This is a genomic window from Gordonia sp. DT218, from assembly GCF_049847105.1.
GTDB lineage: Bacteria > Actinomycetota > Actinomycetes > Mycobacteriales > Mycobacteriaceae > Gordonia.
In genome coordinates this window covers 477429-589320 of sequence record NZ_JBNCNS010000002.1, presented here as the reverse complement: position 1 = coordinate 589320, position 111892 = coordinate 477429, and the positions used below count along the sequence as shown (strand labels likewise).

The window sequence follows — 111892 nt, the reverse complement described above, 5'->3', positions numbered from 1 at the left end:
TCGGCGAGCCAGTCGAGGGTGACCCTGCTGTCCTCGTCGCGGGTCGCCCACAGATAGAGACCCGCCTCGGAATGATCGATCCGGAAACCGGCGGCCCGCACCGCGGCGACGAGCGTGTCCCGGCGCGACCGATAGCGCTCCCGCTGCGCCAGCACATGCGCATCGTCATCGAGGGCCGCGACCATCGCACCCTGGATCGGGAACGGCACAATCAGCCCGGCATGTTTGCGGACTGCGAGCAACTCGGCGATCAGAGCACTGTCTCCCGCGAGGAAGCCCGCCCGGTAGGACGCGAGATTCGAGACCTTCGACAGCGAGTGCACGGCGATCAGTCCGGTGTGGTCACCGTCACTCACCCGCGGATCGAGTATCGAGTATGCCTCCGACTCCCAGGCCAGCCCGAGATAACACTCGTCGGACACGACGATCGCCCCGCGCTCGCGGGCCCAGTCGATCATCTTCCGGAGATGCTCGACCCCGAGCACCTTGCCGGTCGGGTTCGACGGCGAGTTGAGGAAGACGAGCGCCGGAGACGTCGGCCCCAATTGGACCGTGGAATCCGCGCGCACCGGTGTCGCCCCGGCCAGGATCGCACCGACTTCGTATGTGGGATACGCGACTTCCGGGATCACGACGACGTCGCCGGCGCCGACGCCCAGCGTCGACACGATCCCGGCGATCGCCTCCTTGGTACCGATGACCGGTAGGACGCCGGACTCGTCGAGGCCGGACACGCCGTAACGGCGGTCCATCGCGGACACCGCAGCCTCGCGCAATTCGGTGGTGCCGACCGTGGTCGGATAGCCGGGGAACTCCGACGCCGTCGCGAGCGCCGAGCGGATGACCGGATCGACCGGATCGACCGGGGTGCCGACCGACAGATCGACGATGCCGTCGGGATGCCCGGCCGCACGCGCCCGCGCATCACCGATGGTGTCCCAGGGGAAGTCGGGGAGAAGGCCGCTGACGCGTCGTCGTGTCGTGAATCCGGACGTACTCACCGCGTCAGGTCATTCCTCTTCGTTCATCGGGGGCAGACCCTTGATGAACGCGGCATCGTGGTCGGTCTTGCCCACCTTGCTCGCGCCACCCGGCGACCCGAGATCGTCGAAGAAGTCGGCATTCGCACTGACGTACGGCTCCCACTCGTCGGGCACATCATCTTCGTAGAAGATCGCCTCGACCGGACACACCGGCTCACAGGCGCCACAGTCCACGCACTCGTCGGGCTGGATGTAGAGCATCCGACCGCCCTCGTAGATGCAGTCCACCGGGCATTCCTCGACGCAGGCCCTGTCCAGGACATCCACGCAAGGCTCCGCGATGATGTAGGTCACCACACTCTCCTTCGCTGCAAACTCGGGTCGACGACGATCGCACGTGCAGCGGTGTCGTCCTCGAACGGCGCGTGGGCTGGACGCACCGCATTACGGACCGCCTGGCCAGGCCGTCGAGGGCCGGTCGCAAGAGAGTCCACGATCAATCGTATCCGTCGCAGGCGTGGCCCCTCGACACCCGCCCCATGCTCACGACCTGGGAGTAATGGGGATCACATCCGGCCGAGCTGTTGCGATCAACGCGCGTCCAACCCTCGACGCCATCGCGGTTCCGCACGACTGTTGTCCACGTGACCGAGTACGAACGCGACGGCGACGTCCCGCACGGGATGTGTCCGGGCTGTCGAGACTGACCACCCGACCCCCATCCTTCGACTCGGAGACCACGATGACAACGACGTTACGCCGACCCGATCCCCGGTTCGAACCCGCGCACGGTCGCTCGACCAACCTGCCGACCCGACTGCGCCCCGCAGACTTGCTGCGCATCACCGATCAGGGCGTCGCCGACGTCCTCGACGGTGTCTACGATCAGCTCCTCCCCGACCGCTGGGATCCGGTCGAACGGTGGGCCGCCCGCCTGGAGACCACTGACGACCTCGACCTCTGGCTCATCAGCTGGACCCCGGATCGTTCGACCGAGCTCCACGATCACGCCGGTTCACTGGGAGCGCTCACGGTGCTGTCGGGTTCGTTGCGCGAGTACCGCTGGATCGGGGACGAATTGGCCCTGCGCATCCTGAATGCGGGCGATCAGGCCGCGTTTCCGCTCGGGTGGGTCCACGACGTGCAGCGGCACGACGCACTGGCGATCCGCCCCGGCGACCACGCCGACGAGGCTCCCCTCGACACCGTCACGCCCACCCTCAGCGTCCATGCCTATTCCCCGCCCCTGACCGCGATGTCGTTCTACGCTGTGTCCGATCACGCCACCTTGCGACGGACGCGAACCGAACTCACCGACCAACCGGAGTGACCGAGATGCCGACGATCGATGATCTGCTGCTCGATGCCCGCGAACGGCTCCAACGGCTCGATCCGGGCGAGGTGGCCGACGAGCTCGCGCACGGCGCCGTCCTCGTCGACATCCGCCCCGCTGCCCAGTGCGCTGTCGAGGGTGCGGCGCCCGGCGCACTCGTCATCGAACGCAACGTGCTCGAGTGGCGATGCGATCCGGCCAGCGAAGCACGGGTGGCCGAAGCTGTCGATCACGATGTGCGATGGATCGTGTTGTGTTCCCAGGGATTCACGTCCAGCCTCGCCGCGGCCGCTCTGCAACAACTCGGCCTGCACCGCGCCACCGACGTGGTCGGCGGGTGGGAGGCACTGCGGGCCGTCGACGTATCCGGGACTGCCTGACCCGCCCGCCTACCCTGCCCCGCCACCTCGCCGATCGTGCGCAGTTTCGCGCCGACTGTGCGCATCGCTGCGTCGACCGGGTACAGAACTGCGCCGATCGGGTACGGAATCGCGCCGATCGTGCGCGGACCACAGAACAGACCGTCTCCCGACGACCTCGTCGTGCACGATCGATGGGATTGTGCGCACGATCGGCGGGACGGAGGATCGGCGGGACGGAGGACCGGCGGGACGGAGGGCCGGCGGGACGGAGGATCGGCGGGACGGAGGGCCGGTCAGGCGACGGCGGGCCAGGGAAGGCCACGGGGGGTCACCTCGGCGGCGAGACCTGTGGCGGGGTCGGCGACGGCGGCGACGTGCTCGGCGAGGGACGGGTCGATCCAGCCGTCACCGAGAACATACGCCGGCTGAGCGGTGATGCGTTCGGTGAGCGCATGCCCCGCCGCGGCGGTGATCTCCGCCAGCACTTCGAGATTCGGCCACGGACGCTCGGGATTGACGTGATCGGGGGTCAACGGCGACACCCCGCCCCAGTCGTCGATGCCCGACGCGATCAGGGCGGCGCACTCCTCCGACGACACCAGATTCGGCGGTGCCTGGACGCGCATCCCCGGCCCCAGCACGATCCTCGCCACCGCGACCGCGGCGAGGAACTCGGTCATCGCCGCGTCGGGTGTACCCCGCATCGCGGTGTCGGGCTTGGCCCGGAAGTTCTGCACGATCACTTCCTGGATGTGACCGTGGGACCGATGGATGTCGGCCATCGCGAGGATCGATTCGGCACGCTCGGTGAGAGTTTCGCCGATACCGACCAGGATGCCGGTGGTGAACGGGACGCGGACGGCACCGGCGTCGCGCAGCACCTGCAGGCGCACAAGGGGGTCCTTGTCCGGACTCCCGTAATGCGGCTGACCCTTCTCGGTGAACAGACGGCGCGACGTGGTCTCGAGCATCATCCCCATCGACGGCGCGACCGGCCGTAGCCGACGCATCTCCTCGACGCTCATGACACCGGGATTCAGGTGCGGCAACAGCCCGGTGTCCTCGAGGACCGCCACCGCCGCGGCACGCACATAATCCAGCGTCGAGGTGTACCCACGCGCGGCGAGCCATTCACCCGCCTGTGACCAGCGCTCCTCGGGACGATCACCGAGAGTGAACAACGCCTCCTTGCAACCGAGTTCGGCGCCCTTGCGTGCGATGTCGACGACCTCGTCGAGGTCGAGGTACATCCCGTGTCCCTCGCGGGCCAGTTTGCCGGGCACCGTGACGAACGTGCAGTAATGGCAGCGATCACGACAGAGTCGGGTCAGTGGGATGAACACCTTGCGCGAGTAAGTGATCTGACGTTCACGGCCCATCGCCGCGAGGCCCGCATCGCGAATCCGGCCCGCGATCCCCTGCAGCTCGAGCAGGTCGTCGCCGGAGCACGCCAGCAGGGTCGTCGCTTGTTCGAGGTCGATCGGCCCTCCGGATCGCGCCGCTGCCAAGGCGGTCGAGGTTCCCGCGTCGGTCATCGTGGCAGACCTCCTCTGTCGTGGGTTCGGGTTTCGATCAGATACGGCTGCGGGTCGAAGGTGCCGTTACGTTCCCGGAACGACACCGCGGTCCCCGGCCACAGCAGTGTGAGGCGCCCACTCCTCGGGTCCACGTACCAACTCTCGCAGCCGGTCAACCACACCGTGGCCGCGCTGCGCTCGTCGATCTCCCGGGTGTACTCCGCCTCAGCCTGCGCGCTGACCTCCAGCGAACGACTTTCGTTGTGCGCCAAGAAGTCCATCGCGCCCACCACGTAGTCGAGCTGGGTCTCGATCATGAAGATCGCGGAGTTGTGCCCGAGTGCTGCGTTCGGGCCGTCGAGGACGAACATGTTCGGGAAGCCGCTGACCGTGGTGGAGGCGTAGGAGACCATGCCATCGGACCAGTGGTCGGCGAGTACCCGGTCGCCGCGTCCGCGGATACGCGTCGCGGCGGGCGGTCTGGTCGCCTCGAACCCGGTGGCCATCACCAGAACATCCAGGTCGTAGGTGTTGCCACTGACCGCACGCGCCTTGCACTCGAAGACCGAATCCAGCGCACTCGACTCGAACACCACGTTCGGACGCTCCAGGGCCGGATAGAAGTCGTCGCTCAGCAGTATTCGCTTGCAACCGATCTCGTACTCGGGCGTGAGCTCGGCCCGCAACGACGGACTGCCGATCTGGCGGTCCAGATGTCCGCGCGCGCGGTCGCGGATGGCATCGATGTCGGGATGGAGGCCGAGGCGCTGCCGAAAAGCCTTGTCGGCGTCGTGGAGCAGTCGTTCGCGCAGGGCCTGCGCATTCTCCGGTATTTGCAGCTCGGCTCGTTCCGCATCCGAGAGTCGACGATCCTCACGCGGGACCACATAGGGAGGCGTGCGCGAGAACACCACCAGTTCTTCGGCACTCTCGGCAAGGTGCGGGATCACCTGGACCGCCGATGCGCCGGTGCCGACCACTCCGATCCGCTCTCCCCCGGAGAGCAGATCCTCGCGCCAGGATGCAGTGTGAACGACTGTGCCGGTGAATGATTCGAGACCGTCGACATCGGGAAGGTGCGGCTCGGACAGCCGACCGACGGCCATCACCAGCACCCGGGCACGGATCGGTCCCGACTCGGTGGCCAGCGACCAGTACGCGCCATCGTCATCCCACCGGGCTTGCCGCAGTTCGCAACCGAGGCGAATGTGCGGTGCGAGCCCCTCGTCGTCGACGGTGCGCTGAAGATACCGCTGGATGTCGGCACCGCGCGGATACAACGTCGCCCAGTCGGTCGGTGGACGGAATGAGAACGAGTACAGGTGTGCCGGGATGTCACAGGCGATCCCGGGATAGGTGTTGTCGCGCCACGTGCCACCGACCGCGTCGGCACGCTCGAGAACCACGAAGGATTCCGTTGCGCGTCTTGCCAACTGCGTCGCCATGCCGATCCCGGCAAATCCGGCACCCACGATCGCGACGTCCACCGCGGTGGGCGTGGTGGCGGTGCCAGGGGTGGTCATGGACGCACCTGCGGGATGGACACGAGACGGTCGGCCGGCGGTTCGGTATGGGCGGTGGTGCGTTGACGCGGTGCCCGGCCGACTCGTGCCGCGATGTCGACGAGTTCGTCGACGTCGAGGACCCGGCCGGCCTCCTGACCCGCCGCCGGCATCAGCTCGCCGTCCAGCAGGAGGCCACCGATGTCGTCGACGCCGCCACGCAGGACCTGCTCCACCACGTCGCGGTCGAGTTTCGTCCACGCCACCTGGAGATGGTCGAAGTGGCCGAGTGTGAGCAGCCGCGCGACAGCATGGACCGCACGGGTCTCACGTTCGGATACGCCGGCAGTCGCGATCCCGGACAGATGCGGTCCGGCATTCTCGGGCAGCATGGGCATGACGATCAATTCGCTGAAACCGGCGGTACGGCTCTGGATCTCGGTGAGCAGACGAAGGTGCGCAACTTGATGCCGAGGCGTCTCGACATGGCCGTAGAGCATGGTCGCGGTGGAGAACAGACCGACCCCGTGCGCTGCCTCGATGACCTCGATCCAGTCCCCCACCGCCGGTGCGCGACCACCCGCGAGACGGGACCGGACCTCGTCGTCGAGGATCTGCGCGGCGGTGCCGGGCACCGAGCCGAGGCCCGCGTCGCGGGCGGCCCGCAGGAAATCGGCGATCGGCACGCCCATCCGGTCCGCCGCGTCGCGTACCTCGGGCGGGCGGAACGCATGCAGGTGCAAATCCGGCGCCGCACCATGGATTCGTTCGACGAGACGCAGATACTCGTCGGCCGGGGCGTCGGCGGGAACCGGCCCCTGCACACAGATCTCCGTGGCCCCGAGCCGCCATGCTTCGTCGACCAACGCCTCCACGGCCGGTACATCGTCGCGTCCGGCGGCGACCACAGAGGTGTCGAGGTTGCGATTGACCACGAAGGTCACCGTGCCGGGATCGGTCACCTCGCGACGCGCGGAGTCGGCGAGCGCACACAGCGCCTCGAGTTCCGGCCCCGACGCGCCGAGCAGGGCGACCCACTCGTCGTCGGTCAGCGACGCCGGATCGTCGGCGACGTGACGCAATGCTTCCCGGGCTTCGTCCACCGCGGCGTGCGCGTCCCGAGCCCACTCCCGCAGGACCATTCCCTCACTGTAACCGCACGCGGCTCGAGCCCGACGCCGCGTCGATCCGGGCTCCGCTACACCCCTTCTGAAGTGGTCAGACGTCATCTGGTGTGGGCAACCGCCCCGACCACGCGACGACCGCCGGCAGGCCCGCCCCGATGACGAGCAGCGCCAGGGTCGGCAGCATCAGCACCCCGTCCGGGAGCAGCTCGACATCGCCACCCGGACCGGGCAGCGCACCGATCACCAGGGCGAGGAGCCACGCCAGCAACGGAAAATAGCGCACCGGACCGTCGGTGTAGGTCGAGGCGAGCCAGAGCAGGACGGCGTTCACGATGCCTGCGAGCACCGCGGCCACCGGGATGGCAATGCCACCGAATCGCAGATATGCGAACGTCACGGACATCACGCCGACCACGAACCCGTCGACGACGAGGAAGGCCAGCAGGATCCGGTCGGACCACCGCATCAGACGACCCCGGCGAAGAGATCGATCTCACGGCCCGGTCCCAGGCCGTCACCGGCGTCGCCGGCCGTCCGCACGAAGTGCTCACAGTCGAGGATGGGCTGCACGATGTTGTTGGACAGTGCGTACTCGGTGCCGGACCCGGCTACGGTCACCTGCGTGGCATGTGCCGCCAACGCCGCCGCCTTCAGGTGCAACTGCGGCCGGACGTCGATCTCGGTGGTGATCGTCTCGTCCGGATAACTCGGCAGCTCACCGGCTTCGGGCATACGCCAGGCGTCCGGGACGCGACCGGATGCCCCGGTGAGGCCGGCCGCGAGCGCGGACCGTTCGGTCACCGACTCGTACACCTTCAGGTTCGTGCCGCCGAGTCGCTCGACGACCTGCGGCACTGCCGCGACCGTTGTCGCGTGGACCAATTTGTGGTCGGGGTGACCGTAGGTGCCCGCATCGTCATAGGTCACGATCACCTGCGGCGCGAAATCCACGATCTCGGCGACGAGTGCGGCCACCAGATCGTCGAACGGCGCCCGGACGAGGGCGCGCGGATGGTCGGCAGACGGCGTCCCGGCCATCCCCGAGTCACGCCAGCGCCCGGCGCCGCCGAGGAACCGTGGACGCAACGGTGCGCGACCCGCCGGGGTGAGCGCGGCAAGCGCCCGGGTGAGTTCGAGGATGCGGTAACCGCCGAGTTGGTCGGCGCCCCCGTCGGCGGCCAACTGCGACCACTCCTCGCCGATGACCTCGCCCTCCTCGCCGAGGGTGAAGGTCAGGACGCGCACGTCGACGCCCTCGGCGAGATAGCGGGCGATGGTGCCGCCGGTCATGATCGATTCGTCGTCGGGATGCGCGTGCAACAGCAACAGCCGCCGATCCGCGGGTGCCGTCACGGCAGCTCCCACGACACCGCGTCGCCGTAGATCCCCACCTGGATCGGCCCCGACAGCGGCACGTTCTTGACCTGACCGGTCCGACCCACGAGGGTGCTGTCCTGATAGAGCGGCAGGTACACCGCCTGCGCGGCCAGAAGCGGCTCGGCCTCGGTCAGTTGCGGGATGGGGTCGGCCGCCGACAGTGCGCCGCGCGCCAGGGCGATCAGCGGCGGGTCGCACACGCCCGAGATGTTGCTGGCATAGCTGTCGCCGGGGCCCGCACCGGTCTGTCCGGGGGCCACACTGGTCGGCGTCGGCGGCGTCGAGAGCGACGGCGCGGTGCCCGGCTTCGGCTGATCGCAGTCGACCTGCGACGCCAGCGATGCGGCCGGCGGCACCCCGAGTCCGGTCCAGCCGACGACCAGGTCCACCCGGGCGTTGGTCAGGGCGACGCCGTACAGCTCGTTGTTGGGCAGGGCCACCACCGACGCTCTCACTCCGTGGCCGCGCAGCTGATCGACGATGTTGGACGCCGCGGACGTGGATCGTGGGTCACCGCTGATCGCACCGACCCGCACGGCGAGGTCCTGGCCGTCCTTGCGGTAGGGCGCGACACCCTCCGGCAGCCGTGGGGTGTCGGGGTTCGCGCCGGAGGCCTGAGATGAGCTCGGCGCAGCGGCACTCGACGGCGACGAACTCTGCGAGGACGGGCTCGCCCCCGAGGTGCTCGGGGTGCCGGTGGTCGGGGTGGCGGTGTTCGAGGTGGCGCTGTCTGCCTCGGCGCGTTGATAGCCCGCGTCGCCCAGCAGACCGGTGATCTCGCCCGCCGACGGCCGGGCCCGGTCGACCGGGAAGTAGCCCCGGTCCGTCGGGGCGAAGACGGTGTTGGCGTATGGCGTCACGATGTCGTCGCCCGCACCGGCCAGCGAGACCAGACCCGGATCGACCATGCCGAGGATCGCCTGGCGCACCTGCAACGAACGCATCGTCGACGTCCGGGCGTTCACGCCGATGGACAAGGCCCGCGACGTCGGATTGCGTTGGGTCTGCACGCCGGGCACCGCGGCGAGTTCGGCGGTGGTCGCCGGGCCGGTGCTGAGGTTGACGATCGACGAATCACCTGATCGCACGGTCTCGACCATCTGCGACGCCGTGCCGGCCCGACGCAGCACCACCTGATCCAACGACGGCGGCTTCATCCAGTAGCGGTCGTTGCGGACCAGGCGCACCTCGTCGCGGGTCTGGTCGATGGACACGACCGAATACGGGCCGGCCGAGACGGGCTTCCCGCTGTCCATCCCGGTCTGGAACCCCGCGGGCGCGCCGCGCAGGACGTGACTCGGCAGCAGGTCGGTGAAGAGTTCACGCCACGCCGGGTACGGCCGCGCGAATGTCACGGCCACCTCCTTGCCGCCGGCGCGCGACTGCACGGAGTCGATCAGGCGATAGCCGGCCGGCGCCACGACATTGGGTTGCCGCGACATCTGCTGCCAGAGGTACGAGAAATCGTCACCGGTCACCGGGAGGCCATCGGACCACTGCGCGTCGGTCTGGATGTGATAGGTGACGGTGAAGGGCTGGGTCGAGGTGACATCGGCCGAGGTGATCAGCGCGTCCTGGCGCTGCCAGACGACGCCGGCCGGCGTGTTGACCGGCTGGAACGCGCTCGGCAATGTCATCGCGGCGATCGCCGTCGTGACCGAACCCTGATCGGCACCGAGGTGCGGGTTGAACCCGCCGCCCACGGAGTCGGTCGCGATGTAGACCGTCTTCTCGGTCGGATACTCGGTCGGGGTCGCCGGCGGCGCCGTCTCGCGTACCGGTGGCGGCGGATTGGCCGAACAGGCCGCACCCACCAGCACAACGGCCGCGAGCAGCGCAGGCAATCGGCTGTGACGACGGGTGGCGCGCACCGACGATCTCAGCTGCCAACGACTCACCAGCACTACCCCCACGTCATGGGTGCCCGGCGCACATCGTCCGGGCACTCGGCCTTGCCTTATCCCGCCGCCTGATCGCGCGACTTCGCCCGTGAGCGTTCGCGGGCGCGAGTGGACGCGTCGAGGTGAACCTTACGCACCCGGGTCACCTCGGGCGTCACCTCCACACACTCATCGGCGGCGCAGAACTCCATCGCGCCCTCGAGGTCGAGTTGCATCGGCTTGGCCAGCGTCTCCATCACGTCGGCCGATGACTGACGCATGTTGGTCAGCTTCTTCTCGCGGGTGACGTTGATGTCGAGATCCTCGGCGCGCGGATTGATCCCGACGACCATGCCCTCGTAGGTGTCGGCACCCGGCTCCACGAAGAACGTCCCTCGATCGGCGAGCTGGATCATCGCGAACGGCGTGACGCTACCGGTGCGGTCGCTGACCAGGGACCCGGTGTGCCGGGCCCGGATCTCGCCTGCCCAGGAGTCGTAGCCGTCGAACACCGCGTTGGCGATGCCGGTGCCGCGGGTTTCGGTGAGGAAGTCGGTGCGGAAGCCGATCAGGCCGCGCGACGGGACGATGAACTCCATCCGGACCCACCCGGTGCCGTGGTTGTTCATCTGCTCCATGCGGCCCTTGCGCGCGGCGAGCAACTGGGTGACTGCACCGAGGTACTCCTCGGGGACATCGATGGTCAGGTGCTCGAACGGCTCCTGCACCTTGCCGTCGACCTTGCGGGTGACCACCTGCGGCTTGCCGACGGTGAGCTCGAAACCCTCACGACGCATCTGCTCGACGAGGATGGCCAGCGCCAGCTCGCCGCGGCCCTGCACCTCCCAGGCATCCGGACGGCCGATGTCGAGGACCCGCAACGACACGTTGCCGACCAGCTCGGAATCGAGACGCGACTTGACCATCCGTGCGGTCAGCTTGTGACCTGACACGCGGCCCGCCAGCGGCGAGGAGTTGGTGCCGACGGTGACCGAGATGGCCGGCTCGTCGACGGTGATCCGCGGCAGCGGCTCCGGGTTCTCGAGGTCGGCAAGGGTGTCGCCGATCATGATCTCCGGCATGCCGGCGACCGCGACGATGTCGCCGGCGTCCGCCGACTCGGCGGGCGCCCGGTCGACACCGATGGTGGCGAGCAGCTCGGTGATCTTGGCCCGCTCGATCACGGGTTCGCCATCGACCTCTCGGCACCACGAGATCTGCTGCCCCTTGCGCAGCGTCCCGTTGTGGATGCGCACGAGTGCGAGGCGACCCAGGAACGCCGAGGCGTCGAGGTTGGTGACGTGGGCCTGCAACGGGGCGTCGGGGTTGCCCTTGGGCGGTGGCACGTGGTCGAGAAGCACGTCGAAGAACGGGTCGAGGTTCTCCCCGGCCGGCACCTCGCCGTCAGCGGGCTTCACGGTGCTGGCGATGCCCGCACGCCCAGAGGCGTAGAGGATCGGCAGGTCGAGAACGAGTTCGGCGGCCGCAGCGGCCTCGTCGTCGAGGTCGGAGGCGAGGTCGAGCAGCAGGTCCTGCGTCTCGTCGACGACCTCCTGGATTCGGGCGTCGGGGCGGTCGGTCTTGTTCACCAGAACGATGACCGGCAGCGATGCGGCCAGCGCCTTGCGTAGCACGAAACGCGTCTGTGGCAACGGCCCCTCGGAGGCGTCGACGAGCAGCACCACGCCGTCGACCATGGACAGGCCGCGCTCGACCTCGCCGCCGAAGTCGGCGTGGCCGGGGGTGTCGATGACGTTGATGACGACCTCGGTGCCGTCGGGCTGGCGACGGTGGACCGCGGTGTTCTTGGCGAGGATGGTGATGCCCTTCTCGCGTTCGAGGTCACCGGAATCCATCACGCGGTCGACGAGCTCGGCGCGTTCGCCGAAGACGCCGGACTGGCGCAGCATCGCATCGACCAGGGTGGTCTTGCCGTGGTCGACGTGCGCGACGATCGCGACGTTGCGGAATTTGTGGACAGCGCTCACTGAGCTCTCTTTCACTGCGTTCGTACTCGAGGTCTGGGCTTGTGGGGTCGATATGTCCCGCTCGCTCACTCCCGGCGCGGCGGGCGACGGGGAAGCGCGGCGGCATGGCCGGCCGGTACCCGGCGATCGCCAGCGGACAGGTCAACCTGTACAGGGTATCGGTCGACCGCCTGAGACGGTGATCACATCACGCGGACAGTCCGAAGTTAGGGCATGCTAACGTCCCGACATGGGCAAGGTGAAGCCGGCAGAAGTGTGCGATCTCAAGGCCAAGAAGAAGTGTTGCCGGAAGTCCACGCGGTGTGTCCGCTGTCCCGTGGTGATCCACCGGATGCGCAAGCTCGACTATTCACAGATGTCCAAGAAACAGCTGGGCAAGGCACTCAAGAAGGCCCGCGCCGCCTGATCCGGCCTGCGCACCACGCGCCTCACGCCGTCGGCGGCGACTCCTCCTCCGCGGCCGACCGGACCGCGACCGCGGCGGCCACCGCGATGATGCCGACGGCCTCCACCGGTGTCGGGATCTGGTGCAGCACCACCACCCCGACGATCGAGGCGGCCACCGGCAGCAGGGCCAGCAGGATGGCGAACCGGGCACGGCCCACCTGCCGCAACACCACCTGGTCGAGCGCGTAGGGAATGGCGGTCGACGCGAGCCCGAGACCGAGTCCGAGCAGCAACAACCGTGCAGTCGGCGCGTCGTCGGCGAACGCCGGGCCGAGGAACAGCGCGAGTGGCGACGTGACGACCGCGGCGACGACGAAACCGGTCGCCAGATCCTCCATGCCGCGGCCGCGTTGTGCGACCCGCTTGCCCAACACGATGTAACCCGCCCAGCAGGCCGCGGCCACCAGCGCCAGCAGCACCCCGACCGCGGTGCCCTCCCATCGGACGTCGGCGATCAGCACCACCCCGATCACGGCGAGTCCCAGTGCGAGCACGTCGCGGCGCGTACGTGAACCGAGCGCCGCGACCGCGACCGGGCCCAGGAATTCGAGTGCGACCGTGGTGCCCAGCGGCAGACGGTCCAGCGCCTCGTAGAAGGCGATGTTCATCGCGGCCGTGATGAGCCCGAAGCCGGCGGCCAGCACGAGACGCGACGGCCGCCAGGCAGCCCGTCCGGGACGCACCCACACCACCAGGATGAGCGCCGCGCCGGCGATGCGCAGCCAGGCGACGGCGCCGGGTGGCAGCGTGTCGAAGAGGTCGACGGCGATCGCCGCACCCAGGTACATCGAGACCGCGCCCACGATCATGAGCGCCGGGGCGGTCAGCCGGGTCCCCGACCCGTGCATCATTCGAGTACGGCGAGGAGTTCGGGCACCCAGGCGGTGTCCGCTGGCACCAACTGATCGTCGTGGGTCAGCGCACTCAGGGCGACCGCATCCACCCAGCGCAGCGCCCGATGTTCGGCCGGGTGTGGGGTGCCGGCGACGATGTGCGCCCACCTTGCCACCAGCGTGAGACCGGCCGGCAGATCCACTGTTTCGCGCAGGACGCCGCCCACCGCGACCTCGACCCCGAGTTCTTCCATCAGTTCGCGGCGCAGGGCGGTCTCGGCGCTCTCCCCCGGCTCCGTCTTACCGCCGGGCAACTCCCACCGCCCGGCGACCTCGACGGGGTACCGCCGCTGGGCGAGCAGCACGCGACGACGACCCGCATCCAGGATCGCCCCCGCGACCACCAGCCGGCGGCCGTCGTCCACCCACGCGCTCACGATCCGATCACCGCGACCCGCTCCGCGACGATCCGCAGGCCCACCCGATCTCCCACCGCGGCCCGCTCGGAGGTCACCGCATCGACCTCGCCGACGTCGGTGACCACACGCACTCGACGGCCGGCGGGCAGATCGGCGACCGTCGCGACCACACCGACCACGTCGTCGTCCGAACCGGCCCGGACCGCACGCATCGACTCCGCCCGCAGCCCCAGGCGTCGGTGCCCGTCGGGAACGGCGAGGCCGACGGGCCCGAGCTCTGTCTGCGCGGACGCGCCGGCGAACTCCGCCTCGATCACGGTCGTCACCCCCAGGAACCGGGCGGTCCACTCGTCGACGGGACTGCTCCAGAGATGTTCGGGCACATCGGTCTGCACCAGTTCACCCTCGCGCATCACCGAGATCGTGTCGGCCATCAACGCGGCCTCGTTGTGATCGTGGGTCACCACGATGGTTGGCGTGGCCGCGTCGCGGACGATCTCGGCGATCTCGATGGCCAGCTGATCCCGGAGCAGCCGATCGAGGGCTGCGAGAGGCTCGTCGAGCAACAGCAGCCGCGGTCGCGGCGCCAGCGACCGTGCGAGTGCGACGCGCTGGGCCTGACCACCGGACAGTTCGTCGACACCGCGGTCGGCGAAATCGGGCAACCGCACCAGATCCAGCATCTCCGCCACGCGGGCCCGGATCGTGGCCCGCGACCAGCGTCGCATCCGCAACCCGTAGGCAATGTTGGACGCGACCGTTCGGCCCGGGAACAACTGTCCGTCCTGGAACACCACCCCGAAGTCACGACGGTGCGCCGGCAACTCGGACAGGTCGCCACCGTCGAACCGAATTCGCCCGTGGCTCAACGGTTCCAGACCCGCAACCGCGCGGATCAGGGTCGACTTCCCGCAGCCCGACGGGCCGAGCAGCGCGGTCACCACCGAACCCGTCGTGCCCACCGTCCAACTCAGGCCGTCCAACACCACGGTCGGTCCGTACCGGACCCCGACATTCTCGATCTGCAGCATGTCAGAGCAGCGCTCCCGTCCTGGGCCGCAGCGCTTCGACCACGACGACCGCCAGTGTCGTGACCGCGACGAGCAGCATCGAGGCCGCCATCGCCGTCGCCAAGTTGTCGGCGCCGGGCCGATTCAGCGCCGATCCGATCAGCACCGGCAGCGTGGTCGTGTCCGCGCGGGCCAGGAAACTCGTGGCCCCGAACTCGCCGAGCGCCATCACGAATGCGAAACCGCCTGCCGCACAGAGCGCGCGACCGATGAGCGGGAGGTCGACGGTGAGGAACACCCGCAACGGCCCGGCACCCAGGGTCGCCGCCGCCTCCCGGAGCCTGCCGGGCACCGAGGACAGTGCGGGCAGCGCGATCCGCACCACCACCGGGATGGCGATCAGGGCCTGCACGCACGGGATCACCAGCGCCGACGACGCGACCTCGGTGGGCAGTGACGCCAGCACGATGAGGTATCCGAAACCCAGCGTCACCGCGCTGACGCCCAGGGGAATCGTCGCGACGACGTTGCCGGTCGCCGCCCACACGCCATGAGATCGATGCATCGCGACTGCGGCGAGCAGTCCGACCACCAGCGCGATCGCCATCGCCAACGCCGCTGTGACCAGCGAGTACCGCAAGGTGTCGAGGGGGGTGACCCCGTTGACCGACTCCGTCAGGGACCGGTATCCGTCGAGTGTCCAGGCGCCGTCGGCGCCGGGGCGCACCGAACGGAGCGCGAGAACCGCGATCGGCCCCACCAGGACCACCACGGTCCACGCGAGCGCCGCCAGAACGGGCAACCATCCCGTGCCGTGTGGCCGGAATCGCGTCTCCCTCGGGCGGGCACCCGTAGCCGATCCGGCGGGGTCGGTGAACACGCGGGTCAACAGCAGCGCCGCGACCACCACGACGATCTGCACCATGGAGAGTGCCACCGCCTCCGGGATCCGGAAGTAGCCGATCGCCTGGGTGTAGATCTCGGTCTCCAACGTCCGGATCTCGCCGTTGCCGAGGACCACGATCACGCCGAAGCTGGTGGAGCAGAACAGGAACACCAGTGCCGCCGCCGCGCCGACGGCCGGCATCAAGCGGGGCGCGACAACGGTCAGGAAGGCGCGGATACGTCCCGCCCCCAGGGTCTGCGCCGCCTCGGCCTGTCGTGGGTCCAGTGATCGCCATGCCGCGCCGACGACCCGTGCGACGACCGCGACGTTGAGGAACGCGTGGGCCAGCAGGATCGGCCACAATCCGGAGCCGATGTGCGCGAACGCGAGCGGTCCGTCGAGCAGCGCCCGGAACGCGACCCCGACGACGACCGTGGGAAGCACGAAGGGCACCGTCACGATCACCATCAGCAGTGCCGATCCCGGGATGCGCACCCGGGCGACCAGCCACACCATCGGCGCCGCCACCACGAGGGCCAGCACGGTGGACGCGGCGGCCTGCCACAGGGTGAAGCCAAGCAGATTCAGTGCGTGCGTGCGGCGCAGGAGCTCACCGACGCCGACGTCGGATCCGGTGTCGACAGCCCGCCGGACGAGTGCGCCCAGCGGCCAGATGAACAGGATCAGGATGAACGCCGCCGGCACGACCCGCAGGGCGAGTCCGCCCAGTCGGCCCGCGGTCACCGCCCGACGGCCTCGCGCCACTGCTCGAGCCACTTCTCACGATTCTGCGCGATGTAGGCGGGCGGTAGGCTCACCGTCCACGGCGGCACGGGGGCCCGCTGTTGCCAGCCGTCCGGGAGCGGCGTGCCCTTCTGGACGGGATAGACATACATCGCCGACGGCAGCGCGGCCTGGACATCCGGGCCGAGCATGAAGTCGACCAGTTTCCGTGCGCCCGAGGGGTTCTTGGTGCCCTTGAGGACGCCGATGTACTCGACCTGCCGGAAGCAGCTGTCGAGCAACGCCGAGGTGCCGGGGGTGGCGGCAGGTGACGACGCGTAGGACAACACGATCGGTTTGTCGCCCTTGCCCTCGCCCGCACTGAACTTCTGGTTGTAGGCGATCTCCCAGCCCGACACGATGCTCGCGCCGCCCGCGGTCACCGTCTTCCAGTAGTCCTGCCATCCGTTCGCGAAGGCCCCGATGGTGCTGAGCAGAAACGACATCCCCGGTGACGAGGTCCCCGGATCGAGCAGCACCGACTCCGACGCGTATTTCAGATCGCGGAGGTCGCGAAGACTCTTCGGCGGTTCCTGCCCTCGAGCCGAGTACCAGGATTCGTCGACGTTGAGGCAGACATCGCCGCGGTCGACGGCAGTCAGCTCGTTGTTCGAATCCGGGATGGCGAAGTCGGCTGCGCCGTTGGCCGCGAGAGGTGAAGCGTAGGGCTCGAGCGCCCCCGCCTGGATCGGCCGGGAGGCAAAGGTGTTGTCGATGCCGAAGACGGCGTCCGCCTTGGGCGACCCCGGCGTCAGCGACACGGTCGACGCCAGCTGACCTGCGTCACCGGACTTCACCACCTTGAGGGTCAGTCCGGTCTCCCGGCGGAAGGCGTCGAACACCGAGTCGGGCAGCGAGAACGAGTCGTGCGTCAGCAGCGTGACCTCGGCACCCTGTTCGGCGTCGTCTCCGCACGCGGCCAGCATGGTTGCGGTGACCGCCGCCACGACCGCCAGGGTGATGGTTCGCAACGCCCCGACGTGGCGGCGCGCATCGGTCGCGATGCCTCGGGCATCCTTCGCGCGTCGTCTCCCCACATACTCGATCTAACCAGGTGCATCTCGCCGGCACGACCGGTGGCCGACGAGGTCACATGAGTAACAATTGAATCAATAATCACAGGAGTCACACCGACCGGCGTTAGGCTCCCTGGACAGTGCCCGCCACCGGGGCGTGCATAGAATGACGCGCGACGCCATTCCGGCGTCCGAGTCACTGACAGCGGAGTGTGTGACCTGCACCGGCGCACACCGACGACCGATTGGACCGGAAACAGTGCGTTTGCCTGTACTCCAGAGCCTGCGTTCCCACCGCATGAACCGACCATCGACCAGCACGGTCCGCCGGGTCGCGGTCGCCGCGATGAGCGTCGCCGCCGCGACCTCACTGGCCATGCCCGCGGTCGCGCAGGCCGCGCCCAAGGCGCCGTCGGCCCCGAAGGTCGACCAGCGCACGCTCGATTCGATGAGCGCGTTCGCGCCGGCGATCATCGGCGCGGTCACCACGAAGGGCCCGGACGGCAAGATCAACCCGCAGCTGATCAGCCAGGCAAAGGCCCTCGCCGCGACGCCGGGCCTGCCGCCGCGCGCGAAGGACATCTGGCAGGACGTGATCGACTTCCTCGGTGAGCCCGGACGAGCCGCGCTGGTCCGTCAGCACAAGGCCGCCGAGCACAAGCCCGGCGATCCGGAGATCCCCCAGGGCCCGGGCGCTCCGAAGATCCAGGAGTTCCTCTATCCGACCATCGGCATCGGCTGCATGCCGAACGCCAGCCTGACCTCGGGCAACTCACTGGGCCGCGCCCTGATGACCGCCGGACCTCAGCAGGCACCGGCACCGGGACCGAAGAAGGGCCAGGCCGGCTACGTCTACACCAGCCTCGGTACCGGTCCCGCGATCAACAGCTCCGCACGCAAGCTCTGGGTGACCTGGCTGAACATCGACACCGGCCGCTCAGGACAGGTGCAGCTCAAGCGCAACCCGAAGATCAACGCGACCGACGGACCGGGCACCTTCACGGGGGTCGTGCCGACCGGCAAGGGCCGGATCGTGTCGACGATCTACGGCGACGTGACGACCAAGACCAAGGGGAAGGTCATCTCCTGCGGGATCGTCCCCACGATCGGCATCGGCATCGTCTGATCCGTTCCGACTCGATGACACCCCCGGTCCTTGCGACCGGGGGTGTCATCATTTGTGCCGGATTCCGGCTGTGACCCGCACCACAGTCGCGTGACCTGCGCAGACCAATCAGGTGATTCCTCGGTTGCCTATCGGTCGCGACGATGTCACAAGACGGCTTCACGACTTGAATATTCGACACTCTTCGTGCTCTCTTTTAACTTGAGCAACACCTGTCACACCCGTAACAGGCCTTCGTCGGGCGGGTGTATCGGTCGATGAAGGAGAGAACATCATGGTCGCCACGTCGAAGCGCGCTGCGGGCACTCGTCGCTTGTCGTTCCGTCTGCGCGCAGGCGTCCTCGGTGTTGCCGCCGCGGCCGCCACCGCGCTGTGTGCGCCGGCCCTGGTGGCATCCGGGACCGCGAACGCCGAACCTCTCGTCGGCGACAACACGATGACCCTCCCGGCGATCCCCTTCGACAGCGAACTCGCCGCAGCCGTCCGGATGCTCCGCGACGCCGGTGTGGACCGCATGGCACTCGAGGCCGCGCAGGCCATCATGACCAGCGTCGGCCAGATGTCGACGGAACAGGTCGCGGCGCGGGCCGCGGGCGTCCCCGTCGCGGATCGGGGCGCGGCCGTACCCGTCGCGGCCGATCCCATGGCGCTCCTGCACAACCTGGGCATCCAGCCGCTGAGCCCATCGGTGGCGCCGTTCTGCACCGATCCGACCGCCGACAACCCGCTCGGCCTCGTCACCGCAGGCGCCGGGGCGGTCGCAGGCCCGTGGCCGTTGGCGCATGAACCCCTCGCGCCGCTCCAGCAACTCTTCGGCATCACGCTGCCCAAGCTCAACCTCGTCGACAACGGTCAGACCGCCTACGCGTTCGTCCCGTCCACCACGGCCGGCGGGACCAGCGGTGCGATGCAGGTCGCATGGTTCAACACCTCCACTCTGCAAGGCGGTTTCGCCGATCTCAAGCCGATCTCCGACGCGCCCATCCTCAAGGCCCTGCCGGTGCTGTCCGGTGTTCGTCTCGCACCGGTCGAGACCGGTAAGGGGACGGTTCTGTCAGCTGTGTACGGCACCGCCCAGAACGGCAACCGCACCTGCTACTTCTTGCCCGCGGTCGGCGTGATCGACGCCTGAGCCACCAACCGACCCGAGCCCACAACGAAACCCTGACCACGATGCCCAATCGCATATCCGCACCGACCGGCTCGCACGCACGCGAGCCCGGACAGCCGATCCGCCGCGGACCGGCCGTCCGATCGGTGCTGCCGAGAATGATCACGTCACTGATGGCCGCCACAGTGATCGGAGTTGTCGCACAAGCTGTCCCGGCCCACGCCGCACCGGGCGGCTCGGCGCCCGGCACGGTCTTCACCAATCGCGACCTGCCCGCCAGGAGCCTGGCCAGGGGGGCCGGTTCCGGCGACTCCTTCACCTACTGGACCACCGGCACCGACCGCGCCCCGCGGTTGTCCACCAGTATCGTGCAGGTCCCGGACGGCCGGGCCCCCAAGGGCGGATGGCCCATCGTCGTATGGGCGCACGGCAGTCGCGGCATCGCCGACCAGTGCGCTCCGTCGAACCAGCCCACCCAGGCCGACCGGGACGAGATGGGACGCTGGCTCGACCGCGGTTACGCGGTCGTGGTGCCCGACTACGCCGGACTCGGCACCAAGGGCACTCCCGAGTACTTCGACACCGACACCACTGCGAGCAACATCGTCGACGCGGTTCGCGCAAGCCGAGACGTCGCCTCGGGGCTGGCGCGGCGTTGGGCCGTGGTCGGCGAGGGGCAGGGCGCCGGAGCCGCGATCGAGCTCGCCCGGCAGGCAACCCGTATCCAGGGACCGACCCTGGATTATCGCGGTTCGGCGGCCTCCTCGATCCCTGTCGAATTCGACACCCTGATCGGCAGCCTCGGACCGTCGACCACCTCGATGCCGAACGGCGTCGCGGCCGACGTCCTCTTCACCCTCAGCGCGATCCGCAACGCCCAGCCGGCGGTGCGACTCGATCCGTACCTGACCGACGCCGGGATCGGCTGGCTCGACCGTGCCGCCCGGGACTGCGCCGACGACCTCACCCGTGAGTTCGCCGGTCAGACGCTGGGTTCGTTGTTCCGTACTCCGCTGTCGGAGAACCGTGAACTGATCGAAGCCGTCTCGCGCACCCACATGATCCCCATCAAGGGATTCACCCGCCCCGTGATGATGACGCAGAGCCTGTTCGATCAGAATGTCATCGTGCCCCTCTCCCTCCGATATCTGAACGACGCCCGGGCGGCGGATCGCCGGGTCACCGCTCGCACGTATCTCGCGGTCAACCAGCAACAGTCCGATGCCTTGTCCGACAACGACATCCGGTGGTTCGTGTCCCGGCTGGCGAATCGGTGAGCCGGGCGCGAGTCCGGTCCCGGCAACTCGCGCAGAGGATGGGTCCGGCGATCCCGTATCTGTCGGTCAGCGCAGCGGCGACGATTGCCGGCGCGCTGCACCGGCGGCGGGCCGCGGAGATCACCAAACCCCTGCCACTCCTCGTCCTCGCAGCCCACTCGTTGCGCGGAACACGACGGCGCAACGGCATCGACAACGCGCTTCTCGCAGGCGCGCTGGCACTCTCGGCGGCCGGCGACCGGGCCATGTTGCTCGAGGAGTTCACCGACGAGCCGTCGGACAAGGACCGTCGACTCCAGATCGGCGCGTCACTGTTCGCCGGCGCCCAGTTGTGTCTGACCGGCATCATGTGGCGCCGGGGCGCGCGACCACGACCGGCCGGCGTGCTCCTTCGGACCGCGATCCTGGCCGAGTCGGCAACGGTGATGGCGCTGCGTCGACCACGACTGCTCCCGGTACTGGGCGGCTACGGCAACACCCTGGCGCTGATGTCGTCGACGGCCGGGGCGAGCCATCGGCCACAGCCCCGGCTTCGCAACGGCGGCTGGCTGTTTCTCGCGTCCGACCTCACGATCATCAACCGGCGTCACCTGATCCGCGACGAACGCCTGGCGGCGATGGCCGAGGCCTGGGTCCTCGCAAGCTATTTCGCAGCGCAGTGGCTGCTCGTCACGAGCCTGTCCGAACCCGACGGGTGACCGCCGGATTCGGCGGTCAATGGGACTGGTGCGGACCCTTCGCCGACCGGACCGCCTCGAACTCCGACAATCGTGTGGCCGCCACGCCATCCATGTCCTCGAGTTCCAGCCCCTTGGTCTCCTGCACCTTCGCTCGGACGTAGAAGAACGACGCGGCGGCACAGAAGGCGAAGAAGCCATAGACCCAACCGAGCCCGAGAACCTTGCTGACCTGCGGGAACAGCATCGAGATGGTGAAATTGGCTACCCAGTTCGCGGCCGTGCAGACACCAAGGGCCACACCGCGGATGCGGTTGGGGAACATCTCGCCGAGCATCACCCACATGACCGGGCCCCAGGTGGCGGCGAAGAACACCACGAACAGATTGGCACCGATCAGGGCGATGACACCCCACGTGTCGGACAGCGTCACATCGGCAACGCCGTCGGTGACCGTCGTCGTCGCCTGGGTGAAGGCGACACACGCCATGACCAGTCCGACGAACATGCCGACGGAACCGATGAGCAGCAGGATGCGGCGCCCGATCCGATCCACGAACAGGATCGCGACAAAGGTCATGCCCACGTTGATCGCCGACGTGATGACCGACGTGGTGAACGCCTGATCGGTGTCGAATCCGACCGACTTCCACAGGGTCGTCGAGTAGTAGAAGATCGCGTTGATGCCGACGAACTGCTGGAAGATCGCGATCCAGATACCCACCCACACCAGTGGGTGCAAACCGAACGAGGGCCCGCGGATATCGGCCAGGGATGTGCGCGCCTCGCGTTTCACCGTGATCTTGATTTCCCGGACCCGCTCGAGCGGATTCGGCTCGCCGGTCACCTCCTGCAGGATGCGTGCCGCCTCCTCGTCGCGGTTGCGGCCCACGAGGTATCGCGGCGACTCCGGGATCAGCAGCGCGAGCAGACCGTAGATCACGGCCGGCACCACGCCGACGAGGAACATCCAGCGCCATGCCTCGAGACCCCACCACAGAACGTTCAGGGGATCGCCTGCGGCGTCTTGGAGCAGCGTGTCGGAGAGCAAGGCGGCGAAGATGCCCAGCGTGATCGCCAACTGCTGCATGGATGCGAGGGCGCCCCGATAGCGGGCCGGCGCGATCTCGGAGATGTACGCCGGTGCGATCACCGACGCGATACCGATGCCGATTCCGCCGAGCACCCGCCACAGCAGTAGATCCCAGACAGTCTGCGTGTATGCGGTCCCGATCGCCGAGGCCACGAAGAGTGCCGAACCGAGCAGCATCACGCGCTTGCGGCCCCAGATGTCGGCCAGACGTCCCGCGAACCACGCACCGAGCGCACAGCCGAGGAGGGCGATGGCAACTGCGAACCCGGTGAAGAGCGCCCCGAGACCGAAGGTGTCCTGGATCGAGTCGACCGCACCGTTGACGACCGAACTGTCGAAACCGAACAGGAATCCGCCGACCGCCGCGGCCACTGTGACGCCGATGACCTTGGCCGTGTGCTGCTCGGCGATCTCCTGATGATGCTCTTGCGACATATGCCGTGTCCTCATCGTCGAGTCCCACCGAATGACCGGCGGAGGTATGCGATTGCCAGGCTACTAGCCGAAACGCCGTGTTCCGCGGGATTTCCGCGCAGTGCGTGGGGTCAAGATTCGGTATCGGAAGCCGGAAGAGTCCAACGGTCAGGCCGACGCCCGGCCTCCGCATCCCGAGTTCCGTGCGTTGACCATGGGGACGAATGCCATCAGCCCCACCTTCTGGTGGATCCTGAACACCACCGGACCGCGGCCGGGGTGGAGGTCCACCTGCCAGGTCACCACGCGGGCACGGCTCGGCACGGTCACCGATCCGGTCCGGCCGCTCGCGAGATTGCGCCAGTCGACCCGGGTCTCGACGGTGTAGTCGAGGAGCGGCGACGGCTGTGCCCGATTGGATGCGATCAGCGATATGGCCGGCCCCGGCAGCCCGTCCGCCGGGAACGGGATGCCGTTGAACACATCGACGCGGACCGGGATCGGCGCGCCGGGCAACGGATTGGGACTGTCGCACCGCAGCGTGGTGACGAGGTTCGGTTCGGTGTACTCGGGGATCGCCTGCGCCGCTCCGGCCCCCGCGGTGACCGCGCATGCCGACACCAGTGCGGCGGCGACGCCGATGGCTCGCCGCCCGGCCGACCGATATCCCCTCCCACCGAACCCCATGGGGCGAGTCTAGGGGTAACTAAGATGGGTCCATGGCGAATCTCCAGATTGCCCAGGAACCGGCCGCCGACGCGTTGCTCTCCACCGACGCATTCGCGTTGCTGACCGGGATGTTGCTCGACCAGCAGTTCCCGATGGAGCGGGCCTTCGCAGGTCCGGCCAAGATCCGGGACCGTTTCGGCACGATGGATCCGGGCGCCATCGCCGCCGCCGAACCCGATTCCTTCGCCGATCTGTGTGCGACACCGCCTGCCATCCACCGCTACGGCCGGTCGATGGCCGGGCGTGTCCAAGGCTTGGCCCGGGTGGTCGTCGACGAGTACGGCGGTGACACCGAACGGATCTGGACAGAGGCATCGTCGGGTGCCGATCTGTTCGCGCGTGTGCGCGCACTTCCCGGTTTCGGGGATCAGAAGGCCAAGATCTTCACCGCTCTGTTGGCCAAACAGCTCGGGGTGAAGCCCGCGGGGTGGACAAAGGTGGTGGGCGACTACGGCAAGACGGGCTACCGGTCGGTCGCCGACGTCACCGATCCGGAGTCTCTGCAGAAGGTTCGCGACTTCAAGAAGGCGGCCAAAGCGGCCAAGGCCGCACAACAGGCGTGAGGGCGCACCGGGGTGACGGCTGACGTCCCCGGTGACGCGGGCGGCATAGCGATGCTGTGCCGCAGGCCACCGGTGTCCTAGGGTCAGCACATGGACTCGAACAGCGTCGACACCCGCAGTGTCGTCGAACTGCCGTTTCGCCTCGGTTTCGCGGTCACCGGAGTGGTGCTGACCGCCGCCGAATCGGCGGTCGCCATCGCACGCATCACCGCGAGCAGCGTTCAGCACGAGGTGAATGTCGCGCTCGGCCTCTCCGGTGACGAAGTCGGCAGCGCCCGCACCCCCATCGCCCTCCTGAACCAGCTCGCCGAGTTGCTCGGCCCGGACCGGCCCTTCGGCCGGATTCTGGCCGCGGGCGGCCCGCTCGAACGTCTCCTCAACCCGGACGGCGTGATCGACCGCCTGACCGCTCCCGACGGCCTCCTCGAGAAGCTGACGACCAGCGGCGGGCTATTGGACCAGATGGCCGAGGACGGCGGCATCCTGGTGCGCCTCACCGCAAAGGACGGCCCGCTCGACCGGCTCACCCGAGCGGGTGGCGTGGTCGATCAGTTCACCGAGAGCGAGGGCATCCTCGAGCGCCTCACCTCCGAGGGCGGCATCGTCGACAAGCTCACCTCCCCGGACGGCGTCCTGGAGAAGGTGACCGTGTCGGGAGGTGTCCTGGACCGGATGGCCGAGGACGGCGGATTGCTCGATCAACTCGTCGGAGAGAACGGAGCGGTGGAGCGGGCCATCGCACCCGACGGCCCGCTGGACCGGATCACCGAGCTGACCGAGGTGATCGGACAACTCGCCCCCAATCTGCTCGCCATGCAGGACACGGTGCACGAGCTCGCCGAGACCGTCGACCTGCTCAATCAGACGGTGGCGCCGCTCGGCGGGCTCGCCGACCGGTTGCCGAAAAGGCTCACCCGCGGTGCCAAGGGTGGTTCCGGACATTCGTCGGGCGCGCCATCGGTCACCGACGGTTCCGAACGCAACGGCTATCCGCGGTCGGGCTCCGGCGAATCGGGTGGCCCGGCCGAATCCTGAGGACCGTCGATCGTGCCGACACGCGCCAACGCTGCGGCAAGCAGATCGACGTAGCGTTCCACGTCGGGCATGACCGCCGGGCTCGTGGTCACCGAGATCGCGATCGCGTCCCCGATACCATGGACTCCGTGGGTGAGCCCCTGCGCCGGCGACAAGGCAGGGAATCCGGTGGTGAACAGGACCGGCCCACCGCCGAGGGTGAGGTCGGCGGCGCCACGGTACACCGACGACACCACGGTCACGCCGGTGACTCTCTCCGGCGGGGTATCCGCGTCGAACAGCCTTGTCCCCCAGTGCGCGAGGATGGCCGGCGCAGCATCCGACGCCCGCCTCTCGGCCACCCGGGCGGGTTCATCGTCGGCATCGGCGGCGCGAGCGATCTCGTCCGCGATGCATCGTGCACGCCCAGCCGGGTCGGCCATCTCGAGGTGGAGGTCGATCCCGGCATTGCGAAAGTTGTTACGCGCCTTCGCCTGACGGCCGCGCCCGATGGTCAGTTCGGCACCTATCGGGTCGGCGGCTACGCCCAGGTACTCCCCGAGCGCGATCGAGATGACCGTCAGCGCACCGACGGTCACGGTGTGGTCGGCGGGCAACATGGTCCGGTCCCCCACGATCACCCGTAAACTCCGCTGCGCGCCCGGAGGTCTGTTGAGCGCCGTCAGCGCATATCCGGGCCTCTCCGACGGCGGGCGGTCGCCGACCGCGCGGAAGGCTTCGAGACCGCGCCACAGCATCCGGCCGACCCGGACGGGTGTCGCGAGCGCTCCCCGGGCGGCCGCAGCCGGCCCGGCGAGGATGGATGGGAGCCCGTCCGCCGGAGCGCCGGCGGCCGCACGCAGGTCGTGCTCGCCGAACAGGTCACGGGCGATCTGCGAGGTGCGGCGGCCGTCACCGAGCGAGTGGGTGATCTGGAGTACCGCGACCACGCCGGGGCCTCGTGGTGTGTCCGCGATCGGACCGAGAAGATGTAGCCGCCAACAGGTCCGGGAGGCGACGAGTTGGTCGGCGGTCAGCTCCCCGACGCGGTCGAGGCATTGCGACCAGGCGTCGATGCCGGTATGAACGACGACCTGATCGGCTGTCACCGGCCGATGCACCCAAAGGGGATGGTCCAGCGACAACGGGACGTCGCACACCCGAAGACCCAGATCCGCCACGCCGCCCGCCCGACGGCGCAATCGCTCAGCGAGATCGGCCATCGAAACCTGCTGATCGGCAAAGCAATACAGCAGGAACTGATCGTTGGGGATCGCGGCCGACAGCCAGTACGTGCGGGAGTCGGCGGGCTCCATCCGTGTCACCCGACCACGGTAACAAGTCGCCCCGAGACGCCCGATCAGGTCGCCCGCGGCTCCAGGTGTACAAGCGCCTGAACGTGGATGTCGGCTCCGTCCAGCGCCTCTCGGATGTCCTCGACGGCCCCGCCCACCGAGCCCGCGATCTCGGCATAGCTGTGCGTCGGCGTCGCGGTCACCGTCAGCCGGATGATCTTGCGACCGCGATCGTCCGTCGCCTTCGCCACCACGCGGTCAACCCTGGGGTCCGATGCCAGCTCGTCGGCAACGGCGCCGGCGATCAGTTTCGGCGCCACGGTCAGAGTGCCGCTCTGGTCGGAGCCCTCGAGGACGAGGTCATCGACCTTCCCGGGCCGGATCGTCGCCGCGATCAGTCGCCAGCCCCAGATCACCGCGATCAGGGCCACCCCGATCAGGACAACCGGCCACCACCCGGTGTCCGCGAGCCGCGCCACCCATCCCTGGTCGATCTGCTCGATCCGGTCTCGCACGGGGACGACATCCGTGCGCCACAGAATGGCACCGAGCCCCACCACGAGGAACAGCAGGCCGAACAGTCCCACGGTCAGTCGATGCCACGCGGCGGGTCCGCGATTCATGCCCGATCACCGCTCCGTCGGCCGACCGGCTTCACCGTCGCACGCAACGGCGCATCGATGCCCGCCAGCACGTCGCCGACGACACGATCGATGTCCTCGAGGTCTGCCGCACCGGTCACGGTGACCCGGACCTTCACGGTTCGACGGCCGACCACCGTCGTCGCATGGTCGACGCCGGGGAGGCCGGATACCGCGGTACTGCACCGGCGGGCGAGGTCACCACGGCGGGTCCACATGACCTCATAACCCTTGAGACTCAGGTGCGTCCGGCGGCGTGGTTTCCCGGCGAGCCAGATCATCGCGGCACCGATCACGATCAAGGCGACGGCCACCGGCCACATCCAGTTCGACCAACGGAGGTCGGCCACCCGGACCGCCACGTCACGCGTCCATTCCGAACCCGACAACCAGCCGATGTGGACCAGCAGATCGCGGATGGCCATCGCCACGACGCCCAGCAGCAGCAGACCGATCACACAGCCGACGATCGCGGCGGCCGGATTGGCAGCCGGCGCAAAGACCTTGGCGTCATGGGTGTCTGCCGTCCTGGCCGCGGTTGACCGGTCGGCACCGGCGGTCGTGGAGGCGGTCATGACCGGACCTCCCCGTGGTCGGGGCCGGCTTCCGGTGCAGGCGTCGGCAGCTCGACGAAACCGGGGCCCGGGCGGTCGGTGGTGAGGGCCGGTCCCGACAACACCGCCGCGACCGTCACATCCACCCGCGCGGGCCGCACACCGGTCAGTCTGGCCAGTTCATCGGCGGTGGCACCGCGGACCTCCCGGCAGACCTCGGTCAACCGGCACGGCCATCGGACGGCGATGGTCAGGCGAACCCACGGCGCGGTCATCGACATGTCGATCGCCGCCTGCGGGTAGTCGCCGCCTGCAACGGCTCGCCCCGGGGTGGCGCCGGACAGCATCGAACCGAGCGAGGTCTGATGGCGGACCACTCCGTCGACGTCGAGAGCGGCACGCACAGCGATCTTCTCACCGACGCGATCGGCGATGCTGAGCGAGCCGGGATCGGTGGCGATCGTCTCAGCCACGGTTACGACTCCGCAGCAGCGCGCCCAGATCCACCACCCCGTCGCGCTGCAGCCCGATCGCCAGGCCGACCGCACCGAGGACCAGTGCGAGCACGAAGCCGCCGAATCCGCCCGTGGTCGCCGCTATGGCGAGGAGCAGACCGGCGATCAGACCGATTGTCGCGTTGTTGGTCATGTGCTTTCCATCCTCAATCGTCTGTGGTGGATCCCGCGGCGGAGTCCGCTCCGATGCGGTCGATCTGAACACTGATGTCCTCGACGGTGACGGTGACCGGGAGGCCGGTGAGCTCCTCGACGCGCTCGCGGACCCCATCGGCGACACCCCGGAGGTCGTGGTCCATGTCGACGACGACATGGACGTGCACAGAATGGTCGCCGACGACCACCCCGCTCACGCGGCCGCCGGGCAGGTAGGTGGCGATCTCGCCGAACACTCCGCCGTACAGACCGGTGACGCCGGGGACGGCGGTCACCGCGTCGGCGACCTCCCTGACCCTCGTCGAAGCGGTGGTCACGGCGTCGGACATCACTGCACGCGCGGTTCCTCGTCGACGGATTCGTCGTCGTCGCCGAAGTGGATGTCGTGGACGGTGACGTTCACCTCGGTCACCTCGAGGCCCGTCATCTGCTCGATGGCCGCAATGACGTTGCGGCGGATGGCTGCGGCCAGCTGATGGATGGCGACCCCGTAATCGGCGACGATCGACACGTCGACCGCGGCCTGGAGTTCACCGACCTCCACGTTGATGCCCTGAGTGGTGCTCGTGGTCGTTCCCGGGAGTACGTCGCGCACTTTCCCCACGACGCGCTCGGTCGCGCCGCCGACGTCGTGCACGCCGTCGATCTCGCGGGTCGCGATCCCGGCGATCTTGGCCACCACGATGTCGGAAATGGCAGTCTTGCCCCGTTCGCCGACCAGTGATGAGTCGTTCTTGGCCAGCGCCAGGCTCTTGCCGGACGGTCCCGACGCGACACCCGTCGATACGGATTCGGCGGTGGCGGCCTGCGGACGATCGGTCGTATCCGACATACGATCTCCTTCACTCTTCTGAACAGATCCTTGCGACCCGTGTATAGAGTCAGTCGCAGTGGACACCGAAAGTGCACGCATGGATTCGGGTGACGCCGATCACACCGCCGCAGCGACGGCACGCGGGGTGAACGGCGGGGACGTCACGGCCCTTGGCCGCCCACGGAGCGCCGTCGCACCCCTGTGGTTGAGCGAGATGTCCGACGACGAGCTGGCGGCCGCGGCGGCCGTCGGTGATCGTGAGGCGTTCGCCGTGTTGGTCGCCCGGGTCTCACCCGGACTGCTGCGATATCTGCGCCGCATGGTCAGCGACCCCCAGACGGCCGAGGACCTCGCGCAGGAGACCCTGCTGCACGCGTGGAAGAGCCTGCCCGACTTCGGTTTCCGCAGCTCGTTCCGCACCTGGATGTTCGCCATCGCACATCGCCGCACAGTCGACCAGTATCGGCGCCGTCGTGACGTGCCGACCGACGAGGGGCGATTCGTGGAACTGGCCGATCCCGCTCCCCTACCTGCCGAGCAGGCCGAGCACTCGTCGCTGGTCGATGCCCTCCGGCACGAGCTGGCCAACCTCCCCCCGACGTCGCGCGCCGCCTGGTGGCTGCGCGAGACCGAAGGGCTGTCCCTCGATGAGATCGCCCGGGTGTTGCAGATCAGCACCGGCTCGGTCCGTGGTCACCTGCAGCGCAGCCGTCGATACCTGTCGGCGCGGTTGGCCCCTTGGCGCCCCGGCCCTCCGCCCGACACCCTTCATCGCCACCAACTCGGGTCGGAACAGGCCGAACACCACCGGAACGGAGCGCAACCGTGAACGATCTCCACGTCGACGACGAGCACTCCGACGAGACCGATGCCTGGCTGGTGGAGGCAGGTCGTCGGCTCGACGAGCCGACCGGCGACGTCCAACGCCTGATCGATGCGATCTCCGGAAACCTCAGCCGCGTGCGTCGACCCGCGCGAACTCTGACCACCGACACCCCGGGTGTGGCGATGAGCGACCGGATCATCAAGCAGCTCTTGTCGATCCGCATCCGATCAACCCTCGGTCGGCTCGTCGTGTTCGTGGCGGTCGACGGCGAGACCGACGTGATCGACGGCATTCGGATAGGCCTGATCGCTCAGTACCACGACGAATTGCCTGCACGCTCCGACGACATCCGGGATGTGGTGGACGACGTACTTGTCACCGCGCTCGGCCGGCACACGACGGCCACCGCACGGCAGCACATCACCGTGCGGTGGCAGGACGTCTACACGCGGGAATGGCTCACCTGACGACCTGTCGAGCCGACACCTGACGGCGGCCGGCGCTCCACGCATACGGCAGATCCGCACCGTTGAGTACGTGATCGCCGATGGCCTGCAGCTTGTAGATCAGGGGATTGTGCACGGAGATGGTCCGTGCATTGCGCCAGTGCCGGTCGAGACCCAGCGACTCGGAGGTGATGGACGCTCCGCCGACCTCGAACAGCTGGGTCGTCGCGTCGAGGACCGTGGAGATCACCGCCTGCTGCGCGCGGGCGACATCGAATTCGACTCGATCCAAGAGCTTGTCGTCCTGTCCGCCTGCGTCGAGGAGTTCGTCGAGCTCCGCGGCGATGTCCAGGACAAGCGTGCGTGCCGTGAAGGCCGCCGACGAGAGACGACCGATCACCTGCTGCACCAACGGATCGTGCCGGGGCAGGTCGGCGGGCGCATGGGTGTAGGTGCGCGTGCGATCACGCACCCAGGCGGTGGTGTCGTCGAGGGCGCGCTGGGCGATCCCGGCCAGCACGGCGAGCTGCACCAATTGGAGATACGAGGTCGCGTAGGTTCGGCCCTCGACTCCGTAGCCAGGACCGAGGATCTGATCGGCCGAGATCGCAACACCGGCGAACTCCGTTGTGCCGCTGCCCGTCAGACGCTGGCCGAAGCCGTCCCAGTCGTCATGCCGGGTGACCCCTTCCGCGCCGCCGTCGACGAGCACCGAGACCCGCTCCCCGTCCCGATCCGCGGCGACCAGGATGTGGTCGGCGTACAGACTGCCGGTGCTGTAGTACTTGGTGCCGTCGAGGCGCCAGGAGTCACCGTCGGCGGTGAGCCTGGTCTGGTAGCGATCGATCGCGCCGACGCCCGGTTCGGTGATGGCGTTGCCCACCAGCGTCCCGTCGCCGACTGCCCGCAGCCACCGCTCACGGGTGACCGCGTCGTCGGACAGCAGCTGATCCTCGACGAACGACCAATGCACCCGCAGCGCCTGCGGCAGATTCGATTCGGCAGCGGCCAGGTCGACGAGCAGACGGAACAGCTGGCGCACCGATGCGCCGTGGCCACCGAACTCGACCGGCACCCGAAGTGCACCGAACCCGACCTCGTTCAACCAGCCGACCTCGTCGAAGGTTGGCCTGCGACCCGCCTCGCGCTGCACCGCCTCCGCGGCGATCCGTGCGAAGACGGGAGCGAAGATCTCATCGAGCTCGGAATTTGTATACGAACCCCGGTCGGTCGTGGCGGTCACGGCGGCCCTTTCCTCGGTGCAGGTCGATCGGCGTGCACAGTCTGGTCGCCGAGAACCGGTACGAGAACCCTTCCGCGCCGCGTGACCCAAACCCGACCACCCGGTCCGTGCGGACCGACGCGTCCGGGATGTTCCGTTCACGCGAACACCCCGATGCGACTCGGTCACTTCCGACGTGGATACCTGCTCCGATACTTGACCCGACGGCCTTTTGCCACATCGCGTTGTGCTTCGGGCTGCCGCTCGACCCGGTCATCGACGCGGTAGATCACATAGGCGGCGCCGAACAGGACGACGGTCACCACTGCCGAAACGACCCCTACGGCATAGCGCTGGCTCGCCAGCGCAACCACGGTCACCGCCGCGGCCACCGTTCCGATCAGAGCCGCCAGGTAGGCAAACCACATCGTCGGCACAACCAGACGTTGTCGCCGCAGCCGCTTCTGTGTCTCGCCCATGAGTGGTTCCTCTCGATCAGTTGGAGGCAATGGCCGTTGCCTCCAGCCAACCCCCCAGACGCCAGAAGTCAACAACATCTACGACGAATGCGATCGAGCTTCGGTGAATTCAGTCGACGGCCGGTCCGGCGTCTCGGATCTCGTCCACCTTGCTCATCGCTGCGCGGAGCTCGTCGAGCCACGAATCCGTGTGCCGGCCCACGAGTTTCACGCACCACGACAGGGCGTCCGCACGACTCCTGGCCACCCCGGCGGCAACGAGCGTGTCCAGGACCTGGCGTTGAGGTTGACGCAGCCTCGTCATCACCGGCACCGCGAGATGGGTGAACAGTTGCGACGTCTCGCCGCACCGCACGCCCCACGCGACCTTGCGGTCGAACCGGTGCTCGGCCTCCCGGGCCACCTCGATCCGTTGATCGCGGGTCGACTCGCGGAATCGGGCGATACGCCCGGCCTCCGCCTGCCGCACCGCTGCCGCGTCCGCGCTCTCATCGACGTCCGGCGGCCCGATCGTGCCGATGACGGTGATCTCCTCACGGTCCACCCGCACCTCCGGCGCACCGGTGAAGAGGCCGTCGGGAAGTCGTCCCGTCAGCCAGCCGGCCACAGAGGTCTCCGTGTCGGTCATGTCGACTCCCTCGTCAAGCGCTTTCGCACTGATGATTACTTGTAATCAACGATAGCCTGTAATGCCGATGGTGTCAGCAGAGTGGAACATGTTCGGGGGTCGGTGCGCCCTGCGACCACACCGGGTGGATTAATGGATTCAGCACACTGCCATCGATCAATGGTCAGATGGCCCGTCGTCCGAACGTTGTCCCGGAAGGTCATCCGATGCCACGATCCGTCCCCCTGTCCGAACTCGACCCGAACACCCCGGTGATCGTGGGTGTCGGTCAGGCCTCCGAGCGGCTGACCGACACCGGATACGAGGGATTGAGCGAAGCCGACCTCGCGGCCCGCGCGGTCGAGGCGGCACTGACGGACTCCGGTGTCGCGGCGCCGTCCATCGCGGCCGAGATCGACACGGTGGTGGGTATCCGCACCTTCGAGGAATCGAGCCCGCTCTCGACCTCGCCACTCGGCCGACCCGACAACATGCCGCGCGCGGTCGCCAAGCGAATCGGGATGGATCCACGGCGTGCGGTCGTCGGGGTGACGGGCGGTCAGAGTCCCCAGAGCCTGCTCACCGAGTTCGCGGTCGAGATCGAGGCCGGACGGTCCACGGCCGCAGTTCTCTTCGGCGCCGAGATCATGTCGACCGTCCGTCATCTCATGTCGTCCACCCCCGCAGACCAGCGCCCCGACCTCTCGGAACAGGTGGGCGGTCAGCTCGAGGACCGCGGCTACGCGATCGCGGGCCTCACCTCCCATCAGGAGGCCAAGCACGGCCTCATCGCGCCGATGTCGCAATATGCCGTCCTCGAGAACGCACGCAGGCATCGCCTCGGTCTCGGCCGTGACGAGTACGGGCGCACCATGGGCGAGTTGTTCGCGCCCCTGTCGCGGGTCGCGGCAGGCAACCCGCATGCCGCCGCGCCGACGGTGCGCTCCGTCGACGAACTGGTGACCGTCGCCGACGGCAACCGTGTGGTGGCGGATCCGTTCACGCGTCTGCTGGTCGCTCGCGACCAGGTCAATCAGGCCGCCGCAGCGGTGATCCTGTCGGTCGGTCAGGCCCGCACGCTCGGTGTCGACCCATCGCGGTGGGTGTTCCTGCACGGGCACGCCGACGTTCGTGAGCAGACCCTCATGAAGCGGCCGGACCTCAGCACCGGGCCGGGCGCGGCGGCCGCGGTCCGCCACGCCCTCGAGGTCGCCGAGGTCGGCCTCGACGACGTGTCCTTCATCGACATCTACAGTTGCTTCCCGATCGCGGTCTCCAATGTGATCGACCCGCTCGGGATCGCCGCCGACGATCCGCGCGGGCTGACCCTCACCGGCGGCCTCCCCTTCTTCGGCGGCCCGGGTAACAATTACTCACTGCACGCGATCGCCGAGGCCGTGGACCGGGTCCGCACAACGCCCGACACCTACGCGCTCGTCGTCGCCAACGGCGGCATCCTCAGCAAGACATCGGTCGGCGTCTACAGTGCGCGGCCCGCCGCGTGGCATCCGGCGGATTCGGCCGGAGTCCAGGAAGAAGTCGACAACTCGCCGACGGTCCGGCCCATCGACTACGCCGACGGCCCCGCGACCATCGAGACCTTCACGGTGGTCCCCGGCAAGGACGGCCGACGCAAGGGCGTCGTGATCGGGCGGGTCTCCGACGGTGCCCGATTCGTCGCCAATGTCGAGGAAGACGACGAGGAGATGTTCGACATCCTCGCGGCCGACGATCCGGTCGGTGCGAACATCTACGTCCGATCGTCGGCGACCGGCAACCGGGTCTACCCGAGCCGGGCCGCCATGATGCGCCGCCGTCCGCCCCCTGCGCCGGCATTTCGCGAGCACTACGACCACGTCGAAATTCGACGCGATGGTCACCTCCTCGAGGTCACCATCAATCGACCCGAGGCCCGCAATGCCCTCCACCCAGCCGCCAACGCCGAACTCGACGCGATCTTCGACGCCTACTTCGCCGATCCCGAACTGTGGGTTGCCATCCTGACCGGTGCCGGCGACAAGGCGTTCTCCGCGGGCAACGACCTCGCACAGACATCCGGCGCGGGACTGGAGGTGCCGAAGAACGGTTTTGCCGGCCTCACCTCGCGGCGTCACCGGCCCAAACCGGTCATCGCTGCGGTCAACGGTTACGCGCTGGGCGGCGGGTGCGAGATCGCGCTCGCATGTCACATCGTCGTCGCCGATGAGCGTGCCACCTTCGGACTGCCGGAGGTCAAGGTGGGACTCGCGGCCGTCGCCGGCGGACTCGTCCGGCTCCCCGCTGCGGTCGGCGGTGCCCTCGCACGGGACATGATCCTGACCGGACGACGCCTCGACGCAACCGAGGCGCTGGCTGCCGGACTGGTGAGCAGGGTCGCGCCCGCCGGTGAGGTCATGACGCTGGCTCGGACGGTCGCCGACGAAGTGCTGACGAGCTCGCCCACCTCGGTGCGCGAATCGCTGCGGGCCATGGAATCCTCAGCGGCGATCCCGGACGAGATCGACGCCATCGACGCGACCTCGACTGCCCTCGACAGTCTCCTGGTCAGCCAGGACACCATCGAGGGCATCACGGCCTTCGTCTCGAAACGACCACCACGGTGGACGGGTCGCTGAGCGTCGGCGTGCTCCGCCCGTCAGGGCGCTCCGGGGGTTAGGATCAGCCCGACCGACGAGAGGCTGGCAATGACAGTTGAGCAACCCGAGGCCGACGAGACGAGAGGTTGGTCGATGCCCCGCGGCACAATCGTGCTGCTGTCGATCACCGGGCTGATCGTCACCGTCGGAGGGATGAAGGCGGTCTCCGGCCTCGTCGGCCCGGTCTTCCTCGCGTTGATGCTCACCGTCGCCGTCCAGCCCATCCCCGCGTGGCTGCGCCGCAAAGGGGTGCCCACCTGGCTCGCGTTCGTCGCGACCCTGCTGGCCGTCTACGGAATCTTGTTGGTGCTCTTCGGTTCCCTGGTCTTCTCCATCGCGCGGCTCGCGACGATCCTGCCGGAGTACTCCGACAAGTTCCAGCAGCTGATCGACAACTTCCAGAAGTTCCTCACCGATCACGGGGTGAGCCAGGAACAAGTACACAACATGATCTCGCATATCGATCCGGGCAAAGCGATCGGATACGTCGGCGACATCCTGGAAGGCACACTTTCGGTCGCGTCGGCGTTGATCCTCGTGATCACCGTGCTGCTGTTCATGGCCGCCGACGCGATCACGTTCGACAAGCGGATCGCGGTGTTGCGCGGTCAACGTGCCGACATCGCAATGGCTTTCAGCAGCTTCGCACGGGGAACGCGCAGCTACCTGCTGGTGTCCACAGTGTTCGGGCTGATCGTTGCGGTCCTCGACACGGGCGCGCTGTGGCTGCTCGGGGTGCCGCTGCCGATCCTCTGGGGCCTGCTGTCGTTCATCACCAACTACATCCCCAACATCGGTTTCGTCATCGGCGTGATCCCGCCTGCCCTGCTCGCCCTGCTCGACGGCGGCGTGGGGCAGATGCTGCTGGTGATCGTCGTCTACAGCGCGATCAACATCGTGATCCAGTCGGTGATCCAGCCGAAGTTCGTCGGTGACGCGGTCGGACTCTCCACCACACTCACCTTCCTGTCGCTGGTGTTCTGGGCCTGGGTGATCGGGCCACTGGGCGCGATCCTCGCGGTGCCGCTCACCCTGATGTCGAAGGCTCTGCTGATCGACATCGACCCCTCCACGCGCTGGGTCGATGTCCTACTCGCATCGTCGGCGCCCAAGGATCAGCCGAGGCCGGCAGAGGCATCTCCCGAGCCCGACCCCCCGGATGAACCCGGGGCGCCGGACGGGTCCGGCGGTCCCGAAACCGGCGGCCCCGACGATTCCGGAAACTCCGATTCCAGCGGGATTACTCAGCCCACCTGAGTAATCTCACGCATCCGCCCGGGCTCGCCTGCTGGGAATCTGATCGGCATGAGCACCTCGAACGAGATCCCCCAAACCGTCACCACCGCCGCGTTCTACGCCCAGGCCGCCATCGCCTTCGGAGTCAGCCTCGCCACCGCGATCGTCGGCATCCTCTACCTTCCCCTCGACCCGTGGCAGCGAGGCTTCCTCGCGATCACCCTCTTGTTCCTCACGTCGAGCACGTTCACGCTCGCGAAGGTCGTCCGCGACCGGCAGGAACAGACGACGGTCCGTGCCCGACTCGACGAGGCACGGATGGACAAGATCATGGCCGACCACGACCCCTTCAACCGCGTCGCCTGAGCGCCGCCCCACCCATCGCCCGGATCGCGTGTCCGACCTGGTGTCGCGACACGAGGTCCGGGCATCCCGCTTTCCTATCGCGGGTGCCCTGACGTACATTCGACTGAGAACATATATTTGATAGGCGGAGCCCACGGAGTGGTGCAGCGCAGACAGGGGTGACACTTCGATGGACATGACGTGGTCGGATGCCGACATCGCGTTCCGCGACGAGGTACGCGAGTTCCTCGAAGCCAACCTCACGCCAGAGTTGCGTGCCGCGGGACGTTTGAGCACCAGCGTGTATGCCGATCACGAGGCTTCCATGGCCTGGCAGGCCATCCTGCACGAACACGGCTGGGCCGCACCGGCGTGGCCCGTCGAGTACGGCGGCTGCGACTGGACTCTCACCCAGCACTACATCTTCAGCCGGGAGTCAGTCCTCGCCGGCGCACCGGCCCTGTCCCCCATGGGCATTCGCATGGTCTCCCACGCGATCATGGCCTTCGGTACGCAGGAACAGAAGGACCACTTCCTGCCCGGCATCCTCGACGGCAGCGTCTTCTTCTGTCAGGGCTACTCCGAGCCCGAGGCCGGCTCGGACCTCGCATCCCTGTCCATGGCCGCGGTCAGCGATGGCGACGACCTGGTGGTCACCGGCAGCAAGATCTGGACCACCCACGCCGCGGAGGCCAACTGGATCTTCTGCCTGGTCCGGACGTCGCGGCAGGAGCGCAAGCAGCAGGGCATCACCTTCGTGCTCATCGACATGCGGTCGCCGGGTATCGAGATCCAGCCCTTGGTGATGGCGTCGGGCGAGCAGATCCAGGCCCAGGTGTTCTTCGACGGCGTACGAGTGCCGAAGGCCAACGTGCTCGGCACCATCGATGACGGCTGGACCGTCGCCAAGTACCTGCTCATCTTCGAACGTGGAGGTGGCGCCGTCGCGCCCGCACTCCAGGTGATGTGCGAGCACATCTCCGAGCGCGCAGCCACCGTGACCGGGCCCTCCGGGGTGCCGCTCATCGAGGAGCCGGCGTTCGCTGCAAAACTCGCCGACGCACAGATCCGGGCCAAGGTCCTCGAGGTGCTCGAGTACCGCGCCCTCGCCGCGATGAGCTCGGGCGGGGACGCCGGTTCGGTGGCATCGATGCTGAAGATCCTGGGAACCGAACTCAGCCAACACATCACCGAACTCGACCTCGAGGCGGCCGGTCCACACGGACGGGTCTACCAGCCACACGCTGCCGTACCCGGCGGGCCGATCGCACAATACGAGGTACCCGCTGACGGCTACGTCAGCGGGGAGACCTGGCAGGCGGTGGCACCGCTGCATTACCTCAACGACCGTGCGGGATCGATCTACGCGGGTAGCAACGAGATCCAGCGCAACATCCTCGCCAAGGCTGCACTCGGACTCGGTTAGAAAGCAACGGAGCAATTCACGTCATGGACTTCACACTCACCCCGGAACAGCAACTGCTCCGCGACGGCCTGGCCAAATTCCTGGCCGCCCGCTACGACCTCACGACGAGCCGGGATGCGGCCAAGGTCGGCGCCGGTTGGCAACCCGAGATCTGGCGTTCCTTCGCCGACGAACTCGGCGTGATCGGCGCCTGCCTCCCCGAATCCGTCGGCGGCGACGACGGCGGCCCAGAGGAACTCATGGTGGTCACCGAGGCGCTCGGATACGCACTCGTGATCGAGCCGTTCGTCGATTCGGTCGTTCTCGGCGCCCGGCTCCTGGAACGCACCGGCGCCGAACGCGCACTCGCGGTCGCAGCGAAGATCGCCGCCGGGACGGCCGTTTCGGCACTCGCGGCAATCGAAGACGGCTCGGGCGGAATGCTCAATCATGTCGACACCCATGCCGAGCGGTCCGGGGACAGCTGGATCCTCAACGGCGCCAAGGCAGTGGTCACGTCCGCACCGATCGCCGACCACCTGATCATCACGGCGCGGACCTCCGGTGACGTGCGCGACCGCAACGGTCTGTCGATGTTCCTCGTCGACCTCGGCGACGCGCCCGACGGCGTGGCCATGCAGACGGTCCGCACGATCGACGACCGGCGGGCCGCCGACCTCACCTTCACCGACCTGCGGCTCGACGCCGACGCGCTCATCGGTCCAGAGGACGCGGCACTCCCCCTCCTCGAGCGGGCGTGGGACGAGGCGACGGCGGCAGTTGTCTCGGAGGCCGTCGGCGCCATGCGGAAGGTCCTCGACGACACGGTCGAATATGCCAAGCAGCGCCAGCAGTTCGGAGCATCGATCGGGAGCTTCCAGGCGCTGCAGCACCGGATGGTCGACATGTACATCGAGCTCGAACAGGCCGTGGCCGCACAGTATTACGCGATCCTCACGCTCGATGCGCCACCGGCCGAGCGGGCAGCCGCGGTGTCGGCGGCCAAGGTGACGATCAGTCGCGCGGCCCGCTTCATCGGACAGAACGCCGTCCAGCTGCACGGGGGCATGGGCATGACCGAGGAGCTGGCCATCGGCCACTTCTTCCGCCGGCTCACCGCGATCGAGTACGAATTCGGTTCGGCCGACGCACATGTGGCTAGGTTTGCGCGCCTGACGACGAGCTGACCGCGACTCGCGCGTGTGTTGTCATGAGTCCGTCCATACCGGTGTGCGTTTCTCCAGGAAGGCCGACATCCCTTCCTGGGCGTCGCAGGTCATCGCGTTGGTTGCCATGGTCTCCTGCATCAGCAGGTAGGCCTCGTCCTCTCCGAGGTCTACCTGCTGGTAGAACGCCGCCTTTCCGATCGCCAGCGTCGACGCACTCGATCCAGCAATCCGCAACGCCAGATCCCTGACCACCGCGGGAAGTTCGCTGTCGTCGACCACGTCGTTGACCAGCCCCCAGTCGGCCGCGGTGGCCGCGTCGACGGCATCACCGGTGAGCAGCATCTTCATCGCCCGCTTTCGTCCGATCGCCCTCGTCAGGGCGACCATCGGCGTCGAGCAGAACAAGCCGATCCGCACGCCGGGGGTGCTGAACCGCGCCGACATACCGGCAACGGCGAGGTCGCAGGTGGCGACCAGTTGGCAGCCTGCAGCGAAGGCCATTCCGGCGACCTCGGCGATCACCGGTTGCCGGACCGTGTGGATTGCGGACATCAGCTCGGTGCACACCGCGAATGCAGCGCGCTCGTCATCGAGGGTGCGGTCGACGAGTTCACCGAGATCGTGCCCGGCGGAAAAGGCCGGGCCGAGTGCTCGGATGATGATCACCCGTACATCCCGGTCCGCATCGAACTGCCGCAACGCGTCGGTGATCGCCCGCATCGTGTCGGTCGAGAGCGGATTACGGCGGCGGGCATCGTCGAGGGTGATGACACCGATCGAAGCGTCGGTTGTGACGGTGATGGACATGACTCCACTCTCCCCGCTCGGCGGCGTCGGCGACACGCGTTTCGACCCAGTGCCCCGTCAGACCAGTGCCCCGTCAGACCAGTGTCCCGTCAGACCAGTGCCCCGTCAGACCCGCTGCCCCGTCAGACCAGCTCCGTCAGTCACCGAACAATCCGTTTGTGCGATCCGGGAATCTCTCGTCCCGGTCGTGACGTTCTTGTCTCACGTGACCACCAGTCCCACTCTCTTCCGCCCGCTGACCATCCGCGATCTCGAGATCCCCAACCGCATCTGGCTCGCCCCGATGTGCCAGTACAGCTGTTTCGCCGGTGACGGCGTACCCACCGACTGGCACCTCGTGCACCTGGGTGCGCGGGCCACCGGGGGATTCGGGCTCATCCTGAGCGAAGCGGCGGCGGTCACGCCGGACGGACGCATCAGCGCTCAGGACGCGGGGATCTGGAACGACGCACAGGCCGGGGCGTGGCGGCGGATCACCGATTTCGTGCACGACCAGGGCGCCACCGTCGGCGTCCAACTCGCGCATGCAGGCCGCAAGGCGTCGGTGTATTCGCCGTTCGCCGAACAGTCCGGCAGCGTGCCCGCAGCCGAGGGAGGCTGGACCACGGTCGGGCCGTCGCCGATCGCCTTCGACGGATTCGCAGCGCCGGCCGCGCTGAGCACCGACCAGATCGCTGAGGTGGTGGAGGCGTTCGCGAACGCGGCCCGTCGCGCCGATGCCGCCGGTTTCGACGTGGTCGAGATCCATGCGGCGCACGGCTACCTGCTGCATCAGTTCTTGTCGCCACTGTCCAACGAGCGCAACGACTCCTATGGCGGAAGTTTCGACAATCGCGTCCGGATCGTGCTCGAGGTCGTCGAGGCGGTCCGGCAGGCGTGGCCGGACGGCAAGCCATTGTTTGTCCGCATCTCCGCCACGGACTGGACCGAGGGCGGGTGGGACCCCGCCGACAGTGGTCGGCTCGCCCGGTTGCTCGGTGACCGCGGTGTGGACCTGATCGACGTGTCGACCGGCGGCAATGTACACGCCGACATCCCGGTGGGACCCGGATACCAGGTGGAGTTCGCGCGCTCGGTCCACCGCGAGTCGGGAATCGACACCGCCGCAGTCGGACTCATCACGCAGCCGGACCAGGCCGAGAAGGTCGCAGGGGACGACGACATCGCGGCGGTGTTGCTCGCACGCGCCGCCATCCGTGAGGCCGCCTGGCCGTTGCGCGCCGCGCACGAACTCGGTCTCGCACGTCAGGACGCGCCGTATCCCGACCAGTACACCCGCGGCGCCTGGCGGTAGCGGCCAGCCCACCCGGACCACGGCATCGACGTCGGCGAGCACCTGGGTCTTCAGCACCTTCTTCGCGACCTTGCCGGTCGCAGCGCCATGAACCCATGTCCATCGCATTGGTGATGATGCCGCGGTGGGTGACCACCACCCACTTGGGTCGTCCGGCGGTTCCCGACGTGTACCGGATCGCCGCGACGTCGTCGGATTCGACATCGGCGAAATCGTTGCTGTCCAAGGATTCTCCGTGGACGAGATCGTCGAGCGCGACACCACCCGAACGGCCCCCCGCCGGTCCGGACGCCGATGATCGGGCGGCACCGACAGGTCGTCGAGGGCCACGAACGCCTCCTCAGGTACTCCGGTCGGTATTGCCGACCACATTACGGGCCCGCTTACTGTTGATCTAACAGTATTTACCGCCGGATCGCGGAATCCGGCCCGCCCGGATCGTCGGGGCCGCCCGGCACTCAGAGCGCGAACGAGTACCCGCCGTTGACCGGGATGGTCTGCCCGGTGATCCACGAACCCTGATCGCCGGCAAGGAGAACCGCGAGGTGTGCCAGGTCGTCGGCGGTTCCGGGGCGGCGGATCTGGTAGTTCTGCAGTATCGCTTTGGCTCGTGGCGAGTCCGGGTCGTCCCAGAGCGCCTCGGTGAGCGGGGTGTGCATGGTGCCGAGCGCGATGCTGTTCACCGTGATCCCGTGGCGTCCGCCCTCCATCGCGATCGAACGCACGAACCCTGCCGCGCCGGCCTTCGCCGCCGCGTACACAGCGCTGTTGCGATCGCCGGTACGCGCCGCGTCGGAGACGATGGTGATGATGCGACCCCAGCCACGAGCGATCATGTCCGGCAGCACCGCATGCGTACAGTGCATCACGCCGTAGAGATTGACCTGGATGAACGGCTCCCAGTCGACCGGATCGGTCTCGTGGAAGCGACGACCCACCGTGAACGGGCCCGCACCCGCATTGCCGGCATTGTTCACCAGGATGTCGATCGTCCCCGAAGCGGCGACCGCGTCGGCGACGGCACGGTGATCGGTCACATCGAACGGGACCGCGGTGGCGACGCCACCGGCGGACCGGATCTCGTCGACGACGGCATCTGCGCGCTCCCGGCCGAGATCGTTCACCAGCACCTCGGCTCCCGCCTCGGCGAAGGCCAACGCCAGCCCTCTGCCCACGCCCTGCCCGGCCCCCGTTAGCAGGGCCCGTCGACCGTCCAATTCCAACCGTATCGCCACCGTCGACAACATAGTACGGATCTCGGTGGCCGATCAACCCTCGATGTTGGCACCCACCAACGCGATACACGCGGCGACCGCCGGCTCGACGATGGTGTGGAGTGAGCGGTTCTCCTCCAGCGCCGAGGCCGCGAGCTCACGGATGCCACCCCAGATCATCACACCGATCTCGCGTGTCATCGGGGCGATGCCCGCGGCCCGCATCTGCGGATTGTCGGTCAACGGCACCAGTACATCGATCAATGACTCCATCGCCTCGACCTGCACCCGCCGCGCCGACTCACCGAGAGCCGGCAGCTCACGAATCCAGCTCCACGCGATCTCCGGATGTTCGTCGGTGACGGACACGTACACCTCGACCGCCTGCCGGATCTGCGTTCTCCATTCGGCCGCCGGATCGACTGCGCCGGCGATCGCCGCGACCATGGCGTCGTTGGTCGTCTGCAGCAGGTCGACGAAACACGCCTGTTTGTCACTGAATTCCTGATAGAAGGACCGGCGGGACGTACGGGCGACCCGCACCACATCGGCGACCGTGGTCTCCCGATATCCGCGGTCCATCAGACATCTGGCCATGGCATCGAGCAGGCGTTGCCGCAGCGGTGACACTCTCCCGCCGCCGGGGCCGGTCGGCGCCCTCCCGTCGTCGGCCTCCGTCGGGGCCGCCTCGGACACAGCTGCATCGGACACCCCCCAACCATACGACCCCGTCCCCTTGCGACAACGCGGAACGCGAGCGTACCGTCGGACCGGTACGCCGCTGTACCAGCCGCCGTCACCCGTCGCCCGGGAAGGGATTCGCACATGGTCGCCGCACAACCGATCGGAAGATCCGTCGCCGACTCGAGCACATCGCCCGACCCGTCGCCGGTACTGCCACCCGGACCGCACCTGCCCCCGTTCGTGCAGGGTCTCGGGTTCGTGGCCCGGCGCCGCCAGACGCTCGCCGCCTTTGCCCGTCGGTACGGCCCCGCCTTCACACTCCGAATCCCGTTGTTCGGCAAGGTCGTCGTCATCGCCGATCCGACCACGGCCAAGCAGCTGTTCACCACGTCTACCGACCAGGTCGCCAACGTCCAGCCGAACTTGGGCCGCATCCTCGGCGACGGATCGATGTTCGCACTCGAGGGCACTGACCACCGCCGCCGCCGCAAACTCCTCACTCCCCCGCTGCACGGACGGAGGATCAAGCAATACGAAGCCGTGGTTGCCGAGGAATTCGACGCGGAGGCACGGACCTGGCGGATGGGCACCGAATTCGCCACCCTCGAACCGATGATGCGCGTGACACTCAACGTCATCCTCCGGACGGTCTTCGGCGCTGACGGGCGCGAACTCGACACGCTGCGTGACATCATCCCGCCGCTGGTGACAGTCGGCTCCCGCCTCGCATCCACCCCCGACATCCCGTTCTCCCTGGGCCGTCTGGATCCACGACGCAACTTCGTCACCCGCCGGCAGGTCTACGTCGACACCCTCGCGACGCTCATCGCGAAGGCACGCGCGGATCCCCGGCTCGACGAGCGCGACGACATCCTCGCGCTGATGCTCCAGAGCACCTACGACGACGGTTCGTCGATGACCGACGCCGAGATCGGCGACGAGTTGCTCACGCTCCTGGTGGCCGGCCATGAGACCACCGCGACCACATTGGCCTGGGCAATCGAACGGCTACAACGGAATCCGGACGTCCTTCGCGCACTGGTCGACGAGGCCGACGAGGGTGGCAGCGAGCTCCGGATGGCCACCATCATGGAGATCCAGCGCAGCCGCCCGGTCATCGACCTGGCCGGCCGCCATGTGGTCACCGAACTCCTCGAGCTCGGCCCCTATCGAATCCCCCAGGGCTACAACGTCCTGGTCGCCATCTCCCTCCTACACGACGACAGCAGGCAGTTCGCCGACCCGGAGCGCTTCGATCCCGACCGGTTCGTCGGGAACACACCGGGACAGGCGTGGCTCCCGTTCGGTGGCGGGACCCGCCGGTGCATCGGCGCGGCATTCGCCCACATGGAGATGGACGTCGTCCTGCGAAGCCTGCTGCGGGACTTCGTCATCGAGCCGACATCGGCCAAGGGCGAGGCGTGGCACAGTCGTGGCGTGGCCTACTCGCCCCGCCGTGGTGGCCGCGTCACTCTCCGCCGCCGCGTGGCCCCGGGCTAGGCGAGCAACTCGTCGAGCGCGGCCTCGTCGAGGCCCAGCATCGGCGAGATACGGCCGATCGGGAACGACGAGACCATCATCAGGATGGCCGGGTCGATTTCGTCGACGCCCATCAATGCCGCGATCCGGGAACGGAATTCGGGTCCCGCGATCGGATGGTCGAGCACTTCACCGACCGTCGACGACGGGCCGACGGGTGCGGTGCGATCGTCGCCGGGCACCTCGACGGCGGTGACCACCCGGATGTCGCGGCTCGACGCGCCGACCTCCACCCGGTAGGCGCCGCCTTCCACGACCCAGTCGTCGGCCGCCCGATCCCAATAGGCGAGTTCGGATCTCGGTATCCGCAGTCCGAGACGCTGCGATCCTCCCGGCTCGAGGTCGGCGATCCCGACCGCCTTCAGCTCCCGGGGCGGGCGGGCGACCACCGAGTCGTCCAGGCCGAGATAGACCTGCGCCACCGCCCGCCCCTCGCGAGCGCCCGTATTCGACACCGTGACGCCGAGCTCGAGCCCCGCCGTTGTCGACGTCACCTCGATGTCGTCGAATTCCATTGTAGTGTAGGATAATCCGTGGCCAAACGGATAGCGGACCGGGAGATCACGAGCGTCGTACCACCGATACCCGACGAAGATCCCCTCGCCGTAGCGCACGTGCAACTGTTCGCCGGGGAAGTCCAGGAACGACGGACTGTCGGCGAGCCGGAGCGGGATCGTCTCCGCGAGACGTCCGGACGGATCGGCCACGCCATAGAGGATGTCGGCGATCGCTCCGCCACCGGCCTGCCCGAGCAGCCAGCCCTCGAGCACCGCAGGGGCCGCATCGACCTCGGCGAGGTCGACCACGCTTCCGTTGGAGAGCACCACGACGGTCCGCGGGTTCCCCTCGAGGACCCGCCTGAGCAGTTCGAGCTGCGGTGCGGGCAGGCGCCAGTCGGTGCGGTCGAAGCCTTCGGATTCGTCGTCGTCGCCGAGTCCGAGAAAGACCACCGCGACCTCGGACCGGCGGGCGGCATCGACCGCCGCATCGACCATCTGATCGTCGGATTCCGTTGCGGCGATCGCGAATCCGGGTGCGAACGACACTGCGTCCGGGGCGGCGAGCGACCGCATCTCATCGAGCGCGACGTCGAGGCGGAAGGGATTGATCTTCGAACTGCCGCCGCCCTGATAGCGCGGTGTCCGCGCGAACTCGCCGATCACCGCGACCGACGTCGATCGGGAGAGCGGCAGCACCGGACCGGCGTCGTCGACGGCATCGTTCTTCAGCAGGACCGGACAGCGCCTCGCCACCTCCCGCGCCAGGCGGTGGTGCGCTTCGCGGTCGTACGCCGCGCCGTCGGCTCCGTTCTCCGCTGCGGCCGACGCCAGCTCGACGACCCGGCAGGCCGCGGCATCCAGTACCTCCACAGCCACGTCGCCCCGATCCACCGCGGCCCGCACCGCGTCCGGTCCGACGTCCCCACTCGACGGCATCTCCAGATCGAGTCCGGCGCTCAGCGCCACCACCCGGTCGTCGACCGCCATCCAGTCGGAGACCACCAGCCCGTCGAATCCCCATCGCCCCCGCAGCGTCTCGGTGAGAAGCCAGGTGTTCTCGGTCGCATACACACCGTTGATCTTGTTGTACGACGCCATGATCGTCCACGGCTGTTCGGTGCGGACGATGTGCTCGAACGCCCTGAGATAGATCTCGTGCAGCGGGCGCTCGTCCACGTCCGCACTGACCCGGAGACGTTCGTGTTCCTGGTTGTTGACCGCGAAATGCTTGACCGAGGTCCCGATGCCATGCCCCTGCACGCCGCGCACCAGGGCGGCCCCGATGCGGCCCGTCAGATATGGGTCCTCGGACAGGTATTCGAAGTTCCGCCCGCCGAGCAGTGACCGCTTGATGTTGACGCCCGGCCCGAGGATCACCCCGACCCGTTCGGCGACGCACTCGATCCCGAGCGCATCCCCGACGCGCTCGATCGCGGCAGCATCGAACGACGAGGCCATCGCCACCGCCGGCGGGAAACAGACCGCCGGAACCGAGTCGTTGATGCCGAGGGCGTCGGCATCGCCCGCCTGTTTGCGGATTCCGTGCGGCCCGTCGGTGAGCATCAACGGTTCGACACCGTGGTCGGCGAATCCCACGGTGTGCCAGAACGATGCTCCCGATGTGAGGGCGGCCTTCTGTGTCGTCGAGAGGGCGGCGACGATCTCGACGGCTCGCGCGTGATGGTCACCGGGCCGCGACGGGGAGGGCGATTGAGTGGGCATGAAGCCAGCCTGCCCGAGGCGATATCTCGATTCAATGTCCCCGCCGAGTGGGTCCCCGTACGGGCTGTATAGTGACCCGGGCCACACTCGTGATGAGGAAGGTAGCGCCGATGACGGTTACCGACGAACGCGCGGACGACCCGAACTTCGAGTACGTCAGAACCGATCCCGATCGGCCGCCCGTGGCGATCATCGATCGCTCGCCGATGACGACCGGCAAGAAGATCCTGTTCGCCATCATCGGGTTGATCGGCGCGGTCTCCTGGGCGATCGTCGCCTTCGTCCGTGGCGAGACCGTGAACGCGGTGTGGTTCGTCCTGGCCGCGGTCTGTACGTATGTCATCGCGTACCGTTTCTACGCCCGGATGATCGAGATGAAGGTCGTCAAGCCCCGCGACGATCACGCAACGCCCGCCGAGGTCCTGGACAACGCACGCGACTACATGCCGACCGACCGCCGGGTGCTGTTCGGTCATCACTTTGCGGCCATCGCCGGCGCCGGGCCCCTCGTCGGTCCGGTGCTGGCCGCCCAGATGGGCTATCTGCCGGGCACGATCTGGATCATCATCGGCGCAGTGTTCGCCGGTTGCGTGCAGGACTATCTGGTGCTGTCCATCTCGACCCGTCGTCGGGGACGGAGTCTCGGCCAGATGGCCCGCGACGAGCTGGGCGCGTTCGGCGGGACTGCGGCCATCGTCGCCGTCTTCGTCATCATGATCATCCTGATCGCGGTCCTCGCACTGGTGGTCGTCAATGCCCTGGCCGATAGTCCGTGGGGCGTGTTCTCGATCGCGATGACCATCCCCATCGCCCTGTTCATGGGGGTCTACCTGCGCTACCTCCGGCCCGGTCGGGTCAGCGAGGTGTCGATCATCGGTGTGGTGCTGCTGCTCGGTGCAATCGTCGCGGGCCGCTACGTCGGCGAATCCTCCTGGGGCAACGACTGGTTCAGTCTCTCGCCGGTCTTCCTCAGTTGGGCCATCATCATCTACGGAGTGGCGGCCGCCGTGCTGCCGGTGTGGTTGCTGCTGGCGCCACGCGACTATCTCTCCACCTTCATGAAGGTCGGCACCATCGCACTGCTCGCCGTGGGCATCCTGTTGGTCCGCCCGGTGATGGAGGCGCCGGCGGTCAGCGACTTCGCCTGGAACGGAAAGGGCCCGGCCTTTGCGGGTGCGCTGTTCCCATTCCTGTTCATCACGATCGCCTGTGGCGCCTTGTCCGGATTCCACTCGCTGATCGCCTCCGGCACCACACCGAAGATGCTGGCAAAGGAGAGCCAGGCCAGGGTCATCGGATACGGCGGCATGCTGACCGAGTCCTTCGTCGCGATCATGGCACTGATCACCGCGTGCATCCTCGATCAACACCTCTATTTCGCGATGAACGCCCCGAAGGCGGTCACCGGCGGCACGGCCGAAGGGGCCGCGGACTACGTCAACGGCCTCGGCCTGGGCGGCACCCCGGCGACCGCCGAACATCTCCAGCAGGCCGCCGAGGGCGTGGGTGAGTCGTCGATCGTGTCCAAGACCGGTGGCGCCCCGACGCTCGCGATGGGCATGGCCGACACGCTCCAGGACGCGATCGGCGGCGAATCGCTGCGGTCGTTCTGGTACCACTTCGCGATCATGTTCGAGGCGCTCTTCATCCTGACGACCGTCGATGCGGGCACCCGTGTCGCGCGATTCATGCTCTCTGACGGCATCGGGAACCTGCCCGGCGCAAAGCGATTCAAGAATCCGTCGTGGCGTCCCGGCGCCTGGCTGTGCACGGTCATCGTCTGCGCACTGTGGGGATCGATCCTGCTGATGGGTGTCACCGACCCACTGGGCGGCATCAACACGCTGTTCCCGCTGTTCGGCATCGCCAACCAGTTGCTCGCGGCGGTCGCACTGACCGTCGTCACGGTCGTCATGTTCAAACGAGGCCAGGTCAAATGGGCCTGGATCCCGGGAGTACCGCTGATCTGGGATTTGATCGTCACCATGTGGGCGTCGTGGCAGAAGATCTTCTCCGGCAACCCGTCCATCGGATACTGGTCGCAGCACAGCGCGTTCGTCGATGCGAAGGACCAGGGTCTGACGACGTTCAAGACGGCGAAATCCGCGGACGAGATCGACGCGGTCATCCGGAACACCTTCATCCAGGGCACCCTGTCGATCATCTTCGCCGTCCTGGTGTTGATCGTCGCCGTCGTCGGCGCCTACATCTGCTTCCGGGCGCTCCGACTAGGTGGCATGCCGACCACCGAGGAGGAACCGGTGCCGTCGAATATCTTCGGACCGCGCGGGCTCGTCGCGACGCCCGCCGAGAAACAGATCCAGCGAGAGTGGGACGAGTATCTCGCGGCCCATCCGACGATCGAGTCGTCGAGTGAGTCACCGTCGAGCGAGTCACCGTCGAGCGGGACGAGATCGCCGTGATCGCCACCATCCGTCGTGGTTGGGACGCCGTCAGTTGGTACGTCGGCAGCGTGATGGGCGACCGCGACTATGCGCACTATCTCGACCACGCCGCACGCACACACCCGGATCGGCCCCCGCTCTCCGAGCGGGAATATTGGCGGCACCGGTACGCCGAACAGGACCGCAACCCCGGCGCTCGCTGCTGCTGATCGGCGACGTGCCAACCGGTGGACGGCATCCGGGATTGACCCGCTGTCGCGGCGGGTAGTACTGGATGCATGGTGGATCACCGCGAACACAACTCCGGCGACGCGGGCCTTCACGGCGTGGCCGATCATGCTGACACAACTCCGTGGTCGGTACGGGTCGTCGCCGATCCGGGCCCGCCGACGGCTGCCGTCGACCGGATCCGCGACCGGCTGGATGAACGCCTGCGGGACAGTGCCGGGATCGACTCACTCAAGGTCGACACCGAAACCCTCGCGCTGAACCCAGACGGCGGACTCCTCGTTCCGGAGCGGCTGCGCGACCCAGGGGATGAAGCCTCGGTGGTCGTCGTGATCACCGAGTTCCCGCGTATGGACGGGCGACGAGGCATGATCGCTGAGGTCGACCACAACCGGTCCACGGTGGTCGTGTCGCTGCCGGCACTCGGCATCGTCACCCATCGGCTGCTGCCCGTGATCGTCGCAGCGGTCAGGCGTGTTCGCTCGCCGCACGCGAGGAGCGCCGTCCACGGCGCGCGTTGGTTCCCGGCCGACCGGGACGATCTCGAGTATCTGGCCTCCGGGAAGTTGTTGAGCCGCACCAGGATGGTTGCCGGAATGGTCCGCGGCAACCACCCGTGGAGGCTCATCCCGACCCTGACCGGCCTGATGGCAGCTGCCGCCGCCACCGCCAGTTTCGGCGTCTTCTATTCCTCTATCTGGGCGATGGCCAATGCACTCAGCCCGTGGCGCCTCGCCGGTCTGTCGCTGCTGTCGATGGTCGTGATGACGGTGTGGTTGATCGTCAACAACCGGCTGTGGGAACGGAAGGGCATGCTGCCTCCGGCGCGCGCCCGGCTTTACAACGCGGCGACCGCGACGACAGTGCTGCTCAACGCCGCAGTGTTGTACATCGGCCTGTTCGTCACCACGGTGTGTGCCGCGCTCGCCGTGATCGACTCCGGTTTTCTGGCGCAGGAGTTGAGCCTCCAGAGCGCGTCGTTCCACAATTATCTATATCTGGCCTGGCTGGCGACGTCGATGGGCACGGTGGCCGGAGCCGTCGGTTCCAGCGCCGACAGCTACTCCGACATCCTCGCCGCGACCTACGGATATCGCGAACGCGGACGTCGCCGGCGCGAGGAGGACCGCGAACAAGAGATCGAGGCCTCACGCGAGTCCGCCGGTCGGTGAGGAGGAACCATGGCCACCGAGAAACAGCAGCAGATCGCGAGCGCGCTCGTCGAGCGCGCCGGTCGGACGTATGCCGACGAGGCCGGCATCACGCTCAAGGACACGCCGGCACCACTGTTCCAACTCCTCGTACTCTCGCTTCTGCTCAGCACCCGCATCTCTGCCGACATCGCCGTCGCGGCGGCCCGCGAGCTGTTCTCCGCCGGCTATCGCACGCCGGAGAAGATGGCCACGGCCGAGTGGCAGTCGCTCGTCGACGCTCTGGGTCGCGGTCATTACGTCCGCTACGACGAGAGCACGGCCACCCGGCTCGGCGAAGCAGGCCGGAAGGTCCTCGACGACCATCACGGCGATCTACGCGCACTGGCGGACACGGCCGACGGCGACGTCGGCCGGGCCGCCGCGCTGCTACAGGAGTTCACCGGGATCGGCCCGGTCGGTGCGGACGTGTTCCTGCGCGAGGTGCAGTCGGTCTGGGAGTGGGTCGCGCCGTACTTCGACAAGCGAGCGCTCGCGGTCACGGCGGACCTGGGTCTGCCCGACGATTCCGCCGACTTGGCTCGGCTGGCCGACGGCCGACCGGCCGTGCTGGCGGCCGCCCTCGTACGGGCTTCTCTCGACGACGACGTGCGCAGGGATCTGGGCTGATCCGAAAGCCCTATTTCCGCCGAAATGCTGTGACACAGAACACAGTTGAGATGTGTTCTTCGTCACCGTGGATTTGATTGTGGAAAGTGATGATTCGCCGCAAATCACCGCGATGCGCAGGCAATTCACCGGAATCCCCCAGGTGTTATCTGAGCGTTACCCCAATGCCGCAGGTCACCGTGTCGGCGTGACCTATCCGTTACCCATCTTGTACGGTCGCCACCGGTCCGAAGATCAGCTGCCCAGCCCGCTACGGGGCGGCGATAGGAGGAACGATGACCATGAGTATGAAGAAGCTCGCTGTACGCGCCGGAGTTGTCGGCGCACTGTCCCTGGCCCCGCTCGCCGCATTCGCCGGCACCGCTTCGGCGGCGGGCAACTGGGACGCTGTCGCCCAGTGCGAGAGCGGTGGCAACTGGTCCACCAACACCGGAAACGGCTACTACGGCGGTCTGCAGTTCTCGCAGAGCACCTGGGAGGCCAACGGCGGGTCCGGTAGCCCCGCGAACGCCTCGAAGGCCGAGCAGATCCGCGTGGCCGAGAATGTTCTCGCCTCGCAGGGTCCGGGCGCCTGGCCGGTGTGCGGCTCCAACCTCTGATTCTCAGAGCAGAGCTCCACGTCTGACCCGTGAGCCGGGTCGAGGAGTGTCGATGACGACACGACTCGGCCCGGCTCACGTCGTCAGGTCACTCCGATGTCGGGCACCGATCAGCCGTGCCATCATCGGGAAGAGCAGGACCGTCGTCGCGCCGGCCGCGACAAGGGTCGACGCGACCCCGATCGACATCAGATCCGACGCCGTCGCGACCTGTGTCACCGCAACGATGATCGGGAGTCCCGCCGCGGCGTAGAGCGCCAGCTGTGCGCGCTCGTGACCGAATTCAAGATTCGACCCGTGTTCGATGTAACGCTCACTCAGCCACACCGGCAGCCCTCGGGCCACCGCGATCGCTGCGACGAGGGCCGCCCACATCCCCGGGTGTCCGAGCACTGCCGTCACGTCGATACCCATCCCGGACGTCACGAAGAAGACCGGGATGAAGACACCGAACCCGATCACCTCGAGAGACTTGCCCACTTCTTGCTGTTCGGGCCCGATGAGGCGCCGCAGGATCAGGCCGGCCGCGAAGGCCCCGAGCACCACGTCGAGGTCGAACACGGCCGCCACCGTCATCAGTGACACGAGTAGCAGGATGACGATCCGCACCGGCAACTGAATTGTGCCTCCGCGCATGACGGTCACGGCTCGTCGCACGCCGGGCACACGCGCGATGAGCCGTTGCGGCACAGCGCCGATGATCACCGCGGCCAGACCGAAGAGCACCAGCACCACCAGAGCTCCGATGACGTCTCGGCTGGTCAGCAGCAGCGACATGGCCAGGATCGGACCCAACTCCCCCACCGCACCGTGCGCCATCACCGAGCGGCCCAGTGGGGTGTCGAGAACACCGGCCTCACGGATTATCGGCAGCAGTGTGCCGAGCGCGGTCGAGGTGAGCGCGATGGCCACGGCGATGTGGGTGGAGAAACCCTCGCCCGGAACTGTCAGGGACACGACGACGAGCGCGGACACCAGACCGATCAGCCAGGTGAATCGTGCGACTCGCCCCGACTTGCCGCTCAGCAATTGCGGGTCCAGCTCGTAGCCGGCCAACAGGAAGAGCAGTCCGAGGCCCATCTGGCTCAAGATCGCGACACTGTCGTTGTCGGCCCAGCCCAGCATGTTCGGCCCGACGACCATTCCCGCGGCGAGCAGCACCACCGCGTCGGGCACATACCCCCGAGTCAACCGGGAGATCAGTGGTGACGCCACCGCCGCTGCGGCGATCCAAAAGAGCGATTCGATCGCCGTCGTGTCCATCTCGGACGACGCCTCGGCCAGCAGCATCATGTGGAACATCCTGGCACAGCGAGGTTCAGGCCCGATCCCGTCGCGTGCCGGGCGAATCGACATCTCGACCAATCCGCTGACGAGCACCACGCGAATGCTCGATAGAAGGACCACTGATCTACGACAAGCCGGAGGTTAGAACGCATGAGCAATCGCACACGAGGCCGTCACCGCGCACCGAACCAGCACCGCCGCATGGCGACATTCGTCGCCGCAGGATCCGCACCGGTGGTGTTCGCGTTCGCCGCTGCCGGGGCCGCGTCGGCGGCGCCGGCCGCGCCGCCGTCGCATGATCGTGCGCCGATGCCGTCGATTCCCACACTGCCCGCGATGCCCGCCGTGCCCATGCCGTCGCTGCCCGCGCTCGCACCGCACCTCTCGCCACCACCGGCCGTCTCGGAGGCCGCCGCACCGCGCCCAGCGGTCAGCCCCCGGTCGGATGACGTCGACACCAAGGCCGGAGATCAGCGAAACGGCCGCGGGACCCGGGTCCAGCGGACGCAGCCATTGGGACCACTCGATCTGAGTTCACTCCACGCACCGAGGCCGGTGGCACCGGTCAAGCCGATCACGCCGACCCCGGGAACCGTGCGCGCCGGTGATCTCCAGGCGCCGGCGCCCGACTGGTTGCCGGCGCAACAGACGCGACAGGTGAACGATGCGGCCGCGGGGGCCGAGGCCCAGGTCGCGGCCGCGGGTGACTCGATGGGCCTCGACCCCGCACGTTCGGACCGCGTCGCCGCGACGACCGTCGGCGACGCGACTGCCGGTGCGGCGATCGCGACCGCGACGGTCGGCGCACCGCTGGCCGCGGCCGGCGGAGTGGTCGGCGGAGTCGCCGGGCTGGTCGCCGGTGTGCCCTTCCTGCCCGCCGGCCTGGTTGTCGGCCCGGTCGCCGGGGCCGCCATCGGGGCCGCGGTGACCGCAGCCCCGTTCACCGCGATGGGAGCCGGAATCGGCGCAGGCGTCGGCATGGCACGGGGACTCGCCGAGCCCCCGCACCGGTAGGCGCGACCGGCACCTCGCATCCCGGCACCTCGCATCTCCGGGCAACGACACCAACAACCCGACCTGACCGTCGGGTAGGTGACAGGGTTGGAACCACACCCTCACCCGCGATTGGAGTCGCACGATGGAGACCCTCGACGACCCGGAGGCCGTCGGTGGTTCCGCCGACGAGTCATCCGAGCGCATCAGTCTGTCGATGTCGCTGTTGATGACGCCCGACATGGCGAACTTCGCCGGGAATGTCCACGGCGGCACAGTGCTCAAGCTGCTCGATCAGGTGGCGTACGCGTGTGCAAGCCGCTATTCGCGGAGGTACGCGGTCACCCTCTCGGTCGACCGGGTGATCTTCCGGGAACCGATCCGGGTCGGCGAGGTCCTCACCCTCACCGCGTCCGTCAACTACACGGGGCGCACGTCGATGGAGGTCGGGATCCGGGTCGATACCGAAGATGTGCGTACCGGACAACGACGGCACACCAACAGCTGCTACTTCACGATGGTCGCGACCGACGACAGCGGCCGGCCACACGAGGTACCGCAACTCACCCCGCGGACGGAGGTTCAGAAACGTCGCTTCCGCGAGGCACAGGACCGGCGTGCCTCGCTACGGTCGGCGCAGTGATCGGTCAGCCGGCCATCTTGAGGCCGATCACACCGCCGACGATGGCCACGATGCAGAAGATCTTGACCAGGCTCACCGACTCCTCGCCGGTCGCCATCGCATAGACCACGGTGAGAGTTGCGCCGATGCCCACCCAGACGGCGTAGGCGGTTCCGGTGGGCAGACTGCGCATCGCATAGGCGAGACCGGCCATGCTCGCGATCAGTGCGACGCCGAAGACCACGCTGGGTCCGAGTCGGCTGAAGCCCTCGGATTTGCCCATCGCGGTCGCCCAGACGGCTTCCAAGACACCCGATACGACGAGCACGAGCCATGACATGACGGTGACCTCCAGAGCCACCGTCTTGTCGTCGGCCGGGTACGGCGGGCTCGTCCGGTTGTCATCCTCGACCGATCCAGGCTAGCAAATCGGCGATCAGGCCTCAGGTGCGTCGATCAGGCCTCGGGGAGGTCGTCTTCGTCGAGCGCACTCACCGCGATCCCGTACGGCAGGAATCGCACCTTCCGCTTCGGGTCGGTGTTGTGCTTGTTCGCGCGGAGGGCATCGAGTTCGGTGGAGTAGACCTGCTCGACGCGAGCACCCCCCTCGTCGTCGACGACGAAGACTGCCCAGACGCCGGTCCCGGTGTCACCGGTTGTCTCGGGCTCACGATGGGTGCGGCGCCCGGTGTCCTCGAAGATCGCCGACCACGTGCCGCCCTGTCCGCCGGGACTCGCGAGGAACTTGCCGACCATGTCGCGGACCCCGTCGGTGGCCTCGCGTGCGAAACGGTCGAAATCCTCCGGGCTCATCCCGAATGGTCCGTTGTTGTCCGCCATGTGAGCCTCCTGATGCAGCGGGCCGCGGCAGTTGTGCCGTGTCCGTCCAGTCTCCACAGGTTTGGCGGTCTCCGCCACCATCCCGCGAGGTCGACGCGGACTCAGGCCCGGCCGGCGTCGTGCATGATGATCGCGACCTGCACCCGATTCGAGGTCCCGAGCTTGCTGAAGATGTGCGAGATGTGCGCCTTCACGGTTGCCACGCTCATGTAGAGCTCCTCGGCGATCTCGGCGTTGGACGCACCCTTCGCCAGGCACACGGCGACCTCGCGCTCCCGCTCGGTCAGACTCGCCAGCGACGCGCGCTCGGGCGACGAACGGCCGCCGACACCGCCGTTGTGCACCACCTGCTTGATCAGGGCGGCAGTCACCGACGGACTCAGCGCCGGCTCGCCGCGAAGGACGTTCTTGATCGCGGCGACGATGTCCTGCGGTGCCGTGTCCTTGAGCAGGAATCCGTCGGCCCCGACCGCCAGCGCCCGGACCACGTAGTCATCGGCATCGAAGGTCGTCAGGACGATGACCGACGGTGGACGCTCGAGCGCCTTGAGTTCGGCGGTCGCGGCGATCCCGTCCATCACGGGCATCCGGAGATCCATCAGAACCATGTCGACCGGCTCGGCGCGGTGCCGGTCGACGGCGTCCTGGCCGTTGGACTCCTCGGCCGCGACGTCGAGCTCGGGATCGCCGCCGAGCAGCAGTCGTAGACCGGAACGGACAAGCGGATCGTCGTCGACGATCATGATGTGCGCGCTCATGCCTGCCACGGTAGCCAGACATGCAGGACAAACCGCCGGTCGTCGGTGCGTACCGCGGAGTGTCGGCCCCCGCTCAACGCGACCCGTTCCGCGACACCGACGAGACCCAGTCCGGAACTCGGTGGCGCAGTCGTGGGTTCGTGCCGCAGCGGGAGCGGGTTGTCGACGAGAAGGTCGACGCCCGATTCGGGGTCGCCCTTGATCCGTACCGCGACGGTGGCGGCAGGCGCGTGCTTGCGTGCATTCGTCAGTGCCTCCTGGAGGCATCGGTACAGAGTTCGGAATCGCGCCGGCGCGATGGCGATCAGGTCCGCGGCGCAGACGTACTCGATCCGCATCCCGCCCGCCCGGTTCTCCTCGATCAACGCATCGAGATCGTCGGGAAGTGCTTGCGGTACTTCCGGATCGGCGTCACCGGGCCCCTCCCGGAGGACCCCGAGCACCTCGCGTAGCTCGGTCAGGGCGAGGTGCGACGTCTCCTGGATCGTCTGTGCGGTTTCCTGGACCTGTCGGCGGTCGAGGTCGTCGCGATAGGCCAGTGCGCCCGCGTGCATGCTGACCGTCGAGATCCTATGGGCGAGAACATCATGCATCTCACGGGCGATCCGCGCCCGCTCGACCGACCGGGCCCGCCGAACCTCGGACTCCTGCTCGGCCTCGGCAAGCGTGGCCCGTAGGCGCCAACTCGCCAGCAACTCCCGGCGCGAGCCGATGTACATGCCCCACGCGATCATCGTCGCGATGGCCGCCAGCATGGTGCCGTAACGCACCAGCAGAGGCTCCTCGACATCGGGCACGTTGAAGAACTCCTCGGCGAGAATCCCACATCCGACCGCGAGGACGGCCTGCGGAATGATCTCCCGCCATTTCCGTCTCGTCGCCAACGACACCATCGCCAGGGTGCTCGGTCCGAGCGAACTCGCCGAGAGGATGCCCGCCAGATTGGTGAGGGTCGCGACCGCGACCGGATGCGAGCGCCGCCACCACACGAGGACGTAGCTGATGAGGCCCAGGGTCATGTCGGCCACGGACCACCAGCGAACGTGCTCCCACTGATAGCCCACCCGCGAACCCCAGGCGATCCCGGTTATCAGGAGCATCAGCACCAGGCGCCACCCGTGACTCCACCACGTCAACGGCGGCTGATAATCCTCGGGGCGCACACCCTCACGGTAGTCGGGGTGTTCCCGGGGGCACCTCGTACTCGCGGCCACACCGACATCCGACTTTGGTCGCACACGGAAATGGCCGCGAGCCCGATGCGCGCCAGCACCGGTGTCGCCAACCATTGACACCATGATCACCGTCGAGAACCTCACCAAGAGATATGGCGAGCACACCGCTGTCGATGACGTGTCCTTCGCCTGTAGACCCGGTCAGGTCACCGGGTTCCTGGGACCGAACGGGGCCGGAAAATCCACCACCATGCGGATCATCGCCGGCTTGACGCCGGCCACCTCGGGCTCCGCGACCATTGGCGGCACGGCCTTTCGGGACATCCCCAACCCGGCGACCCAGGTGGGGGTGCTCCTCGACGCGTCGGCCCAACACGCCGGGCGCACCGGCGCCGAGATCCTGCGGTTGAGCGCGATGACGCTGGGCGTCTCGAAGTCACGCGTCACGGAGATGCTCGAGATGGTGAGTCTGACGCCCGACGAGGCCGACCGTCGCGTCCGCAACTACTCGCTGGGCATGCGTCAGCGCCTCGGGATCGCGAACGCGCTGCTGGGCGATCCGCACATCCTGATCCTCGACGAACCGGCGAACGGGCTCGATCCGGCAGGTATTCACTGGATGCGAACTCTGTTGCGGGACTATGCGAATCGTGGCGGAACGGTGTTGCTGTCGTCGCACCTGCTGCACGAGATCGAGATCATCGCCGACGAGATCCTGGTGATCGGGCACGGCCGGATCGTCGCCCAGGGCACCAAAGACGAGCTCCTCGCCGGAAACGGTGCCCGGGTCCGCTCACTCGATGACACCGCGCTCGCAGCGGCCCTGTCACGCGCCGACATCCATGCCCGACCGGCGGACGGGGGCGGGCTGACCACCGATGCCGCCCCCGAGGACGTGGGCCGGGTCGCCGCCGCCTCCGGGATCGTCCTGGTGGAGCTGCGGCCGGGCGACGGTGCGCAACTCGAAGAGATGTTCCTGCAGCTCACGCAAGGAACTCAACGCGAACAACCAGTCCTCCAGGGAGCACAGCCATGACCGTCCCCGTACAGAACGCGCCCGTCGACAACACGACTGCCGTCGATTGTCGAACGGCGTCGATCCCGTTGACCCGACTCACCGCCGTCGAACTACGCAAACTCGTCGACACCCGGGCCGGCTTCTGGCTAACCGCGTCGATCGGATTGATCTCGGTCGTCGTGGTGGTCGCGATGCTCATCGCCAACCACGACAAGCCCGGCGACCTGAACTTCGGTCAGTTCTTCGGCATGATGAACATCCCCACCGGGATCATCCTGCCGATCCTCGCAATCCTGCTGGTGACGGGCGAGTGGAGCCAGCGCACCGCGCTCACCACCTTCACCATGGAGCCGCGGCGCGAGCGCATCGTCACGGCCAAGCTCCTGGCCGCGCTGGTCGCCGGCATCGGCGCGGTGGTTCTGTCACTCGTCCTCGGAGCCGTCGGAAACGTGATCGCGGGCATCGCCTTCACCGATCCCGCGGGCGCCTGGTCGTTCACCGCAGCGGGGCTGGTCAACTCGTTCCTCCTGCAGATGTTCGGCCTGCTCCTCGGTTTCGCCTTCGCCGCACTGATCCTCAACACACCCGGCACGATCGTCGCCTACTTCGCACTGCCGACCGCACTGTCCCTGGTCACCGAGCTCGTGCCGTGGTTCAAGGACAATCTCGGCCAATGGATCGACACCACATCGACCAATGCGCCGTTCCAGTCCGGTGATTGGGCGACCGGCAGCGAATGGGCCCGGCTGATCGTCTCCGCAGTCGTCTGGATCGCCATCCCATTGACGCTGGGGGTGATCCGGGTACTGCGCTCCGAGGTCAAGTAGACCCGGGCGCGCGATGCGACCGGCGGGCCCACTCTCCCCGAGGCCCGCCGGTCGCACTCATCGCATCGAACTGCTCAGCCGAACAACCAGGCGTTCGGCGAGCAGACCACCGGGACCGGAACCCCGGGGCCGCCGGGCACGACGGGGATCTTCGCCGAGAATGCGTTGAGCACGATCGACACCGCGCGCAGCGAATAGCTCAGCGCGAGGTGATCGGAGGTGTCGATGCCACACCCGTCCTGCAAGGTGATGTTGCGGACGTCCGGACCGTTGAGGAAGGTCGACTGATACGGGGTGGTGACCTCGTCGTATTTGGTCCCGATGACCGTGTATTTCACCCCGGGCACCGTGTCACCACCGGCATTGAGCTTCTTCAGGAAGTCGGAGTCGTAGACCTGCTGGATTCCGGACACGCCCACTCCCAGCGCAATCGGTCCGAGCACATCGATTCCGGCATTGTTGATGACACGCCCCAGCGTGCCGATCCCGAGCAACGTCGTCCCATGGTTGGTCGCGCCCAACGTCACGAGGCGATCAACCTTGCCCGCGCCACCATTGAACTTCAGGTACTGCCGCGCCACCAGCCCGCCCTGTGAATGCCCGACCATGTTCACTTTCGAGGCGCCCGTCGCGGATCGCACCCGATCGACGAACGACGCCAGCTGCTCGGCGGACTGGGCGATGTCGCCGGTGCCGTAGGCGCCCGGGATCACGCTGCCGAGCCCGCCACCACCGCCGGCGCCCAGGATGCCGTAGTTCAGCGCGAAGACGCACATACCGGCGCGCTTCAGATAGGGCGAGAGGTAGGCCCAGTTGTCGTACGCATTTTCCCAGGTCCCGTGCACGAGGACGACCGGTGTTCGCCCGTCCGAAGCCTTGCAACTCCAGTCGTTCGCACCGGGCGGCGCGACGTCTGGATCGCGCAGTCCGTTGCCGAAGGCCTTCCAGAAGTCGTCCTCCTTCTTTCCGCTACCGGTCGGTACCTTCGACGTGCTCGAGCCACTCAGGATGACGTCGTCGGCCACCTGTTTCTTGAGACCCGACTTGATCGTGGCATCGAGATCATGCTGGGTGGCGGCCGATGCCGGGGCCGCGACCCCCCATCCCAGAGACACCACCGCGGCCACCGCGATCGCTCCCCCCACCAGCCGTCGGCGCCACCCCTGCGACGCAACCGATTGACGCATTCGCTCGCACTCCTTCTCGTAGTCGGTGACCGCGCGGTGTCCGGTGGCCCCCCGCCCCGGGACATGCGACCGCGATCACACCCATGCCGGAGCAAAGGTAAGCGCACGGTGTCCAAAAGTGAAGCAAAACATAAGTTTTGATATCGCTAACGGCGTATATCATTTGTGAACACCACGACCGACCGATCAATCGCTCAACATCGATGTATTGAATTGCGTAACAGCTCATTTCGGTCATCTCGCCGAAGTCATCCGACTGGGTCAAATGTTCAACTGAGTGTCCGTGCAGGTATCGAACTCACGCGGAGACAGGTCTGGCGCGGCGGCAGATTCGGCCCTAGCATCTGAACCCACGTGTTGCCCGGGGGGTCGGCACGCCGGCGGCCGGATGGCCGGCGGTGCAGCGTGCTCACAGGGGAGGAACGATCAATGCCGTATGGGCGCAGAGATTTTCGATGGGTTGCCATTCTGATCGCCGTCGGGCTGCTGGTCGGCGGGTGGATACACACCGACGCAACCGCATCGGCGGAGCCGGGCACCGTGTCGGCGGGTATCCGATCGGCACCGCCGGAGTGCCAGAATCCGGCGGCCGGGCTTGGGCCCGCCTGCGCACGTGGTCCCGCGACGGATGTGCCACTACTGCTGCGCATCAACCCGTTCGGCACCCGGATCATCGTGCTCGGCGCCGCCCTGAACCACGATGGATCAATGAAACCTGTTCTCCTCCAACGGCTCCGTGCCGCGCTCCCGCTGGCCCGAGAGGTCCCGCAAGCTCAGGTGATCACCACCGGAGGCCTACCCAGGCACGGACGGACCGAGGCCCAGGCGATGAAGGGCTGGCTGGTCGCCCACCACATCGCTCCGGCTCGGATCACCCCCGAGAACCGCTCGCGGACCACCATCGAGAATGCGCGCAATTGCGCCCGAATCCTGTCGGCAGGCGGTTCCACCGGCATCGTGCTCGTGACCAGCCCGAATCACATGACCCGGGCGACGAAGGACTTCCGTCAAGCGGTCGGATCTGCCATGCCCATCACCGGCGTCACCTCCCGGTGATCGTCAGCGTGACGGTCGGGCGCCCTCGGCCGTCCAGGCGAGCAACTGGTCGACAGGCCACGTGGTCACGATCCGGTCCGGCTCGATACCGAGACGCTCCGCTCGCTCCGCGCCGAGGGCCTTGAAGTCCAACTGCCCGGGCGCATGCGCGTCGGAATCGATCGCGAACAGGCAGCCGAGGTCACGCGCCAATTCGATGAGACCATCCGGCGGGTCGACCCGTTCCGGACGGGAGTTGATCTCCACCGCCGTGCCGTGATCGGCACACGCGGCGAACACCTTCGCGGCATCGAAGGCCGATTGCGGGCGCGCACCCCGACCCCCGGTCACCCGGCGGCCCGTACAGTGGCCGAGCACATCGACCCGTGGATCGGACACGGCCGCGACCATCCGTCGGGTCATCGGCGCCGCGTCCATCCTGAGTTTCGAGTGCACCGACGCGGTCACCACGTCGAGATGGTCGAGCAGTTCGTCGGTCTGGTCGAGTGACCCGTCGTCGAGGATGTCGACCTCGACGCCCGTAAGGATGTGGCAGCTCCCGCCCGAGCTCCGGTTCAGGTCGGCGATGTCGTCGATCTGGCGTCGGAGACGTTCGGGACTGAGCCCGTTGGCGACGGTCAGGCGCGGCGAATGGTCGGTGATCGTGAGCCACTCGTGACCCAGGGCGGTCGCCGCCCGCGCCATCTCGTCCAGGGGTGCGCCGCCGTCGCTCCAGTCGGTGTGGGCGTGAAGGTCGCCGCGGATTGCCCGGTAGAGGTCCTCGCCGCCACTCGCCAGTGATACCGGCGATTTCTCCTGCACGTCCGCCAGGTAGCCGGGTAGCTCACCGGCAACCGATTCGGCGATCACCGACGCCGTCGTCTTCCCGATCCCACCGATCGCGGTCAGGGTCCCGGCCGTCGCTCGCTCGGTCAATTCCTCTACACCTGCGCGTTCCGCGGCGCGCGCCGCCTTCCGAAACGCCTCCACCCGATACGTACTCTCCCGCCGGCGCTCCAACAGCCAGGCGATCCGCGTCAGTGCGACGACCGGGTCGACCGGGGCATCGATCGGGACGAACGATCTCATGTCCGATCGCCGGACTCCCCGCCTGCGCGAGCCTGCGCATCCGCGTAACGCTGATGCAGACGCTCCCGGACGTCATCGGCACTGTAGGCGTTGCGCCGACGCTGATCTCGGGCGACCAGCACCCCACCCGCAGCCACACCGACCGCGCCCGCCAGGCCGACCCACTTCCACGCGCTGTGCATGTGCTCGAGGATAGTGTCTGATCTACGCTGCACTCGTGCGCACAGGAAACGATCTCGGCGGCGGCCGTTCCGTCGTCGGCCTCGACGACGCGCTCGCCGCCACCCGCACGGGCGACATCTGGTTGTTCCGTGGCCGTTCCGGGCCCGACCGGGCCATCCGAGCCCTCACGAACGCTCCGGTCAACCACGTCGCCATGACCGTCGCCATCGATGACCTGCCGCCCCTGCTGTGGCACGCAGAACTCGGTGAAAGACTGACCGACGTCTGGACCGGCAGCACACATCGCGGTGTCCAACTCCACGACGGCCGCGAAGCGCTCGAGCAGTGGATGACCCGTTACGACCAGGACTGCTGGCTGCGGCAACTGACCCCGGACGTGACCACCGCGAAGGAGGACACGCTGCTGAAGGTGATCGCCCGCCTCGACGGCACCCCGTTCCCGGCGACCGCGCGTCTCGCCGGGCGATGGTTCCGGGGTCGGGTTCCCAACAGCGTCGATCTGGTCCGCGGCATCCCCTATCTGGATCGCGTCGCCCGCGACCGCCGGGCGAGACGACGCACGCGCAACCGGAGCCTGCAGGCCGCCTACTGCGCGGAGGTCGTCGCCATCACCTACGCCGAGATCGGTCTGCTGGATGCGGCCAAGGACTCCAACTGGTTCGACCCGGGACGATTCTGGAGTGGCGACCAGTTACCCCTCACTCCCGGTTACCGGCTCGGCGACGAGATCGCCGTGCAGCGCTGAGTCATTCGCCCGCTATCCCCTTCCCGTCAGAGGGTGGCCTCCACCTCTGCCCGACCGAGCGCGGGATCCGAGCCCACGTCACGGCGGGGCTCGGTGTGCGGCACGGTCGTTCCGTCGGCGACCCTCGCCCGGGCGGCGGTGAACTCCGGCGCTTCGCCCATCGTGGCGTGTAGCCCGTTCAGTGCCGCCCAGACCGCGCTGCGACGTGCGCGGCGTTCGATCGGATTGGGTGGACGATGCATCACCAACTGGGCAGCCCACTCCGGCATCGTGTCCCGGATCGCCCAATCGACCGCACCCTGAGCCGGATTCGTGAGATTCGGTCCGGTCGCGATCGCATTGCCATGTGTCAAGGCCAGTTTGGGCAGGTATGCGGCCAGGCACGCCAGGGTGTCGGCCTTGGTGGCGGGCAGGTCGGTGCCGCCGAGCGCGTGGCCGACACGGACGAATTCCCCGTAATAGCGGTCCAGTTCGGCACCGCGCAGGGGCGACGGGTGGTAGATCTCGTGTGCGGTGGCGATCCCCCAGACGACCGTGGCGTAGTTCCATCGCAGCCACGCCGGATCGTCCGCGTCGTAGGTGAGGCCGTCGGGTCTCGTGCCCTTGATGGTGTGGTGCATCGCGCGCACGGTGGTGGCGAGACGTTCGGCGGTCTCGGTGGACCCGTAGGCGGTACCGATGAAGAAGGCCACCGAGTGCCCCAGACGGACCGCCGCGCCGGTGGGGTCGATTCGTCCGGTCGGCTCACCGTCGTCGTCCTTCTGCACCAGACGCGAATGATGCACACCCATCCAGAAGATGCTCGGGTCGAGCCGCTCCAGATACGACGCGCATTGGAGACCGAAGATCAGCGCGGGCGTGTGTGCATGGACGTACCAGGTCGCGCTCTCCGGCCCGAACCATCCCGGGTCCCCGGTCGGCTCGGAGAACTCCATCCCGCGGAAGTACCTGGTCCGGATGTTCTTCTCGAACCGGTCGTTGAGCCACAGGCCGGCCAATTGATGCGGCAACGGAAACGGGAACGGAAGTGAACCCAGGGACATCGACATCGAACTCGCCCTCGCTGTCAGTTGTGGTTACAGACGTGACCAGAATATCGTCTGGGTACGGCTGTGACCAGACTTGATCGATTCTCGTCGGCAGACGTACGCTGATCCGATGTCCAGCCCCACCAGATGGGCCGGCGTCCCACTGACCGACCGCCGCACCGAACGGCGCGCGCTGCTGATCGACGCCGCCTTCACGGTGTTCGGCGCCTCGGGTGCGCCGGGTCTGTCGGTGCGATCGATCTGCCGTGAGTGCGGCCTCAACACGCGCTACTTCTACGAGAGCTTCGCCGGCACGGATGAGCTGCTCGGCGCCCTCTACGACGTGGTGGCACAGGAACTCGCGGCTGTGGTCGAGGAGGCCATGGCAGTGGCGGGGCCGTCGATCCGGGCCAGGACCACGGCCGGCATCCGGGCCGTTCTCGGATTCGGTTCCGACGATCCCCGACGCGGACGCATCCTGTTCACCGAGGGGCGATCGAATCCGGTGCTCGTCGCCCGACGGGCCGCGACCCAAGACCTGCTGATGGAGCTGGTTCTTACCGAAACTGTTGCTGCTCAAAGGCTTCCCGACGGTCTGACCAGCCGGGTCGGCGCCATCATGTACACCGGCGCAATGGCCGAGCTGGCCCAGCAGTGGCTTGCCGGCAACCTCGGCGACGATCTCGGCGCGGTCGTCGAGCAAGCGGCGTCCCTGGTGTTGCGCTGACCATGTTCCGGCGCGCCCCACAGAGGCCTTGACCGCCAGAGTTTCTCGGAATCAGCTGAGACGCCACGGTGAGAACTGACAGGAAACCCGAGGCTCATTTCTTCACGTTCTCTCATACAGCGACGGCATCGTGGTGTCGTGAACCAATCCCAGCCGACCGAGGGTGACGACAGCCCGGTCACCGAACCATTCACCCAGCAGAGTCCGCACCACCCGCCGAACACACACTGGGATGCCCCTCCGGCAAACGCGTATCCGCCACCTCCGGTGCCCGATCGCCCACGCAGCCTGGCCAGGCCGATCGTGGCGACCGCCGTGCTCGCGGGTCTCGTCGGAGGTGCCGTCGGGGTTGGCGGCAGTGCGCTGCTGAATCGTTCGGACGCGAGCCCGTCGGTCCCGTCACTCACCTCGCAGCCCGCGTCCGCGGCCAACGCCGCGGACGTGAAGCCCGGCTCGGTGACCTACGCCGCGCAGGTGGCCTCCAAGTCGGCTGCCGACATCAAGGTGAGCACCGGCCAGGGAACCGCTGTCGGCAGCGGGATCGTCCTCTCCCCCGACGGCTATGTGCTCACCAACAACCACGTCGTCGCGGCAGCCGGCAACGGCAGCACCATCCAGGTGACGACCAGCGACGACAAGACGCACACCGCCAAGGTCACCGGCACCTCCCCGTCCTATGACCTGGCGGTCATCAAGCTCGACAATGCATCGGGACTCTCCCCTGCCACGCTGGGCGATTCGAGCGGCCTGCAGGTCGGCGAGCAGGTCGTCGCGGTGGGCAGCCCCGAGAACCTGTCGAACACGGTCACCTCCGGCATCGTCAGCGCTCTGTCGCGCACCGTGACCGCCGGCGACGAGACCGGCTCCGGGCTCACCGTCTACAACGGCCTACAGACCGACACCGCCATCAATCCCGGCAATTCCGGTGGGCCGCTGGTGAACCTGAAGGGGCAGGTGGTGGGAGTGAACTCCGCCGTCGACACCGGTCAGAGTTCCAGTGGCGGAGTCCAGGCCTACGGACTCGGCTTCGCCATCCCGATCAACGCCGCCAAGCGCATCGCGAACGAACTACTGCAGGACGGCCACGCGACGAAACCTGTTCTGGGCGTGTCGGGTTCGCTGGCATCGGCCAACGGTAACCAAAACGTCGAGGGTGCCCAGATCTCGTCGGTGCAGTCGGGTGGCGCAGCCGCGGACGCCGGCCTCAAGGCAGGCGACGTGATCACCAAGATCGGCGACACCCCGATCAGCGACTACGCCGACCTGATGGCGCAGGTCCTGACCCACGCCCCCGGCGACACCGTGCCGGTCACCGTCGGGTCGGGCAACAACGCACGCACCGTGCAGGTGAAGCTCGGCAGCGCGGTCGACAAGGAACAGACGACCATTCCGGAATCCGGCGGCCAGGGTGGTCAATCCGGCGGCCAGGGTGGCTTCGGCAGCCAGGGCGGCGAGTCCGGCGGCCAGGGCGGCGAGTCCGGCGGATCAGGACTGCCCTTCGGCGGCAGCCCCTTCGGCATGGTGCCCTAGAGAACCCCGGGGAGCGGGACGGCTCCGTCGATCACCCGATCGACGGAGCCGTTTGCCTGTCCGGCAGACCTCTCATGTCGCATCGGACACACCGCCGCATCGACGGTCAGCTCACCGTGATGGCGTCGAGCCGCTCCTTGATGAAGTCCCCGGAGATCACCGGCGGACGGCCGGCGCGACGGCCCACCGGCGGTTCGAGCGGCGACACGATCGCGTCGTGATCGAGCTCGTAGAAAAAGATGAGCGACACCAGATCTTCCTCGGGCGCATCGGCTTGCGGCGGCAGGACACGATGCCGCCCCGCCGGCCACCGACCGCCCGACCAGTACTCGAGCAGATCGCCGATGTTGATCGTCAGTGCGGCCGGATCGAATGGTGCGTCCGCCCAGCCGGTTTCGTCGCTGTACACCTGGAGTCCACCGGCGCCCGGCTCTCGATCGAGCACCGTGACCGTGCCGAAGTCGGTATGCGGGCCGATCCGGAACTGGCCTGGTTCCGGATCTCCCACCACGGCCATCGGCGGGTAGTGGTTGATGTTCGACGTCCAGGTGGAATTGCCGGCCAGGCCCTGGAAGGGATTCTCCTCGCCCACGAGCCCGAGTGACGCCGACATGAGCGCCAGCAGATCGTCGGACAGCGCCTTCACCTGAGAAGTCCACTCGCTGAACAGCTCACGCAGGCACGGCACCTCGGCAGGCCACACGTCCGGGGCGAACCAGTAGTCGTCGACCTCCGGAACGCCCACCCGGGTCTGGGCGCCGGAGTTGTAGGTCTCCTTCAGGTCCGGCGGCGTCTCGGTACCCTCCGCATAGCCGTTGGCCTCCATCCCCGGCCCGATCCAGCCCCGGCCGCCGACTCCGACCGAGTACTGCTCCTTGATGTCCGCGGGCAACGCGAAGAACTGACGGGCGGCCGCCCGCAGCGTCGCCGGCAGATCGGGATCGATGCCGTGTCCGGTGACCAGGAGGAAGCCCGCCTTCTGCAGCGATTCGTCGACGGCCGCACAGACCTGGTCGGCCGCCGCTCCTCCGGCCCGCCACTGCGCGATGTCGACGGTGAGGATCGGGCTCGCGGTCATACGTTGTCTCCTGTCAGATCGGCTGTCGGAGAGTCGGCGACGCCGATGTCCTCGTTCCACAGGGTGGGGTTCGCAGCGATGAAGTCGGCCATCATCGCCGCACACCGGCCGTCGTCGACCACCGTCACCTCGACGCCGGTCTCCCGCAGCCAGTCCTCGCCGCCGGTGAAGGTGCGGTTCTCCCCGATCAACACCGCGCCGATCCCGAACTGACGGATCAGCCCACTGCAGTACCAGCAGGGCGCCAGGGTGGTGACCATGATCGTCGACGAATAGTCCCGCTGACGCCCCGCCGCGCGAAAGGCGTCGGTCTCACCGTGCACCGACGGGTCGCCGTCCTGGACCCGACGATTTCGCCCCTCGCCGAGGAGGGTGCCGTCCGCGGCGAAGAGGGCGGCTCCGATCGGGATACCCCCCTCCTCCAGACCGAGGCGCGCCTGTCGATGGGCGACGTCGAGCAGGACGGCCGGATCGAGTCCGGGCACAGCACCGGTGCGGCTTGTCATGCAGACGAGCCTGCTCCGGTACGACGTCGTGGACAACTGACAGTCCGTCGCCTCGCAAACAAGGACGGACGTGCATATCGTCGGACCATGCACTCTGCTCCCGCGGCTCTGCCGACCTTGAACGAGATTGTCGAGCGCCACCTGCACCGAGCCGACCCGCGGGTGCTCACCGCCCACGACCACCTCGACGTCCCGGTCGGTTGGGTGCACTCCAGCGAGATCTTCGAGATCGGCCCGCTGCTGTCCGGTGGTGAACTCCTGCTCACCACCGGCCTCGGGCTCGGCGGTCTGGACGCCGGCACGCGCCGGCACTACGTCCGCGACCTCGCCGAGCGCGGCGTCGCCGGGCTGGCATTCGAGGTCGGGCGGACCTTCGATGCGATTCCGGAGGAGATGGTGCGGGAGGGATCCGCGCGCCGCATACCGATCATCGAGCTGCGCCGGGTGCTGCCGTTCATCGAGGTGTGCCGGGAGGCGAACACCGCCATCGTGACCGGCGAGCTCGCCGGTCTACGCCTGCGCGCTCTGCTCGACGATGCCCTGCACGCGGATCTGTTGGCCCCCGGCGCAGTGGCACGGATGCTCGCCCACGTGTCCGAGGTGACCGGCCACCCGATCGCGCTGATCGGTTCCGGCGGAGCACTGCTCGCCGCCCACGGCGTCGACGACGATCGATCGGCCTGGCGGATGGTCGATGCCGCAGTGGCCTCCGCGGCGGTCATGGCGCGGGATCGCGAGATCGCCCGCCTGATTGCCGGAGCGGACTCGGCCGGCCACCCGCCACCCGTGGTGACCATGATGCTCGCGGCCGCGACCGGTCCGATCGCGGCAGCCCTGACCCGTTCCGGTACAAGGGGTTCCGCGGTGGGAACCCGACTCGTCGAGGAGATCGTCGGCGGGCGGCACGTCCGCCGAGCGGATCTCTTCGCACGTCTCGTGAGCTCCGGGGTCCCGGCCACCGACTCGACGCGACTCGTCACGGTGGCGGCCGAGGCGCCCGACCCGCGGATGGTCGAGGCGGCTATCGCACGCGCGGCGGCGGCCCTTCCCGGCCTGGTGCAGGCGACGATCGATGCCACCGTGTACGCCCTGGTGGCGGCGCCGGCCTCCGAGCACGGTGACGATCCGGTCCATCGCGTCACCGACGCACTCGTCCGCCTCGGCTCGCAGGACGGCCGGATCACCGCCGTGGTGGGCGACGCCCACCCGCTCGACGCCGCGAACCCGGGGGCCGAACTCTCCGCGGCCCTTGCCGCATCGCTGCACCGTTGCGCCGAAAGGCTGCCGATCGCCATGGGTTTGATGCGCGGCGGTGTCACCGACAAGCGGATCTTCACCGGCCGCGAGCTCGTGGCCGACAGTGCCGCGCGCGCTGCCCATCCCGAGATCCACGACGAGTTGCGACAACTCATCGCGCCCCTGATCGCCCACGATCAGAGCCAGTCCACCGATCTCGTCACCACCCTCGACGTCCATCTCCGTCACGGATGCAGTGCGACCCGCTCCGCGCAGGTCCTCCATCTGGGCAGGCAGAGTCTCTACCAACGACTCGACCGGATTCGAGGGCTCCTCGGTTTCGACCCGACCTCGCCGGCGACGTACACGTCGGTGCTGCTGGCCATCAGTGCATTCCGTTCACAGTCGCAGTCCCCGCCCGGGCGGCCGTGAGGACGGATCAGACGTATTCGTGCTGCGATCGCTCGACACGCTTGCGGGCCAGGATCAGGTACCCGACAAAGGCGATGACGAACCCGACGAACGCCCCGATGTCACCGAGCTCCGGCACAGCGCGGACGACGTATCCGACAAACCGCTCCTGATTGCAGAACAACAGCAGCGATGTCACCAGCCCGACCGCGAACGCGGCGACGCCACCCCAGTTGGTGTAGCGGGTGTCGTACAGCAGGTCGAGCGACGGCGGTTCGCGCCGGAGCAGCCGATCGGCGAAGACCACGCCGAGCCACGGGCCGATCCAGTACGCGACCAGCAGCAGGAACGCCTCGTAGGAGGCGGCGGCGTCGGCCAGCGCCCACCAGGCGACCAGGAAGCCGACGATGCCGAAGAACACTGTCACCAGGGCTCGCTGGATCCCGATCGGCAGCCGGAAGCCCATCGTCACGAAAGCCATTGCGCCCGAGTAGACGTTGATGGCGTTCGCCGCGACGGCGCCGACGGCGATCGCCAGCAGCGTGAGGTCGGCGACGACGGACGGGAGATTCGCCGTGAACGCCTCCGTCGGATTGTCGGAGGTGGGCGCGCCGATGGTCACCGACGCCGCTCCGACGACCATCAGGAACGTGCACGAGATGTACAAGCCCGCGGAGGCGAACAGTCCGGTCTGCAGCTTGGACACGGTGGGCGGCAGGTACCGCGTGTAGTCGGCGGCATAGGGCGTCCAGCCCGCGGTGTAGCCGAAGGCCGCGCCGACGGTCAGCAGGAAGCCGCCGAGCGAGAACCCGCCGTCGGCCGAGGCGGCCGAGACGTCGGACTTGCTGAAGATGATCACCGCACCGATCAGGAAGACCACGGCCAGCACCGGCGCGGCCACCCGCTCGAATCGCTGCACGAGGTTGTGGCCGAAGAAGGCGAACGCGGTCTGTGCGATCACGATGATCACCAGACCGAGCAGCGGCGTGAGTCCGAAGAGCGTCGACAGCGCGAAGGCACCGCTCACGCTGTTGGTGGCGAACCAGCCGACACCGCACATGATCGCCATGAACGTCGCGGGCAGGACGTTGCCGCGATGGCCGAACGCGAGGCGACCCAGCACCATCTGAGGTACCCCGTGCAACGGCCCTTCCGCCGACAACAAGAAGTGGGCGACCGCGCCGAGAAGGTTGCCGATCGCCATCGCCGCGACGGCCTGCCAGAACGACAGACCGAAGTACAGCACGGAGATCACGCCGACGAAGATCGTCGCGAACTCGAGATTGGGCGCGGTCCAGGTCCAGAACAGCCCGCGCGGCGAACCGTGCCGCGCGTCGAGCGGGATCGGCTCGTTGCCGCCCGGCTCGACCGCGAGAACCTTCTTGCCGTAGCCGGTCTGTGGTGCGACGGCGGCCGCGTCGGGGTGTTCAGGGGGTGCGCCGAGGGTCATGGCGCAACTCTGCTGCCTCGGACCGACGTCGGCAACTGACGGACTGTCCGCTGCCGACGGCACGGAACGACACAGATCGACGCCCCGGAGCCCGGACTACTTGATGCCGATCATTCCGTCGAAGACGAAGGGGGTCATCGCCGGTCGGCAGCCGTCGAATGACGACGTCGCCATCGGTCCCATGATGCCCACGTGGCTCGGGGCGCCCGACACCCCCTTACGCACGGTGATCTGGACGGCGGCCGCACCGCGCGCCGCGGCCGGCAGTACGTCGGGGGTGGTCGCGGTGATCGGATAGATCAACGACGCCGTGTTCCCAGCGGTGTAGAGACAGGTGATGGGTCCACGGACCTGGATCGGGGTGGGATTCATCCCGTCCAGCACGGTTGCCCGATAGGTGCCCATCGTCTTCCCATCCGCGGTACGGGCGCCGATCGCCTCGATCCTCAGCAGGTGCACGCCCGGGGCGACCGCCATGTCACCCGACACAACCAGCGCAGCGGGTTTCTCGGCCGTCATCGGCGCAGCGGACACCGCTGGTGCGGTCACCAACGCGGTCGCTCCGAGAACGGCAGTCGCCGCGACGACCAGGGTTCGACGAATTGTCGGATGACTCATCATTCCTCCTCGTGGAATTGAGACCCGACCTGGGATCGAGGCTAATCCGCGGAACCGGCCGCGGCGACACCCCTCTCTCAGCGCAATTTCAGCTTGCCCCCGACCGTCGCCCGACGAGTTTCGAGATGTGCTCTCTCGGCGGGATCGGTGGTGAGGGCGATCGCCTTGTCAAAGGCTGCGGTCGAGGCGTCATCGCGACCGAGCCGGTCCAGCAGGTGCGCTCGTGTGACCCATGCCGGCTGGAACCGATCCGTGTCGGCCACCTCGTCGAGCCGCCCCAGAGCGACTGCGGCGCCGTCGGTCTCGGCCACCACCGCCACGAGCGCCACTGCGCCTGCCAATGTCGGCGACAGTGTCTGCAGCGCCTCGTGGAGTCGGCGCAGGGTGAGCCAATCGGGCACAGCACCCGGCCGGCGGGCGCAGTGGACGGCACCGATGGCGGCCTCGAGCTGAAATCGACCGACCTGGCCGAGACCGTGTGCGGTGCGCTGGTGAGCGTGCGCGCGTGCGATGAGGTCGGCATCCCAGAGCCCCGGATTCTGTTCGGCGAGCGGCACGAACCGCCCGTCGTCATCGGTCCGGGCGGGTAGTCGGGCACTCGAGAGTTCCATCAGCGCGACGAGCCCGTGCGCCTCGGCGCTCGTGGCGGCGACCTCGGCCACCACCTCGCCGAGTCCGAGCAGCAGGGCCCGACGCTCGCGCGCCAGGGCCGGCCATTCGATCGTGTAGGCGGCGTAGATCGCCTCGAGGACAGGTGCGAGGCGGTCGGTCAGCTCGTCCACCGCGGGAACCTCGAACGGCAACCCGAGATCGCCGATACGCCGTTTGGCGCGTACCAGGCGAGCGGCCATCGTGGTGGCGGGAATCGCGAACGCGTGGCCGATCCGGGCGGCCGGGTAGCCGAGCCCCGTGTTGAGCATCAGAGGCGCGTGGACGGCCGCGCTGATCTCGGGGTGAGCACACACCAGCAGCAGCTCGAGACGCCGGTCCCGGAATGGTGACACCCAACCGTCCGGGCCGTCGGCACTGCTCGGTGCCGAATCGAGTGACACCGCGTCGAGGGGAACCGAGGTCCGTGCCGCCGCCGAACGCCAGCGGTCGCGTTGACGATTGCGGGCGACGGTGAGGAGCCAACCATCCGGATCGCGTGGCACGCCGTCGGCCGGCCACCGGATCAGGGCCCGTTCGAATGCGTCACCGAGTGCGTCTTCGGCTCCCGCGACGTCATGTGTGGCGGCGGCCAGCACCGCGAGAAGGCGGCCATAGGATCCTCGTGCCGCCCGCTCGGCGTGCGCCCGCGCCTCGGCCATTGCACTCGCCGAGGGCGGGGCGCCGTCAGTCCGACCAGACACCGTCGACACAGGACAGGACGGACCGCCTGACCTCCACGACCGCGTATTGCGTGGCGGGCATCTTCTCGGTCCACGCCAGTGCGGCGTCGTGATCAGGCACGTCGATGACAAACACGCCGGCGAGCGCCTCCCTGGTCTCGGCGAACGGCCCCTCCTGGACCCGGAGATCCCCGTCGCGCCGGGTCACCGTCTGCGTGGCGGTGGGCGAGGCGAGGATCTCGGCGGCCACCAGCACGCCGGCCGCGTACAACGCGTCGGTGTAGGCGCGTATCAACGACTTCATCTCGTCGATGGCCTCAGCCGTGACCTCACCCGGAGCGGGCTCGGCGTTGTTGATCAGCAATGCGTAGCGCATGGTGTCCTCCTGTGTCTCAGTGTGGCCCGTTGTCGGCGCCACATCAGGAGGACGAACGAGATGCGCCGAAATCGACACCACCTACCAGCGGTAGTCGAGGAACTTGCCGTCGAACGTGATCACCACCCGATCCCCGTCGGGATCGGCACGCCGGGAGAAATCGACCTTGAAGTTGATCGCGCTCATGATCCCGTCGCCGAATTCTTCGTGGATCAGCTCCTTGAGCGCCGGTCCGTAGACGGCGAGCGCCTCGTGGAAGCGGTAGATGGTCGGGTCGGTGGCGACCGACTCGTCGGCGATCCGGGTCGGCTGGCGCACCAGACTCTCGATCACCCCCTCACCGAGGCCGAGGAGTTCGCAGACGATGGTCGCCTTGTCCACCGGCACCGGATGCTGCCCGAGGAGGGCGGCCACCGTCCAGACGAGCGGAGCGTCGATCCGCTCGGCGATGTCGGGCCAGGACAGCCCCTGACGGACCCGGGCGGCGACGATCAGTTCTGCGGCATCGGACTTCGGCATGATCGGAGTGGTCATCGGAGCTCCTCGACGATTCGGATGGACCGCACCACCTTGACCACATCGGGTCCGGGGTGTCCATCCGGAACCGGCGAGGGCGTCCCGCACGATCGTGACCGGATCAGTGCGACAGGACAGCCTTCAAGAACGTCTTCGTGCGCTCTTCCTGCGGATCGGTGAAGATGGCCTCGGGCGAACCCGCCTCCACGATCTTGCCCGCGTCGAAGACCAGGACCCGATCGGCCACGTCGCGGGCAAACCCCATCTCATGGGTGACGATCAGCATGGTGATGTCGGTGGACTCCGCGATCGCACGGAGAACGCCGAGGACATCGGCCACGAGTTCCGGGTCGAGCGCGGAGGTCACCTCGTCGAGGAGCAGGATGTCGGGGTCCATCGCCAGTGCCCGCGCAATTGCGACGCGCTGCTGCTGTCCGCCGGAGAGCGTGGTCGGGTGGGCGTCTTCCTTGTCCTGCAGGCCAACCGTCTTCAACAGCTCGCGGGCCCGGGAAGTGGCCTCTCCTTTGCTCTTCCCGAGCACGTGGATCGGCGCCTCGGTGATGTTCTGCAGCACAGTCATGTTCGGGAACAGATTGAATTGCTGAAAGACCATCCCGATCTTCGACCGGGCAGCTCGCTGATGCTTGGGCGTCGCCTTCACCAGCTTGTCGCCCTTGTACTGATGCGTGAGCGGCTCGCCCTCGACCCAGATCACCCCGCCATTGCACGGTTCGAGCGTCATCAGGAGGCGCAGGATCGTCGTCTTGCCCGAACCGCTCGGGCCGATCAATGCGACGCGCTCACCGCGCTGCACCGTGAAGTCGAGATGATCGAGCACGACGTGATCACCGAACTTCTTGACCACCTGGTCGAATACCACCATCGCCCCGTCGTCCCCCGACCGCGGCCCGGTCGTCGGGGGTGATGGTTGCTCGTCAGTAGGCAAGGGACTTCTCCACTTTTCGGATGAGGATCGATGTCGGGTAGCTCGCGACCAGGAATATCACCCCGGCGATCGTGATGGGTTCCAGATACTGAAAGGTTCGCGCACCATACTGCTGAGCCGCGGTGACCATCTCGACCACCGTGATGGCGAACAGGAACGGGGTGTCCTTGAACATGGAGATCGCATAGTTGCCCAGCGCCGGCGTGGTGCTGCGAATCGCCTGCGGGAGGATGACGGCTCGCCAGGTCCTCGCCATGGGAAGCGACAGTGCATGCGCCGCCTCCCACTGGCCCTTCGGCACCCCGTCGATGCCGGCGCGGTACACCTCGGCCATGTACGTCGAGTAGTGGATTCCCAGCACTGTGATGCCGATCTGCAGAGCCGAGAACTGCGGGAGCAGGTAATAGGCGAACAGCAGCTGCACCACGAGGGGCGTCAGCCGGATGAACTCGCTGATCATGCGCACCGGTACCGTGACCACTCGCGGCCCGGCACGTCGCACGATTGCGATCGCCAACCCCAGAACCGCCGCAATGAGGAACCCCAGAACGGTTGCCAGCAGGGTGATCTTGAATCCCTCCAGGAGGACCGGAAGACAATCTGCCGCGCGTTGCCAACTCCAGGTGACGTTCATCGGCCGACTCCCACGGACTCGGAGATCTTCTCAGGACGTAGGCTCAGCACTTCGCGCATCGACGGCCCCACCCCCAGTCGCGACTTGGCGCGGACTTCCAACAGGTTCATGACGAGGGTCAGCACGTAGGCAATGCAGAAATACAACACCAGGCCGACCCCGAAAGAGAAGATGGTGTCGCCCGTCCCTCTCCGCAACTGCTCGATCTGATAGGTCAGATCCTGCAGCAAGATGAAACTCGCAAGCGCGCTCCCCTTGAGCAACTGGATCAGGAGATTGGTCAACGGCGGGATCATCTGCGCCCACGCCTGTGGGAAGACGATCCGGTACAGACGTTGCCACGACGAGAAGTTCAGGGCCACAGCGGCTTCCCATTGCGGAGCCGGGACCGCCGCCAACGACCCTCGGACCACCTCGGCACCGTAGGCACCGTAGTTGAGGCCCAACGCCAGTATCCCGCAGAACATCGGTTCGAGTTGGAATCCGAACAGCGGCAACACGTAGAACAACCAGAACAGCTGCACCAAGAGCGATGTGCCCCTGAAGAACTCGACGATCACGCGGGCGGTTCCCCGGATCGCGAGATGACGTGACCCCGCTGCGACGCCCAGCAGCAGGGCGAGCACAAACGCCAGCGCAGCGCCACCGAGGGTCAGGTAGAGGGTGGTGAGAATGCCTTCCTGGATGCGCGGCCACGCATCCAGGAAGGCTTCGAAGTTGTCTCCCACAGTCGGCTACTCGACCATCCTCAGATGTTTCCCGCGCACAGGTCGGCCGTGGTCAGCTTCGGATCCGGCAGCTCCTTTTCGGTGAACCCGAACTTCCCGACGATCGACAGGTACTTCTGCGGATCGGACGTGATCTTCTTGAGCTCGACGTTGTAGGCATCGAGCAATTCCTTGTCGTTGGTGCGGAAGACCGTGCCGCCTGCCCCGACTTGGGGCTTCCCGTCGATGACGGCGACGAAGGACGGTGTGACGTCGACCGGTGCTTCCGGATTGTTCTTCTTCATCCAGTTGAGCGAGATCCCGGTCAGCGCGAACACGTCGGCGCGACCGGAGGTGACCGCATCCATCCCGTCCTGAGGCGTCGCCACCTGCATGCTCGAGATGCCCAGACTCTTCGCGTAATCGGATTCGATCGCACCGGTCATCGTGGCGAGGCGCGCACCGCTACTTGCCACCGACTGCATATCGGTCAGGCCCTTCGGGTTGCCCTTGTTCACCATCAGGGCCGTGGTGTAGTTGAACTCGGGATCACTGAACGCGGCCTGCTTGCAGCGCTCGGGGAGGATCGACATACCCGCACTCACCACGTCGAAACGGTTGGCCTGCAGGCCTGGGATCAAGGCCCCGAAGTCCGCATTCACGCCTTTGACCTCATTGATCCCCAGGTTGTGGAATATTTCCCGGTGCAGCGCCACGGTCGCGCCTGTCAGCTGCCCGTTCTCCTCAAATGAATACGGTGCCTCACCGGCGAAACCGACAGTCACCGCGCCCTTTTCACGCAACGACTCCAAGAGGTTCGAATCACCACCCGAATCGGTGGACGAACATGCCGCGAGACTTGCCGCGACCAGTGCGCTGACAGCCAACATGGTTGCCGCCCTGCGATTTACAGACTTTCTCAATACCGAGAGTGTCATGGACTCAGCCTTCCGATCGCGACCGGAAAGACCCTGCCCGCGCGTCGCTGAAGAACGATTTCACGGGTATACGCACTTCCGACCGACTTATCCACCTTGTTCGATTTCCTACGCTTGTGAAACTAACACGAGAATGGCGCCGCTTCCGCCTCAAATCCCACGACACGTTGGTGAAGATGATGTTCATGTCACGAAATCACTTCCCGGCCTGCCCCGCCAGACGTAGGGTGTAGCGTTGCAGGCGTGACGGGACCGACATCCCAACGGCCGCAGACGATGAAGTTGCAGCGCGTGACCAACCGCATCGTCCGTACTTTGCTGGCCACACCGGTGATCAGCCGCGGTATCGGCCGACGTCTGGTCACCGTATACGTCGTCGGGCGAAAATCCGGTAAGCACTACTCCGTGCCGGTCGCCTACACATCCCACGGCGAGAAGTTGTTGATCGGCACGCCGTTCCCGTGGGGCAAGAACCTGAGAACCGGCGAACCGGTAGAGATCCGACTGCTGGGCCGACGGCGGCCCACAGATGTCGAGGCGTTCACCGACGAGCCGAGCGTCGTCGAGCACTACGACGTCATCTGTCGCGACAACAAGCAGTTCGCCTCGTTCAACAAGATCGGCATGGACTCCGACGGCACGCCGAATCCGGACGATCTGCACACCGCATTCAACGCCGGAGCGCGCTCCTTCCTCCTGACCCCGCGCTGAGCGGCGGGACACGACACATGCAGGCCACTCCCGGGCAGTCCAGCCCTGCCCCGGTGCCGGGGCTCGACCGCCGCCTCAGCGCCGCCATCGCTCTCACCGGCGTCGCCCTGATGGCCGTGGTGGTGGCGCTGTTCCTGATCACCCGAGGGATCGATGTGGTGATCGGCCTCCTCGGCTTCGGCATCGCCATCGCCGGTGCGTGGTGGGTCATCACCGAGCGGGCCGTACGCCGGGTCGGTGGGGCGATCGCGGTCGCCGTGGGCATGGCCGTCATCGCCATTGGATTGACGCAGGCGCTGGCCGATCCCACAACGGTGGCGGTTCGACTGCTCACGGCCGGCGCGGTGCTGGCTGTGGCCACGGGATGCGCCCGATATGCGCTGGCCCCGGATCTGCACGCCCTCGATCGGACAAGGGCGACGAGGCGCCCGGCGAAGCCGGTGCTGATCTGCAATCCCAGGTCCGGCGACGGAAAGGTCGAAAGATTCGGCATCGTTTCCGCGGCAAGGGAGCTGGGCGTCGAAGCGCTCGTCCTCGGTCCCGACGACGATCTCGAGCAACTCGCCCGGGACGCCGTGGCGCGCGGTGCCGACTGCCTCGGCATGGCCGGCGGCGACGGATCGCAGGCCCTGGTCGCATCGGTTGCCGTCGAGAACGGACTGCCGTTCGTCTGCGTCAGTGCGGGCACCCGCAATCACTTCGCCCTGGACCTCGGGCTCGACCGCAACGACCCGAAGGCAGGTCTGCGGGCGTTCCGGGATGCCGTGGAACGGCGGGTCGACTATGCGACTGTCAACGATCGTCTGTTCGTCAACAACGTCTCACTGGGCGTCTACGCGACGGTCGTGCACGAGAGCTCGTATCGGGCGGAGAAAGCGCAGACGTTCGCCGCGATGCTGCCGGATCTGCTGGGCCGCACCGCAGAGCCGTTCGACCTCCAGTTCACCTCCCCTGGCGGCGACGAGGTCGACGGGTCGTTCGTCATCCTGGTGTCGAACAACCCGTACACCGCGACTGCCTCGCTCGATGCCGCCACCCGCCGGGAGATGGACACCGGCCGGCTCGGCGTCATCGCGATCTCCACCTCGACGGGTGCCGAGGCCGCCCGACTGATGACCAGATCCGCTCTCGGGCTACGCAAGACCAGTCCGTTCTGGCACGAGTTCGAGACCGAGACGTTCGAGATCCGGTCGTACGGCGGACGGACACTCGTCGGCGTCGACGGTGAAGCGCTGGACCTCGCGACACCGTTGCGGTTCCGCAGTCATCCGAGGTCGCTGCGCCTCCTGGTCCCCGCCGGCAACCGGGCTGCGGCGGCCCGTCGACGCGCGCGCGCCGTCGACCTCAGGTCCCTTGTCGATCTCGCCAGGGGGCGTGCACCGCGGATGTGAGCTCGCAGCGCGGGAAGTGACCACCCTTCCACTGTGGACGTCCTGCGCCGCGTCGTGGTGCTGACCTACATGACCGGATGTTGCCGCGGCCGGAAGGCAGTCGCTGCCGGCTACCGGGTCGCGGTCATCGGGTGATCATCCAGTGAATGCGGATCACCTGCGGCAGAAGGTGTCTCGGCCTCATCCGACACCCGATGCCCGCAACGACTCTGCGATGACGCGCATCAGCTTGCGTCGCTTGGACGTGTCCTCCCGGATGCCGGCGTCGACCTCGATGTGGATGAAAGCCGCGCCGCGGGCACGTGCCGCGATGGCCTGCACGTTGGTGGTGCCCGCGAGCTTCTTGCACTTCTTCCCGTCGTACATGCAGGTGTCGAATCCCTCGTCCTCGAGATCTTCATCGAGCCGACGAAGCGTCGGGGACGGATCGCCGACGGTGTCCGACAGCACGACATCACCGTAGTGTTCGTGATTCTCGGACGAGAATCCATGCAGTTGTACGACCGTCATGCCCTTCTGCACCACCGCGTCGTTGACCGCCGCGAACGTGGAGTCGCTGCGATGAGCGACGTCGGCGCTGCCGTCACCGGCCGTGCGGTGGGCACCGGCCATCATGAACAGTCGGGCATCGGTTTCCGAGAACAGCTGGGCACCCATGTATTCGGACTTCTGGTCGGCCACGGGATGTGGGGCCTGCACGATCAGCGGCGATGCCGAGTCCCGCACGACGTACAGGCCGTTCCCGGCCGTCGGATCGCCCCGCTCGACGAGGGCGTTGACAGCAGGCGACTCCTGGTCGTCGGACGTGCTGTGGGGCACCTTCACCGGCACGAGATAGTACGAGTCGACATCAGCGTCACAGGTGTCCAGCAACTCCGAGACACCTGCGGCCACGGCCTGCGCGGTGCCACGCGAGGGCGGGGTGTAGCTCCCGTCCCGACCCGGCGAGGCCTTGACCACCCGCGCGACGAGCGACTGCACGGACTCGGGCTCCTTCTCGTTCTCGGCCCCCCGGCCACACGCGGTGGCGGTCAACAATGCCATCACCAACGCCGACACGGTCGCCACCCCGTGCAGAAAGGTGCGGACGACGCGTGTCATTCTCATGATTCATGATGCCGATGTAATCGGTTCACATTGTCAGCTAACGGCACTCGGCGCGGTGACGACCACGGATCACCGACTCCGCTACTCACCACCACACGGTCGACAGCCATGCAGCGACCGCCGCGACAGCGACCAGGGCGAGGTTCAAGCCGATGAGCCGACCCTCGCCGCGACGGAGATGCAGCGCGATGGCACCGATCTGGAGCAGCACGAGTCCGACAGCTGCCACCGACGCGAGGACCGCGGCAATGCCCGTGGCGGGCGGCAGGATCAGCCCGAGCGCGCCGAGCACCTCCAGGACGCCGATGATCCGCACGAAGCCCAGCGGCACGGTGTCGATCCACCCCATCATCGGCCGGAGCTGGTCCGGGGATCGCACCACTTTGATACCGCCCGAGTACAGATAGAACAGCGCCAGGATCGCGCCGACGATCCAGTAGGCAACGATCACGCGAGTCCTCCTTGGTTACGATCTGTAAGCAACAGCATTGTCGATCAGAATCGGACGCCGCGCAAAAGGCACACGCGTGTGCGTCACTCACAAGGAGCTGTCGATGGCCGACGACGAACGCCTCTGTTCGATCCGGGGCGACCTGGGGCAGGCCGTCCGAGGGTTACTCGACCGGATCGCCGACAAATGGGCACTGCTCATCATCGCGACCCTGCACGACCGTCAGCTGAGATTCACCGAGGTGCAGCGGCTGGTTCCCGGCATCTCTCAACGGATGCTGTCCCTGACCCTGCGAAAGCTGGAACGTGACGGTCTGGTCACCCGCACTGCGTATGCGGAGGTGCCGCCCCGGGTCGAGTACGAACTCACCAGCCTTGCGGACTCCCTGCTCCCTCATGCGGTGGCGCTGGCCAATTGGGCGGCCGAGCACAGCGACGCCATCGACCTGAACCGTCGCGAATACGACGCCAGGCGCGACCGGGAGGCCGCATCGCGCCGAGGGCGTCAGATGCCGTGACGGTCCACGCCCGCGTCTCCGGACCGCGGCCCACGATCCCCCGGCCGCGACACCTGCTTCTGTGGCGGCTTGCCGCGCAGTGCCGACGCCACTGCCGCGCAGATCGAGAGTGCGATCGAGGCGGCGAAGACCACCACAAGGCCATCGTGGAAGGGCCCCGAGAGCAGATCCGGGAAGAAACTGTGCCCGGTCAGGTGCTCACGTTGCGCGGCCGTGAGCCCGTCGAGTGTTCCCGTTCCCGCGAGCAGGTGATCGATCGGGTTGACGCCGAGCATGGCCGAGAACAGCGACGACACCGGCGGCAGGTTCGCGACATCGGTCGCGACGGCCGGCGACACCCCCTGCTGCTGGAGCCCGGCCGACATCGCCTCGGGCAGATGCGCGGAGAGCCCGACCACCATGAGCGAGAAGAAGACACCGATCGACAGCGCCGTACCGGAGTTCTGGAACGTGGCGCGCATGCCCGACGCGACACCGCGGTAGCGTGCCGGCACGCTACTCATGATCGACGAGGTGTTGGGCGCGGCGAACATCCCCGTGCCCACGCCGTTCAGCGCGATCAACAGAGCAAACGCCCAGTACGGGAAGGTGATCGGCAGGAACATCAGTCCGACGAAGCTCGATCCGAACAGCACCATGCCGACAGTCGAGAATCCGCGCGCGCCGAATCGGTCTGACATCGCGCCGGTGAGCGGACCGGACACGAAGAAGCCAAGCGTCAACGGCAGCATGAAGATACCCGCCCACAGCGGGGTGTCTGCGTAGTCGTAGCCGTGCAGGGGCAACCAGATCCCCTGCAGCCAGATGATCAGGATGAACTGCAGCCCACCCTGTGCCAGCGACGCGCACAGGGCTGCCCCGTTTCCGGCCGCGAAGGCACGGATCTTGAACAGACCCAGCTCGATCATGGGGTCGGCCACGCGCTTCTCGATGATGACGAACGCAACGAGCAGCACCACACCGGTCACCAGCAGGGCGATCGTGGTCGGGGCGGTCCAGCCCATCGTGTGCCCACCGTGGGGCTGCAGGCCGATCGTGATGGCGACGAGAACCGCGGACAGTCCGATCGCGAACGTTCCGTTACCCCACCAATCGATCCGGCCCGGGTGGCGTTCTCCGCTGTCGCGGAGTTTGAGATAGGCCCACAAGGTGAAGAAGACGCCGACCGGGACGTTCACCCAGAACACTGCGCGCCAGTCCCACGCCGCCAGCAGGCCGCCGAGGACCAACCCGGTGAGCTGACCCGCGAGAGCGGCAACCTGGTTGAGGCCCAAGGCGAAACCACGACGATCGGCAGGAAAGGCGTCGGTGAGGATGGCCGCCGAGTTGCCGGTGAGCATCGACCCGCCGAGGGCCTGGAGAACGCGCCAGCCGATCAACCAGGTCGCGGCCGCCGAGGCGTGAAAAGGGTCGAACGACAACAGGATCGATGCCACCGTGAACACCGCGAAGCCCGCGTTGTAGATCCGCACCCGGCCGAACATGTCGCCCAGCCGACCCAACGTGGTGACCGCCACCGCCTGCACCAGGCGGTACCCCATGATCATCCACAGCAGGTACCCGATGTTCTCCGACGCAAGCGGATCCAGGCCGATGCCCCGGAAGATCGCGGGCAGGGAGATGATCACGATCGACCCGTCGAGCGCCGACATGAACACCGCCGCGGTGGTGTTCGACAAGGCGACCCAGCGATAGCCGTCGTCGGGTGTCTTCGGTGCCGGCGAGGTGGACGGCAGCGTGGACGTCGCGCTCATAAGGCCTCCCGCACTCGTTCGAGGAGCGGTAACGCATCGGACACCGTTGCGATCTCGTCAGCGGTCAGCGTCGACCACATCGCGTCGGCGATCGAACGAGTGTTGTGATTGCGACGGTCGGTGAGCGCCTCCCTGCCCTCAGCGGTCAGGCTCAGCAGGATGCGACGCCCGTCGGTCGGGTCCGGCGCTCGGACGATCAGTCCCCGCTCCTGCAGTCCGGCAATGGTGACTCCCATCGACTGTGGACTGACGTGACCATGCCGGGCCAGATCTGCGGCCGAACACGAGCCATCCCGGTCGAGCCGGGCGAGGACCATCGTCTCCGGCACGCTCGGGTCGTCGGGGCCTCGGTGTTGACGCAACTGCCGGACCAACGACCCGACGGTGATGCGCAGCATGGACGCCACGTCGAGGACATCGAGATCACCATCGCTCATTTCATCAACCTAACTTGATCAGTTTGAGCTGATCAAGTCGGACACAACAGATTGCAGAGTCTCCACGACTCGAGGGACCGGCTGGGGAATTCGTCGAATCAGACACCGGCTCCACCCAATTCGGCCGAATCGGACAAATGTCCTTGCCATCCGAGGGATGACGCAGCCTGAGTGATCGAGTGCACATTCCGGCGTCTAGATTGGGCCGCTGACGGTACACAAAATTCTGAGGGAGTCGGTGTGGTGACGAACGAAGACGTCGATGTCCGGGCATCCACGGAGCGCGACGAGGGCTATCAGCGGGGTCTGACCACCCGGACGGTACAGATGATCGCGATCGGCGGCGCGATCGGCACCGGCCTCTTCTACGGTTCCGGCGGCGCAATCGAGAAGGCCGGGCCGGCTCTCATCCTCGCCTACGCCCTCGCGGGCCTGGCGATCTTCATCGTCATGCGCGCCCTCGGCGAACTGCTCATCTACCGCCCCATCTCGGGCGGCATCAGCGAGTACGCCGACGAGTTCCTGGGCCGGTTCGCCGGCTTCAGCCAGGGCTGGACCTACTGGGCCGTGTGGACCACGACCTGCATGGCCGAGATCACCGTGGCAGGCAAGTACATCAACTACTGGTGGCCGTCCATCCCCGTCTGGGTGACCGCGCTGGTCGCGCTGGTGGTCCTCTTCGGCGCGAACCTGATCTCGGTCGGCATGTTCGGTCGCGCGGAGTTCTGGTTCTCGGCGATCAAGGTCACCGCGATCCTCGGCATGATCATCGTCGGCATCGGCGTGCTGCTGCCGATCTCGGGCCTGGGACCCGACACCGGCCCCTCAGTGACGAATCTGTGGAGTGACGGCGGCTTCTTCGCGACCGGGTTCACCAACGCGTTGCTGAGCCTGCAGATCGTGATGTTCGCCTACGTCGGTGTGGAACTCGTCGGTGTGACCGCAGGCGAGGCGCAGAACCCCAGAGTCACGTTGCGCAAGGCCATCAACTCCGTGCCGTTCCGCATCGGCGTCTTCTACGTGGGCTCCCTCGTGGTGATCCTCTCGGTACGCAGCTGGCGCGACTTCCAGGAGGGCCAGAGCCCGTTCGTGTCGGTGTTCGAATACATCGGAATCCCCGGCGCGGCAGGCATAGTCAACTTCGTGCTGCTCACCGCCGCGCTGTCGTCGTGCAACTCCGGCATCTACTCCACCGGCCGGATGGTGCGCTCGCTGGCCCAGCGCGGAGACGCGCCACAGCAACTCGCTCGGCTGTCCGGTCGCCAGGTCCCCATCGCGGGAATCGTGCTCAGTGCCGTGGTGATGGTGGCCGGTGTCATCGTGAACGTGATCGATCCCGACCACGCCTTCTCCTACATCACATCGGTGTCCACGGTCGGCATCATCGTGGTGTGGGGAACGATCCTGGTGTGTCACATGGCCTATCGTAAGAAGGTGGCCCGAGGAGAGCTTCCCGCGTCGGACTATCGGGTGCCGGGTGCACCGGTCACCACGTGGGCTGCGCTGGCCTTTCTCGCCATGGTGTTCGTCCTGTTGTTCTTCGACACCGACGGTCGCGTGGCCTTGATCGTCGGCGCGGTGTGGTTTGCCTGCGTGGGTATCGGTTATCTCGCGTGGTCGCGCGGCAAATCGCTGGTGGAAACGCGCTGACCGGCGTCCGGTAGGTCGGTCGTCTCCGGCCGACCCATCCGGTCGACCCCCCAGCTGCGTTCGATGTAGCCGACCACCCGTGCGACATCCTCGGCCGGAACATCATCGGTCGCACCGTCTTCGAGCGGGTCGGCATGAAAGATGTACAGCCGCGAGGCGAACTGCTCGAAGGGCAGCGACCCCTCGCCGGGTCGCTCACCGTTGCCGGCCGTGCCGACCACCACCGAGTCGCCCCAGTCCTGCCCGCTGTCGTTGTTCGGGTTGAAGAAATACACGCGGATGACGCCGTTCGGGTCCGCGGCGACCCGCAGGATGGTGATCGCATGCCAGCCGACGTAGCGCGCGGCGCTGTCGGTGAACGCGATCCCGGCGGGCTGCGGGTGGATCAACGGCTGATTGCCGTTGTAGCCGGGGTGATATGCCGCGTAGAACTGGCGGATGAAGTCGTCGAGGTCGATGATGTCGCCGGTCGCCACGTCGACGTTGATCCGGAAGCCCCGGGCCGACCACCAGCCGTGGAACTCCGGATTCACCCAGCGATGAGGGTCGCCGGGACGGTCGGCACACCGACGGACCATCTCCGCATAGATCCGATCGAGATGCGGAACCACCAGGAGCGAAACAGGATCCAGGTCGATCGGGTCGGCGGTGGCGACGCCACCGACGCTCTCGACCGACGAGACCCGCTGTCCTTCGAAATGCGCGACGACCTCGTCGTCGCGGGCCGCCCAGGCCACCACCTGCAGCAGGTAGTCGGGATCGTTGTACGCCCACATCGACAAAGCGCGGGCCGACTGACAGGTCGGATTGTCCCCCTGCCCGACACCCAGCGGCTGCCCGAGCATCGACAGCAGGCCGCCGATGAGCAGCGACTCGGGATCCACGGCCGGACCGAACGCCGACTCCAGGCGTTCGGTGACCGAGGGCGAGAGCTTCAGCGCCAGTTGGCGCCACAGCGACGGGACGACCGGCGGCTGGTGCAGGATGCCCCGGTCGAGCAACAGGGCCAGCCCATACAGGCATTGCGCGTTCTGCGGGTGCACCGTCCGGGTGATGAGCTCGAGCACCAGATCTGTGTAGCGCAGCAGGCAATTGCGTCCCACCTCCGACAACCCGAGCGCCGCGGGGAGAAGGAAGACGTTGTCGTCCACCAGGAACCGGGCCAGCGCCGCGTGGTACGGGGAAACGAGGCCGGTATCGTGCATGGCCCGCGCGAATCCGCGGGCCTCGAACTCGAGCCCTTCGGCGTCCATCGCCGCCAACCGCGACAGATAGACGTCGATGCCCGGATCCTCACGACAGGCCTCGGTCGGCCCGAAGAGCGCGGTGGTCAGTCGGTCGAGACCCTGCGCGGACGTTCCGAGGTCGACGTCGGGATCGTTGCGATGGATCGCGATCCGCGTGACCATCGCCTTCACGTGATCGACCTGGATGGGTCGCTGCCGGAGTATCCGCCAGATCTCTTCGACCAGCTCGTCGAGCACGCTGTCGTAACCGATCTGGTCGAGAACGTAGCCGAAGACCTCGCGGGTCACCTTGGCCGCACTCCCCTGTCGCACGCGCTCGGCCTCCGACGGCGGCGCGAGCAGCAGGTCGAGATTCATCGCGAGGATCTGCGACAGGAACCGTCGGGCATCGTCTGCCGTCATGTCGGGATGGTCGTAATCGCCCATCGCGATCGCAACCATCCGCAACTCGCTCGTGGACTCCAGGATCACGGTGTCGGTGTGACCACTGCGCAGGCTGGGACCGGCGAGCGCCGGCACCAGGATGCTCGGCTGATCCCAGTCGGTCCCGGCGAAGACGCCCGCACTCTCCAGTGTCGCGGCGCGTTCGCGCACGGCTGCGCAGCCGCCCTCCTGGGTGAGCACCCGGCGTAACGAGTCGAGCACCCGCCGCACTTTGCCGACCTTGGCGAAGTCCGGCGCGTCGAGCATCGCCGAGGTGGCGTGATCGAGTTGCTCGACCCTGGTTGCCAGCGCCCGGCCAGGGTCGGTGTGGTCCGAAGAAGGCACTAGCACCCTTTGCTGTCCTCACGGTCCGCGCAGGGCACGCCGTGGTGGCCCCGAGCAGATCTCATACGTAGAAGTCGAGCTCTTCTTGCTGTTTGAGCAGGTCCCGCATCCGGTAGGGATCCTCCCCGAAGAAGTACAGCAGACCCCAGTGCGTCCCGAAAGCCGTGCGCTTGGTGACCGTCTCCTCGAGGGGTTCCGCGAGATCGTTGGTCTCGTAGTAGTCGTCGTCGGCGGTCACCTCGGGGATCTCCAGGTTGGAGACCACACGGCGACGCGGATACACGCCGAAACAACCGGCGACACCACTCGCATCCACCACCTCGCGCGGGAAGAACGCGTCGATCTCCTCCTCGGTGGTCTTCGGGTCGAAGGAGAGCACCAGCGCCTGGTAGGCGTTGAACCCGTAGGCACGTTCCAGCAGCTCGAACACCTTGAAGCCCGGCGGCCGGTAGGCGACCTCGCCGAAGTACATCTCGCCGTCGTTGGTGACGAAGTACTCCGGGTGCACGAAGCCGAAGTCGATCTCGAATGTCTTGATCAGCTTCTCGATCTGCGCGGTGATCGCCGGACGATACTTCTCGAGCTCCGGGGTGGCGGGCACGAACACCGAGTAACCCAGCGTCACGTACTCCGAGATGTTGAGGAACTTGATCTTGCCGTTGTGGATCCACGCCTCGACCGCGAACTCCCAGCCGTCCAGGTGGGACTCCATCAGCACCGGGAACTCTTCCTCAGGGATCGTGTCGACCTCGTCGGGTGTCCGGATCACCCGATGTCCGAGGCATCCGGCCTTGTCGAACGCCTTGAGGTGAATCGGGTCGTTCGGGTCGCCGTCGAGCTTGAGCAGTGTCTGGTTCACCCGTCGGAGGAACCGGACCACGTCGTCGCGGTCGTGCGCCTCCTCGAAGATGCCGACGCGGATGCCACCGAGCTGCGCGCGACGTTTCATCAGCGCCTTGTCGCGCAGCAGCATCGCCTGCCCGAACAGGCGCGGCTTGTTCATCAGGACGGAATTGATGGCGCCCGCCCACTCGACGGTCTCCTCGAACAGCGGGATCGCGACGTCGACCCCCATGTCCTGCAGGGTCTCGGCGATCTCGAGGGACCGATCGTTCAGGCGTTCGAAATTCCACGGCACGTAGGGAATGTCGTGTTCGGAGCAATATTCCTGCGCCCAATCGGGCGCAACCACCACATACCTGCGGTCGAATCGATCGAGGGCCTCGATGGCCCCGAGACTCCAACCGAGGAGTGCCACATAGCCCTTGTCAGGGTCTTTTGCTGTCTTCGCGGGCTTGGTCATGCATGTCCTCTCGCTGTCGATCGTGCGCGATTCATGCTCACTGGTCCTCCGCACAACCGTACAGAGGCGGCCGACGACCGCTCGCGGTGCCGCCACGTTCGGGTTGCGAGGACGCAATTTCCGATTCTCGATCGTGAAGATGAAATGAGCTGCGACTGTTTGGCCCTCACCACTACTGCAATCGCGCGGTGCACTCGCGCGGAAACCCGACCGTCCCACGCGCGCTGCACCGCCCGCCTAAGCTGGTGATCGTGTTCGATGTGGAACGAGACCCGACCGCAGTCGAACTGGGTCTGTTCATACCGCAGCCACCTGCTGCCGTCTGGCGCGCACTCACCGAGCCGGCACTCATCGACCGCTGGCTGGCATCGACCACCGGGTTCGCGACGGAGATCGGGACGACATTCATCCTGGAGATCCCCGCCGACCCACCCGCAGAAGTGGCATGTCAGGTACTGACAGTCGACCCGGGGCGGCGATTCACGCACAGTTACACGGACCTGCGCGGCAATCCGCCGGCGCGCTGGTTTGTCGACTGGCTACTCGAGCCGCAGGGTCGGGGCACACGAGTGCTCATGACCCACAGCGGTTTCGATCTCGACGACCGCGTGCAGAAGATGGCTCGCAACGCGATCGAGCGAGGCTGGCGCAACCGGCTGCTCCCGAGGCTTGCCGATGTCGTCGCCGATGTCGGACGCTGACCACGCACGGCTCGCACTCACACTCACTGCCGAACGAACGTGACCCACTAGCCTGGCTCGACCCCGTCCTCGTGCGCCATCCAGTGCACAAACCGGTGCAGCGGGTACATCGCGTCATGCGGGTTGCCGATCGTGCTCGGTCCGGCCTCCCCGAGGTGGACGACGCGCTGTACGCCGCCGCCGGCAAGTCGATCCCGGTAGTCAGCGATTCGCCCGAACGGATAGAAGCCGACGGTCTGCGTCGCCACATTGATGTACTTCATCGCGTCGTCTAGCGAGTCCACCCGAATCACGTTGGCGATCTTGTTGATCGGATGAAAGTCCACCGGCTCGTCGGAGCGGATCACCATGCCGCTTCCATCGGTTCGGCCCCAGACGCCGAACTCGTCGTCGAGCATCATCAACGAGTCGATCTGCTCGCGCAGATCGAGGTCCAGGGGTCGCTTGTCCCCCGATGCCGCCGCCTTGTCGACGATCCGGGCATGGAGTCGCTCGCAGAACCGGTCGGCGTCGTCTCGATCGGCCTCGACATGGATGAAACGGCTGGCGACGCAGGCTTCCTGGTTGAGGATCATGACGTCGGTCGCGGCGAGTTCGGCAGCGAGGTCGAGTGTTTCGTCGGAGACGAAGGCTTCCTTACCGACCATCGAGATGGAGGTCTTCGGATCGAACGACACCAGCTGGAATCCCGGCCCCAGATACTTGATCACGTTGTCGATGGCGTCGCCGCCTCCCCAGGCGACGATCTTGTCGAAGTACTGCGGGCGGTACAGGACTGCCTCCACCGCATCGTCGCCACCGCGCCAATAGATCGCCGACATCGACTTCACGACGGCATGGTCGGGATCGATCTCGGCCATGGTCCGCAGGATCGCGACGGTGGTGAACGGGTCGCTCGACGACATCTTGAACAGATTGACAGCCTTGACCATCGCGCCCTGCGCAATGGACTTCACGGCGACACCGGGAGAGTTGCCGGGCAACACGTGGATCAGTCGCGGGGCGAATGCCCGGACAAAGCTCCGGCGACCGGTGAAGTCCTGCTTGGGAACCCATTCGTCAAGCGCCCGGGGGTCCGGGAAGTTCTGCTCCACGACGGCGCGCAGCACTCGCTTGTCCAGGAACCCGGCGGCACCGCGAACCTGTGCGTCGAGCACCGGGCGTGGCAGTACGTGGGTGGACGCCATCCGATCGATGCAGTCCTGCACGAAGGGGTTGGACGGGTCGCGAATCCGGTCCCCCGTCTCCACCAGGAAGTCGATGATCTCGGCCAGTGGGACGTTGAGGAGCGGCGGCACCTCGGAGCGCGGAAAGACCACTCGGTCCATGGGGATCTGCGGAGTGGTGAAAGTGACGCCCAGATCGCGGGAGCGGTGCGAGACGTCGTCCCCCTCGACGAGCTCCCCACCGAGAAAGAACGGCGCCGAGACCGTGGCGACGGCGGTTGTGTCGGTGACGCTCATGACAGCCCTCGCACGTAGGCGTCGACGGTGCCGGCGCAACCGATCTTGTCGTCGCCCTTGATATCTGCATAGCGAGCGATGTCGTTGCGGATCGAGGGCCCCCCGGACCCGCAGGCGCAGGGCCCGAAGTCGAGGGCGATCTTGTCGCCGGTGATCACACCGCCCCAACGACCGTCCAGCGACAGATCGAAGAACGCTGCGCGTCCCTCGATCTCGCCGCCGTCGTGCGGCAGCAGCGTGTCACCACTCTCATTGAGGACGAACGGCACAACCCAGGGCGGGACATGGTATCTGTCGCCCTGGCGGCATTTGGGCATGCCCGAGTTGAGTTCCTGCATGGAGTAGTTCTGGAAATCCCGGTTCGCCGGAATGTTGAATGTCTGATGCACGAACTCCTGGTAGTCCGGTGGCAGTTGCGCACGCTTGAGACCACCACCGACGTAAATGCAGTTGTCGGGGTGGAAGTCCTCCGCCGAGTAACCGCGATCGCGGACGATCTTTGCCAGTTGATACAAGGCGTTCCACATCCCCGAGATGTAGAGCTTCTCCTCGCGGTACCTGATCAGCGCGTCGGCGCCGTCGATCATCGCCCTGTCGAGTGCATCCTGCCGTTCCGCGGACGTCCGCTCGTAGTCGGACAGCTCCTCCGGTCGCGCCGTGCCGTTGGCAATTTTCTTGCGTAGCAACACCATTCCGGTCAATGAGCCGACGGTGATCGGCGGAATCGGCAGGCGGTACCGCTCGCGGTCGGGGTCACCGAATGCCGCCAGCTGAGCACTCGCGATGGCCGCGTTCTTGGGCACCGACGCGGTGGGCGCCAGGCCCATGATCCGACGGTCCCGGGCGGGCTTCACCCCGGAGCCCCAGGAGAAGACGTTAACCGTATCCTTGCGCGACCACTCCATGTCCATGTCGCCGGCCAGCAGCATGGCCGACTTCCCGGTGGTGCCGCTGGAGCAGGAGACGTAGTGCCCGTTGGCTTCCAGGCGGGCGATCCAGTCGTCGATGTCGGTGATGCCAGCGGTGTCGATCGGGCTGATCGGATATGGGGACACGGTGCCCAGCCACTTGCCGAGGCGATCCCAGCGTTCCTCGATCAGGAAGCTCTCGGGATAGCTCTTGTAGGCGGTGTGCGGGAACAGCAGCGGCACCGCGTCCTCGCGGTGACGGACCTCCGAGATACCCGCCTCACGAGCTCGATGGCCGAGGAGTTTGATGCGATCTCGGCGGTCCTGGAAGCGCTCGTCAAGGGCCTCGGCCTGAAGGTCACGCAGGTCGGCATGCGAATGGTCGAAGCGGTCTTCCGCATCGGCCAACTGCATCAGTTTGTGGACGGCTGAGCTCACCAGGACGACCTTCTTCCTACGGCGTTGCCCGATTAATGGGCACTGGCATGTATCATTACTACTCGTGGGCTACGTCACAGCGCAAGAGGCCATTTCGGGGAGTCCGTCGTGAGCGGGACGCCGCCCCCCGCTCCGATCAAGGCCGGCCGCCCCACGCGTGCGCAGGCCGAAGCCCGCCGGGAACAGCTCTTGGACGTCGCTCTGGATCTCTTCCTCGAGCACGGTTTCGAGCAGGCGACGATCGAGATGATCGCCGCCCATGTCGGTATGAACAGGCGGACGGTCTACGCCCGGTATGCGGACAAGGCCACGCTCTTCCGCGCTGCCGTGCAACGAGCGATCGACCGCCAGGTCGTTTCACCAGAAGTGCTCGCCGACCTCGACACAGGCGATCTCGCGCAGACGCTGGAGGCCGTCGCCCGCCTGCGTGTCAGTCAGGTCATGACCCGCGATGGCGTCCGCCTGCAACGCATCATCAACACCGAGAGCTATCGCTTCCCGGACATCCTGTCGTCGAACTACCTCCAGAGCACCAAACCCGTGATCGACTTTGTGGCCGGACTTTTCGACCGTGGCGTCGCGACCGGGACCCTGGCACCGACCGACACCGCACTCGCCGCTCAGACGTTCATGAGCATGGTCGTCGGCGGCTGGGTCCGCAGGATCGTCATCGGCCGCGAGCCCACACCGGAAGAGTTCGACGCGCGGGTGCACTTCACCGTCGGTCTGCTGCTCAACGGACTCCTGCCCCGCTGAGCCCTTCCCCTGCATCGAGAAGACCCGAACCACCGAAGACAGTGAGGTTTCCGTGCGACCCGATACGAGTAGACCCGTCGCCGTCGTCACCGGCGCCAGCTCCGGGATCGGCAGATCGACGGCCCGCAAGCTGGTGGGGCTGGGCTGGCACGTGATCGGCGTCGGCCGCGATCCCGTCCGCAGTGCCGCCGCCGAAGCCGAGATCACGGCCTCTGCGCGAGACGGGAGCGGCTTCATCATGCTGCGCGGCGATTTCACCGTGATGTCCGACGTCACGCGAGTTGCTGACGAGATCGCCGAATCGACCTCCGGGATCGACGTGCTGATCAACAACGCCGGGGGCATCCGCGACCGGTTGATCGTCACCGCCGAGGGGACCGAGGCGACCTTCGCCGCCAACCACCTCGCCCCGTTCCTGCTGACCCGGGAACTCATGCCTCAGCTCCGCACACGCGCCGCCGAGGTGCCAGCGAGCTCGGTCCGGGTGTTGGCGGTGTCCTCCACCGCCCATCGCAGCAGCCGCGGACTCGACTGGACCGATCTCCAGGGCCTGCACAAGGCCCGATACGGCTCCCACTACCTCGACGCGAAGCTGGCGAATCTCCTTTTTACGAGGGAATTGGCGCGGCGCGCGGCGCCCGACGGGATCGTCGCCCAGGCCATGCACCCCGGCGTGGTCGCCAGCAACTTCGCATCCCACGCCGATGAGGTGATGCAAGCGCATATGGCCGCCGCCGACACCGTGTCCCCCGACGAGCCTGCCGACACGCTCGTCTGGCTCGCCACTGCGTCCGAAGGCGGCCGCCACGGTGGGCGCTACTTCCATCGGATGGCAGAGGAGACTCCCGGCGGGGCCGCCGTCGACGACACTGCCGCTGCCCGCCTCTGGGAGGAAAGCGAGAAGTTGCTCGCCTCGCTCGGGTATTGACGGGGTCTCCATGGGTACCCTTGGTGGCAATCCGTCCTGTAGTCCTTCTGGAGGTCGAACAACAATGAGGCATAACAGCATCCGAGCCGGAGTCGCCCGCCGCGGGTCGGGCGTGACTCGATGAGTCTCGTCGCGGGACACGGCCCCCTCAGCGGACATCCGGCCGGTTGGTTCTCCGGTGCACTTCCGGCGGATCTGGTGTTCGTCGAGCCCCATCCGCGCCGCATCCAGGCGATCCGCGACGGCCAGACGATCCTCGACACCGAACGTGCGGTGATGGTGCACCGGCCCGGCCAGTTCCTCAGCTACGCGTTTCCGGCCGACGAGGTCGGGGACCTGCCCACCGAACCGGAGTCGGAAGCACCGGGGTTTGTGCACGTGCCCTGGGACGCCGTCGACGAGTGGTACGAGGAGGGCCGCAAGCTCGTCTGGTACCCGCCGAATCCCTATCACCGTGTCGACTGCCGCCCGACCACAAGGGGCCTGCGCGTCGACGTCGCCGGCGCGACCCTCGTCGACACCACGGACACCGTCATCGTGTTCGAGACCGCGCTGGACCCGGTGCTCTACGTCGCGCCCCGACATGTGCGCACCGACCTGCTGCGTCCCGGTGACCTGACGACATATTGCAACTACAAGGGCAACGCCACCTACTGGACTGCGGTGATCGGCGACACCATCGTCGAGAACGTCGCCTGGAGCTACGAGGATGTGCTGCCGGAAAGCACTGTCATCGGTGGATATCTCAGCTTCGACCCCGCCAAGGCCGATGTGCTCGCCGAACTTCCCGCGCGTGCCCCGGGATCCGCGGATTGCGGCTGCGAGATCTAGGCCCTACTACAGTCGGGCGCGCGACTCCACCGCTGAATCGGATGTGCGCAACGGCCGGATGAGTCCGTCCTGGACGAAGGACGCCAAGAGCGCACCGTCTTCGGTGTGCACGGTGCCGCGCACGTACGACATGCCCGCGCCGACCTGCGTGCTCTCATGGGAATAGAGAATCCAACCGTCCCACCGGACCGGCTCGTGAAAGCTGATCGCGATGGTCATCGGTGCGGTGGAGACGGTGAGATGCGCTTGGCTGGTACCGATCCCGGCGTGCGCCCGCATCGTGGTCGAGATACCGAGATGGCCGGTGAAGTGCGCCAGCAGCGCCTTGGCCAGGTCGTCGCGTTGTGGGACCGGATCGTATTTCAGCCAGGCGTACAACTCGGGTGGGCCCACCTCGTCCGGACTGTTGACCTCGTGGACGTCGATCAGGCGGACGTCGCGGCCCGGCAACGGCATTCGTGCAGCAAAGGCCTGGTCGGGCCCTGCGACCGCCGGACGTGGGAGGTGGTGGGCGATCAGGTCTTCGGTCGGGACGTCGGCGAGGACGGTGATCGTGACGCATCGCTTGCCGTTCTGCGAGGCCGCGACGACGGCGGTCGCGACGGACCGCCCCTCGTGGACGACGTCGACGTCGAGCTCCACCGCCGGGCCGACCGTGACCGCCCGCGCGAACACGGCCTGCGCCGACCGGATCGACTTGTCCGGGAACCGCTTGGCGACAGCCACGATCGCTTGCGCGAGCACCTGCGTGCCCTCCACGACCACGCGGCCTTCTTCGCCCTCGATCCCGGTCGCGCCGATGAATCGATCCGGTCCGCCGGGCTCGACGTCGAACAGGTCGAGCAGCACGTCGAGCGACCAGGCTGTCTGGGCTGTCTCGTTCTGTGTCAAATCCGATCGTTCTCCCACTCGAGGATCAAATGACGACTCACTCCCGGTTCACCGCGACCGCGGCGATGATCACGCCCACGAAGGCATCGGCGTCGAGGGCGTCGTTCTCCCTGAGGTCGATCGCCCGCCGCGTCCCCCATCGAGGCTCGAGTTGAACCGGTTCTGCCCGCATGATCAGTGACCACACCTCGGAGACCCTGGTTTCGCGCCAATCGTTGCCCATGCGGACACGGTAGCCCCGACCGCCGGGATCCAGATTGCCGATCACAGAGCCGGCGAGATCGCATTCCACATGCGGGGCAAGTCCTTCGCCCAGTAGTACCAGTGGTGGGTCCCGACGACCTGCAGGGCATCGGTGAACGGTAGTCCCGCACCGCGTAGCTCCCCGGCGAATCGCTGCGAGCAGTTACTCGTGGCGATCTCGAACGTCGCCGATGCGGCGAGGACGACCTGGTAAAGACCCTCCTCCGGCGTCACCTGGCGCTTGATGTCCGCGGGTCCGAGCCGACCGGCCCCCGAGTACAGATACAGCTTCTTGCCACGGAGTCGGTCGAGCCGCAGAGCAGGATCGTGTTCGCGCCAGCCGGCCGAACCGACGGGCCCCCACATGTTGTCGGCGTTCGCACCGCCGCGAGCGAGGGTCGCCCGCACGTACGCCTCGCCCTCCGGCGAGGAGACCGGTGGACACCCGCTGAGCGAGGCGACCGCCCGGTAGAGCGTCGGGGCCCGCGACGCGAGCGTGTAGGCCGCCTGTCCACCCATCGAGACACCGGCGATGCCCCGTGACCCGTCCGAGTCGAACCGGGCATCGATGAGCGGCGGCAGTTCCTTGGTCAGAAAGGTCTCCCACATGGGCTTGCCCACGGTCGGGTCGCGGCGCTCCCAATCCGTGTAGAAGGTCCCGTATGCGCCGGTCGGCAGTACGACGGTCACGTCCTTGTCGGCGAAGAACTTCTCGACGTTGCCCGCCTCGAGCCAGCCGCTGCTATCGCCACGGGCACCGGCGCCGTCGAGCATGTAGAGCGTCGGCCGCGGGCCGGTCTTGTGACGCGGCGTGAGGACGAACACCTTGACCTTCTTGTCCATCGCCGCCGAGTACACCCACACACCGGCGCGGGTGGCGGTCTCCTGCGCGACCGAGAGGATGCGCGCCTCCCGGGGCGCAGCTTCCGCAGTCCCGCAGACGCCCAAGCACAGCGCGCTCAGGCACACGACACTCATCGCTCGCCACACCGATCGAACCACTCTCGTCCCCCGCATCCGCGCTGCGCGCGAATCATCTGCCCCCGGGATGGTCGAGAGGTCAGAGACCGCGACGAACCACCCGCCGTAGAAAACCTGAGCCTAGTCGCCCGAAGGACTGCTGTCAGGGATTCACGACACTTCGGGACTCGCCGTCAGGCCGCCTCACGCATCACGCCGACGTGCCGGACCGCCCCGGAAATACCCGGAAGCTGCTTCACCGGCGTCCAGGTGCGCAACCCGTTCGTGCTGTCTGAGTACAGCTGCTTGCCCCTGGTGTAGGCATCGAGGTACATCCGCCAGGCGCCGCTCGGCAACTGGACCACGGCCGGGCCTTCCACGTACGTTCCCCAATTCCCGGGCGGGACGAACCGATAGGGCCCGATCAGCGACGACGCGACAGCATGCTGGATGACCTTCTTCGTCTCGTTCTTGGTGAACGCGTGATAGGTCGCTCCCACCTTGACCACGGTGGTATCAATGTGGTCCGCGCCGATCCCGGCGAGCGGAACCGGCGGGCTCCACAACCGGAGCGACGGCTCGAGGGCCGTCATCAGGTACGGCACAAAACCGCCACCGGTCGACATCGACAGGATGACGTTGATTCGGCCACCCTCCACGAACCATTCGGGCGCCCAGGACTTGGTGGTGAACGGAGACAAGGACGGACCGTCGCTGGAGCCGGCCGACCCGGACGAGCCGGGCCCGCTCGACGACCCGAAACCTCTGCCGTCGCCCGTTCCTGGCAGCAGTGCGCAGCAGAACGGTGTCGGATAATTGTGCAGGAACGTCCAGTTGACGCGATCACGGCTGCGCGCGAACCCGATGTTCGCGCCGTCCGCCGTCGTGTAGGTGATGTAGTACCACCCGTCGGTGTTCCGGAAGATGCTCGCGTCGCGCACACGCCCTGACGGTGGTCGATACGCCGACTTTCGGAGGAGCTGGAATCGCGTGCCGTCCCCGGACCCGTAGACATCCATGTCGCGGTCGGTGGCGCTGCTGAACGCCACCATCGTGTACCGCCAGCCGGTTGTCGGTGCAGCGCTGGAGACCCCCGGAGCCGAGACGAGCAGACCCGCGACCACCGCCAGCACCGCCGATACCGCGACAAAGGTCGCTTTTCTGGTAAGGATCACCGATGCAGTATCGACGGCGACCAGCACAATCTGCACAGCTTTGGCCACAGCCGCCCGAAATTGTTACTGGTGAGGCCAGTGCGTTACGCCCAGGCGCTCTTCCGCTCACTGCTCGGTGACGCGGCCACCGTCCACCTGCCATACGCGATCGAGGCGCACGTTCGCCAGCATGCGGCGGTCGTGGGTCACCAGCAGGACAGCGCCGTCGTAGGAATGCAATGCGGACTCGAGTTGCTCGATGGCGGCGAGGTCGAGGTGGTTGGTGGGTTCGTCGAGTACCAGGACGTTGGTCCCCCGCGCCTGCAACAGGGCCAGCGCGGCGCGGGTGCGCTCCCCGGGCGACAGTTCGGCGACCGCACGGTCGACGTGATCGGCGCGGAGCCCGAACTTCGCGAGAAGCGTACGCGCCTCAGCCGTCGTGAAGTCGGGGACGAGTTCCTCGAATCGCTCGGCGAGTGGCGACGGTCCAGCGAATTCGCCACGCGTCTGGTCGATTTCGCCGATTGCGACGTTCGCGCCCAATTGCGCCGTCCCGGCTTCGGGTGTGATCCGGCCGAGGATCAGCCGCAACAGCGTCGACTTCCCGGCGCCGTTGGGGCCGGTGATACCGATCCGATCGCCCGCGTTCACCTGCAGTGATACCGGACCGAGAACGAAACCTCCTTGCCGCACAACGGCATTGTTGAGAGTCGACACGACTGAGCTCGAACGCGGCGCGGCGCCGATCGTGAACTCCAGCACCCACTCCTTGCGTGGTTCGACGACCTCGTCCAGACGCGCGATCCGACTTTCCATCTGGCGGACCTTCTGCGCCTGCTTCTCGCTGGACTCGGTGGCGGCGCGCCGACGGACCTTGTCGTTGTCCGGTGCCTTCCGCATCGCATTGCGGACACCCTGACTCGACCATTCACGTTGGGTTCTCGCCCGAGCCACCAGGTCGGCCTTCTTCTCGGCGAACTCCTCGTATTCCGCGCGCCTGTGCCGGCGTGCGACTTCACGTTCCTGCAAGTAGCTGTCGTAACCGCCGCCGAAGAGCGTGTTGGTGTGTTGCGCGAGATCGAGTTCGAGAACTCCGGTGACGCTGCGGGACAAGAACTCCCGGTCGTGGCTGACCAGCACCACACCGCCCCGCATGGCGTTGACGACGCCTTCCAGCCGATCGAGCCCGTCGAGGTCGAGGTCGTTGGTCGGCTCGTCGAGCAACACCACGTCGAACCGCGAACACAGCAACGCGGCCAATCCCACCCGTGCGGCCTGCCCGCCGGAGAGATCGGTCATCAACGCCGATCCCGACGCCACCACACCGCTGTCCAGGCCCAAATCGGCGAGGACTTCGGGCAGCCGCTCGTCGAGGTCGGCGGCACCGGTCGCCAGCCAGTGGTCGAGTGCCGCGGCGTAGACATCGGCCGGATCGTGGGGGCCGGTCGCGCCCGAGGGGTCGGCGAGGGCGCTCGCGGCCGCGTCCATGGCCTCGGTCGCCGCAGAACAGCCGGTGCGACGGGCGATATACTGTCCGACCGTCTCGCCGGGAACGCGGGCGTGCTCCTGCGGCAGCCATCCGACGAACGCGTCGGCCGGAGCGCGTGTCACCCTACCGTCGAGCGGCGCCAGGTCACCCGCGAGCACCCGCAGCAGCGTGGTCTTGCCCGACCCGTTGGCCCCGACGACACCGATCACGTCACCCGGCGCAACCGTGAGATCGAGATGATCGAACAGAACGCGGTGCGCATACCCGCCGGCGATGTCCTTGGCGACGAGTGTTGCGGTCATGAGGAGATGATCGCACCTCGGTCGGGAGCGGGGTCCGACGCGTTCACCCTGCGCCGCCACCTGGACCGCCATGAGAAACCTGCAAGCTCACCGTGCTGAGCCACACGCCCCGCCGGCCGCATGCACGCTGAACCGCTCCGCGAAGCGAGCGGTGAAGAGATCCAAGCCTTTCCGCTCGATCACATCGTTCAGAGACGGCGTCACCGCACCACTCTCGGGATGCGGGATCCGGCCGACGCCACCTCGGGCACCCAGCGGCAAGAGGACCCGCGGGACCGCCGCCGGTTCGTACGCCGACCCGGGCCGCTCACCACACAGCTGCGCCCGCATGTTCTCGACAACCAGCGCAGAGTTCACCCAGAACTCGACCGTGATCCGCAGCCGATCAACATCAGCTTCCAACTGGGGGCACGTGATCTTCAGGCTTCAGCTGCGGTACTTGGTCAGCAACCCGTCAGGGATGTGGCAGGAGTCCTCAGGGAAACGTGCGAGCCGATGCTGATGTTCGTCGGCACTTCGCACATAGTTGGCGAGCGGCAGCACTTCGACAGCGACGCGATCGGCGTCGTCTCTCGCGGCGATGAAATCTCGCGCCTGTTCGAGGTGCGTCGGCCTGTCGGAGTACACGCCGGTGCGATATTTCTCGCCGACGTCCGGCCCCTGCCTGTTCACGCTGTACGGGTCGATGATCTCAAAGACGTAGGCCATCAGGTGCTCGACGCTCACGACGGTCGGATCGAATCGGGTCCGCACGCATTCGGCATACCCGTCGTAGTCACTGTCGACGGACTGGCTGGTGCCGTTGGCCCTGCCGGCCTCGGTGAACGTCACCCCTGGCAACGTCGCGATGAACGCCTGCACGCCCCAGAGGCAGCCGCCCGCGAAGTAGACATCTTCGGTCTCGCGCTCCACATCCACGTGGGCGATGGTACGGGCCACTCGCGGAGGGGCATCGCCCCGATCAGACGTTGAAGCGGAACTCGACCACGTCGCCGTCCTGCATGACGTAGTCCTTGCCCTCCATGCGCACCTTGCCCGCGGCCTTCGCGGCGGCCATCGTGCCCGCGGTGTCGAGGTCGTCGAAGGAGACGATCTCGGCCTTGATGAAGCCCTTCTCGAAGTCGGTGTGGATCACGCCGGCGGCCTTGGGTGCGGTGTCGCCGCGATGGATGGTCCAGGCCCGCGACTCCTTGGGCCCCGCGGTCAGATAGGTCTGCAGCCCGAGCGTGTGGAAGCCGGCCCGGGCGAGTGACCGCAGTCCGGGCTCGGTCTGACCGATGGAGTCGAGGAGTTCCTGCGCGTCCTCCTCGTCGAGTTCGAGGAGTTCGCTCTCCACCTTCGCGTCGAGGAAGACGGCGTCGGCAGGCGCGATGGAATCGCGGAGTTCCTGCTTCCGCGCGTCGTCGGTCAGCACCGACTCGTCGGCATTGAAGACGTAGAGGAACGGCTTGGCGGTCATCAGGTGGAGTTCACGAACCGCCGAGAGGTCGAATGAGTCCTTCTGGGAGAACAGCGTTTTGCCCTCGTTCAGGAGCTCCTGCGCTTTCTGCGTGGCGGCGACGGTCTCAGCGAGATCCTTGTTCTTGCGGGCGTCCTTCTCCAGGCGCGGCAAGGCCTTCTCGATGGTCTGTAGATCGGCCAGGATCAGCTCGGTCTCGATGATCCCGATATCCGACACCGGATCCACCCGGCCGTCGACGTGCACCACGTCGTCGTCGGAAAAGACCCGGACCACCTGACAGATGGCGTCGGCCTCACGGATGTTTGCGAGGAACTGGTTGCCCATCCCCTCGCCCTCGGACGCGCCCTTGACGATGCCGGCGATGTCGACGAAGGAGACGGTCGCGGGCAGGATGCGTTCGCTGCTGAAGATCTCGGCCAGCCGGTCGAGGCGCTTGTCCGGCAGCTCGACGACACCGATGTTCGGCTCGATGGTCGCGAACGGGTAGTTGGCGGCCAGCACGTCGTTGCGGGTCAACGCGTTGAACAGGGTCGACTTACCGACGTTGGGAAGGCCGACGATTCCGAGGGTGAGACTCACGGGCGACCAGTCTATCCGCCGCGGGTCGTCGAGCGGCGGGCGCCGTCGGTGCTGTCGGCGAAAAAGCCGTTGCTGTCGGCGAAAAATCGGTTGCTGTCGGCGGGGTCGGGGTCAGGGGCGGGTCAGAATGGGGTGGCGGTGCCGGGATCGGCGGACGGGGCGTCGGGCGGCGGGTCGTCGTCGGGAACGCTCTTGTGGGCCGTCACCGGAGTGCCCTCGGGCGGTAGCGATTCCCCTGCGCGCAGTGCGATCTGCTCGTTCAGGTACCGCAACACCACCGCGATGGCCGCCGCGGCGGGCACGGCCAGGAACGCGCCGGTGATACCGAACAGTGTGCCGCCGAGGGTCACCGCGAGCAGCACGATCACCGCATGCAGATCCATCGACTTCGACTGCAGCCACGGCTGCAACACATTTCCCTCGAGCTGCTGGACGACCAGGATGATCCCCAGCACAATCAGCGCGGTGGTGAGGCCGTTCGACACCAGGGCGATCAGTACCGCGAGGGCGCCGGCGACGAACGCACCGACGATCGGGATGAACCCGCCGAGGAAGGTGATCACCACCAGCACCCCGGCCAGTGGCACCTGCAGGATGAACAGGCCGGCACCGATGAGGGTCGCATCGACAAAACTCACGATCGCCTGGGTCCGGATGAATCCGCCGAGGCTGCTCCACATCCGGGTGAGGACTTCGCCGACGTGCGTCCCGGACGGTTTGCCGACCGTGCGGTCGAGCCACGGGATGAACTTCGGCCCGTCTTTGAGGAAGAAGAAGACGAGGATGAGCGCGGTGAAGAGCGTGACGAGGATCGAGGTGGCGGTGCCCACCCCGCTGAACACGCCGGCCGCAATACTCGACGCGCTCGACTGCAGCTTGTCGGTGACCGTGTTGACGATGTTGTCGAGTTGCTCGTCTTTCACGTTGAGCGGCGGACCCTGAATCCAGTCCTGGAGTTTGTGCACGCCGTCCGTGGCCCGCGACGCCAGCTCAGGCGCCTGACGCACGATGGACGGCACGATCAGACTGATCACCCCGGCCAGCACCCCGACGCCGAGAACCATCATCACCAGCGATGCCGCCGCGGGCGGGACGCCACGCTTGCGCATCCAGCGGACCGGCGGCCAGAGCACCGTGCACACGATGATCGCGAACAGGATCGGCAACAGAACGACCCAGAACTTGCCGAGCAGCCAGAACAGGATCCACAGCGCCGCGACGACCAGCACGATCTGCAGGGCGACGATCGAACTCGCCTTCAGACCGGCGAGGACGACCCGAGCCCTGGTCGGATATCCGCGGTCGTCGGCGCCGGTGGGCGGACTGTCCGAGCTGTCCGGCACGCCCGATTCTTCTGTCACGCAGAGATCGTCACATACCGGCCACCCGTCTGGGCCGATCCGCGGGTGTGTCGGCCGATGTGCGCGTCACACCCTCAGCGTCAGCCCTGCTGGTGTCGCTTGATCCTGCGTTCGACGTAACGGACCAGCTCGTTGACCGCCTCGAGCTGCAAGACGAGCGGCGACAGCGGCTGCACCGTCGGCGACGTCGGGCTCGCTTCGGCCACCACCTCGGGCGCGACGTGGTGGTCGCGCGACGGGGGCGGCCCGGACGTATCCGCGCCCACTTGTTCCTGCTGCGCCGCGTTCTGGACGGTGTCGGGTCCGTACAGGCCCATCATGATCTCGAGTCCCCACGCCGGGAATTCCGCCAAGGGGAGTTCGTCGTGCCGACCTCGTTGTCGGGCACCGGTGAACGGTGTGTTCATGGGCTCATCGTGCCAGGAAATGTTATCTACGTCACCATTTTCTCCAATTCGACACGCCCGCGACGGCCGTGTCCGATTCCCGCCAGAATCCGTCTGCGATCGGTGTCAGAGTGGTCAGGTGACCACGACGATCCGCCTCCCCGACACCCTCGACTTCGATCGGTGCTATCGCGCCGTGTCGTCGCGGGACGCACGCTTCGACGGCCAGTTCTTTGTCGCCGTGCACACCACGGGGATCTACTGCCGGCCGTCGTGTCCCGCCTTGACGCCGCGTGCGCAGAACGTGCATTTCGTGCTGACCGCTGCGGCCGCACAACAGGAGGGGTATCGGGCCTGCCGTCGATGCGCGCCCGACGCGGTCCCCGGTTCCCCACGCTGGAACGCGGGAGCGGATCTGTCGTCGCGTGCCATGCGCCTGATCGCCGACGGTGTGGTGGAACGAGACGGCGTCGACGGCCTCGCCGCCCGCCTCGGCTACACGCCGCGGCATCTGAACCGGGTGCTGACGACCGAACTCGGCGTCGGTCCACTCGCGCTGGCCCGCGCACATCGCGCCGCCACGGCGCGGGTCCTCATCCAGTGCACGCCGATGCCCATGGCAGATGTCGCCTTCGCGGCCGGTTTCACCAGTGTGCGGCAGTTCAACGACACCATCCGGGAGGTCTTCGCCCTGACACCGAGTCGCCTGCGCAAGCTGCCGTCACCGACCGGGCGGTCGGGGCAGGGGGCCGTCGGAGAGGTGACGCTGCGACTCGCGCACCGGACGCCGCTGGACACCCGTTGGCTGCACTGGTTCCTTTCCGCGCATGCGATTCCGGGCGGCGAACTGGTGGACACCACCGCCGACGGCTCCTGGCGTTATCGCCGCACGATGCGACTCCCGCACGGCCCGGCCCTGGCCACCATCCAACCGGCGCCCGCACATATGACCGCGACCATCACCCATCTCGACATGCGCGATCTCGGCGTCGCGGTCAACCGCCTCCGACGGTTGCTCGATCTGGACGCCGACCCGGTCAGCACCGACATCGCACTGCGGACCGACCCATCGTTGGCGCCGCTCGTCGACGCCGCGCCGGGCCTGCGGGTCCCGGGGTCCGTGGACCCGACCGAGACCCTGATCCGGACGATGATCGGGCAACAGATCAGCGTGAAGGCCGCCCGGCATCACACCGCACGCCTGGTCGACATGCTCGGGCAGCCGGTCTCGTGGCAACCCGATCCGGACGCGGAACCATCGCCGGCCGCCGGTTGGACCTTGTTTCCGGACGCGGCGACGATTGCCGAACAGGGGCACCGCGTGCTGACCGGGCCCCGGCGCCGCATCGATGCCATCCTCGCCGTCGCGGTGGCCCTCGCCGAGGGCCACCTGGAACTGCATGCCGGGCGCACGACCGCCGAACTGCGCGCCGACTTGATCGAACTGCCGGGCATCGGGGCCTGGACCGCCGACTACGTGGCGATGCGGGTGACCGGCGAGCCGGACGTCCTGCTCGATCGCGACCTCGTCGTCGCGCGGGCCGCCACGGAACTGGGCATCGACCTCGCCGACGACGCGCCGGCGTGGTCGCCGTGGCGCTCGTACGCATCGATGCATCTGTGGCGTCACCGGTTGTCGGTGACCGAACCGATACTGACGGGACCGATCACGAACGAGCAGACGTCGACGCACCATTCCACGCGGGACCCGTCCTCACGATCGCGAACCACGCGAGTGGCGCAGACGCGATCGACCCCACCCACTCGTCGGCAGCAACTCGACGAACCTGCAGAAGGAGCACGATGACATCCACGATCGCGAACACGGTCTCGAACCCCGCGGCGACCGCCACCGCGGCCATCGCCACGGCCCGCTGGACGTCTGTCCCCACCCCCGACGGCACGTTCACCGTCGTCGCCGACGATGCCGATCGGGTCCTGGCCTCGGGCTGGACCGACGATCCCGAATACCTCGCCGCGCTGGTCCACCGGTCCATCCGCCCCGACCAGTTGCGACGCGACGGACTCGACGGTCTGCGCGACCGCATCGACGCGTACTACGCGGGCACCTTCGACGCTCTCGACGCCGTCGAGGTCGTCCAGCATTCGGGTCCGTTCCTCGAGCACGCGTGGTCGGTGCTGCGAACGGTGACACCCGGCGCTCCGGTGACCTATGCGGAGTTCGCCGAGCTCGCCGGCAACCCGACCGCCATCCGGGGCGCGGCGGCGGCATGTTCACGCAACGCGGCAGCGTTGTTCGTCCCCTGCCACCGGGTGTTGCGCAGCGACGGTTCGCTCGGTGGATTCCGGTACGGCCTCGAGGTGAAGCGGTCGCTGCTCGACCGTGAGGATCCCGCGGCCGCGTAGCGGTCGGGTCTGCCGGCGATCGCGGGTGCCGGTCCACTGTCGGACCCGTCGAGCACCATGACGCTCATGAACACCTCAGTGATCGTCGCCCTGATCGCCGGTTTGATCCTCGGCGGACTGGTCGGGTGGCTCGCGCACGCGTCGCGCGCCGCCGCCGGCTTGGCCGCGGCCCGCGCCGAACTGCACTCCGTGCGGGCCGCGCACGATCTCGCAGCACGCTCACTCTCGTCGGCGAGCGAGGATGCGGCGCGGCGCCAATCCTCGGCCATCGGCTCCCAGGTCTCACACATCGTCGACCCGCTCCGGGCCGTGCTCGGCCAGCTCTCCGAAGAGTTGCGCCGAACCGAACACCACCGGATCAGCGCATACTCGGGGCTCACCGAGCAGGTGCGGGGCATGCACGCCGTGTCGACGCAACTGACCGACCAGACCCGGCAGCTGGCCAACGCACTGCACACACCGCAGGTCCGCGGTCGTTGGGGCGAACTGCAACTCGAACGGGTCGTCGAGCTGGCCGGGATGACCCGGCACTGCGACTTCTCGACGCAGGTGTCCGCGGACGGGACGTCGGGAGCGGTTCGGCCGGACATGGTCGTCCACCTCGCGGGTGACCGGAACATCGTGGTGGACGCCAAGGTGCCGCTGCAGTCGTATCTTGCCGCGATCGAGGAACCCGACCCCGCGACTGCCGACCGACTGCTCGGTGACCATGCCCGCGCCGTCCGCGCCCACATCACGCAGCTGTCGTCGAAAGCGTATTGGTCTGCCTTCGACAACACCCCGGAGATGGTGGTGCTGTTCGTTCCGAGTGATCCAGTACTCGAGGCCGCGGTCCGAGCCGACGGAGATCTCATCGAATTCGGTTTCACCAAGAACGTAGTCCTGACCACGCCGTCCACACTCATCGCTCTGCTGCGCACCGTCGCACTCGGCTGGCGGCACGACGCGATGGCGCGCGATGCCGCTGTCATCCATCAACTCGGGACCGAACTGCACCACCGCCTCGGCGGCGTGCTCGGCCACCTCGACCGGCTGGGCGGATCGTTGCGCCGCGCCGTCGAATCCTTCAACTCGACGGTCGGTGCGGTGGATGCTCGCGTAGGCGTCACAGCTCGCAAACTGGCCGAATTGGACGCCCTCCAGGGTGAACCGCAGCACACTTCCGCCTCCCCCATCGACATCACCGTCCGCACTGCGGGAGGCATCCGGACCAGCGACGACACCTCCGACACGGGCCAATGGGCAACATCACCCGGCGGTTAACAGTTTTCCGGGGGTTAACCGGTACCGTCTAGATGTGTCTTCTGCCCCGCAACAGCGATCCGCAGTACCGCTGGATCAGCAATCCGTGCTGCCGACGGTCCGCGGCCTCCCCTGGTGGGGCGGCGTGCTGGTGGCCACCGTCATCACGGGTATCGGAGCGGCGATCGATGCGAACAACACCGACGCCCTCGGCGGCATCTTCAAGTTCTGCTATCTGGTCGGCTGTGTCACTGCGGCGCTCGCCGTGCGACGCCGCGCGTTGTTCACCGCCGCGGCCCAGCCGCCCCTCATCGCATTCCTCGTCGGTGTCATCACGCTCTACGGCCTCAACTCCGATCAGGCCTCGTCCGGCCTGAAGAGCCTCATCTTCAAGGTCCTGCTCCCGATCGCCAACGCCTTCCCCTGGATGCTGCTGACGTTCTTGGTGACCCTCGGTCTCGTGGTCGCGCGGTGGTACCTCACCCGCGACCGCCCCACCGGCATCGGTTTTCGGCGATCAAAGGGATCGTCGCCGAAGCCGAGCGCGGCCAAGAGCGCCGACCGCGGCCCACGCACCACCACCAAGCGCGCCGCTCGTCCGGCCCCGACCAAGGCGACAAAGGCTCGGCCAGCCGAATCCGGTGACCCGCGAAAGCCGGCGTCCGCCGCGCAGAAGTCGCGCCGACCGCGACCGGCCACCGACGGCTCGGCCGACAGTGCTGGTGTCGCCAAGGGTCAGAAGGTCGTCGATGCACCGACGACCCGCGCGGCCGCGCCCACCAAGCGCTCCGAGAGCGTCAAGCGGGTGCCTGCCGACCGGCCGCAGGCAACCAAACGTCGCTCGACGGCGGGCGCAGTGCAACGGGCCGAGGCCGGTGAGCTCATCGGCTCCGGCGAGGCGTCGATCGGCGAGACCATCGCACCGCCTGCCACCGAGGCCCGGCCGACCGCCGGTGCCGCGGCCCGACGGCGATCACCATCGTCAGCGGCCGATCACGCACGCTACGAATCGGCGACACCGCAGCCGTCGGCCTCGCGATATCCGTCGACCCGCGCGCGCAACCGAGGCTGACCGCAGCCACCTCACACCTGGGCGACTCTCTCGAACCAGTCGCCCAGTCGACGTGCCGCGTCGTCGACTAGTGATGGCCAATCCATCGCACCTTCGTCGGCGCCGTCGCTGACCACCTTCACCATTCGGCAGGGCACCCCGAACTCCGCGCTCACATGAGCGATCGCGCAACCCTCCATGTCCACCAGATCCGCTCGCGCGGCCAGCGTCGCGCGCCGCACCGGGTCGGCGACAAAGGTGTCCCCAGACGCCAGCACGGTCCCGTCCCCGTCGGGCATCTCCCACCGGTCGACGACCGGATATCCCATCGACCGCAGCTCGGTGCTGCTGATGTCGTGCTCGATGACAGTCGACGGCTGGAAGAGGCCCGAATGGTGGTCGTGGAGCGCGCCGGCGGTTCCCACGTTGACGATCTGACGGACCGGCGTAACGTCGCCGACTCCGGCCAGCACCCGGGTGAGGGCCGTTGCGGCGCGGACCTTGCCGATGCCGGTGATCAGTAGGCGGGTACCCGTCGGCACGTAGCGCGCCTCGGCACGGGTGGCGGCGACGACGAGCGTCGCAGGATCGATTGTCACTCAGTGAAACTATCGTCACCGCCCGGCGAGCGCGACGCAGGCCCGGGCCGCGCGTCCCAGCGCCGTCCCGTACGAGGGACCGTGGCCGGCGGCGTGCACTGCGAGCGGGTGCAGCTGGTGGAGGGCGACGCGATCCTCCCACCCGGGACGCAAAGGATGCTCCGCGTGGTAGCCCGCGACAATCTCCGTGAGCAGCGGACACCCGAACAGTGCGAGCATCGCCAGGTCCGTTTCGCGGTGTCCGCCGTGCGCGGCCGGGTCGATGAGCACCACTCCCCGCTCGGTCCACAACACGTTTCCGGTCCACAGGTCGCCGTGTAGCCGTGCGGGTGGGTCGTCGTCGTCGAAGGCACCGCCCGCGACGAGAGCGCATGCCTCGCGGGCCGCCTCCGCGTCCTCGGGCTCGAGATGCCCCGCGTCGATCGCAGGCGGGAGATACGGCAGCACCCTCTCTTCGGCGTAGAACTCGCCCCAGCGCTCGTGCGTGCGAGTACTCAGTGGACGCTCGCCGATGAACTGTCTGCCGTCATAGCCGTCGGGCGGGCTGCCGAACTCGGCGGCACCTGCATCGTGCATCCGGGCCAGCGCCCCGCCGAAGTCCCGCGCGTGCGAGGCAGTGGGACGCGTCGACGTCAGGTGCGCCAACTCGATGAAATCGTCCCCGACGTCGACCACCTCGACCACCGGGCCGCCGCCGTCGCGCAGCCAGCGAAGTCCCGCGGCCTCGGCACGAAAGAAGTCCGGATCGACGTCACGGCGATCCTTGCGGAAACCACGGGTCATGTGGACGATACGTCGGTGCCGTTCTGCGCGGCTGCCTTGCGTTCCAGCGACCGGGCGCTGACCCGCGCCAGGTGATCGAACTGGTCGTTGGCCACCCGCATCAGGATCTCGTAGGGCAGTGCGAACTTCCGCGCCCACCAATACCCGAAGCGGATGTCGAACGAGGTGTAGACGAGGAAGTGGTTCTTCCGAATCCCTTTGAGGATTGCCGCGGCAGCCGTTTCGGGCGTCACGGCGACCTTGTGGAAACGCGCGATCTGCGACTTGATCCGCGGATCGTCGCGGTTGATGCCGGCGATCTCCACACTGTCGACCAGCGGTGTGTCGACCCCGCCGGGGCACACCAGCGACACTCCGATGCCGTGGCGCCGCAGATCGAATCGGAGGACTTCCGACACACCGCGCAGCCCGAATTTGCTCGCGCTGTAGGCCGCGTGCCACGGCAGCGCCAACAACCCCGCTGCCGACGACACATTCACCAGATGACCGCCCTTGCCACGTCGGATCATCTGCGGCACAAAGCATTCGATGACGTGGATGGGGCCCATCAGATTCACGTCCACCATGGTGCGCCAGTGCCGGTGTTCGAGGTTCTCGACGGTCCCCCACGCCGACACACCAGCGATGTTCATGACGACATCGGCCACGCCGACCTCGGCATCCACCTGATTGGCGAACGAGCGGACCCAGTCGTAATCCGAGATGTCCCCGGCCTGGTGGTAGACAACCGTGCCGCCCGCGTCGTTGATCTCCCGCACCACCGCGTCGAGTGGATCGGCATGCAAGTCCGTCAACACCAGCCGGGCACCATTCCTGGCCGCGGCGATCGCCGTTGCCCGGCCGATCCCGCTCGCGGCACCGGTGATCAGCACGATGCGGTCACGCAGCGTGGGCACCGGTGTCGACATGACGATCAGATCCTTGAGCCCCATGACACCACCCTAGGCGCTGCATCCCGCACCGACGACGGCCTTGGCCGAGCCGAGCACCGTCATCCGACGGGCAACTTGCCGCCGAACAACCCGTAGACCACCGTCAACATCGCCTTGAGCACCTGCGCCGAGACGTCCTGCCCCTGACCGAGGAGCAACTGGGTGATCGCCTTCGGGTCGTCGGTGCCCAGCAGTTGCTGGACGAACGGGATGACCGTGGCGAGACCGTCGTCCTCGCCGTCGGGAGTCGACGGTGTCGTCGAGTTGGGCGCCGCGTTCGGCGTCGTCGACTTGGGTGCCGCAGAGTTGGGCGC

Annotated in this window: 115 protein-coding genes, 2 pseudogenes and 1 riboswitch (1 of these 118 running past the window's edge); of the genes and pseudogenes, 44 read left to right on the top strand and 73 right to left on the bottom strand. The window is 67.4% G+C overall.

All coding sequences use genetic code 11. The features are described from left to right. Together dapC and fdxA are read right to left on the bottom strand one after the other, a co-directional pair. Positions 1–1001, bottom strand: partial view of a succinyldiaminopimelate transaminase gene (dapC, locus tag ACPXCG_RS09545; RefSeq protein WP_425791401.1) — the 5' portion only. The gene continues 121 nt to the left of window position 1, outside the view; only the first 1001 of its 1122 coding nucleotides appear in the window; the start codon lies at positions 999–1001; its stop codon lies beyond the left edge, outside the window. Between the two features lie 9 nt (positions 1002–1010). Beyond that, positions 1011–1337 carry a ferredoxin gene (gene fdxA / locus ACPXCG_RS09540; RefSeq protein ID WP_164308994.1) on the bottom strand — a complete coding sequence of 109 codons (327 nt, stop codon included), beginning with the start codon at positions 1335–1337 and terminating at the stop codon, positions 1011–1013. 388 nt (positions 1338–1725) lie between these two features. On the opposite strand from fdxA, the gene ACPXCG_RS09535 reads away from it, so the two are divergent. Further along, complete coding sequence (locus ACPXCG_RS09535; RefSeq protein ID WP_425791398.1) at positions 1726–2313, top strand: cysteine dioxygenase; 588 nt, start codon at positions 1726–1728, stop codon at positions 2311–2313. A gap of 5 nt (positions 2314–2318) precedes the next feature. Further along, positions 2319–2696: a rhodanese-like domain-containing protein gene (locus ACPXCG_RS09530; RefSeq protein ID WP_425791396.1), complete on the top strand. Its 378-nt coding sequence runs from the start codon at positions 2319–2321 to the stop codon at positions 2694–2696. A gap of 275 nt (positions 2697–2971) precedes the next feature. On the opposite strand, the gene cofG is transcribed toward ACPXCG_RS09530, so the two are convergent. The 7 genes from cofG to typA all read right to left on the bottom strand — a co-directional run bounded on the left by cofG (position 2972) and on the right by typA (position 12069). Beyond that, the gene (gene cofG, locus ACPXCG_RS09525) at positions 2972–4213 is read right to left on the bottom strand and encodes a 7,8-didemethyl-8-hydroxy-5-deazariboflavin synthase CofG (protein WP_425791394.1); all 1242 of its coding nucleotides are present in this window, start codon (positions 4211–4213) and stop codon (positions 2972–2974) included. Continuing rightward, positions 4210–5718 carry a flavin-containing monooxygenase gene (locus ACPXCG_RS09520; RefSeq protein ID WP_425791392.1) on the bottom strand — a complete coding sequence of 503 codons (1509 nt, stop codon included), beginning with the start codon at positions 5716–5718 and terminating at the stop codon, positions 4210–4212. Before ACPXCG_RS09520 ends, cofG begins: the two co-directional genes overlap by 4 nt. Next, a complete protein-coding gene (locus ACPXCG_RS09515) occupies positions 5715–6839 on the bottom strand; it encodes an FO synthase (protein WP_425791390.1) in 1125 nt (374 codons plus the stop codon). Before ACPXCG_RS09515 ends, ACPXCG_RS09520 begins: the two co-directional genes overlap by 4 nt. A gap of 76 nt (positions 6840–6915) precedes the next feature. Further along, on the bottom strand, positions 6916–7290 hold the full coding sequence (locus ACPXCG_RS09510) for a facilitated glucose transporter (protein WP_425791388.1): 375 nt from the start codon (positions 7288–7290) through the stop codon (positions 6916–6918). Next, positions 7290–8177 carry an N-acetyl-1-D-myo-inositol-2-amino-2-deoxy-alpha-D-glucopyranoside deacetylase gene (gene mshB, locus ACPXCG_RS09505; protein WP_425791386.1) on the bottom strand — a complete coding sequence of 296 codons (888 nt, stop codon included), beginning with the start codon at positions 8175–8177 and terminating at the stop codon, positions 7290–7292. Before mshB ends, ACPXCG_RS09510 begins: the two co-directional genes overlap by 1 nt. After that, the gene (locus tag ACPXCG_RS09500; protein ID WP_425792092.1) at positions 8174–10072 is read right to left on the bottom strand and encodes an ABC transporter family substrate-binding protein; all 1899 of its coding nucleotides are present in this window, start codon (positions 10070–10072) and stop codon (positions 8174–8176) included. Before ACPXCG_RS09500 ends, mshB begins: the two co-directional genes overlap by 4 nt. 86 nt (positions 10073–10158) lie before the next feature. Beyond that, entirely contained in the window at positions 10159–12069 is a 1911-nt protein-coding gene (gene typA / locus ACPXCG_RS09495) for a translational GTPase TypA (RefSeq protein ID WP_425791384.1), read from the bottom strand. Between the two features lie 229 nt (positions 12070–12298). Between typA and ACPXCG_RS09490 the strand changes: the two genes are divergently transcribed. Continuing rightward, positions 12299–12475, top strand: coding sequence for a hypothetical protein (locus tag ACPXCG_RS09490; RefSeq protein WP_425791382.1), 177 nt, complete (start codon positions 12299–12301; stop codon positions 12473–12475). A 22-nt stretch (positions 12476–12497) separates the two neighbouring features. Here ACPXCG_RS09490 and ACPXCG_RS09485 read toward each other — a convergent pair whose 3' ends face one another. Genes ACPXCG_RS09485 through ACPXCG_RS09465 form a run of 5 tightly spaced genes read right to left on the bottom strand, consistent with a single transcriptional unit; the run spans position 12498 to position 17373 of the window. After that, a complete protein-coding gene (locus ACPXCG_RS09485; protein ID WP_425792091.1) occupies positions 12498–13364 on the bottom strand; it encodes an EamA family transporter in 867 nt (288 codons plus the stop codon). Continuing rightward, positions 13364–13786: a (deoxy)nucleoside triphosphate pyrophosphohydrolase gene (locus tag ACPXCG_RS09480; protein ID WP_425791381.1), complete on the bottom strand. Its 423-nt coding sequence runs from the start codon at positions 13784–13786 to the stop codon at positions 13364–13366. The genes ACPXCG_RS09485 and ACPXCG_RS09480 overlap by 1 nt, the downstream gene beginning before the upstream one ends. Continuing rightward, positions 13783–14799 (bottom strand): ABC transporter ATP-binding protein, encoded by a 1017-nt coding sequence (locus tag ACPXCG_RS09475; protein WP_425791379.1) that lies wholly within the window; start codon positions 14797–14799, stop codon positions 13783–13785. Before ACPXCG_RS09475 ends, ACPXCG_RS09480 begins: the two co-directional genes overlap by 4 nt. 1 nt (position 14800) lies before the next feature. Continuing rightward, positions 14801–16441, bottom strand: coding sequence for an ABC transporter permease (locus ACPXCG_RS09470; RefSeq protein WP_425791377.1), 1641 nt, complete (start codon positions 16439–16441; stop codon positions 14801–14803). After that, complete coding sequence (locus ACPXCG_RS09465) at positions 16405–17373, bottom strand: thiamine ABC transporter substrate-binding protein (RefSeq protein ID WP_425792090.1); 969 nt, start codon at positions 17371–17373, stop codon at positions 16405–16407. The genes ACPXCG_RS09470 and ACPXCG_RS09465 overlap by 37 nt, the downstream gene beginning before the upstream one ends. Before the next feature lie 388 nt (positions 17374–17761). Here ACPXCG_RS09465 and ACPXCG_RS09460 point away from each other — a divergent pair, with 388 nt between their 5' ends. The 4 genes from ACPXCG_RS09460 (at position 17762) to ACPXCG_RS09445 (ending at position 21675) form a co-directional block, all read left to right on the top strand. After that, positions 17762–18589, top strand: coding sequence for a hypothetical protein (locus ACPXCG_RS09460; protein WP_425791375.1), 828 nt, complete (start codon positions 17762–17764; stop codon positions 18587–18589). A gap of 274 nt (positions 18590–18863) precedes the next feature. Beyond that, complete coding sequence (locus ACPXCG_RS09455) at positions 18864–19721, top strand: hypothetical protein (protein WP_425791373.1); 858 nt, start codon at positions 18864–18866, stop codon at positions 19719–19721. A gap of 41 nt (positions 19722–19762) precedes the next feature. Further along, the gene (locus tag ACPXCG_RS09450) at positions 19763–20977 is read left to right on the top strand and encodes a lipase family protein (protein WP_425791371.1); all 1215 of its coding nucleotides are present in this window, start codon (positions 19763–19765) and stop codon (positions 20975–20977) included. 38 nt (positions 20978–21015) lie between these two features. Next, on the top strand, positions 21016–21675 hold the full coding sequence (locus ACPXCG_RS09445; protein WP_425792089.1) for a lysoplasmalogenase family protein: 660 nt from the start codon (positions 21016–21018) through the stop codon (positions 21673–21675). A 16-nt stretch (positions 21676–21691) separates the two neighbouring features. Here ACPXCG_RS09445 and ACPXCG_RS09440 read toward each other — a convergent pair whose 3' ends face one another. Together ACPXCG_RS09440 and ACPXCG_RS09435 are read right to left on the bottom strand one after the other, a co-directional pair. Continuing rightward, complete coding sequence (locus ACPXCG_RS09440; RefSeq protein WP_425791369.1) at positions 21692–23182, bottom strand: sugar porter family MFS transporter; 1491 nt, start codon at positions 23180–23182, stop codon at positions 21692–21694. 147 nt (positions 23183–23329) lie between these two features. Further along, positions 23330–23848: a hypothetical protein gene (locus tag ACPXCG_RS09435; protein WP_425791367.1), complete on the bottom strand. Its 519-nt coding sequence runs from the start codon at positions 23846–23848 to the stop codon at positions 23330–23332. A gap of 32 nt (positions 23849–23880) precedes the next feature. On the opposite strand from ACPXCG_RS09435, the gene ACPXCG_RS09430 reads away from it, so the two are divergent. Next, complete coding sequence (locus ACPXCG_RS09430; protein WP_425791365.1) at positions 23881–24453, top strand: HhH-GPD-type base excision DNA repair protein; 573 nt, start codon at positions 23881–23883, stop codon at positions 24451–24453. 90 nt (positions 24454–24543) lie between these two features. After that, positions 24544–25488 carry a hypothetical protein gene (locus tag ACPXCG_RS09425; RefSeq protein ID WP_425791364.1) on the top strand — a complete coding sequence of 315 codons (945 nt, stop codon included), beginning with the start codon at positions 24544–24546 and terminating at the stop codon, positions 25486–25488. Here ACPXCG_RS09425 and ACPXCG_RS09420 read toward each other — a convergent pair. The 7 genes from ACPXCG_RS09420 to ACPXCG_RS09390 are packed head-to-tail and all read right to left on the bottom strand — an operon-like array spanning position 25440 to position 29460. After that, positions 25440–26783 (bottom strand): WS/DGAT domain-containing protein, encoded by a 1344-nt coding sequence (locus ACPXCG_RS09420; RefSeq protein WP_425792088.1) that lies wholly within the window; start codon positions 26781–26783, stop codon positions 25440–25442. The two genes, ACPXCG_RS09425 and ACPXCG_RS09420, sit on opposite strands and share 49 nt — an antisense overlap. A 44-nt stretch (positions 26784–26827) precedes the next feature. Next, positions 26828–27385, bottom strand: a complete 558-nt coding sequence (locus tag ACPXCG_RS09415) for a hypothetical protein (protein WP_425791362.1) — start codon at positions 27383–27385, stop codon at positions 26828–26830. Next, entirely contained in the window at positions 27382–27978 is a 597-nt protein-coding gene (locus ACPXCG_RS09410; RefSeq protein ID WP_425791360.1) for a DUF6286 domain-containing protein, read from the bottom strand. The genes ACPXCG_RS09415 and ACPXCG_RS09410 overlap by 4 nt, the downstream gene beginning before the upstream one ends. Continuing rightward, positions 27975–28430, bottom strand: a complete 456-nt coding sequence (locus ACPXCG_RS09405; protein WP_425791358.1) for an Asp23/Gls24 family envelope stress response protein — start codon at positions 28428–28430, stop codon at positions 27975–27977. Before ACPXCG_RS09405 ends, ACPXCG_RS09410 begins: the two co-directional genes overlap by 4 nt. Next, entirely contained in the window at positions 28423–28605 is a 183-nt protein-coding gene (locus ACPXCG_RS09400; RefSeq protein ID WP_425791356.1) for a DUF2273 domain-containing protein, read from the bottom strand. Before ACPXCG_RS09400 ends, ACPXCG_RS09405 begins: the two co-directional genes overlap by 8 nt. A 13-nt stretch (positions 28606–28618) precedes the next feature. Then, positions 28619–28957 carry a hypothetical protein gene (locus ACPXCG_RS09395; RefSeq protein WP_425791354.1) on the bottom strand — a complete coding sequence of 113 codons (339 nt, stop codon included), beginning with the start codon at positions 28955–28957 and terminating at the stop codon, positions 28619–28621. Continuing rightward, positions 28957–29460: an Asp23/Gls24 family envelope stress response protein gene (locus tag ACPXCG_RS09390; RefSeq protein WP_425791352.1), complete on the bottom strand. Its 504-nt coding sequence runs from the start codon at positions 29458–29460 to the stop codon at positions 28957–28959. The genes ACPXCG_RS09395 and ACPXCG_RS09390 overlap by 1 nt, the downstream gene beginning before the upstream one ends. 196 nt (positions 29461–29656) lie before the next feature. Here ACPXCG_RS09390 and ACPXCG_RS09385 point away from each other — a divergent pair, with 196 nt between their 5' ends. Next, the gene (locus tag ACPXCG_RS09385) at positions 29657–30271 is read left to right on the top strand and encodes an RNA polymerase sigma factor (RefSeq protein ID WP_425792087.1); all 615 of its coding nucleotides are present in this window, start codon (positions 29657–29659) and stop codon (positions 30269–30271) included. Then, positions 30268–30735 (top strand): hypothetical protein, encoded by a 468-nt coding sequence (locus tag ACPXCG_RS09380; RefSeq protein WP_425791350.1) that lies wholly within the window; start codon positions 30268–30270, stop codon positions 30733–30735. The genes ACPXCG_RS09385 and ACPXCG_RS09380 overlap by 4 nt, the downstream gene beginning before the upstream one ends. Here ACPXCG_RS09380 and ACPXCG_RS09375 read toward each other — a convergent pair. From ACPXCG_RS09375 to ACPXCG_RS09365, 3 genes are all read right to left on the bottom strand, one after another. Next, complete coding sequence (locus ACPXCG_RS09375; protein ID WP_425791348.1) at positions 30728–31957, bottom strand: acyl-CoA dehydrogenase family protein; 1230 nt, start codon at positions 31955–31957, stop codon at positions 30728–30730. The genes ACPXCG_RS09380 and ACPXCG_RS09375 overlap by 8 nt on opposite strands. Positions 31958–32121: 164 nt before the next feature. Next, entirely contained in the window at positions 32122–32415 is a 294-nt protein-coding gene (locus ACPXCG_RS09370) for a hypothetical protein (RefSeq protein ID WP_425791346.1), read from the bottom strand. Positions 32416–32524: 109 nt separating this feature from the next. After that, positions 32525–33043: a hypothetical protein gene (locus tag ACPXCG_RS09365; RefSeq protein ID WP_425791344.1), complete on the bottom strand. Its 519-nt coding sequence runs from the start codon at positions 33041–33043 to the stop codon at positions 32525–32527. 206 nt (positions 33044–33249) lie between these two features. Between ACPXCG_RS09365 and ACPXCG_RS09360 the strand changes: the two genes are divergently transcribed. The 5 genes from ACPXCG_RS09360 to ACPXCG_RS09340 all read left to right on the top strand — a co-directional run bounded on the left by ACPXCG_RS09360 (position 33250) and on the right by ACPXCG_RS09340 (position 39831). Beyond that, positions 33250–35637, top strand: coding sequence for an acetyl-CoA acetyltransferase (locus ACPXCG_RS09360; RefSeq protein ID WP_425791342.1), 2388 nt, complete (start codon positions 33250–33252; stop codon positions 35635–35637). Between the two features lie 114 nt (positions 35638–35751). Beyond that, complete coding sequence (locus ACPXCG_RS09355) at positions 35752–36915, top strand: AI-2E family transporter (RefSeq protein WP_425791340.1); 1164 nt, start codon at positions 35752–35754, stop codon at positions 36913–36915. Between the two features lie 48 nt (positions 36916–36963). Then, a complete protein-coding gene (locus tag ACPXCG_RS09350) occupies positions 36964–37260 on the top strand; it encodes a YiaA/YiaB family inner membrane protein (protein ID WP_164308965.1) in 297 nt (98 codons plus the stop codon). Positions 37261–37429: 169 nt separating this feature from the next. Continuing rightward, positions 37430–38665 (top strand): acyl-CoA dehydrogenase family protein, encoded by a 1236-nt coding sequence (locus ACPXCG_RS09345; RefSeq protein ID WP_425791338.1) that lies wholly within the window; start codon positions 37430–37432, stop codon positions 38663–38665. 23 nt (positions 38666–38688) lie between these two features. Beyond that, entirely contained in the window at positions 38689–39831 is a 1143-nt protein-coding gene (locus ACPXCG_RS09340; RefSeq protein WP_425791336.1) for an acyl-CoA dehydrogenase family protein, read from the top strand. 21 nt (positions 39832–39852) lie between these two features. Here ACPXCG_RS09340 and ACPXCG_RS09335 read toward each other — a convergent pair whose 3' ends face one another. Then, positions 39853–40620: an enoyl-CoA hydratase gene (locus tag ACPXCG_RS09335; RefSeq protein WP_425791335.1), complete on the bottom strand. Its 768-nt coding sequence runs from the start codon at positions 40618–40620 to the stop codon at positions 39853–39855. Positions 40621–40807: 187 nt separating this feature from the next. On the opposite strand from ACPXCG_RS09335, the gene ACPXCG_RS09330 reads away from it, so the two are divergent. Next, positions 40808–41914, top strand: a complete 1107-nt coding sequence (locus ACPXCG_RS09330) for an NADH:flavin oxidoreductase/NADH oxidase (RefSeq protein WP_425791333.1) — start codon at positions 40808–40810, stop codon at positions 41912–41914. 97 nt (positions 41915–42011) lie between these two features. Here the strand turns inward: ACPXCG_RS09330 and ACPXCG_RS09325 are convergent. The 3 genes and pseudogenes from ACPXCG_RS09325 to ACPXCG_RS09315 all read right to left on the bottom strand — a co-directional run. Then, positions 42012–42140: pseudogene (locus tag ACPXCG_RS09325) on the bottom strand (AMP-binding protein); the annotation flags it as partial. 232 nt (positions 42141–42372) lie between these two features. Next, positions 42373–43149 carry an SDR family NAD(P)-dependent oxidoreductase gene (locus ACPXCG_RS09320; protein WP_425791331.1) on the bottom strand — a complete coding sequence of 259 codons (777 nt, stop codon included), beginning with the start codon at positions 43147–43149 and terminating at the stop codon, positions 42373–42375. Positions 43150–43182: 33 nt separating this feature from the next. Then, on the bottom strand, positions 43183–43839 hold the full coding sequence (locus ACPXCG_RS09315; RefSeq protein ID WP_425791329.1) for a TetR/AcrR family transcriptional regulator: 657 nt from the start codon (positions 43837–43839) through the stop codon (positions 43183–43185). 114 nt (positions 43840–43953) lie between these two features. Here ACPXCG_RS09315 and ACPXCG_RS09310 point away from each other — a divergent pair, with 114 nt between their 5' ends. Next, positions 43954–45312 (top strand): cytochrome P450, encoded by a 1359-nt coding sequence (locus tag ACPXCG_RS09310; RefSeq protein WP_425791327.1) that lies wholly within the window; start codon positions 43954–43956, stop codon positions 45310–45312. On the opposite strand, the gene ACPXCG_RS09305 is transcribed toward ACPXCG_RS09310, so the two are convergent. Next, positions 45309–47573 carry a glycoside hydrolase family 3 C-terminal domain-containing protein gene (locus ACPXCG_RS09305; RefSeq protein WP_425791325.1) on the bottom strand — a complete coding sequence of 755 codons (2265 nt, stop codon included), beginning with the start codon at positions 47571–47573 and terminating at the stop codon, positions 45309–45311. The genes ACPXCG_RS09310 and ACPXCG_RS09305 overlap by 4 nt on opposite strands. 110 nt (positions 47574–47683) lie before the next feature. Here ACPXCG_RS09305 and ACPXCG_RS09300 point away from each other — a divergent pair, with 110 nt between their 5' ends. The 5 genes from ACPXCG_RS09300 to ACPXCG_RS09280 all read left to right on the top strand — a co-directional run bounded on the left by ACPXCG_RS09300 (position 47684) and on the right by ACPXCG_RS09280 (position 52625). Further along, the gene (locus tag ACPXCG_RS09300) at positions 47684–49996 is read left to right on the top strand and encodes a carbon starvation CstA family protein (RefSeq protein ID WP_425791323.1); all 2313 of its coding nucleotides are present in this window, start codon (positions 47684–47686) and stop codon (positions 49994–49996) included. Continuing rightward, positions 49993–50187, top strand: coding sequence for a YbdD/YjiX family protein (locus tag ACPXCG_RS09295; protein WP_425791321.1), 195 nt, complete (start codon positions 49993–49995; stop codon positions 50185–50187). The genes ACPXCG_RS09300 and ACPXCG_RS09295 overlap by 4 nt, the downstream gene beginning before the upstream one ends. A gap of 69 nt (positions 50188–50256) precedes the next feature. Then, a complete protein-coding gene (locus tag ACPXCG_RS09290; RefSeq protein WP_425791319.1) occupies positions 50257–51378 on the top strand; it encodes a hypothetical protein in 1122 nt (373 codons plus the stop codon). A 9-nt stretch (positions 51379–51387) separates the two neighbouring features. Continuing rightward, positions 51388–52026 carry an endonuclease gene (locus tag ACPXCG_RS09285; RefSeq protein ID WP_425791317.1) on the top strand — a complete coding sequence of 213 codons (639 nt, stop codon included), beginning with the start codon at positions 51388–51390 and terminating at the stop codon, positions 52024–52026. Positions 52027–52301: 275 nt separating this feature from the next. Then, positions 52302–52625, top strand: a complete 324-nt coding sequence (locus tag ACPXCG_RS09280; RefSeq protein WP_425791315.1) for a transglycosylase family protein — start codon at positions 52302–52304, stop codon at positions 52623–52625. 75 nt (positions 52626–52700) lie between these two features. Here ACPXCG_RS09280 and ACPXCG_RS09275 read toward each other — a convergent pair whose 3' ends face one another. Then, positions 52701–53915 (bottom strand): cation:proton antiporter, encoded by a 1215-nt coding sequence (locus tag ACPXCG_RS09275; protein WP_425792086.1) that lies wholly within the window; start codon positions 53913–53915, stop codon positions 52701–52703. A gap of 147 nt (positions 53916–54062) precedes the next feature. Here ACPXCG_RS09275 and ACPXCG_RS09270 point away from each other — a divergent pair, with 147 nt between their 5' ends. Beyond that, entirely contained in the window at positions 54063–54926 is an 864-nt protein-coding gene (locus ACPXCG_RS09270; protein ID WP_425791313.1) for a hypothetical protein, read from the top strand. 196 nt (positions 54927–55122) lie between these two features. After that, positions 55123–55548, top strand: coding sequence for an acyl-CoA thioesterase (locus tag ACPXCG_RS09265; protein WP_425792085.1), 426 nt, complete (start codon positions 55123–55125; stop codon positions 55546–55548). A 4-nt stretch (positions 55549–55552) separates the two neighbouring features. Here the strand turns inward: ACPXCG_RS09265 and ACPXCG_RS09260 are convergent, their stop codons facing one another. The 4 genes from ACPXCG_RS09260 to ACPXCG_RS09245 form a co-directional block, all read right to left on the bottom strand. Continuing rightward, positions 55553–55867 (bottom strand): DMT family transporter, encoded by a 315-nt coding sequence (locus ACPXCG_RS09260; RefSeq protein WP_425791311.1) that lies wholly within the window; start codon positions 55865–55867, stop codon positions 55553–55555. Between the two features lie 14 nt (positions 55868–55881). Further along, positions 55882–55944, bottom strand: a riboswitch (guanidine-III (ykkC-III) riboswitch). Positions 55945–55983: 39 nt separating this feature from the next. Further along, positions 55984–56367 carry a hypothetical protein gene (locus ACPXCG_RS09255; protein ID WP_425791309.1) on the bottom strand — a complete coding sequence of 128 codons (384 nt, stop codon included), beginning with the start codon at positions 56365–56367 and terminating at the stop codon, positions 55984–55986. A gap of 101 nt (positions 56368–56468) precedes the next feature. Continuing rightward, entirely contained in the window at positions 56469–57125 is a 657-nt protein-coding gene (locus ACPXCG_RS09250; protein WP_425791307.1) for a response regulator, read from the bottom strand. Next, complete coding sequence (locus tag ACPXCG_RS09245) at positions 57122–58288, bottom strand: sensor histidine kinase (protein WP_425791305.1); 1167 nt, start codon at positions 58286–58288, stop codon at positions 57122–57124. The genes ACPXCG_RS09250 and ACPXCG_RS09245 overlap by 4 nt, the downstream gene beginning before the upstream one ends. A gap of 133 nt (positions 58289–58421) precedes the next feature. Between ACPXCG_RS09245 and ACPXCG_RS09240 the strand changes: the two genes are divergently transcribed. Together ACPXCG_RS09240 and ACPXCG_RS09235 are read left to right on the top strand one after the other, a co-directional pair. Then, entirely contained in the window at positions 58422–59336 is a 915-nt protein-coding gene (locus ACPXCG_RS09240; protein ID WP_425791303.1) for an ABC transporter ATP-binding protein, read from the top strand. Then, the gene (locus ACPXCG_RS09235) at positions 59333–60145 is read left to right on the top strand and encodes an ABC transporter permease (RefSeq protein WP_425791301.1); all 813 of its coding nucleotides are present in this window, start codon (positions 59333–59335) and stop codon (positions 60143–60145) included. Before ACPXCG_RS09240 ends, ACPXCG_RS09235 begins: the two co-directional genes overlap by 4 nt. A 74-nt stretch (positions 60146–60219) precedes the next feature. On the opposite strand, the gene ACPXCG_RS09230 is transcribed toward ACPXCG_RS09235, so the two are convergent. Next, complete coding sequence (locus tag ACPXCG_RS09230; protein ID WP_425791299.1) at positions 60220–61332, bottom strand: esterase/lipase family protein; 1113 nt, start codon at positions 61330–61332, stop codon at positions 60220–60222. A 429-nt stretch (positions 61333–61761) separates the two neighbouring features. On the opposite strand from ACPXCG_RS09230, the gene ACPXCG_RS09225 reads away from it, so the two are divergent. After that, entirely contained in the window at positions 61762–62388 is a 627-nt protein-coding gene (locus ACPXCG_RS09225; protein WP_425791297.1) for a YdcF family protein, read from the top strand. Positions 62389–62391: 3 nt separating this feature from the next. On the opposite strand, the gene ACPXCG_RS09220 is transcribed toward ACPXCG_RS09225, so the two are convergent. Next, positions 62392–63456, bottom strand: coding sequence for a PHP domain-containing protein (locus ACPXCG_RS09220; protein WP_425791295.1), 1065 nt, complete (start codon positions 63454–63456; stop codon positions 62392–62394). After that, positions 63453–63638: a hypothetical protein gene (locus tag ACPXCG_RS09215; protein ID WP_425791293.1), complete on the bottom strand. Its 186-nt coding sequence runs from the start codon at positions 63636–63638 to the stop codon at positions 63453–63455. The genes ACPXCG_RS09220 and ACPXCG_RS09215 overlap by 4 nt, the downstream gene beginning before the upstream one ends. 35 nt (positions 63639–63673) lie before the next feature. Between ACPXCG_RS09215 and ACPXCG_RS09210 the strand changes: the two genes are divergently transcribed. Further along, positions 63674–64384, top strand: coding sequence for a guanylate cyclase (locus ACPXCG_RS09210; protein WP_425791291.1), 711 nt, complete (start codon positions 63674–63676; stop codon positions 64382–64384). Between the two features lie 26 nt (positions 64385–64410). Here ACPXCG_RS09210 and ACPXCG_RS09205 read toward each other — a convergent pair whose 3' ends face one another. Next, positions 64411–65433 (bottom strand): oxygenase MpaB family protein, encoded by a 1023-nt coding sequence (locus ACPXCG_RS09205; protein ID WP_425791289.1) that lies wholly within the window; start codon positions 65431–65433, stop codon positions 64411–64413. 109 nt (positions 65434–65542) lie between these two features. Between ACPXCG_RS09205 and ACPXCG_RS09200 the strand changes: the two genes are divergently transcribed. Next, positions 65543–66139 carry a TetR/AcrR family transcriptional regulator gene (locus ACPXCG_RS09200; protein ID WP_425791287.1) on the top strand — a complete coding sequence of 199 codons (597 nt, stop codon included), beginning with the start codon at positions 65543–65545 and terminating at the stop codon, positions 66137–66139. A gap of 138 nt (positions 66140–66277) precedes the next feature. Further along, the gene (locus ACPXCG_RS09195; RefSeq protein ID WP_425791285.1) at positions 66278–67669 is read left to right on the top strand and encodes a S1C family serine protease; all 1392 of its coding nucleotides are present in this window, start codon (positions 66278–66280) and stop codon (positions 67667–67669) included. Between the two features lie 106 nt (positions 67670–67775). Here ACPXCG_RS09195 and ACPXCG_RS09190 read toward each other — a convergent pair whose 3' ends face one another. Together ACPXCG_RS09190 and ACPXCG_RS09185 are read right to left on the bottom strand one after the other, a co-directional pair. Continuing rightward, positions 67776–68747 (bottom strand): isopenicillin N synthase family dioxygenase, encoded by a 972-nt coding sequence (locus tag ACPXCG_RS09190; protein ID WP_425791283.1) that lies wholly within the window; start codon positions 68745–68747, stop codon positions 67776–67778. Further along, positions 68744–69253 carry a nucleoside deaminase gene (locus ACPXCG_RS09185; protein ID WP_425791282.1) on the bottom strand — a complete coding sequence of 170 codons (510 nt, stop codon included), beginning with the start codon at positions 69251–69253 and terminating at the stop codon, positions 68744–68746. Before ACPXCG_RS09185 ends, ACPXCG_RS09190 begins: the two co-directional genes overlap by 4 nt. Before the next feature lie 87 nt (positions 69254–69340). Here ACPXCG_RS09185 and ACPXCG_RS09180 point away from each other — a divergent pair, with 87 nt between their 5' ends. Further along, the gene (locus tag ACPXCG_RS09180) at positions 69341–70921 is read left to right on the top strand and encodes a PucR family transcriptional regulator (RefSeq protein ID WP_425791280.1); all 1581 of its coding nucleotides are present in this window, start codon (positions 69341–69343) and stop codon (positions 70919–70921) included. A 7-nt stretch (positions 70922–70928) separates the two neighbouring features. Here ACPXCG_RS09180 and ACPXCG_RS09175 read toward each other — a convergent pair whose 3' ends face one another. From ACPXCG_RS09175 to ehuB, 9 genes are all read right to left on the bottom strand, one after another. Further along, the gene (locus ACPXCG_RS09175; protein WP_425791278.1) at positions 70929–72350 is read right to left on the bottom strand and encodes a purine-cytosine permease family protein; all 1422 of its coding nucleotides are present in this window, start codon (positions 72348–72350) and stop codon (positions 70929–70931) included. Between the two features lie 96 nt (positions 72351–72446). Further along, on the bottom strand, positions 72447–72971 hold the full coding sequence (locus tag ACPXCG_RS09170) for a hypothetical protein (protein WP_425791276.1): 525 nt from the start codon (positions 72969–72971) through the stop codon (positions 72447–72449). 74 nt (positions 72972–73045) lie between these two features. Continuing rightward, complete coding sequence (locus ACPXCG_RS09165) at positions 73046–74320, bottom strand: RNA polymerase sigma factor (protein WP_425791274.1); 1275 nt, start codon at positions 74318–74320, stop codon at positions 73046–73048. Further along, a complete protein-coding gene (locus tag ACPXCG_RS09160; protein WP_425791272.1) occupies positions 74304–74675 on the bottom strand; it encodes a YciI family protein in 372 nt (123 codons plus the stop codon). The genes ACPXCG_RS09165 and ACPXCG_RS09160 overlap by 17 nt, the downstream gene beginning before the upstream one ends. An 81-nt stretch (positions 74676–74756) precedes the next feature. Continuing rightward, complete coding sequence (gene cynS / locus ACPXCG_RS09155; RefSeq protein WP_425791270.1) at positions 74757–75209, bottom strand: cyanase; 453 nt, start codon at positions 75207–75209, stop codon at positions 74757–74759. Positions 75210–75312: 103 nt separating this feature from the next. Next, positions 75313–76074 carry an ectoine/hydroxyectoine ABC transporter ATP-binding protein EhuA gene (gene ehuA / locus ACPXCG_RS09150; RefSeq protein WP_425791268.1) on the bottom strand — a complete coding sequence of 254 codons (762 nt, stop codon included), beginning with the start codon at positions 76072–76074 and terminating at the stop codon, positions 75313–75315. Between the two features lie 52 nt (positions 76075–76126). Continuing rightward, complete coding sequence (ehuD, locus tag ACPXCG_RS09145; RefSeq protein ID WP_425791266.1) at positions 76127–76771, bottom strand: ectoine/hydroxyectoine ABC transporter permease subunit EhuD; 645 nt, start codon at positions 76769–76771, stop codon at positions 76127–76129. Beyond that, positions 76768–77499: an ectoine/hydroxyectoine ABC transporter permease subunit EhuC gene (gene ehuC / locus ACPXCG_RS09140; protein ID WP_425791264.1), complete on the bottom strand. Its 732-nt coding sequence runs from the start codon at positions 77497–77499 to the stop codon at positions 76768–76770. The genes ehuD and ehuC overlap by 4 nt, the downstream gene beginning before the upstream one ends. Positions 77500–77519: 20 nt before the next feature. After that, positions 77520–78368 (bottom strand): ectoine/hydroxyectoine ABC transporter substrate-binding protein EhuB, encoded by an 849-nt coding sequence (gene ehuB / locus ACPXCG_RS09135; RefSeq protein WP_425791262.1) that lies wholly within the window; start codon positions 78366–78368, stop codon positions 77520–77522. Between the two features lie 291 nt (positions 78369–78659). Here ehuB and ACPXCG_RS09130 point away from each other — a divergent pair, with 291 nt between their 5' ends. Then, entirely contained in the window at positions 78660–79127 is a 468-nt protein-coding gene (locus ACPXCG_RS09130) for a hypothetical protein (RefSeq protein WP_425791260.1), read from the top strand. A 17-nt stretch (positions 79128–79144) separates the two neighbouring features. Next, on the top strand, positions 79145–80518 hold the full coding sequence (locus ACPXCG_RS09125; RefSeq protein WP_425791259.1) for a diacylglycerol/lipid kinase family protein: 1374 nt from the start codon (positions 79145–79147) through the stop codon (positions 80516–80518). A 180-nt stretch (positions 80519–80698) separates the two neighbouring features. Here the strand turns inward: ACPXCG_RS09125 and ACPXCG_RS09120 are convergent, their stop codons facing one another. Together ACPXCG_RS09120 and ACPXCG_RS09115 are read right to left on the bottom strand one after the other, a co-directional pair. After that, complete coding sequence (locus tag ACPXCG_RS09120) at positions 80699–81625, bottom strand: hypothetical protein (protein ID WP_425791257.1); 927 nt, start codon at positions 81623–81625, stop codon at positions 80699–80701. A gap of 85 nt (positions 81626–81710) precedes the next feature. Then, a complete protein-coding gene (locus ACPXCG_RS09115; protein WP_425791255.1) occupies positions 81711–82076 on the bottom strand; it encodes a DoxX family protein in 366 nt (121 codons plus the stop codon). Positions 82077–82179: 103 nt separating this feature from the next. Here ACPXCG_RS09115 and ACPXCG_RS09110 point away from each other — a divergent pair, with 103 nt between their 5' ends. Then, positions 82180–82593, top strand: a complete 414-nt coding sequence (locus ACPXCG_RS09110) for a winged helix-turn-helix transcriptional regulator (RefSeq protein ID WP_425791253.1) — start codon at positions 82180–82182, stop codon at positions 82591–82593. On the opposite strand, the gene ACPXCG_RS09105 is transcribed toward ACPXCG_RS09110, so the two are convergent. Both ACPXCG_RS09105 and ACPXCG_RS09100 read right to left on the bottom strand, forming a co-directional pair. After that, on the bottom strand, positions 82581–84347 hold the full coding sequence (locus ACPXCG_RS09105) for an MFS transporter (protein WP_425791251.1): 1767 nt from the start codon (positions 84345–84347) through the stop codon (positions 82581–82583). The genes ACPXCG_RS09110 and ACPXCG_RS09105 overlap by 13 nt on opposite strands. After that, the gene (locus ACPXCG_RS09100) at positions 84344–84784 is read right to left on the bottom strand and encodes a MarR family winged helix-turn-helix transcriptional regulator (RefSeq protein WP_425791249.1); all 441 of its coding nucleotides are present in this window, start codon (positions 84782–84784) and stop codon (positions 84344–84346) included. The genes ACPXCG_RS09105 and ACPXCG_RS09100 overlap by 4 nt, the downstream gene beginning before the upstream one ends. Positions 84785–85027: 243 nt before the next feature. Here ACPXCG_RS09100 and ACPXCG_RS09095 point away from each other — a divergent pair, with 243 nt between their 5' ends. Beyond that, entirely contained in the window at positions 85028–86434 is a 1407-nt protein-coding gene (locus tag ACPXCG_RS09095) for an amino acid permease (RefSeq protein ID WP_425791247.1), read from the top strand. On the opposite strand, the gene ACPXCG_RS09090 is transcribed toward ACPXCG_RS09095, so the two are convergent. Continuing rightward, positions 86389–88371: a hypothetical protein gene (locus ACPXCG_RS09090; protein ID WP_425792084.1), complete on the bottom strand. Its 1983-nt coding sequence runs from the start codon at positions 88369–88371 to the stop codon at positions 86389–86391. The two genes, ACPXCG_RS09095 and ACPXCG_RS09090, sit on opposite strands and share 46 nt — an antisense overlap. 139 nt (positions 88372–88510) lie before the next feature. Beyond that, positions 88511–89752 carry an ATP-grasp domain-containing protein gene (locus ACPXCG_RS09085; RefSeq protein WP_425791245.1) on the bottom strand — a complete coding sequence of 414 codons (1242 nt, stop codon included), beginning with the start codon at positions 89750–89752 and terminating at the stop codon, positions 88511–88513. A gap of 251 nt (positions 89753–90003) precedes the next feature. Between ACPXCG_RS09085 and ACPXCG_RS09080 the strand changes: the two genes are divergently transcribed. Further along, positions 90004–90453 (top strand): SRPBCC family protein, encoded by a 450-nt coding sequence (locus ACPXCG_RS09080; protein ID WP_425791244.1) that lies wholly within the window; start codon positions 90004–90006, stop codon positions 90451–90453. 47 nt (positions 90454–90500) lie between these two features. Here ACPXCG_RS09080 and ACPXCG_RS09075 read toward each other — a convergent pair whose 3' ends face one another. Together ACPXCG_RS09075 and ACPXCG_RS09070 are read right to left on the bottom strand one after the other, a co-directional pair. Next, positions 90501–91916 (bottom strand): acyl-CoA reductase, encoded by a 1416-nt coding sequence (locus ACPXCG_RS09075; protein WP_425791242.1) that lies wholly within the window; start codon positions 91914–91916, stop codon positions 90501–90503. Continuing rightward, the gene (locus ACPXCG_RS09070) at positions 91913–93262 is read right to left on the bottom strand and encodes a hypothetical protein (RefSeq protein ID WP_425791241.1); all 1350 of its coding nucleotides are present in this window, start codon (positions 93260–93262) and stop codon (positions 91913–91915) included. The genes ACPXCG_RS09075 and ACPXCG_RS09070 overlap by 4 nt, the downstream gene beginning before the upstream one ends. A gap of 108 nt (positions 93263–93370) precedes the next feature. Here ACPXCG_RS09070 and ACPXCG_RS09065 point away from each other — a divergent pair, with 108 nt between their 5' ends. From ACPXCG_RS09065 to ACPXCG_RS09055, 3 genes are all read left to right on the top strand, one after another. Further along, positions 93371–94018, top strand: coding sequence for a TetR/AcrR family transcriptional regulator (locus tag ACPXCG_RS09065; protein WP_425791239.1), 648 nt, complete (start codon positions 93371–93373; stop codon positions 94016–94018). A gap of 52 nt (positions 94019–94070) precedes the next feature. Continuing rightward, on the top strand, positions 94071–94946 hold the full coding sequence (locus ACPXCG_RS09060; protein ID WP_425791237.1) for an SDR family NAD(P)-dependent oxidoreductase: 876 nt from the start codon (positions 94071–94073) through the stop codon (positions 94944–94946). A gap of 120 nt (positions 94947–95066) precedes the next feature. Then, complete coding sequence (locus ACPXCG_RS09055; RefSeq protein WP_425791235.1) at positions 95067–95777, top strand: DUF427 domain-containing protein; 711 nt, start codon at positions 95067–95069, stop codon at positions 95775–95777. 6 nt (positions 95778–95783) lie between these two features. On the opposite strand, the gene ACPXCG_RS09050 is transcribed toward ACPXCG_RS09055, so the two are convergent. The 10 genes from ACPXCG_RS09050 to ACPXCG_RS09005 form a co-directional block, all read right to left on the bottom strand. Continuing rightward, positions 95784–96668: an acyl-CoA thioesterase gene (locus tag ACPXCG_RS09050; RefSeq protein ID WP_425791233.1), complete on the bottom strand. Its 885-nt coding sequence runs from the start codon at positions 96666–96668 to the stop codon at positions 95784–95786. 37 nt (positions 96669–96705) lie between these two features. Then, positions 96706–96891, bottom strand: a complete 186-nt coding sequence (locus tag ACPXCG_RS09045) for a hypothetical protein (protein ID WP_425791231.1) — start codon at positions 96889–96891, stop codon at positions 96706–96708. 41 nt (positions 96892–96932) lie between these two features. Then, positions 96933–97889, bottom strand: a complete 957-nt coding sequence (locus tag ACPXCG_RS09040) for an alpha/beta hydrolase (RefSeq protein WP_425791229.1) — start codon at positions 97887–97889, stop codon at positions 96933–96935. A gap of 176 nt (positions 97890–98065) precedes the next feature. Further along, entirely contained in the window at positions 98066–99046 is a 981-nt protein-coding gene (locus tag ACPXCG_RS09035; RefSeq protein WP_425791227.1) for an arabinofuranosidase, read from the bottom strand. A 105-nt stretch (positions 99047–99151) separates the two neighbouring features. After that, entirely contained in the window at positions 99152–100816 is a 1665-nt protein-coding gene (locus tag ACPXCG_RS09030; RefSeq protein ID WP_425791225.1) for an ABC-F family ATP-binding cassette domain-containing protein, read from the bottom strand. A gap of 87 nt (positions 100817–100903) precedes the next feature. Then, positions 100904–101218, bottom strand: a complete 315-nt coding sequence (locus ACPXCG_RS09025) for a hypothetical protein (RefSeq protein ID WP_425791223.1) — start codon at positions 101216–101218, stop codon at positions 100904–100906. Between the two features lie 24 nt (positions 101219–101242). Then, positions 101243–101734, bottom strand: coding sequence for a peptide-methionine (S)-S-oxide reductase (locus tag ACPXCG_RS09020; protein ID WP_425791221.1), 492 nt, complete (start codon positions 101732–101734; stop codon positions 101243–101245). Between the two features lie 43 nt (positions 101735–101777). Then, a complete protein-coding gene (ychF, locus tag ACPXCG_RS09015; RefSeq protein WP_425791219.1) occupies positions 101778–102857 on the bottom strand; it encodes a redox-regulated ATPase YchF in 1080 nt (359 codons plus the stop codon). A 122-nt stretch (positions 102858–102979) separates the two neighbouring features. Further along, positions 102980–104200, bottom strand: a complete 1221-nt coding sequence (locus ACPXCG_RS09010) for an AI-2E family transporter (protein WP_425792083.1) — start codon at positions 104198–104200, stop codon at positions 102980–102982. A 98-nt stretch (positions 104201–104298) separates the two neighbouring features. Beyond that, positions 104299–104625, bottom strand: coding sequence for a hypothetical protein (locus tag ACPXCG_RS09005; protein WP_425791217.1), 327 nt, complete (start codon positions 104623–104625; stop codon positions 104299–104301). A 118-nt stretch (positions 104626–104743) separates the two neighbouring features. On the opposite strand from ACPXCG_RS09005, the gene ACPXCG_RS09000 reads away from it, so the two are divergent. From ACPXCG_RS09000 to ACPXCG_RS08985, 4 genes are read left to right on the top strand one after another with little or no spacing between them, the layout of a single operon-like run. Continuing rightward, complete coding sequence (locus ACPXCG_RS09000; protein WP_425791215.1) at positions 104744–106411, top strand: DNA-3-methyladenine glycosylase 2 family protein; 1668 nt, start codon at positions 104744–104746, stop codon at positions 106409–106411. Continuing rightward, positions 106408–106971 (top strand): methylated-DNA--[protein]-cysteine S-methyltransferase, encoded by a 564-nt coding sequence (locus ACPXCG_RS08995; RefSeq protein ID WP_425791213.1) that lies wholly within the window; start codon positions 106408–106410, stop codon positions 106969–106971. The genes ACPXCG_RS09000 and ACPXCG_RS08995 overlap by 4 nt, the downstream gene beginning before the upstream one ends. Before the next feature lie 57 nt (positions 106972–107028). Then, on the top strand, positions 107029–108234 hold the full coding sequence (locus ACPXCG_RS08990) for a DNA recombination protein RmuC (protein WP_425791211.1): 1206 nt from the start codon (positions 107029–107031) through the stop codon (positions 108232–108234). 34 nt (positions 108235–108268) lie between these two features. After that, positions 108269–109285 (top strand): DUF6542 domain-containing protein, encoded by a 1017-nt coding sequence (locus tag ACPXCG_RS08985; protein ID WP_425791209.1) that lies wholly within the window; start codon positions 108269–108271, stop codon positions 109283–109285. Positions 109286–109296: 11 nt separating this feature from the next. On the opposite strand, the gene ACPXCG_RS08980 is transcribed toward ACPXCG_RS08985, so the two are convergent. From ACPXCG_RS08980 to ACPXCG_RS08965, 4 genes and pseudogenes are all read right to left on the bottom strand, one after another. Next, entirely contained in the window at positions 109297–109863 is a 567-nt protein-coding gene (locus tag ACPXCG_RS08980) for a nucleosidase (protein WP_425791207.1), read from the bottom strand. Positions 109864–109878: 15 nt separating this feature from the next. After that, complete coding sequence (locus ACPXCG_RS08975) at positions 109879–110646, bottom strand: fructosamine kinase family protein (RefSeq protein WP_425791205.1); 768 nt, start codon at positions 110644–110646, stop codon at positions 109879–109881. Further along, positions 110643–111578, bottom strand: coding sequence for an SDR family oxidoreductase (locus ACPXCG_RS08970; RefSeq protein WP_425791203.1), 936 nt, complete (start codon positions 111576–111578; stop codon positions 110643–110645). The genes ACPXCG_RS08975 and ACPXCG_RS08970 overlap by 4 nt, the downstream gene beginning before the upstream one ends. Positions 111579–111637: 59 nt before the next feature. Next, a pseudogene (locus ACPXCG_RS08965) lies at positions 111638–111892 on the bottom strand (cell wall hydrolase); the annotation flags it as partial.

Excerpts from the sequence above, each read along its gene's own strand:
- ACPXCG_RS09190 (WP_425791283.1), bottom strand. The coding sequence starts at position 68,747 with ATGACCGCGAGCCCGATCCTCACCGTCGACATCGCGCAGTGGCGGGCC.
- ACPXCG_RS09260 (WP_425791311.1), bottom strand. The coding sequence starts at position 55,867 with ATGTCATGGCTCGTGCTCGTCGTATCGGGTGTCTTGGAAGCCGTCTGG.
- ACPXCG_RS09160 (WP_425791272.1), bottom strand. The coding sequence starts at position 74,675 with ATGCGCTACGCATTGCTGATCAACAACGCCGAGCCCGCTCCGGGTGAG.
- ACPXCG_RS09125 (WP_425791259.1), top strand. The coding sequence starts at position 79,145 with ATGCAGGCCACTCCCGGGCAGTCCAGCCCTGCCCCGGTGCCGGGGCTC.
- ACPXCG_RS08995 (WP_425791213.1), top strand. The coding sequence starts at position 106,408 with ATGACATCCACGATCGCGAACACGGTCTCGAACCCCGCGGCGACCGCC.
- ACPXCG_RS09240 (WP_425791303.1), top strand. The coding sequence starts at position 58,422 with ATGATCACCGTCGAGAACCTCACCAAGAGATATGGCGAGCACACCGCT.
- ACPXCG_RS09175 (WP_425791278.1), bottom strand. The coding sequence starts at position 72,350 with ATGACCCTCGGCGCACCCCCTGAACACCCCGACGCGGCCGCCGTCGCA.
- ACPXCG_RS09100 (WP_425791249.1), bottom strand. The coding sequence starts at position 84,784 with ATGAGCGATGGTGATCTCGATGTCCTCGACGTGGCGTCCATGCTGCGC.
- ACPXCG_RS09085 (WP_425791245.1), bottom strand. The coding sequence starts at position 89,752 with ATGACCAAGCCCGCGAAGACAGCAAAAGACCCTGACAAGGGCTATGTG.
- ACPXCG_RS09355 (WP_425791340.1), top strand. The coding sequence starts at position 35,752 with ATGCCCCGCGGCACAATCGTGCTGCTGTCGATCACCGGGCTGATCGTC.
- ACPXCG_RS09475 (WP_425791379.1), bottom strand. The coding sequence starts at position 14,799 with ATGCTGCAGATCGAGAATGTCGGGGTCCGGTACGGACCGACCGTGGTG.
- ACPXCG_RS08970 (WP_425791203.1), bottom strand. The coding sequence starts at position 111,578 with ATGGGGCTCAAGGATCTGATCGTCATGTCGACACCGGTGCCCACGCTG.
- ehuB (WP_425791262.1), bottom strand. The coding sequence starts at position 78,368 with ATGTTGGCTGTCAGCGCACTGGTCGCGGCAAGTCTCGCGGCATGTTCG.
- ACPXCG_RS09415 (WP_425791362.1), bottom strand. The coding sequence starts at position 27,385 with ATGAATCGCGGACCCGCCGCGTGGCATCGACTGACCGTGGGACTGTTC.
- ehuD (WP_425791266.1), bottom strand. The coding sequence starts at position 76,771 with ATGAACGTCACCTGGAGTTGGCAACGCGCGGCAGATTGTCTTCCGGTC.
- ACPXCG_RS09040 (WP_425791229.1), bottom strand. The coding sequence starts at position 97,889 with ATGAGTGTCGTGTGCCTGAGCGCGCTGTGCTTGGGCGTCTGCGGGACT.
- ACPXCG_RS09530 (WP_425791396.1), top strand. The coding sequence starts at position 2,319 with ATGCCGACGATCGATGATCTGCTGCTCGATGCCCGCGAACGGCTCCAA.
- ACPXCG_RS09300 (WP_425791323.1), top strand. The coding sequence starts at position 47,684 with ATGACGGTTACCGACGAACGCGCGGACGACCCGAACTTCGAGTACGTC.
- ACPXCG_RS09395 (WP_425791354.1), bottom strand. The coding sequence starts at position 28,957 with ATGTCCGACGCCGTGACCACCGCTTCGACGAGGGTCAGGGAGGTCGCC.
- ACPXCG_RS09520 (WP_425791392.1), bottom strand. The coding sequence starts at position 5,718 with ATGACCACCCCTGGCACCGCCACCACGCCCACCGCGGTGGACGTCGCG.
- ACPXCG_RS09005 (WP_425791217.1), bottom strand. The coding sequence starts at position 104,625 with ATGAACACACCGTTCACCGGTGCCCGACAACGAGGTCGGCACGACGAA.
- ACPXCG_RS09250 (WP_425791307.1), bottom strand. The coding sequence starts at position 57,125 with ATGAGCGCGCACATCATGATCGTCGACGACGATCCGCTTGTCCGTTCC.
- ACPXCG_RS09390 (WP_425791352.1), bottom strand. The coding sequence starts at position 29,460 with ATGTCGGATACGACCGATCGTCCGCAGGCCGCCACCGCCGAATCCGTA.
- ACPXCG_RS09365 (WP_425791344.1), bottom strand. The coding sequence starts at position 33,043 with ATGACCGACACGGAGACCTCTGTGGCCGGCTGGCTGACGGGACGACTT.
- ACPXCG_RS09200 (WP_425791287.1), top strand. The coding sequence starts at position 65,543 with ATGTCCAGCCCCACCAGATGGGCCGGCGTCCCACTGACCGACCGCCGC.
- ACPXCG_RS09445 (WP_425792089.1), top strand. The coding sequence starts at position 21,016 with ATGGGTCCGGCGATCCCGTATCTGTCGGTCAGCGCAGCGGCGACGATT.
- ACPXCG_RS09430 (WP_425791365.1), top strand. The coding sequence starts at position 23,881 with ATGGCGAATCTCCAGATTGCCCAGGAACCGGCCGCCGACGCGTTGCTC.
- ACPXCG_RS09385 (WP_425792087.1), top strand. The coding sequence starts at position 29,657 with ATGTCCGACGACGAGCTGGCGGCCGCGGCGGCCGTCGGTGATCGTGAG.
- ACPXCG_RS09105 (WP_425791251.1), bottom strand. The coding sequence starts at position 84,347 with ATGAGCGCGACGTCCACGCTGCCGTCCACCTCGCCGGCACCGAAGACA.
- cynS (WP_425791270.1), bottom strand. The coding sequence starts at position 75,209 with ATGACCACTCCGATCATGCCGAAGTCCGATGCCGCAGAACTGATCGTC.
- ACPXCG_RS09185 (WP_425791282.1), bottom strand. The coding sequence starts at position 69,253 with ATGACAAGCCGCACCGGTGCTGTGCCCGGACTCGATCCGGCCGTCCTG.
- ACPXCG_RS09370 (WP_425791346.1), bottom strand. The coding sequence starts at position 32,415 with ATGGGCGAGACACAGAAGCGGCTGCGGCGACAACGTCTGGTTGTGCCG.
- ACPXCG_RS09270 (WP_425791313.1), top strand. The coding sequence starts at position 54,063 with ATGAGCAATCGCACACGAGGCCGTCACCGCGCACCGAACCAGCACCGC.
- ACPXCG_RS09335 (WP_425791335.1), bottom strand. The coding sequence starts at position 40,620 with ATGTCCATCACCGTCACAACCGACGCTTCGATCGGTGTCATCACCCTC.
- ACPXCG_RS09215 (WP_425791293.1), bottom strand. The coding sequence starts at position 63,638 with ATGCACAGCGCGTGGAAGTGGGTCGGCCTGGCGGGCGCGGTCGGTGTG.
- ACPXCG_RS09265 (WP_425792085.1), top strand. The coding sequence starts at position 55,123 with ATGTCGCTGTTGATGACGCCCGACATGGCGAACTTCGCCGGGAATGTC.
- ACPXCG_RS09110 (WP_425791253.1), top strand. The coding sequence starts at position 82,180 with ATGGCCGACGACGAACGCCTCTGTTCGATCCGGGGCGACCTGGGGCAG.
- ACPXCG_RS09045 (WP_425791231.1), bottom strand. The coding sequence starts at position 96,891 with ATGGGCAACGATTGGCGCGAAACCAGGGTCTCCGAGGTGTGGTCACTG.
- ACPXCG_RS09220 (WP_425791295.1), bottom strand. The coding sequence starts at position 63,456 with ATGAGATCGTTCGTCCCGATCGATGCCCCGGTCGACCCGGTCGTCGCA.
- ACPXCG_RS09490 (WP_425791382.1), top strand. The coding sequence starts at position 12,299 with ATGGGCAAGGTGAAGCCGGCAGAAGTGTGCGATCTCAAGGCCAAGAAG.
- ACPXCG_RS09090 (WP_425792084.1), bottom strand. The coding sequence starts at position 88,371 with ATGCTCGACGCGCCGGACTTCGCCAAGGTCGGCAAAGTGCGGCGGGTG.
- ACPXCG_RS09460 (WP_425791375.1), top strand. The coding sequence starts at position 17,762 with ATGAACCGACCATCGACCAGCACGGTCCGCCGGGTCGCGGTCGCCGCG.
- ACPXCG_RS08990 (WP_425791211.1), top strand. The coding sequence starts at position 107,029 with ATGACGCTCATGAACACCTCAGTGATCGTCGCCCTGATCGCCGGTTTG.
- ACPXCG_RS09170 (WP_425791276.1), bottom strand. The coding sequence starts at position 72,971 with ATGATGAGTCATCCGACAATTCGTCGAACCCTGGTCGTCGCGGCGACT.
- ACPXCG_RS09310 (WP_425791327.1), top strand. The coding sequence starts at position 43,954 with ATGGTCGCCGCACAACCGATCGGAAGATCCGTCGCCGACTCGAGCACA.
- ACPXCG_RS09465 (WP_425792090.1), bottom strand. The coding sequence starts at position 17,373 with ATGCTGGCCGCGTGCGGAGACGACGCCGAACAGGGTGCCGAGGTCACG.
- ACPXCG_RS09450 (WP_425791371.1), top strand. The coding sequence starts at position 19,763 with ATGCCCAATCGCATATCCGCACCGACCGGCTCGCACGCACGCGAGCCC.
- ACPXCG_RS09225 (WP_425791297.1), top strand. The coding sequence starts at position 61,762 with ATGCCGTATGGGCGCAGAGATTTTCGATGGGTTGCCATTCTGATCGCC.
- ACPXCG_RS09275 (WP_425792086.1), bottom strand. The coding sequence starts at position 53,915 with ATGCTGCTGGCCGAGGCGTCGTCCGAGATGGACACGACGGCGATCGAA.
- ACPXCG_RS09535 (WP_425791398.1), top strand. The coding sequence starts at position 1,726 with ATGACAACGACGTTACGCCGACCCGATCCCCGGTTCGAACCCGCGCAC.
- ACPXCG_RS09440 (WP_425791369.1), bottom strand. The coding sequence starts at position 23,182 with ATGTCGCAAGAGCATCATCAGGAGATCGCCGAGCAGCACACGGCCAAG.
- ACPXCG_RS09455 (WP_425791373.1), top strand. The coding sequence starts at position 18,864 with ATGGTCGCCACGTCGAAGCGCGCTGCGGGCACTCGTCGCTTGTCGTTC.
- ACPXCG_RS09420 (WP_425792088.1), bottom strand. The coding sequence starts at position 26,783 with ATGGAGCCCGCCGACTCCCGCACGTACTGGCTGTCGGCCGCGATCCCC.
- ACPXCG_RS09340 (WP_425791336.1), top strand. The coding sequence starts at position 38,689 with ATGGACTTCACACTCACCCCGGAACAGCAACTGCTCCGCGACGGCCTG.
- ACPXCG_RS09410 (WP_425791360.1), bottom strand. The coding sequence starts at position 27,978 with ATGACCGCCTCCACGACCGCCGGTGCCGACCGGTCAACCGCGGCCAGG.
- ACPXCG_RS09400 (WP_425791356.1), bottom strand. The coding sequence starts at position 28,605 with ATGACCAACAACGCGACAATCGGTCTGATCGCCGGTCTGCTCCTCGCC.
- ACPXCG_RS09120 (WP_425791257.1), bottom strand. The coding sequence starts at position 81,625 with ATGAGAATGACACGCGTCGTCCGCACCTTTCTGCACGGGGTGGCGACC.
- ACPXCG_RS09075 (WP_425791242.1), bottom strand. The coding sequence starts at position 91,916 with ATGAGCGTCACCGACACAACCGCCGTCGCCACGGTCTCGGCGCCGTTC.
- ACPXCG_RS09230 (WP_425791299.1), bottom strand. The coding sequence starts at position 61,332 with ATGCGTCAATCGGTTGCGTCGCAGGGGTGGCGCCGACGGCTGGTGGGG.
- ACPXCG_RS09055 (WP_425791235.1), top strand. The coding sequence starts at position 95,067 with ATGAGTCTCGTCGCGGGACACGGCCCCCTCAGCGGACATCCGGCCGGT.
- ACPXCG_RS09280 (WP_425791315.1), top strand. The coding sequence starts at position 52,302 with ATGACCATGAGTATGAAGAAGCTCGCTGTACGCGCCGGAGTTGTCGGC.
- ACPXCG_RS09435 (WP_425791367.1), bottom strand. The coding sequence starts at position 23,848 with ATGGGGTTCGGTGGGAGGGGATATCGGTCGGCCGGGCGGCGAGCCATC.
- ACPXCG_RS09485 (WP_425792091.1), bottom strand. The coding sequence starts at position 13,364 with ATGCACGGGTCGGGGACCCGGCTGACCGCCCCGGCGCTCATGATCGTG.
- ACPXCG_RS09350 (WP_164308965.1), top strand. The coding sequence starts at position 36,964 with ATGAGCACCTCGAACGAGATCCCCCAAACCGTCACCACCGCCGCGTTC.
- ACPXCG_RS09235 (WP_425791301.1), top strand. The coding sequence starts at position 59,333 with ATGACCGTCCCCGTACAGAACGCGCCCGTCGACAACACGACTGCCGTC.
- ACPXCG_RS09285 (WP_425791317.1), top strand. The coding sequence starts at position 51,388 with ATGGCCACCGAGAAACAGCAGCAGATCGCGAGCGCGCTCGTCGAGCGC.
- ACPXCG_RS09290 (WP_425791319.1), top strand. The coding sequence starts at position 50,257 with ATGGTGGATCACCGCGAACACAACTCCGGCGACGCGGGCCTTCACGGC.
- ACPXCG_RS09305 (WP_425791325.1), bottom strand. The coding sequence starts at position 47,573 with ATGCCCACTCAATCGCCCTCCCCGTCGCGGCCCGGTGACCATCACGCG.
- ACPXCG_RS09205 (WP_425791289.1), bottom strand. The coding sequence starts at position 65,433 with ATGTCGATGTCCCTGGGTTCACTTCCGTTCCCGTTTCCGTTGCCGCAT.
- ACPXCG_RS09030 (WP_425791225.1), bottom strand. The coding sequence starts at position 100,816 with ATGACCGCAACACTCGTCGCCAAGGACATCGCCGGCGGGTATGCGCAC.
- ACPXCG_RS09255 (WP_425791309.1), bottom strand. The coding sequence starts at position 56,367 with ATGGCGGACAACAACGGACCATTCGGGATGAGCCCGGAGGATTTCGAC.
- ACPXCG_RS09360 (WP_425791342.1), top strand. The coding sequence starts at position 33,250 with ATGCCACGATCCGTCCCCCTGTCCGAACTCGACCCGAACACCCCGGTG.
- ACPXCG_RS09515 (WP_425791390.1), bottom strand. The coding sequence starts at position 6,839 with ATGGTCCTGCGGGAGTGGGCTCGGGACGCGCACGCCGCGGTGGACGAA.
- cofG (WP_425791394.1), bottom strand. The coding sequence starts at position 4,213 with ATGACCGACGCGGGAACCTCGACCGCCTTGGCAGCGGCGCGATCCGGA.
- ACPXCG_RS09425 (WP_425791364.1), top strand. The coding sequence starts at position 24,544 with ATGGACTCGAACAGCGTCGACACCCGCAGTGTCGTCGAACTGCCGTTT.
- ACPXCG_RS09345 (WP_425791338.1), top strand. The coding sequence starts at position 37,430 with ATGGACATGACGTGGTCGGATGCCGACATCGCGTTCCGCGACGAGGTA.
- ACPXCG_RS09510 (WP_425791388.1), bottom strand. The coding sequence starts at position 7,290 with ATGCGGTGGTCCGACCGGATCCTGCTGGCCTTCCTCGTCGTCGACGGG.
- ehuA (WP_425791268.1), bottom strand. The coding sequence starts at position 76,074 with ATGGTGGTATTCGACCAGGTGGTCAAGAAGTTCGGTGATCACGTCGTG.
- ACPXCG_RS08975 (WP_425791205.1), bottom strand. The coding sequence starts at position 110,646 with ATGACCCGTGGTTTCCGCAAGGATCGCCGTGACGTCGATCCGGACTTC.
- ACPXCG_RS09180 (WP_425791280.1), top strand. The coding sequence starts at position 69,341 with ATGCACTCTGCTCCCGCGGCTCTGCCGACCTTGAACGAGATTGTCGAG.